The sequence below is a fragment of the Micromonospora sp. LZ37 genome, from assembly GCF_059359015.1.
This window is the reverse complement of the sequence record NZ_JCADBL010000006.1, coordinates 112579-226893: the sequence shown is the minus strand read 5'-3', so window position 1 is coordinate 226893 and position 114315 is coordinate 112579. Positions and strand designations below refer to the sequence as shown.

Sequence of the window (114315 nt, the reverse complement as noted above, 5' to 3'; positions counted from 1 at the left end):
GCCCCGGTGCCGACGCTCGTGAGCAACCCGACGACGACCGCCAGCACGACCGCGATCCGCTGCCGGCGCAGCGCCGCATCGATGGTCTCCCGCATTCCGGCAGGGTAGCCCCGGCCGGCTAGAGCAGCGTGAGTTGCTCGGCGGCGGGCGGGGCGGGCGGCGTCGACGACCGGTGGTCGTCGCCGGGCTCGGCCCGGTGCAGCCCGTGCCGGCGGGCCGCGATCCGCACCCGCGCGGTCAGCTCCCGCTGGTACGTCTGCGGCGCGTAGGCCGCCCCGGAGCCGTACAGCTCGCGGTAGCGGGGGACCAGGTGCGGGAACGCGCCGGCCAGCCACTGCGCGTACCACTCCCGGGCGCCGGGGCGCAGGTGCAGCGCCAGCGGGGTCACGCTGGTCGCCCCGGCCGCGGCGACCGCGGCGACGGTGGCGTCGATCGACTCGTCGGTGTCGCTGAGCCCGGGCAGGATCGGCGCCATCAGCACCCCGACCTCGAAGCCGGCGTCGGTCAGTTGCCGCACCGCGTCGAGCCGGCGGCGGGGGCTCGGGGTGCCCGGCTCGACCGCCCGCCACAGCGCCTCGTCCACGAAACCCACCGAGTAGGAGACGCCGACCCGGGTCACCTCGGCGGCCTGCCGCAGCAGCGGCAGGTCACGCAGGATCAACGTGCCCTTGGTGAGGATGGAGAACGGGTTGGCGAAATCGCGCAGCGCCTCGATGATCGGCGGCATCAGCCGGTAGCGCCCCTCGGCCCGCTGGTAGCAGTCCACGTTGGTGCCCATCGCCACGTGCGCGCCCCGCCAGCGCGGGGCGGCCAGCTCGCGGCGGACCAGCTCACCGGCGTTGACCTTGACGATCACCTTCCGGTCGAAGTCCGCACCGGCGTCCAGGTCGAGGTAGGTGTGAGTGTTCCTGGCGAAGCAATAAACGCAGGCATGGCTGCATCCCCGGTACGGGTTGATCGTCCACTGGAACGGAACCCGGGAGGTGCCGGGCACCCGGTTGATGATCGACCTGGCCCGCACCTCGTAGAAGGTCATGCCGGCGAAGCCGGGGGTGTCGAAGGTGCGGGCGACCGCGCCGGGCAGCGCCAGCGGCAGGGGTGGAGTCGCTGGCGCCGGCCCGTCGGGATGCCCCTCGTCCGGGGGAGCGGAGAGGTTCTCCCAGCGCATGACCATCATTCGAACATGCGTACGAGAAGACCGCAAGTGACCCGCCGGACACCGGCACCCGCCCGCCGCCCCGCCGGGGGAGGATGGGGGGCATGGAGAGGTCGACCTTCGTCTACGACGGGGACTGCGCGTTCTGCACCCGCTGCGCCGAGTTCATCGAGCGTCGGATCCCCACCGGCGTGCGCGTGCTGCCGTGGCAGTTCGCCGACCTCGACGCGCTCGGGCTGACCGAGGCCGAGTGCGAGGAGGCGGTGCAGTGGGTCGGCGCCGACGGCTCCCGCGCCGCCGGGCCGGACGCGATCGCCCGGCTGCTCGGTGACAGTGCTCCGCTCTGGCGGGTCGCCGGGGCCGGCCTGCGGTTCCCGCCGGTTCGGGCGGCCGCCTGGCCGGCGTACCGCTGGGTGGCCCGCAACCGGCACCGGCTCCCCGGTGGCACGGCCGCGTGTGCCCTGCCCCAGGAGGCCCGGGAGCGGCTCTACGGCCCGACCGGCCGCCCCACCACCGACGCCTGACGCGGCGGTCCCGCCGCGGACGGCGTCCCGGCTCGGCCCCGGCCGGTCAGGACGTGGCGGGTCCCACCGCCGGTGCCGGGCCGGCCAGCGGAGGCGTCGGAGGTTGCTCGCCGTCGTCCTCGCCGGCCGCCGCGCCCGTCTGCTCGGCCGCCCGCCGCCGGGCCACCAGCCGCCGGGCCCACACCACCGGGCGTACCCGCTCCAGCGACAGGAAGCTGGTCATCGCCACCAGGTGCGGGATGAACGAGATGGTGATCGTGGCGATGGTGACCAGGTGGAACGAGTAGAAGAAGGCGATCGTCGCCTGCCGCCAGCGTTCGGGGAGCAGGAACACCACCGGGGTGAGCAGTTCGAAGGCGAGGATGCCGAACTGGGCCACGAGCAACAGGTACGGCACCTGGGCGATCAGGTCGGCCAGTTCGGTGCCGCGCCGGATGATCGCCCGCGCGAGCACCGACCCGGTCGCCCAGTCCAGGCCGCCGAAGCGCAGCTTCGCCCAGGCGGCGAGGAAGTACGTGCAGACCACCGCGATCTGGGTGACCCGCAGCGCCCAGCCGCCGGCCTCGGTGCGGGTCGGGTCGCCGTGCCGGGCCCGACCGGCGGTGGGGAGCGCGGCGAGCGCGACGAGGAGCCCGAACCGGTCGTGGTCGACCTTGCCGTAGCTCATCGCGACGATCATCCACTGGAAGTAGAGCGCGAAGACGGACCAGCCGAGCAGCCGGTGCGCGCGGCCGGTGGCCGCGAGCAGGGCCAGCACCAGCAGCGCCCAGAAGAGGACCGCGACCAGCGCGGGCGTCGGGGTGGGCAGCGGCAGCAGCCGGCCGACGAGCAGCGGCTGGTAGAGCTCGCCGGGGACGCTCACCCGGGTGCGCACCCAGGGGGTGAAGACCACCAGGTCCGCCGCGACGAAGAGATAGACCAGGGTGCGGAAGGCGGCCACCCGGCCCCGGGGGACGGCCTCGGTCAGCCAGCGGGTCATCGGGACGCCTGCCAGCGGACGGTCGTCTCGTCGGTCCACCGGCCGGTGGGCCGCCCCTGGCGGATGCCGTACCAGCGGATCACGATGCGGACCTCGACCAGTTCGGGCGCCCCCGGGTGCCGTTCGGCGTACGCGTCGGCGACCTGCCGCAGCAGCGTCGGGTCGGCGGCGTACCGGTCCTGCTGGCCCTCGATCTCGGCGCGGCGGATGCCGGTGGCGTCCTGACCGAGGGGGACCACCGCACCGGTGCGGTCGACCCCTTCGACCCGGGTGTCCGGTGCGGGGGCGTTCGACGGTTCGGAGGTGGAGTACATCCGGAACGGCCCGAACGGGAAGTGGTCGTCGACGCCCCAGAGGGTGCCGGCGAGCAGCACGGCGAGGCCGAGCGCGGTGGCGCCCAGCCGGACCGCGCGGCCGCGGGCAGTCAACGTCTCCATCGGGTCGTGACGATACGGGATCCGGGCCACCCGGCGGTGTCCCCGCGTGGGGCGGCCGGGCTCCGCGTGTCGTCGCTCGGACCCCGGGTACGGCGACGGCCGGGCCTTCCGGCCCGGCCGTCGAAGTGCCAGCTCAGTGCTTGTGCTCGGCCAGCTGCTTGCGCACGTCGTCCATGTCCAGCGCCTGGACCTGCTCGATCAGGTTCTCCAGGGCCGACTCGGGCAGCGCGCCCGGCTGGGCGAAGACGATGACACCGTCCCGGATCGCCATGATGGTCGGGATCGACCGGATGTCGAACTTGGCGCCCAGCTCCTGCTGCGCCTCGGTGTCGACCTTGCCGAAGACGATGTCCGGGTGCTTCTCCGAGGAGCGCTCGTAGACGGGGGCGAACCGCTTGCACGGACCGCACCAATCTGCCCAGAAGTCGACAAGCACGATGCCGTCGCGCTCGGTCACCTCGTCGAAGTTGGCCGTGGTCAGCTCAACCGATGCCATTGCTCTCTCCGATCCGCGCGGTTTGTTCTCGACCCGTAGAACCAGGGCGGCTGGTGTCGAATTCCCGGGTCGGGTGTGACGAAACCGGCGTCGACCAGCCATTCGGTGATCATGTCCATCGAGCCTCGTCGGTCGGTCCCGTTCTGCGGATCGCAAGTGCACAACGCATTTGCGTGACGAGACGTGATGGGAGCGTTCCCACTTCGATCGCCGGCCCGACCTGCTGCATCGCGGCAACTTGGCCCTTGACAAGCGGCGATCCCACCTGCGGAGATCGCGCAGCACTCCACCCCTCGTCACGTTGAGTGACGTTACAAAAAGATAAATGTGACGCCGGTCTCTGTCCCCTGGTCGCCGGTGTCGGGCAGAATCTTGGGCATCAGAGCGTGGGCGGCGGGTGCCGGGGAGGGCCCCGCCGCTCATTGCGTCTCCCCCCGGAAGTGGCCGGTGTGACATTTCCTCACGCCCAGCGCCCCCGTCGTCGCCTTAACAAGCGGTAAGGCATGCTGTGCCGAACTCCATCGCCGCCCGTCGAAGGGGACAAGGATGCAGTTCGGCCGCTACTACGAGGAGTTCGAGGTCGGCGCGGTCTACCGGCACTGGCCCGGCAAGACGGTCACCGAGTACGACGACCACCTCTTCTGCCTGCTCACCATGAACCACCACCCGCTGCACATGGATGCGCACTACGCCGAGTCGGCGACCCACTTCAAGCGCAACGTCGTGGTCGGCAACTACATCTACTCGCTCCTGTTGGGCATGTCCGTGCCGGACGTCAGCGGCAAGGCGATCGCCAACCTGGAGGTCGAGTCGCTGCGGCACGTCGCCCCCACCTTCCACGGCGACACCATCTACGGCGAGACCACGGTGCTGGACAAGCGGGAGTCCAACTCGAAGCCGGACCGCGGCGTGGTCGCGGTGGAGACCCGCGGCTACAACCAGGACGGCACCATGGTCTGCGTCTTCCGCCGCAAGGTCATGGTCCCCAAGCGGGAGTACGCCGCCGCGGCCGTGCCCGAGGGCGTGGACCCGGAGCGGCCGAGCTTCCCCGAACCCCGCTGACCTCGTACTTCTCCCGACCGGGCCCGTACCTGCCGTGATCCGGCGGGGACGGGCCCGGTCCGGGTCCGACGGGCATATGCTGGCGCCGGAGGTCCCCATGAGCCACTCCCTCGCCGGAGAGCCGCCCTCTGCCGGACGTCGTGCCGCACCACTGACCACCGCCGTCTACTCCGCCGCGGAGTGGGACCTGCTCACCACCCTGCCCGGCCGGGTGCTCGTCGCCGCCGCCTCGCCCGCCCCCGGACGCCCACCCCGGGGAGTCGCCGAGGGGCTCGCCGGGCTCGACGCCGTCGCGGCCGGTCGGGCCTCCGACAGCGACCTGGTCCGGGCCGTCGTCGCGGCGATCTACGCCCGGCACGACGGGGCCCCGACGCCCGACGAACGGCTGGCCGACCTGGTGGACCTGCTCGCCGCCGCCCGGGCGGCGGTGCGGGTCCTGCGCCGCCGGGCCGACCCGGCCGACTCCGCCGCCTACCGCCAGTGGGTGGAGTCGGTGGCCGCCCGGGTCTGCCACGCCACCCCGTCGCCGGCCGGTGTCAGCCCCGCCGACCGGCGACTGCTGGACCGCCTCGCCGGGTCGCTGGAGCTGCGGTGAGCGCGGCGCGCACCCCGGCGGGGGCGCGGACGGCGCCGGCCCGGCCGGGCCGTACCCTCTTGTGACCGTGAGCGAGGACCAGCTCGACGTGGGCGTCGGACCGTGGCCCGGCGACCCGCCGGACGACCCGCGGTACGACCCGGAACTGCTCGCCGCCGGCGACCGCCGCAACGTGGTCGACCGCTACCGCTACTGGCGGCACGAGGCCGTCGTGGCCGACCTCGACCTGCGCCGGCACGACTTCCACGTGGCGATCGAGAACTGGCAGCACGACTTCAACATCGGCACCGTGGTCCGCAACGCCAACGCCTTCCTCGCCGCCGAGGTGCACGTCGTCGGCCGGCGCCGGTGGAACCGGCGGGGCGCCATGGTGACCGACCGCTACCAGCACGTCCGGCATCACCCGACGATCGAGGAGTTCGTCGGCTGGGCCGCGGACCGGGAGCTGCCGGTGCTCGGCATCGACAACCTTCCCGGTTCCCTGCCGCTGGAGACCGTCCGCCTGCCGCGGCGCTGCGTCCTGCTCTTCGGCCAGGAGGGACCGGGGCTCTCCGAGCCGGCCCGGGCCGCCTGCGACCAGCTCCTCTCCATCGCCCAGTACGGCTCGACCCGGTCCATCAACGCCGGGGTGGCCAGCGGCATCGCCATGCACGCCTGGATCCGGACCCACGCCGGTCCGCCACCCGGCTGAACGCCGCGCCCCGCGCCACCGGCCACGTCGCCGCCACCCGGAACGCCTCTTTCTCGCCCGGGCGGGGGGAATCGGCGGCTCCGCTTGACGGGCCGCCGGTACCGGGCGACGGTGGGGTGGTGAGTGTCGTGGTGAGTTGTCCGAGGTGTGCCGGTCAGGTCCGTCCGCCGGACCTGATGCATCCGGAGTCGCGGTGCGCCCGGTGCGGGCCCGTCGCGCCGCTGAACGTGCCCGAGCACATCGGGGCCGAGATCATGGCGAGCGTGGTGGAGCGGGTCGCCGCCGACGCCGCGCCGGACCGGCCGGGGGTGCCGCTCTGGTGCCCGTGGCCGCTGCCGGCCGGCTGGACCGTCACCGGCGTCGGCTGGGCCGGTGACGACGCGGCCGGCGTCCGGGCCACCGCGGTGGCCTGCGCCGGTCCCGCCCCGCTCGGAGGCGGGCCGGCCGATCTGCTCCTGGTCGCCGAGGAACCGGGCGTCGGGCTGGGCGCCCGCTTCGCCGGGGTGTCCGGACCGGACCCGGGGCCCGAACTGACCGAGGCGTTGACCGGCCCCGGGGCGGGGCACCCGGAGCACGTCGAGCCCGCCCGGATCCGGGTCGGTGGGCATCCGACTCCACTGTGGCTGGTGAATTCCGCGGATGATCGCAGCGCGTACGCCGGCGAGGCTCGGGGAATGTGGCTACATGCGATAGCCTGGCCGGCGAGCGCGGGTCACCTCCTCGCCGAAGATGTCGTCCTGCACGACCTCTCCGAGTGGACTCCGCCCGAGCTCGTGTACGGCGCACCATCCCCGTACCTGCACGGCAGGGTGTGACCCATCCGCCGGGCTTGTCGGGGAACGGACGCAGATATTCACTGTACGACACCATGCTGATACTCTGGGTGCCGCTGCGGTAAACGGACCCGGCGCCGCGCGAGAGGATGGCCCGCTATGGTCAAGAAGGTCCTCACCTGGGCCGGTATCGCATTCTTGATCTTCTTCATCGCCTACCGGCCAAACTCTGCAGCGGATGTCTTCAAATCGCTCGGTGGCGGCATCATGGACATCGCCCAGGGCTTCGGTGAATTCGTCACCAGCCTCGTCGCCTAGCCGCCGATGGGCAGCCCCTCCGGTCCCCCCTTCGACCCCGACGACCCCGACCGGGAACGCCGGGAGCGGGACACCGAGCCGATCCCGAGATACCGGCCCGACGACGGGCCGGGCTACGGCACCGGCCCGGGTCTCTCCGATGGACCCTCCCTTTCGGACGACATCGGCTACGGCGAAGGGCCCGGCTACGCCGGCGAGGGGCGTTCCGGGCGGGCCTGGGTGCGTGACCCGGACGCCAGCTACCAGCAGCCGAACATCTCCGAGGACGAGCTGGCCGGGCTGCGGGCCGACGCCCAGGGCATGGCGCCTCGCCGGGTGCTGCCCTTCGAGGACGAGCCGAGCTCGCTGGTCGCCCGCTACCTCTTCCCCACCGAGCGCTACCGCGGCGAGTGGAAGCGGCACTGGATCCACCTCTCCACGCCGATCATCGTCGGCATCGCCGCCACGTTCGTCCTCGGCTACCTCTCCGGCTTCCTCGCCGGGCAGGACGTTGGCGCGCTCACCACGATCGCGGTGCTCCTCTGGTTCGCGGTGATGGGCTGGGTGGCCTGGAAGGTCGCCGACTGGTGGTACGACCGGTTCATCCTGACCAACAAGCGGGTCATGGTGGTCAACGGCATCATCACCCGCCGGGTCGCCATGATGCCGCTGGTCCGGGTCACCGACATGAAGTACGAGCAGACCCCGACCGGTCGGGCGCTCAACTACGGCACCTTCGTGCTGGAGTCGGCCGGCCAGGAGCAGGCGCTCCGGGAGATCAAGAACCTGCCCAACCCGAACGAGCTCTACCTGCGCGTGGTGGAGGAGATGTACGAGCCGCAGGCGGTCGAGGCGCGGCTGGGCAAGGAGGCCGACGAGGCCAAGGCCGACGACGGCGCCTGAAGGTTTTCGTCCTTTCATCGGATAAACTGCGCACCATTCGCCGTCGACCTGAGGGGCCCGAGCGTGGCAGCCTGCCATGCAGGACGGGGTGCGGAGGTGCGCGGTGGCCGACAGGGACCAGCTGGAGGAGGAGTTCCGCGACTTCGTCGCGGCCCGCTCCGGTGCCCTGCTGCGGACCGCGTACCTGCTCGCCGGGGACTGGGCCACCGCCGAGGACCTGCTCCAGACCGCACTGACCAAGACCTACCTCGCCTGGAAGCGGCTCGGCGGGATCGAGGCGATCGAGCCGTACGCCCGACGGGTCATGGTCAACACCTCGACGAGCTGGTGGCGGCGGCGCTGGCACGGTGAGCGCCCGACCGAGGTGCTGCCGGAACGCGCCGGGGTGGACGAGATCGCCCAGCAGCTCGACCGGGACCTGCTCTGGCGGCACCTGACGGCGCTGCCCGCGCGGCAACGGGCGGTGCTGGTGCTCCGCTACTACGAGGACATGTCCGAGGCGCAGACCGCCGCGCTGCTGGAGATCTCCCCGGGCACCGTGAAGAGCCAGACGTCCCGGGCCCTGGCCACGCTGCGCCGTCGCCTCGGCGAGCAGGCGGCGCTGGACCTGCCGGCCGAGCGCGCGGCGACGCCGCCCCGCCCCGCCCCGCGTACCCCGGCGACCCGGCGACCGGCGACCGCCGACCGACTGCCGCGCGACCCGGCCGGGGCCGGCGACGCGGCCCGACCGGCGCGGACCGGGGTCACCCGGCCCCGCCCGGCCGCACCCGTGCCGACCCGGGCCGTGCCGGCGGAGAGCCGATGAACGCCCACCCGAGGTCGACCGACAACCAGACCGGCCGTCCCGAGCGTCCAATGGCTGTGACGCAGGACGACCTGGAGCGGGCGCTGCGGGAGACCCTCTCCCGCCGGGTCGCCACGCCCCGGCCGCTCGCCGCCGACCCGGCGGGAGTGGCCATCCGGCGGGCCCGCCGGGCCCAGCGGCGCCGGACGCTGACCGGGCTGGCCCTGGCCGGGGTCACCACCGTCCTGGTCACCGCCGGTATGGCGCAGCTGGGCGGGCAGCCCGGCCCGCCCAGCACCCCCACCGTGGTGCTGGGCGACCCGCAGGGCGCCGCCACCACCTCCGGTTGGCCCGTCGCGCCGCCCCCGCCGGTCCGGCCGGTCGAGGGCGCGGTCGACCTGATCGTGGGCAGTGCCCTCGTCACCGCCGACGCGAAGCGGTACGACCTCGGCATCGGCCCGGCCGACCGGGCGCAGCGCCTGCCCGACGGCGGCGGATGGCTGGTGGTGGGGCGGCCGACGGCGGCCAAGCGCAGCCTCTGGGCCGTGCCGGCCGGCGGCCCACCCCAGGTGCTGCTCGCCGGCGCGGAGGAGGTCGTCCTCTCACCCGACGGCCGCCAGGTGGCGTGGCGCGACGGCGACCAGATCTTCGCCGCCGGGATCATCGCCAACCAGATCATCGCCACGGTCGGCGTCACCGCCCCGGCGGGAGCCGCGCCGGCCCGGTTCGTCGGCGATCGGGTCCTGGTGCGCGGCGACCCCCGCAGCGGTGGGTACCTGCTGTGGCGGCCCTCGGCCGGGGCGCTGCCCACCGGCGGCGACCGGGACGTGCGCGACGTCTACGGCGTGCTGCCCGACGGCCGGCTCGCCGGGCGGGTCACCGTCGGGGGCCGCTCCTGCCTGGCCCTGCTCGATGCGGAGCTCACCCCGGTCCGCACCGGCTGCGGCCCGACACCCGCCGCCGACGGCCTCGGGGCCGTCTCCGCCGACGGCCGCTGGCTGCTGGTCAACGGCCGCGCCGGCGCGACGGACGGCGCGCTCCTGGTCGACCTGACCACCCTCGACGCGGCGGTGCCGGACCGCCCGGTCGGCCCCACGATCACCGGCGAGGTGGCCTGGACCGGTTCGGCCGGCGCCGCGTACGCCGACCGGGGTGGCGCCCTGGCGCAGCTACGCCCCGAACGGGTGCTCGCCGGCGGAAGCGCCTCCTCCACGCTGGTGAGCGGCCTCGCCGCCGGCGACCGTCCCGTCGTGGTGACCGGCCCTCCTGATCGGGCCGGTCGCCCGTCGACCCGGTAGCGTCGGGCGGGTGAGCTCGCGCCCGGCGATCGACCTGCACGCCCACTCCACCGCCAGCGACGGCACCCTCGGCCCGGCCGAGCTGGTCCGGGCCGCCGCCGAGGCCGGGTTGGCCGTCGTCGCGATCACCGACCACGACACCACGGGCGGCTGGGAGGCCGCCGTGCGGGCGCTGCCGGCCGGGCTGAGCCTGGTCCGGGGCGCGGAGATCTCCTGCCGGTGGCACGGCGTCGAGCCGGCGGTGCCGCTGCACCTGCTCGCGTACCTCTTCGACCCGGAGGAGCCGGAGCTGGCCGCCGAGCTGACCCGGGTGCGGGCGGCGCGGGAGGTACGCGGGGAACGGATCGTGGAGCTGCTGCGCGCCGACGGGGTGGACATCAGCTGGCCCCAGATCATGGCCGCCGCCGGCGGTGGCACCGTCGGCCGTCCGCACATCGCCGCGGCGCTCATCCGGGCCGGCCTGGTCGCCACCACCACCGAGGCGTTCGGCGCGGACTGGCTGGGGCAGCGGTACCGGCTGCCCAAGGAGGACATCGACGTGTTCCGGGCGGTGTCGCTGGTCCGCGCGGCCGGGGGCGTGCCGGTCTTCGCCCACCCCCGGGCGACCCGGCGCGGCCGGATCGTCCCGGACGAGCTGATCGTCGAGCTGGCCGCGGCCGGGCTGGCCGGCCTGGAGGCCGACCACGAGGACCACTCGCCGGCCGAGGCGGCGCACGTCCGTGGCCTCGCCGCCGAGCTGGGCCTGCTGGTCACCGGCTCCTCGGACTTCCACGGCACCCACAAGACCGTCCGGCTGGGCGCGCACACCACCGACCCTGAGGCGTACGAGCGGATCGTCGCGGCGTCCTCCGGGGTGACCGAGGTCGCTTCCGGCTGATCCGCGGTTCCGTCCACAACAGCGCGACTACGGTTATCCGGTGGATCTCAAGCTCTTCGGTGAGGTCTTCGTGACCCTGCTGGTAATCGTCGACCCGCCGGGCATGATGCCCATCTTCCTCGCCCTGACCGGCCCGCTGCCCGCCCGCGACCGCAACCGGGCCGCGTGGCAGGCGGTCGCGCTGGCGCTCGTCGTGATCGTGATCTTCGCGGTGGCCGGGCAGACGCTCCTCGACTACCTGCACGTGGACCTGCCGGCCCTGCAGGCCGCCGGTGGCCTGCTGCTGATCCTGGTCGCGCTGGAGCTGCTCACCGGCAAGGCCGACGACCCCAGCCAGCAGGTCACCTCCAACATCGCCCTGGTGCCGCTGGGCACCCCGCTGCTGGCCGGGCCGGGCGCGATCGTGGCCACCATGCTCTTCGTCCAGCAGGGCGACGGGCTCGACGACTTCTCCGCGATCGCCGCCGCGATCGTCGCCGTCATGGCCGCGGTCTGGATCGTGCTGCGCTTCTCCGGCGGGATCGTCAAGATCCTGCGCCCCGGGGGCATCGAGGTGCTGACCCGGATCGCCGGTCTACTGCTGGCCGCCATCGCCGTGCAGCTGATCGCCGACGCCGTGGCCGCCTTCGTCACCCAGTACGTCAACATGACCTGAGCGGTGTCCCGCGCCGCGCTGTCGTAGCCGGGTGGCAGGATCGTCGGCGTGCGACGAACCTCTTCCGCCGGCCGATCGTCCGGCGCACCCCGACCCCGTGCCGGGCAGGCCGAGCAGTTGGGCTTCGAGGGCATGCCGGAACGGCTCTTCGTCTGCACCCCGAGCAAACTCGGCGCGTACGAGGACTGCCCCCGCCGCTACCGCTACTCCTACGTCGACCGGCCGGCCCCGCCGAAGGGCCCACCGTGGGCGCACAACTCGCTGGGCGCCAGCGTGCACACCGCCCTGAAGAACTGGTACGCGCTGCCGACCGAGCGGCGCCGGCCGGAGGCCCTGGCCGGGCTGCTCAAGGGCACCTGGGTCCGCGAGGGCTACCGCGACGACGAGCAGGAACGGGCGGCGTACCGCCGGGCGCTGGGCTGGCTCGAGGCGTACGTCGGGACGCTGGAGCAGGGCGACGACCCGCTCGGCGTGGAGCGGGTGGTGGCGGTCCGCACGGCGGTGCTCGCCTTCAACGGGCGCACCGACCGGATCGACTCCCGCCCCGGCCCGGACGGGCCCGAGCTGGTCATCGTCGACTACAAGACCGGCCGCACCGGGCTGGACGCCGACGACGCCCGCGGCTCGCAGGCACTGGCCCTCTACGCGTACGCCGCCGAGCGGACCTTCCGTCGGCCGTGCCGCCGGGTCGAGCTGCACCACCTGCCCACCGGGACGATCGCCGCCCACGAGCACACCACCGAGTCGCTGGCCCGGCAACTCTCCCGCGCCGAGGACACCGCGCGGGACATCATGGCCGCCGAACGGGCGGTCGCCGACGGCACCGACCCGGACGACGCCTTCCCGGCGGTCGCCGGTCCCCGCTGCGGCTGGTGCGACTACCGGCGTAGCTGCCCGGTCGGCGCGCAGACGCCGGGGCGTGAACCGTGGGCGGCGGTGGATCGGCCCGTCCCGCCCACCGAGGACTGAACCCCGAGTCGCCGACCTCGGCCTCCTGCTCGATCAGCAGCCGAGTGGGGTCAGGCGGCGGTGGCGGTGAGGCGCGCGGCCCGCTCCTTGGCCGCCTGCTGCATCGGCCCCTCCCGCCACTGCCGGGGCAGCGCGGCCAGGGCCAGGCGGAGTGCGCGGACGCTCAGGTTGGCCGAGAGCGCGGTGGTGGGCAGCCCCAGGCCGCCGTACAACCGCAGCGCCCAGGGCGGCAGCAGGCCGAGCGCCGTGCCGGCGACGCCCAGGTAAGCCCACCGGGCCGGCCCCAGGGTCAGGCCCAGCCGGACCGGCAGGCTCAGCTTCCACGGGATGGGTGGCGCGGTGAGGAACAGGGCGGTCTCCGCCGCCTCCTTCGTCATCCGCAGCTCGGGGCGGACCGACCGGTAGTACTCGTCGATCTCGGCGGCGCTGCCGGGTACGTCGGCCGGGTCGAGACCGACCAGTGCGGCGGCCCGCCGCTGCTCGGTGTAGTACCCGTCCACCTCCGCGTCGGTCAGCCGCAGGCCGGCCCGGCGGGCGGTGCTGACGAACGACTCGACCTCGGTGACGTGCACCCAACGCAGTAGGTCCGGCTCGTCGATCCGGAACTCCTCGCCGGTGAACGGGTCGGTGGCCCGCAGCCGGGAGTGCAGGGCCCGCAGCCGTCGCCCGGCCGCCTCCGCCTCGGCGGTGGTGCCGTGGATGACGGTGCCGACGTACGTGGCGGTGCGGTCCAGCCGGCCCCAGGCGTCGGACTTGTAGCTGCTGTTCTGCGCCACCCCGGCCATCGCTCGGGGATGCAGCGCCTGGAGGTAGAGCGAGCGCAGGCCGGCGACGATCAGGACCGGCTCGTCGTGCACCTTCCAGGTGACCGATCCCGGACCGAAGAGGCCGGTGTCGTCGGAGTCCACCGGTCAAGAGTGCCACGGCCGCGGCCGTCCGGTCCGCTCGTCGCGGACCCGGTGGAGCGCCGGTCGGTCCCCGGCGCGGCGGCGGTCAGACGTCGGCGGTGCGGCGGGCCTGGCAGGTGGGGCAGAGGCCCCAGAAGGTCACTTCCGCCTCGTCCACCTCGAAGCCGTGGGCGATGTTCGGATCCAGGCAGGGGGCCTCGCCGACGGCGCAGTCGATGTCGGCGATCTCGCCGCAGCCCCGGCACACCACGTGGTGGTGATTGTCGCCGGCACGGGCCTCGTACCGGGCGGGGCTGCCGGCCGGCTCGATCCGGCGGGACAGGCCGGCGCGGGAGAGGGCGCCCAGGACGTCGTACACGGCCTGGGTGGAGACGGAGTCGAGGCGTTCGCGCACCCGACGGGTGATCTCGTCGACCTCCAGGTGACCACCGGCGGCCAGCACGTCCAGCACGGCGAGGCGCGGACGGGTGACCCGCAGGCCCCTCGACCGGAGAAGTTCCTCACCACTGGACATGAGGCAATGACAGCACGGGGCCGCCGGACCGACAAGTGAACCCGGCGGCGGGTGGCCCCGGCCACAGCCCCGTCGCGGGTGGAAGCGCATGAACCGTCCCGGCGGGGGCCGCGTGTAGCCGATCGAGGGGCGTGCGCGCGCTGTGGATCGACGTACGCTTCCTGCCGCGGAACCACATCCGTCGTCGGAGGTGTCGGTGTTCAAGGAGTTCAACGGCCTGCCGGGTCACGTCCTGGTGGTGCACGCCGTCGTGGTGTTCGTTCCGCTGCTGGCGCTGCTGGCCGCCGCGTACGGGCTGGTGCCCCGCTGGCGGCCCCGGCTCGACTGGGCGGTGGCCGCCCTGGCGGTGGTGACCCCCGTCTTCGCCTGGGTGGCGACGGAGTCCGGCGAGGCGTTCCAGGAGGCGCTGGAGGCCAAGGGTTACCCGCCCGCGCTGCTCGCCAAGATCCAGGAGCACGCCGACTACGGCGAGCTCCTGCTCTGGGTCACCGTGGGGCTCGCCGTGGCGGCCCTCGCGCTGCTGGCGCTGACCAGCGGCCGATTCCGTACGCCCCGGCTGCCCACCTGGGTCACCTGGGCGCTCACCGGGGTGATCGTCGTGCTGGCGGTGTTCGCGCTGGTCTACGCCTTCCTCGCCGGTGACACGGGCGCCGGGTCGGTCTGGGGCAACACCCTCTGACCGGCCCCGCTCTGCTCTGCCTGCTCTGCGCCGGGCGGGTCAGAAGATCGCGCGGGAGCAGAGCAGGCAGAGCAGGAGCAGCAGCACCACCCCGGCCACCGCGCCGACCACGTACGTGAGCCGTTGGGCGCGCTGCTCCGCCGCGTCCATGGCCTCCATGTCCTGTGGGGCGAGCGCGCGCGGCGGCGCGGCCCGCAGGTGCACCGGCGGTCGCCAGCCGGCCGGCGGTGGGGTGGTCGGGGGCGGACCGGCGTACCCGCCGGCCGTTGCTCCGGCTGGCGGCGTGATGGTCTGGTCGACGTCGGGTGCCGGGGATCCGGCCCCGCTGTGCTGCGGAGCCGCCCAGGGTGACGGCGAGGTGGGCGCCGGCGCGGACGGGGTGATCGGCTCGGCCGGTACGGGAGCGACCGGTGCGGCGGGGGGCGACCCCTGATCCTCGGGCGGCCGTCGCCAGTAATCGTCCTCGGGGGCATCGCTGGGCGTGGTCACGGCGTTCGACGCTACCAACGCCGCCGCCCACCGGCCGCCCGACGCGACGGCGGGCACCGGGTTGTGCGGCCCGGCCGGTCGTCCGGGCCGCGGAGCGGTGCCGGCGGGCAGGGCTGCCGCTGGGATAGTCTTGCCGCTCGTGAGTACCGACCCGGACGTACGCGGCGTGCGCGGCGACGACGACCGCGCCGTCGACCTCAGCGAAGACTTCGTGGTGCTGCCGGAGCAGACCGTGGACGACACCGACCACGGCTGGGGCGAGCGCGGCGGCGGCAACGACGACTGGCTGCTCGCCGAGCGCCCCCCGCACTGGGACTGACCCCACCGCTACCGACCGACCCCCGGCCGCGCCTTCTGGGCCGGACTCGCGCCCGCTCCGCGTCGCCACCGACCAAGATCGCGCTCGATCCTGGAAGTAGGGGCCTCACACCCGCCGGGAAGCCACTACTTCCCGGATCTAGCGTGATCATGGGAGGCGGCGCGCGGTCCAGCGCGATCGTGGGAGGCGGCGGCGTCCGGAACTCCTGATCGCTGCCGGGTCGCGGACCTCATCCGGACGCTTTGGAGCTGATGACGTATCCGGATCAGCGGTCCGTCGGGAGCGTGGCGCTGCGCGGCCTGTGGCTCCGGGCGGCCCCGGTCGCGGTCCGGCTCGCGCGGTCCAGCGCGATCGTGGAAGCCGGTGCGCGGCCCAGCGCGATCATGGGAGGGCGCGCGGCCCAGCGCGATCACGGAAGGGCGCGCGGGCCAGCGCGATCATGGAAGGCGGCGCGGGACCCCGTCTGCGGGCCCGAACCTCGGCTCAGCCGCGGACCACGACGGCGAAGCGGCTCCCCTCCGGCTGGCCCACGGCCCGGTGGGCCTGGTCAGGACGGAGGGCCAGGTAGAGCGCCGATGATCCGTCGGTGGCGTCCCCACCGCCGACCACGTCGAGCACCAGCGCTCCGGGTGCCAGCAGCCCGGTCCTGCCGCCGGCCACGACCAGCAGGTCCACCCGGGCTCCGGGGCGGAGCACGGTGAGCGCCGCCGGTTCGGCGAGCCGGACCGGCACCCCCACCAGCCCACCCGGCAGCGGCAGCGCCGCACCCTGCCGCGCTCCCGGCGCCGGGTCACCCGGCGCGGCCCTGGCGGGCCCCGATCCGTGATCCGTGCCGGCGGGCCACGTTCCGGCAGCCGCCCCGGCGGGCCCCGACCCGCGGTCCGCCCCGGCGGGCGAGGGCACCGAGCCGGGCGCGGCCCCGGCAGAGGGGCCGGACGACGGGGTGGTCGGGGTCGGGCAGCCAGCCGGCGTGTCCAGCACGATCACCGCCAGCCCGAGCAGGGCGGCGACCAGCCCGATCCGCAGCAGGGTGCCGCCGCGCGGACGGCCGAGCCGGCGCGCCGGCCGCAGCGAGCCCGCCCCCTGCGTGCCACCGACCGTCACGACGGCTCACCTCCACCTCCGACCCGCGGGCGGCCGGGTGGCCGCCGGTCAGCAGGCTAGGTGGGAGAGGGGCGGGCCCGGTGGCCCCGACGCGGAACCTGTGGACAACCGGTGGACCTGTGGACAACGCCCGTACGGGTGGCGGATCTGGTAACGAGCCGGGCGGGAACGCCGAACGCCCCCGCAGCCCGGTGGGCGGCGGGGGCGGTGGCGCAGCGGGATCAGGAGGCGGCGGAGCTGCCGGACGTGCTCGCGGCCGGGGCCTTGGTCGACCCACCGTTGGAGGAGCCCGACGAGCCGGACGAGCTGCTCGACGTGCTCGACGACGAGTCGCCGCCGGAGGACGAGCCCTCGGACTTGGCCGGCTTGGCGCTGGTGGCGCCGCTCTTGCTCTCCGAGCCGGCGGCGCGGGAGTCGGTCCGGTAGAAGCCGGAGCCCTTGAACACGACGCCGACGGAGTTGAAGACCTTGCGCAGCCGCCCCTCGCACGCGGGGCACTCGGTCAGCGGCTCGTCGGAAAAGGACTGCACCGCCTCGAGCTGGTTGCCGCACGCGGTGCAGGCGTACTGGTACGTGGGCACGTCGTCCTCCGGATCTGGGCACGGCCGGTTGGCACTCGTCGTATTCGAGTGCCAATGGTGCGTCATCGGACCCGGGTTCGTCCAGCGGACGTGGGGGGATCGACACCGGGCGGGCCGGGGAACGGACGCAGCCCACCCGACGGGGTGACAACGGCGCGTACCGGACGGTCGTGCGGTTGGGCGGGCAGGGCCTCCACCAACTCGCCGTCGTGCAGCAGCGCCACGGTCAGCGCCGAGCCGGCGACCCGGGTCAGGGCCCGGTCGTACGAGCCGCCGCCGCGGCCCAGCCGCAGCCCACGCCGGTCCACCGCCAGCGCCGGTACGACCACCAGCTCCGCCCCGGAGATCGCCGAGCGGCCCAGCCGGGGCCCGTCCGGCTCCCGCATCCCCCGGCCGGCGGCGACCAGCGACCCCGGTCCGGCGTACCCGGCCCAGTCCAGGTCGAGGTCGTCGCGGAGCACCGGGAGCAGCAGCTCGGCCTCCGGCGGCAGCGCCGCCCGGAGCACCTCGGGCAGCTCCGGGCCGCCCGGCTCGGAGCCCACCGGGACGTACCCGGTGATCCGGCGGGGGCGCAGCCGGCGTACCAGATCGACCAGCTCGGCCTGGACGCGCGCCGCGGCGGCGGCCCGCTGCGGCGCGGTCAGCGACCGGCGGCGGGCGAGCAACGCGACGCGGACCTCGCGTTTCGCCTCGTGCGCCACTTCCGCTCCATCAGAAAATTCCGGCACGCAACACTCCTGACGCAAAGCTTGCCTCCCGGTCGCTCTGTGTCAGCATCGCAGGAACGGGCGCGAAACCTCCGGGGGGCAGCGTTGACGCTACGCGGGCGGTTGACGGCGGCCTTCCTCGCGGTGGTGCTCGGCCCGGTGCTGCTCGGCGCGGTCTTCGTCGGCACCACCCTGGCGGCGGTCGACCGCAGCCGCGCCACCGAACGCCTCGGCGTGGCCGCCGCCACCGTCCGCACCTCCGTCGACGCCCTATGCCAGCAGCTGCGGGCCGCCGCGGACGCCGTCGCGCTGCGCACCGACGCCGCCGCCCGCGCCGTTGCCGCCGGGCAGGTGGTCGGCCGGGGCCTGGCCGCCGCCGTGCTGGTCACCGACGTGACCGGTGCGACCACCTACACCACCCCGGGCGCCCCGCCCACCCCCTGGCAGGACTGCGCGGGGGGCCGACCCGTCGACGGGCGGGTGCGGGTGCTCAGCGCCCGGGTGGACCTGCGCGACCCGGCCGGGAGCGCCCTCGGCACGGTCGCCGCGGCCCACCCGGTCGACCCGGCGTTCGTGACCCGGCTGGCCGCCGCGACCGGCGTCGCGGTCACCCTGCTCGACGGCGGCGCCACCCGCTTCACCCACACGACCGAGACCTCCCGGGTACGCGAGGCGGTGCTCGCCGCCGCCGGCACGGTCGACGGGGACAAGGTCACCGAGACCCCCGACGGCCGGTACGTCCGGCGGCTCGACCCGGCAGCCGGCCAACCGCTGCCGCTGGTCCTCTCCGTACCGGGGGAGCGGCCGACCGGGCTGCCCGCCGTGCTGGTCGGCGCGGTGCTGCTGGCCGCCCTGCTGGCGGTGCTGGCCGCCGGGCGGCTGGCCCGGGTCACCACCCGGCCGCTGGTCGAGCTGGCCGGGGCGGTGGACCGGGTGGCCCGGGGCGACCTGACCGCGCGGGTGCCGGTGCGCAGCCGGGACGAGATCGGCCGGCTGGCCGGCGCGTTCAACCGGATGACCCGGGAGACGGCCAGCTACGTGGCGGCCCTGACCAGCAGCCGTGACCAGCTCCGCGGGCACCTCGCGGTGCTCGGCGACACCCTGGCCAGCACCCACGACCTGCAACGCATCCTGCGGGTGATCCTGCACAGCGCGATCGGCGCGACCGGGGCCCGGGCCGGGGCGGTGCTGCTGCTGGACCCGGACGGCGTGCTGGTGGGCAAGTGCGGCGAGGGGCTCCAGGACCGCCTGCCGGACCCGGAGACGCTGCGGGTGCCGGTCGGCGCCGGGGTGGCCGGCGCGGTGGCGGCCACCGGGGAGCCGCGGCGCGGGCGGGCCGGGGACGGCGTGCCGGCGCCCGGCGAGCCGCGCTGCGAGACGTACGTCGCGGTGCCCTTCACCGTGCCCGGCGGCCCGGCCGGCGGGGTGGAGCCCGGGCGTGAGCCGGCCGTCGGCGTGCTGGCCCTCTACGACCGGTTGGGCGCCGAGGAGTTCGACGACGCCGACCTGGACACCCTGCGCACCTTCGCCGGGCACGCGGCGGTGGCGGTGGAGAACGTCCGGGTGCACGAGGAGGCGCAGCGGCTGTCGCTGACCGACCCGCTGACCGGGCTGTGGAACTACCGCTACCTGCGCGAGTCGCTGCGCCGGGAGGTGGAGCGGGCCAGCCGGTTCGGGCGGATGCTCAGCATCCTCGTCCTCGACCTGGACCGGTTCAAGGACGTCAACGACACCTACGGCCACGCGGCCGGGGACGCGGTGCTCGCCGAGTTCGCCCGCCGGATCCGCGGCGAGATCCGCGAGGTCGACCTGGCGTTCCGGCAGGGCGGCGAGGAGTTCGTGGTGCTGCTGCCGGAGACCGACGCCCGGGGCGCGGCGATCGTCGCCGAGCGGCTCGGCGCGGCCGTGCGCGGCACCCCGATCGCCGCGGACGGGCACGCCGGTCGGCGGGTGGCGATCCCGGTGACGGTCTCCATCGGCATCGCCGTCTACCCCGACCACGCCAGCACCGGCCAGCAGGTGCTGGACGCGGCGGACGAGGCGCTCTACGCCGCGAAGGCCGCCGGCCGGGACGGGCACCGGGTCGCCGGGGAGCGGGCCGCCCCGCTGACCGAGGAGATCCCGGTGCCGGCCGGGGCGGTGAGCCCGGACGACGGGCTGCCCCGCGCCGGCCCGGGGACCGGCCGGCCCGGCGCCGGCGCTCCCCGGCCCACCGCGGGTGTGACGCAGCCGGCTACGGGCGGCGCGTCTTCCGGTCCTCACCCGCCGCGGCAGAGCCGTGGCCGATAGTCTCGCGACATGTCGGAGCACTCAGCGAACCACCCAGCGGCCGCCGCGACCGGCCGCCCCCGTGCGGTCAAGGCCGTCATCCCGGCCGCCGGCCTGGCCACCCGGTTCCTGCCGGCCACCAAGGCGGTCCCGAAGGAGTTGCTGCCGGTGGTAGACCGGCCGGTGCTCCAGTACATCGTCGAGGAGGCCGCCCAGGCCGGCATCGACGACGTGCTGCTGATCACCGGGCGCGGCAAGACGGCCATGGTGGACCACTTCGACCGCCGGCCCGACCTGGAGGAGCGGCTCGCCAAGAAGCCCGAGCTGCTGGCCGCCGTGCAGCGCACCACCGAACTGGCCGCCATCCACACCCGCCGGCAGCCCGAGCAGCTCGGCCTGGGCCACGCCGTCGGGTACGCCGAGTCGCACGTCGGCGACGCGCCCTTCGCGGTGCTGCTGGGTGACGAGTTCGTCAAGCCGTCCGAGCCGCTGCTGCCGGCCATGTTGGAGCTCCAGGCCCGCACCGGCGGGGTGGTGCTCGCCTTCTTCGAGGTCGACCCGGCCGAGACCAGCCGGTACGGCATCGCCTCGGTGGAGCCGGCCGAGGCGGAGCTGACCGACATCGGCGAGGTCGTCAAGGTCACCGGCATGGTGGAGAAGCCCCAGCCGGAGGACGCGCCGAGCAACCTCGCCGTCCTCGGCCGGTACGTGCTGCCGGGCCGGATCTTCGACGCGATCCGCCGGACGGAGCCGGGCAGCGGCGGGGAGATCCAGCTGACCGACGCCATGGAGCTGCTGCGCAACGAGGGCGTGCCGGTGCACGCGATCGTCTACCGGGGCACCCGCTACGACACCGGCATGCCGCTGGGCTACCTCCAGACCGTGGTGCAGATCGCCGTCGAGCGGGAGGACCTCGGCGGTGAGTTCCGCAAGTGGCTGGCCGAGTTCGTCAACTCCGACGCGGCGGGCGGCTCCGGTACATGACCGCGACGGCCGACGCCGAGGCGGCCGCGAACGAGCTGACGCCACTCGCCGACTACCTGGGCAGCGTGCTGCGCAGGTTACGCGCGCTGCCTCCGCTCGACCTCGACCTCACCCAGGCGCACGGCAACGTCCTCGCCGAGGACGTCGTCGCCCCGCACTCGTTCCCCGCCTTCGACCAGGCGGCGGTGGACGGGTACGCGGCGCGCTGGGAGGACCTCGTCGGGTACGGCCCGGCCCCCTCCGGGGGGCCGGGCCGTACCGTGCGGCTGAACGTCGTCGGTGACCTCGGCGCGGCGAGCTGGCGCCCGGTCCGGCTCACCCCGGGCTCGTGCTTCTCGGTGGCCGCCGGGGCGCCCCTGCCCGTCGCAGCGGACGTCGTCGTCCCGGTGGAGTGGACGGACCAGGGCATGGCCGCGGTGGAGATCTTCCGCACCCCCAAGCGGGGGTACGGGGTCCGCCGCGCCGGCGAGGAGCTGCCCGCCGGCACGCTGCTCGCCCGCGCCGGCACGTACGTCTCGCCGGCGCTGGTCGCCGTCTTCGCCGCCACCGGCATCGGACACGTGGTGGTCCGCCCCAGCCCGCGCGTGGTCATCGTGGCCACCGGCGACGAGCTGGTCGACGTGGGCCGGGGCAGCCAGCCCGGCCAGGTGGTGGACGCGAACTCGCACGCGCTGACCGCCGCCGCGGCCGAGGCGGGGGCGCTGGCGTACCGGGTGGGCATCTGCGACGACGACCCGGAGGGGCTGCGCGGCCTGCTGGAGGACCAGACCCTGCGGGCCGACCTGATCCTGACCACCGGCGGCACCGGCACCGGTCCGGGGGACATGGTCCGCCGGATCCTGTCCCGCCGGGAGGGCGGCCGCGCCGGACCGGTCACCTTCACCGACGTGGCGCTCTATCCCGGCACCGCGCTGGGATTCGGTACGGTCGGTGCCGAGGAGGTGCCGGTGGTGTGTCTGCCCGGTGAGCCCGGCGCGGCGCTGATCGGCTTCGAGGTGCTGGCCCGGCCGGCGATCCAGCTGCTGGCCGGCGCGGAGCCGGTGTTCCGGCCCAGCGTCCGGGCGCACCTGCTGGAGACCGTGTCGTCGCCGGCCGGGCTGCGCGAGTTCCGCCCCGCACACGTCGCCGAGCGGCGCGGCGGGGGCTACACGGTCCAGCCGCTCAGCGGTGGACCGTTCACCCTCTCCGGGCTGGCCGAGGCGAACGGGTTGCTGGTGCTCGGCGAGCGGGTCACCAACGCCGCCGCCGGGTCCACCGTGGACGTCCTGCTGCTGGACCGGCGCCGGTGAGCCGGTCCCGTCGGCCCGTTCCCACGGGCGGGAGGCCGGCGCGGTGAGCCTGTTCGGACTCGGCCGGGTGCCGGGGTGGCCGGTGGTGCTGGTGGACGGTCCGGTGGTGCTGCGGCCGTACCGGCGCTCCGACGCGGCCGCCTGGTCGCGGGTGCGGCGCGACAACCAGTCTTGGCTGTCCCCATGGGAGTCCCACCTGCCGGGCAGTTGGGACGAAACCAACTCGCCGGCCGCGTTCCGCTACGTGTACCGGGACCAGCGGCGGTCGGCGCGGACCGGCGAGGGCATGCCGTTCGCGGTCTGCCTGCGCGAGGACGGCCGGGAACGACTGGTCGGGCACCTCAACGTGGGCAGCATCGTCCGGCGGGCCTACTGCTCCGGCTACGTGGGGTACTGGGTGGACGCCCGGGTGGCCGGTCGAGGCGTGATCCCCACCGCGATGGCGCTCGCCGTCGACCACGCGTTCGGCGCGGGTGGGCTGCACCGGGTCGAGGTCAACATCCGGCCGGAGAACCGGCCGTCCCGGCGGGTGGTGGAGAAGCTGGGCTTCCGCGAGGAGGCGTACCACGTCCGCTACATGCACATCGACGGTGCGTGGCGTGACCACATCGGATACGCGATGACCAGCGAGGAGGTCGCCGCCGAGGGCGGCCTGCTGGCCCGCTGGCACCGGATCCGTTCCGCCCGCGGGTGAGCCGTCCCACGGACGGGATCGGCGCGGCGCGTCATCATCCCGGTCGGCGGCCCGTAACCTCAAGTAACTGCAAGCTGTGGCAAGCGCTGCCCGCCCGTACGATCTGCGCCGTGGACGACCATCCGGGGAAGATCCTGCGGTGGTCCGACGGTTGCCCCGAATTCGGTGACGGGAGGGGTGAGGGTGCCGACCTCGGTGCTCCTCGCCGTCCTCGCCGCCGCCGGCCTGCTCGCCCTGGCCCCGGCGCTGGTCCGCCGGTACGACGCCACCGAGCGGCTGGTGGCGGAGCGGGCGCAGTCGACGGCGCGGGTGCTCCAGCGCCGCCGGCGGCGTCGTACTGTCCCCGGCCGGCGCCCGGTCAACCCGTCCCGCGCCCTCGTCGTCACCCTCACTGAAGACTCCGACACGGGCGGTCTGAGTGCCCCGGTGTCGGCACCCCCGGCCGCGGTGCGCCGGAAGGGTCGGCTCCGCGCCGTACCGCCGGCACCGCGACGGGCGCGTCGTCGGCCGCCCGCGCACCGGCACCACACTCCGGCCGTCTACCGGCGGCGTCGGGTGCTCGCCGCGCTGCTGCTGCTGAACTTCGTCGAGCTGATCGGCGTGATCGTGGTCAGCCCCGGGTTCTGGATCGGCTTCTCGGTCACCGCCGCCCTGCTGCTGCTGTACGTCGTACACCTGCGGCGCCGGGCCCTGACGGAGCGCCGGCGGCGGCGCCTCCAGGCGCGGGAGGCGGCCTGGCTGGCCGCCCGGCAGGCCGAGGTGCGGCGGGAGCAGGCCCGGCGGGCGGCGGCCCGCCGGGAGGCGCAGCGCCGCCTGGCCGCCCAACGCGAGGCGGTACGCCGTACCGCGATGGGCCTCGACCGGTCGGGTGACCTGCCGGCGGCGGCCGGCGGCGGAGGCTCCGTCTCCTACCGCCGCACCGGCGGCCTCCGCGGCCGCCCCTACTCCTCCGGCCGCGGCTCCCACTCCGCCTGACGCCCTCCCCTCTTCGCCGGCGATCTTGCAGTTGTGGTGGGGGTTGTGTGGTTGGTTGTCCTTTTTGCCGGGCCGGCAACTGCATGATCGGCGGAAGTGGCGGATGGCGGGCGGGGTGATTCGCGTGGGGGGCGGCGGACCTGTTAACCTTGGCGCCGGCCCGCCCGGTGAAAGCCGGGTGGGACCGAAGCCGGTTCGCCGGCGGAGGGGCTGTGGCGCAGACCGGTAGCGCACCTCGTTCGCATCGAGGGGGTCAGGGGTTCAAATCCCCTCAGCTCCACCAGTAACACCGCTGACCAGGGGAAATCCCGCCAGCAAGATCGGCGGGCACAGATCCGGCACAAATCAGCGAGGATTCGGGGCCTTCGGGCCCCGTTTTTGCTTGGCGCTCGCGTCACGGAGCGCGCCGCTGATATTGAACCATGCCCGGCACCGTCAGTCAGCTCACGAAAACGGTGCGGATTGGCGCGAGAGTCGGCCAAGGCCAGAGGCCGGGTGTTGGGCGCCTAGTGGTCGGAGGCTGGCTGAACCGGGCAGGGGCGAGTGTCGGGCAGGTCGCGAGTGCTTGTGCGTGTGCTTGGTGCGATGTCGGGTCTCAGGACCTCCGTGACAAATCAGTCTCAGGACGTGGGTGACACGTCCGACTAGACGATCTTCATCTGTCACTACTAGGGTCCGGACGCGTGACCGACCGGTTCGATCCGACACGTCCCACCAATGCTGCGGCTGGTGGACAAGTTGCCGTAGAACGCTTCATCACCCAGTTCACCTCGGACTGGCTGGCGCCGTCGGAGGCCGGGGACGGCTACGCCGAGGCGGAGCTGGCTGCGGCTGAGACACGACTCGGAGTGCGGTTACCCTCTGCCCTGCGCACCGCATACCGCCTGTTCGGACGCCGAGATGACCTGACGCGAACCCAGGACTACTTGTGGGAACCCTCGCGGCTGAATCTCGACGACGAGGACCGGGTGCTGGTCTTCCGGAGGGAGAACCAGAACGTCACCTGGTGGGGCGTGCCAGTCCACAGTCTCCACCTGGACGACCCGCCGGTCGTCATCCGACTCGACAGGCTGGGAGGCGCAGCACGCGGCTGGGGTCGGTGGTTCGATCGGCTCTCGCTGGCCTGCATCGAGATGGTGCTCTCGGAGAGCCTCATGTCCGGCGAGGTCGGCCTTTGTGACAACAGGAACCTTGATGACGCCGCTGTGACGGTGCTGGAGCGCAGCTTCAGTCGCATTGGACTGCCGGACTACCCGCTGTGGTCGATACCAGACGGACCGCCCGTGCGGTGGTTCGCCGACACGGACGTGCTCTTGCGCGACGACGGCCGGCAATGGCTGTGGGTGCGAGCGAGGACCCACGACGCCCTGGAGCGAGTACGGCGGGCATTGCCAGGCGACTGGCTCATGGACGCGGAGTAGACCACCCCCTGCCAGCACATCCACGAACCGGCGGGCACGTGCGCGCTCTACCAGCACTCAGTAGAAGTGTCACGCAGGTCCTGATACCGATCTGTCACCTAGGTCCTGAGACCGGACAGTGTGCTTGGTGCGATGTCGTACTCCGCTTGATCCGTTACACATCAGCTTCACTTGACGGGTTACACCGGCCTTGAGCATGCCGGACACGGCCCGTGACACTGGTCGTCCACCACGCTGGTGTCCCCGACATCCGCTTCTGTCGATGAGCGGACGTGGGCGGGCAGGTGCTGGCCTCGCCGCGACGCGATCTGGTTCGTATCGCCCGCTGTCGTTAGGCTCGCGGCACAGAGGGAGGGGTAGACGTGCGTACTCGCTGGAGACTGGCCGGGTTGGCGTTCGGCGTCGCGCTGTTCGCGACTGGCTGCGGAGGTGACGACGGACCGTCGCTCGCGGGCACCTGGGTCATGGCGGAGAATGGTTCGCGGACGATGACGGTGCGCGACGACGGTTCACTGTCGGCCAGTGTGGGCATCTCATGCACCGGCGCCACCAAGAGCCAGGGCAAACGGACGTACCGGTTCGAGTTCGACTGCGGCATCACCAAGTACTCCGTGGACGGCACGCTGAGCGCCGACGGCAACAACCTCACCATGAAGGACCCGAGCACCGATCAGAATGCGGTCTGGAACAGAAAATAAGGCGAAGCGGGGAACTGTTCCGCCGCCAACCACAGTGGCGGCCAGGGTAGGTACTGGTTCTAGTTTCCGCCCGAAGCGTCCCGTCCGCAGAACGGCACCAGCGACCGAATCTGCCGCTGACCGTGCGTCTTGACCGGCATCGAGGACCGCTACCCCGGCGATAGGACGGCACGCCGGTAACGCACTGTGACGGCAGAACAGGAGAGATCCGGCCGGCTGTCACCCGTCAACTGAAGTTGATGTGTAACGGATCAAGTGAAGCCCGACAGTGTGCTTGGTGCGAGACTGTGAGAAGTTTCTGTACGAGATCAAGGCGGCCCGCTTCGCAGGCCGCTCGCGCCGCCGAACCTGGGCCGGGCCGATGGCCCGCCGCCGCGCCTCTGGCCTTCGGCCGCCAGCGCGTCGGTGCTAGCCCGCCGGCGGCGCGAACATGACGAAGCCCCGGGCCGCTGATGACAGCAGCGTTCCGGGGTTCGATGTTTTGATCAACGGCGGGTCAATCAGTCGACGGGAGCAAGGGGCGCATGAAGGAGCGGTCGTACCGCAAAACGCAGCCGCTGTCATCACGGATGCGATCAGCTTCCACGAAATCGGGATCAGTGCCGAACAGCGACCGGTACTGCTCATACGCCGCGAGGCTGGGGAAACTGAATAGAGCAAGCGCCCGGTCACTAGCACCTTCCGCAGGAAGAAAGTAGCCGTGGTGAGTTCCCCCATGCCGCACCACCAAGTGCATCCAGCGACGCGCGAACAGCTCGAAGTCATAGAGCTTGTCGGGATCAATGACGTAGTCGACAACGCAGGTGATCATGCGTGACACGTTACGCCCGCCGCGGACGAGGCAAACCCCGTTGGCCTCCGGCGGGGCGCTCGGGCACTCCGGGATGGTGGGCGCCATCCCGACAACCTCCGTCCGGGCAGAGCCGAGTGGGTGGGGCCCGCCCGGTCAAGGTCGTTCAGACGGTGGTGTGCTCCACCTTGACCGGGCAGGCCCCACCCACTCCACAGTGTGCGGACGAAGGCCGACGGGATGGCTAGAGGGCGCGGGCCAGGGGCGGCGGGCGGGCGGAGATCATCGGGCACAGATCCGGCACAACTGCGACTGGCAAGCTATGTCAAGCGTCGGAAGGGCTTGGCGACAGTTGCGCAGGTCGCGCCGCAGAAGTGCCCCACTCGCGTTGATCTCTCCCCGCAGAAGGTGTATGGGGTTCAAATCCCCTCAGCTCCACCCAGTTCAAAGGCCGTTTCCGCTTGTCGGAGACGGCCTTTTTCGATCCTGTGCAGCTGTCCAGCCATGCCGCGTTCATGGCGTTTCAGGCGGGCGGCGGGAGTGACGCCTCGATCTCCTACGTCAACCTCGGTGTCGCCACCGCCTTCTGGCTCGACTGGTGCAGAGCGTCTGGAGGGGCTGCCGCGACCGGCCCACGAAGTCGGTGGCTCGATGGTGGTCCGCCGGGTGGGTGTGCCCGGAAATTCTCGCACCCCGGGCCAGGTCCGGTCGGCGTGTTCCTTGTGCCGCTTTTGATCTTCGCGACGGGAGCGCAGTGCTGAACTGGCGGGACGAGCGGACGAGCACCTCCCGGCTTGATGACCGCCGGTTGGGAAGCAAACGGCGTGACAGAGTCGAAGCGACGTCGGCTGGCAGAAGACGACCTGTTGAAGGGGTTCGACCAGACAGGCCCGAGTCGGGGAAGGCTCGGCGGCTTCTTCGCCATCACGATCGGCGCGTCCCTGTACGCCTGGCATGTTGCTTTCGCCTTCGGCGCCTACCACACGCTCCTCTACCAATTTCGGCAGCAACTCCTCGTCGTGTCGCTGGTCGTGTTGCTGGGAGGGCTGATCATGCGCTCCCGGATGCAGATCCACCCCTGGCTGCTGGCCCTGTTCGCGCCGCCGCTCCTGCTCACCCTGGTGCGGCTTGTCTTTCCGGCCAGCCAGTCGGGTGCCGTTGCCCGGGTCGTGGACCGTGTCCTGCTCGTTGCCACCGTAGCTGTGTTGCCGATCATCGCCTGGGTCGTTGCGCGGTTGATCGCACCGAACTACTTCACCCTGCCCGACCGCCGAACCAAGATCGCCGTCGTAGCTGTCGTCACCGCTGTGACGATCACCGGCTATTTCGTCGGCCGGTTCAACGATCGCTTCCTCACCTGCGGAGACTTCCGCGTCGCCGGCGATTACCAGCCAGAGAACTGCGTACACGTACCTCGTCGCTGACGGGTGGATACGCCATGCTCACTTCTTCTGGCCGTCGAGGAGTTCGTCGAGGGCGACTGCGGTGTTGATGAGCGCAAGGTGGCTGAACGCCTGGGGGAAATTGCCGGTCTGTTCGCCGCTCGACGCGATCTCTTCGGCGTAGAGCCCCAGGTGGCTGCTGAAGGTGAGCATTTTCTCGAAGGCGAGGCGTGCTTCGTCGAGGCGTCCGGCGCAGGCGAGGGCTTCCACGTACCAGAAGGTGCACATGTTGAAGGTGCCTTCGTCGCCGGGTAGCCCGTCTGGGGAGGCGGCGGGGTCGTATCGGTAGACGAGGCTGTCGGAGACGAGTTCGTCGTCGATGGCGCGGAGGGTGGACTGCCACATGGGATCGGTGGGCGTCACGAAGCCGACGGACGGCATGGTGAGCAGCGCGGCGTCGAGAACTGCCTCGCCGTAGCTCTGGACGAAGGAGCGGCGGCCGGGGTCGTAGCCGTTTTCCATGATCTGGTGGTAGATGGCGTCTCGCTGCTGGGCCCACCGGCAGGTGTCGCCGGGGCGGCCGTGTCGTGCGGCGAGGCGGATGGCACGGTCGAGGGCGACCCAGGACATCAGCCGGCCGTAGGTGTAGTTGCGGGGGTGGCTTCGGCTTTCCCAGATACCCGCGTCGGGCCGGTCCCAGTTGTCGCAGAGCCAGTCGACAAGTTTGACAGTGCTGCGCCAGACCTGGTGTGAGGCGCGGATGCCCCGTTCGTCGGCGAGGTGCATCGCGTACAGCGCCTCGCCGTGAATATCGAGCTGCAGCTGGTCGGCCGCGCCGTTGCCCACCCGGACCGGACCGGAGCCGCGGTAACCCTCGAAGTGGTCAAGTACTTCTTCGTGCAGATCCGACGAGCCATCGATGCGGTACATGATCTTCAGCGGGTTGCCGCTGTCGCCGGCTTCGCGGACGCGCTCGTCGAGCCAGTCCACGTACCGGCTGGCCTCCTCCGTGAACCCGAGTCCCAGGAGAGCGTGTACCGAGAATGAGGTGTCGCGGACCCAGGTGTAGCGGTAGTCCCAGTTCCGGGTGCCGCCAACCATCTCCGGCAGCGCGGCGGTTGGGGCGGCGATCATGGCACCGGTAGGTGCGTAGGTCATGAGTTTCAGGGTGATCGCCGAGCGTTCAACCATCTCCCGCCACCGTCCGGTATAGCGGGATCGGTCGAGCCAGCGGCGCCAGTAGTCGCGGGTCTGCACGAACATCGCCCGGACCTCGTCAGCGGGAATGACGCGGGGATCGTGGGTGGAGGCGGTCTCCACCACCATCCCACCGGTGTCGCCCTGGCGGAACGTGGCGAACATGAGCAGGTCCCCGCCGCTGTCGTGGACGTCGGCCTCGTGTACCAGCCGCCCGACTGGACGGACCGGATTGACGGTGAGTGTCATCGAGGAGCTGTGGAAGGCGACACCATCGGATTGCAGCTCCAGATCGTGGCGGTCCCGGCCGTAGTTGAAACGGGGCCGACATTCGATGCGGAACCGCATGCTGCCCCGAACCATGTTGACCATCCGCACGAGCCGGTGCTGATCGGTGACCTGTTCGCCGACGACCGGCATGAAGTCGATGATCTCGCCGACGCCGTCCGCGCTGATGAAGCGGGTGATCAGGATGGGCGTGCCGGGCATGTACAGCTGCTTGCTCAGGTAGTCGACGCCGTCGGGCGAGATGCGTAAGTAACCGCCGCGTTGCCGATCGAGCAAGCCCGCGAAGATGCTGGGGGAGTCGAAACGCGGCGCGCAGAACCAGTCGACCGTGCCATCGCGGGCGACCAACGCGGCCGTCTGCAGGTCGCCGATGAGCCCATGGTCCTCAAGGGCCGGGTACTTCTCCACACGACCTCCCACCCTGCCTACGGGTCCCTACGCAAGCTAGGGGTACGTGCCCCGCCGGGTGTGAGGTTGGAAGCGGATCACTCTCAGGAGGTACCGGGACGCCATCGGTCAGACGCGGGTGGCTGAGGTTGGCCGCCACGGCCTGTTCGTAGCAGCCGACGCCTACGGCGTACTCGCTGAGAATGCCCGACAAGCAGTCGTCAGGCCGTTGGAGGTCGGGAACGACCAACGACGGCCACTGGTGCCACCAGCCGTACTTGCCGTGCAACCGACGCCCAGCAAGGCTGCCCAGTCGGCTTCAAGGACGGAGCCGGTCGGGACTGTCGAGAACGGCTTCCGCCAGCCGCCCCGGGAACATGCGCTTCACGCTCGCGGCGTATCCACTCCCGTCGGCAGGTCGCGTTACCCGGTCGCCGTCAACCCGGACGGGCATGGAGACAGCGGTAGGGACCCCCGGCGCCGGTGAACCTTCGCATTGAGCCCAGGCGAACGACGAGGGGCCTTCCTGCCCAAGCAGTCGGACCTTGCACGTGCCCGGTTCGCTGACCAGCTTGCCGGGGAGGAGTGCGGCGAGACGCTGCTCCTCAGCCTGGACGGCAGCAGTGCTCCGATCAGGTAGCGCGTACTGCGGCTCGGAACAGCCAGCGATCAGCCCCACCGCCAACCCGAGCCAGGCGGTGTGTCGACCATTCACCCTTCGAGCATCCCACCTCAACGGGCGGGACGATGCCCCGGAAGCGGCCAGTCGAGCAGCCAGGCCAGCGGGCGGGGCGAACGCCCATGTACCTGGATGCCCTCGCCGATGTTCAGCTCGCGTCGCTTCAGTGGGGGTATCGGCCGGCACGCGGGTCAGCCTGCGGCCTGACGAACCATGCGGTTGGCGTCGGTGTGTTCGATCGCCGTTGCTCGGAGGAGTTCCCCGGCGACGGTGCGGACGAGCGCGACGACCGCTGTGCCGGACAGCCCGAGACCCGTCCGATGTGCCTCGCTGGCCTGACAGACGGCAGCCAGTGAGCGCTGCCGTGTCCGGTGTGGTTCTCGTCCGGCGATAAAGTCCTGGTTCAGATCGCGAACCGCCAGCCCGAGGGTGGTCACAGCGTCGGGTAGGAGGGGCGGAATGTGCTCGTCGTTGGCGATGAGGGCGACCGACTTGCGGGTGAGACCACGGCTGGCCAGCACAGCTTTGTTGAGATGCTCCGCGCCTTCGCTGTACTGCTGAAGCGAGTTGCGCCAGTGACGCCGTTGCGGTGAGAGCTGCACGACCTCGCGGGCGCCTTGCAGCGCGTCGGACAGCCTCGCCAGGTCACCACCCATGTCCCTCAGCTCGCGAAGCGCCGCATGGACACTCGGGGCGTCACGGTCGGCCAACCCTCGCCCCGCGGCGATCAGTTGTGTGGCCATCCGGGTGATGGCGGGAGAGGCGGCCTTGCGCACCAGCCGCAGCGGATTGAGCGGAAGGAGAACGGTCGCCACCGCCAGCCCGATCGCCCCACCGGTCATCGCGTTGACCAGCTGCGTCAATTCCACCGCTCGCGCGGTCGGCTCGACCGCGGAAACCAGCACCGCCGTTCCGCCGGCCTGGGTGATGACACCGCCGCGTCCGGTCAACGCGATCGCCAGCAGAATCGTGGCAGTGACGATGAGGCCGGTTTGCGCCGCGCCGTGTCCGATCAGCATGAGCATCGCGTTCGCGATCGCGATGCCCAGTCCCACGCCGGCGATGAGTTCGATGACTCGGCGCAGCCGCTGACCCACTGCCGCCGCCACGGTGCCCACGGCGGCGATTGGCGCGAAGACCGGGTTGTGGGTGCTGATCCCGATCTCGCGTGCCGCGATCCAGGCGAGGCCAGCCGCGAGGCCGGCTTGAACAGCCACCCCGGCATAGATGGCCAACTGTCGCCTTCGGTCCCGTTTGGCGGTCCCTGTCCGCTGTCGCCAGGCGTCGAGCACCTCCTCGGCCCGCGCGGTGTGTGCGTCGCGCGGGACGCCCGCCGCAGGCTCCGTTCGCGACCGCCGCAGCTCGTCCATGGCGGGAGCATCCCCTCCAACGCGGCCGGCAAATCCGTCCGATCCGCTGGATTCCGCCCGACACCTCAGCTCCACACCCAGGTCGAGGGCCGCCGAGATCACCGCGAGGCTCGGTACCGGCCAGGTATCGGGACGGTGCCGCACGCGTAAGTCGCTGCCTCAAGGAGTTCGGGGGTGAGTCGGATCCCGGTGAGGTGTTCGGCGAGGGCGAACGTCGCCTCGGTGTGGAGTTCGTAGCTCGCGTCGTCGTCCTCACTGAGATCGAAGCCGACCTGGCGCATCACCTCCAGGAGGCCGTCGGGGTCACTGCCGTCCCGAGCGCTGGGGAACAGCGGCTCGAAGTGAAGTCGGAGGTCCCCGTCCTCCAGCCAGAAGAAGTGGTCGACCGCGTTGACGTTGCGGAAGTGGGACACGAGCCGAGTGCCCGTCGAGAGCGGAACGATCACCTCGTCGAGGGTGCCGAGATAGCCGTTGGGTTCGACGGCGAGTGCCCAGTCGCCGACCGCGGTGACGCCGACGAACAACCGGCCACCGTGGTGTCCCTCCCATGGCTGGTACGCGGGCTCGAGCAGCTCCTCGGCGCCGGTCACGCGGCACTCCTCCCGCGCGCCCAGTCGGCTCAACAGCTCCGCAGGCGTCAGCCCCTTGACCAGCGTCATGCAGTAGGCCTCCATCAGGCCGGAAAAGCGGTCAGCAAACCAGGTGTAGTCCGAGGCGGTCGCGGTCATGGCCGGATCCTCGCAGGCGTCACCGACACCGCCGGTACGGCTGGGGGACCCGGGGACAGAGGCAGGCTTTCCCACCCGTGGCGATGATCGAGAGCCGGCGGTAGGTGGACCAGGTCGGCGGCACGACGGCCGGCCTCGATTGCGGTAGCGGTGTCGGCTGTCCGGGCCAAGGATGGGGTCATGCTTTCCGAGAAGCCGCCGCGAATCGTGCTGGTTGACGACCTCCGCGCGTTCGTCGATCGCCGGGTGGCGCAGGTGGCGCGCACCAGCGCGGCGGGCGTTCAGGCGCTGGAGCGACACCGCGGAGAGCGGTTGGACGAGCTGTGGCTGGATCACGACCTCGGTGGGGACGACACGATCTGGCCCGTCATCGAGGTGTTGGAGAAGGCCGCGTTCGAGGAGCGGCCGTTCGACATCGGAGTGGTGTACGTCCACTCGGCGAATCCGGTTGGCGCGATGAAGGTCATGCAGGCGTTGCGGCGCTGGGGTTACCACGTGCGCTCGGCGGCTGGATCGCCGCAGGTCGGCTATCTGGCCGAGGCCGATTAGCGGTCGGATCGGGCGATCGCGGCGGCCGGCGATGTCAGCCGGCCGTCGAATGGGCGGGCGAACCTCCGACGTCCGTTGGGGCTGCATCCGGGCCGTGCAGCACGCGGGGAAATGTTCACGGCAGGGCCGCGACCTGCCGGAACGGTCGCAGGTCGGTGATCCTTTCCGCGTCATCCGACAAAGGGCGTGTCGGAGCCGTGACCCCGGCGGCCGGTGACCGGCCGCCGGGGTCTGCCCGGTCAGGACTCGGAGGCCCTGCGGCGGTAGGCGATGAGCAAGGCGGCGCCGGAGGCGACGGCGACGCTGCCGATGCCCGTCAGGACGGGTATCAGCGCACTACCGCCGCTACCGCCGGTCACCGGTAGCTGGGTACGGGTTGGGGTCGGAAACCCGGTCGGAGTTCCCGTCGGCTGGCCGGTCGGGGTTCCCGTCGGCTGGCCTGTCGGGGTGCCCGTGGGCGTGCCGGTCGGGGTGCCGGTGGGCGTGCCGGTCGGGGTGCCGGTGGGCGTGCCCGTGGGCGTGCCCGTCGGGGTGCCGGTCGGGGTGCCCGTGGGCGTGCCGGTCGGGGTGCCGGTGGGCGTGCCCGTCGGGGTGCCCGTGGGCTGGCCGGTCGGGGTGCCCGTTGGAGTGGTTGTCGGCGTTGCTGTGGGTTGGAGGCAGACGGGGGCGTTGATGGTGTTGGTGTCGAGGGTGACGGCGCCGGTCTGGGCCAGGGCGCGGCCTTGGAGGGTTGCGCCGGTGTTCATGGTGATCGAGGTCTGGGCCAGGATGTTGCCCACGAACCGGGTGCCCGTGCCGATCGTGGCCGAGCTGCCCACCTGCCAGTACACGTTGCAGGGCGAGGCGCCGTTGATGAACACGACGCTGCTGTTGGCCGCCGTGATGAGGGTGGAATCGATCTGGAAGATGAAAACTGCCGCCGGGTTGTTCTGAGAGTTCAGGGTCAGGGTGCCGGTCAGTTGTGCGGCGCCGATCCGGTACACCCCGGGGACGAGGGTTGATCCGCCGAGTTCGGCGGGAAGGTTGGTGAACGGGGTCCGGCCGGCGGCGTCGTTGTAGGCGGTGGTCAGGTCGTTCTTGGCTTGCAGGGCGACGGCGTCGCCGAGGTGGATCTCACCGGCGACGGTGCCCGGTGGGAAGCCGGGGGCGGTGTTGCCGGGGTGGACACCGAGGCTCTGCGCCAGGAAGCTCGGGCCGGTGTTGGTGACGGTGGAACCGGCCAGCACGGAGAAGTTCGCCGCTGTCCCCAGGCCGACCGGCGCCGGTTGGGCGCTGGCACCGGTTCCACTGAGAATCAGCAGGGCGGTGGCCGCGAATGCAGCGATGATGGCTCCGAGTGCCGGCAGCGCGGCGCGATGACGGTGGCGGATCGAAGTGACTGTCACGTTTGGCCTCTCATGGTGTGTCTCCGGCAGGCGCTGTTACGACAGCGGGCCGTTGTCACGCCGAAGTGCAGCTATAGGTAATCGGACTTTTGCACATCTAAGCCATAACGAACTAGAAATCGGTCAAATTCCTGCTCGGTCATCGCCGAGGCTCCAGACGGGATGGTCGGGCGAGAGCCACTTCTTCCTGCCCGGGACGCCGCGTATTGCACAGCACGGAAGGGAAAGCGAGCCGCGGCGGCGATCTGTAGGGTCGGTTGCCTGCCCGGCCGCGCCGAGAGGAGCCGGAAGTGCCGGAGGGCTGGGAGTGGGACGGGTCCCTGTTCGAGGGCAGTGCGCCCCACTACGAGCGGGGACGTCTGCCCTATGCCGCGGGTCTGCCCGGGGCGCTCCGGCATGTGCTCCTGCTCGACGGTTCCGGGCGCCTGCTCGACGTCGGGTGCGGGCCGGGCACCGTGACCCTGCCGCTCGCCCCGATGTTCTCCGAAGCGGTGGGAGTGGATCCGGACGAGGGGATGCTGGCCGAGGCTCGCCGACGTGGCGAGCGTGCCGGCGTCGGCAACGTCCGATGGGTCCGGGCGCGCGCCGAGGAGCTGCCGGCCGGGCTCGGCGCCTTCCGGGTGGCGGTCTTCGCGCAGTCCTTCCACTGGATGGACCAGGAGCGGGTCGCGGACACGGTCCACCGGATGCTGACTCCGGGCGGCGTGTTCGTGCACATCAGTGACGCGAAGGAGCCGCTCCCTGCTGCCGGGCTCCCGTACCCCGTTCCTCCCACCAGCGGGATACGGAAGCTCGTGCGGCGCTACCTGGGACCGGTGCGACGGGCCGGTCAGGGCGTGCTGGTGAGCGGCACCCCCGGCGGCGAAGCCGTTGTGCTGGCGCAGGCGGGCTTCGCCGGCCCTGAACGGCTGAGAGTGTCGGCCGACGCGGTGCTGGAGCGGACCGTGGACGACGTCATGGCCTGGGTCTACTCCCGCTCGGACTCGGCGCCGCACCTGTTCGGGCCGAGGCTGGCCGAGTTCGACGGCGATCTCCGAAGGCTTCTGGAGGAGGCGTCGGACGGCGGCCGGTTCTCCGAGCGGGTACCGGACACCGAGGTGTTCCTCTGGCGCAGGTCCGGGACCGCCGACCGACAGCCCCGACCCGAAGTCCCCTTTCCACCCGACGACGCGGAGCGCCGGGAGGAGTAGGAGGGCCGAGGCGCCCGAGTCGCCGCTCGGCGCCGGCGCGGTACTTCACAATGAGGCCATGGTGTTGGGGGTTCCGCGTCCCATCGTGGTCGCGCCGATGGCCGGCGGGCCGTCCACGACAGAGCTGGTGATGGCGGCGGGGACCGCCGGCGCGGTCGGGTTCCTCGCCGCCGGTTACAAGACACCGGAGGCGGTGGCGCGGGAGGTCGCGGAGCTGCGGGCGAGCCGGCTGCCGTACGGGTTGAACATCTTCGTGCCGTCGCCACCCCCGGCCGACCTGGCGCCGCTGCGGGAGTACCGCCGGGCACTGGAGCCGGAGGCGCGACGGTACGGGGTCGATCTGCCGCCGCTGCGGCTCGACGACGACGACCACTTCACGGCCAAGGTCGAGATCGCCGCCGCCGCGGCCGTGCCGCTGGTCAGCTTCACCTTCGGGATGCCCGAGGCGTCGGCCGTCCAGGCGTTGCGCGGCGCGGGGTGCGCGGTGCTGGTGACGGTGACCGACGTCGAGGAGGCGCGGCGGGCGGCTGCCGCCGGCGCGGACGTGCTCGTCGCGCAGGCCGGATCGGCCGGCGGCCACTCGGCCACCACCTCACCCGCCCGATACGACGGATCCTCCACCGCCCCGGACCTGGTGCGTGACGTCGTCGCCGCCGTGGACCTGCCGGTCGTCGCGGCGGGCGGCACCGGCACGGCGGCGGACGTACGACGGGCGCTGGCCGCGGGCGCGGTGGCCGTGCAGGCGGGCACGGTGTTCCTGCTCGCCGACGAGGCCGGGACGCGGCCGGCACAACGACAGGCGATGCTCTCCGGGCGGTTCACCGAGACGGTGGTGACCCGGGCCTTCACCGGCCAGCCGGCGCGGGCGCTGCGGAACCGGTTCACGGACGCCTGGTCGGCGAGCGCGCCGGTCGGGTATCCCGCGGTGCACCACCTGACCACGCCGATCCGCGCGGCGGCTGCCGAACGCGGCGACCCGGACGCGCTCAACCTGTGGTCGGGTACGGCGCATCGGGACGTCCGCCCCGGGCCGGTGGCCGAGATCCTGTCCCGACTGGACGGCTGAGCGTCCGCCTGACCCGGCAGGACAGCGCGACGGGCCGGCCCCACCAGGGGAGCCGGCCCGTCAGCGACGTGGCGTCACGGCTTCCAGGAGCCGGCGGCCTCGAAGTTGTGCTCGTACTCCACGACGCCCTTCTTGTCCCTGACGTCGAAGACCACCGCGCCGGACCGCTTGCTGCCGGCCCGCAGCTTGTTGCCGGCGTCGAGCATGTCCCCGCCGCAGCCGGAGAGCGCGCCGGCCAACCCGTTGGCGGTGGCGCCGTCCTCGGCCACCCACTTGAAGTAGAACGGGTTGATCGAGCCGGTGCCCTTGGTGACCGTGGCGGTCACGTCGGCCACCAGGTAGAGGCCCTTCTGCGGCTCCGGGGCGAACGAGCGGCACGCCTTGGTGGAGGTGCTGAACTTGCGGAGGGTGATCTCGATGGTGCCCTCGTCGTCCTCGATCACCAGGGTGTCGCCGGGCTTCATGTTGAACGTCTCGCCGTCGGCCGGGGCCGACTTCGTGGGCTTGCCGCCGGGGACCGCCGGCGCGGCGGTGGTCGTCGGCAGCGAGCGCTCCAGCTCCTGGGCCTTGTCGGCGGCCTTCTTGCCGCCCGCCACCAGGGCCGCCACGGCGCCGCCGCAGCAGAGCAGCAGGAGCACCGCCACCACGATGCCGACGATGACCCAGGTCTTCTTCTTGGACTTCGCCGGCGCCTGCGGGGCGCCCATGGGGTAGCCCGGGGGCACCGGCCCGCCCGACACGGGCGGGTAGCCGCCCCCGGAGACCGGCGGGTACGGCGCGCCGGAGACCGGCGGCTGCCCCGCGTTCGGGTCGTACGCCGGGTAGGGGGAGCCCGAGACGGGCGGCTGCGGGGCGTAGGGGTTCTGCGGGGCGCCCGACACGGGCGGCTGCGGAGTGGTCGGGTCCACCGGCGCGTACGGGTTCTGGGGCGGACCGGAGACCGGCGGCAGCGGCGCGGTCGGGTCGGCGGGGTACTGCGGCACCGGCGCCGTGGGGAACGGGTCCACCGGCGGCTGGTTGGGGTCCTGCGGCCCGTAAGGGGGCTGGGGCTGGCTCACCGTACTCCTCGGCACTTCGACAGATCGAACTCCTGGACGCTAGTAGGTGCGCGCAAGCCGCTCAGCGAAGGGGCAGCACCGCCGCCGTCCGGACCAGGTCGTCCTCGACGACGAACCGGCCGGTGACCACGGTGGGCGGATCGGCGACGGTCGCCTCGGCGACCCGGGCCGGCGCGATCCGCGCGGTGAACACGCCCGCGTCGGGGTCCAGCTCCACCGTGGCGTCCTGGAAGTCCAACCAGGACCCGACGACCGGGTGCCAGACCTTGTAGACGGTCTCCTTGGCGCTGAACAGCACCAGCGGCCAGTGGACGCCGGCCGGCAGCCGGGCGCACCACCGCTCCTCCTCCGGCCGGCAGATCAGCCGACGTACCCCCGGGTTGAGCTCGCGGAGCCGCTCGGCGTCCATGCCGACGGACCGGACGTCGGTGGTCCGGGCGACCGCCGCCGCGCAGTACCCCCGGGTGTGGGTGATGGTGCCGACCAGGCCTGACGGCCAGACCGGGGAGCGGTCGGCCGCGGCGGGCACCGGCGCGGCCGGCAGCCCGAGCGCGGCCATCGCCCGCCGGGCGCAGGACCGTCCGGCGGTGAAGTCCTGCCGCCGGCTCAGCACCGCGCGTTCGCCCAGCCCGGCCGCTTCGGCGGCGAGCAGCTCGCCCGCCCAGTCCGTCGGCCCGGCCACCGCCACCGCGACGGTCGGCGGCAGCAGGTCACGCATCACCCACCCCTTTCAGGTACGACCGCAGTCCGGCCCGCTCGACGTCGAGCCGGCCGGTCGGAGGGTGAACGTACCGCAACGGTGTAACGGCGGAGAGTTCCGTGGCGCTGTTGGGACGACACGGGGGAGTCGTCCGGTGTCCGCCCGTGCCGGCGGGACGGACCGGCGACGGTCACGACCGCAACGACCAACGTGAGAGGAAGTGGCCATGACAGGTGCCACCACGTCGTCGGACTCCCCACCCGACGAGCACGTTCCGCTGACGCCCGGCTGGATCTGCGGCTCCTGCGGTGACGAGTGGCCCTGTGCGACGAAGCGGGACCGGTTGCTCTCGGAGTACCAGGTCGACCGCGCCTCGCTCAGCGTCTACCTGGGCTCCTGCCTGGCCTCGGCGAGTGCCGACCTGTCCGGGTCCCCGGTGGACCGACTGCGGGACCGGTTCTTCGGATGGATGCCGAGGGGTCGGTGACACCCGGACGCCGGTGGTGGCCGCCCACGGCGGCCACCACCGGCGCTCAGGCCCGGCGCGGGCGGCGGGTCAGGCCGAAGCCGACGACACCGGCGACCGCGGCGAGCACTCCGCCCACCGTGGTCCAGATCCAGCGCGAGCCGAGGTCGGGCAGCCAGTCGGCGAACCCGCTGTCGTCGTCGGCGTCGGCGGGGGCGGCCGCCGGCTCACCGGTCAGCACCGTGCCGGCCTCGGTGACCGGGGTCAGCGGGGCGTTCAGCCTCCCGTCGTCGCGGGAGCCGTCGTCGTCGGCGCTGACCAGCAGCTCCACGTCGACCGGGAGCCCCAGGTCGGGCTCGGGCAGGTCGACCACCGACAGTCGCAGGTAGTAGGTGCCGGGCAGCGGGTCGGCCGACCACGGCTCCGCCCAGGAGCGGACCTGACGCAGCGTGCAACTGAGCGTGACGCTGCCGGCCGAGGCGTCCACGGTCGGCGTCTGCGCCCCGTCCGTGCAGGCCTGCCGGCGGCGCAGCCCGTCGAAGACCTCCACCGTCCAGGTCGAGGGGCCGCTGCGGGTCTTCGGGAACGACACGCTGGCGGTGATCCGGTGGCGCTGGCCGGCGGTGGCCGGGAACGACCAGTACAGGAAGTCGCCGACGGAGGCGTCGACCCGTACCGGCTGGCCGGCGGCGATGCCGGTCGCGGTGAGGAAGGACGTGCCGGCCCGGGTGACCGGGGTGGCGCCCGGGGAGGGAGTGGGCGTGGTGGCCGCGGCCGGGGTCGGGGCGGCCAGCAGGGCCAGTCCGGCGGCGGCCAGCGCCGCACCGGTCCGGACGATCGGGGTACGGGTCATCGGTTCTCCCTCCAGGTCGCCGTCCACCAGCGGGTGAGCAGGCCGGTGACCAGCCCGGCGAGCAGGCCGGCGAGGGTCAGCAGGGCCAGCAGCACCCAGCCGCGGCCGAGGTCGGGTGCGGCCGGGGCGGGGGAGGAGGCGACCACGTCCACGGTCAGCTCGACCGGCATGCCGGGCGTGGCCCGGGTGCCGGGCCGGGGTGCGAAGGCGTTGCTGACCACCAGGCAGACCGTGGTGGTGGGCGCGGTGGCGGCGGTGGCCTCCGGCGCCGGGGTGGCCCCGTCCTCCGTCGCCGACCAGCGCAGCCCCGCCGACACCACGTCGGTACGACCACTGCCGGCGTCCACCCCGCGGACGAGTTCCCGCCCGTCGGCGGTGGTGGCCCGCAGCAGGACCGCGTGGTCGGGGTTCACCGGCCGGTCCAGCGCCAGGCTCACCGAGGCCCGCAGCTCCTGGCCGGGCCGGACGGGGACCCGGTACCAGCGGTGTTCGGAGAAGGTCTCCCGGTCGCTGTAGACGCCGGGGGCGAGCAGCGGCGCGTTGCCGCAGCCGGCCGCGCCGCCGACCACCGTGGGGGTGGCGGTGTAGGTCTGGTTCGCCCGGTCCACCAGCTGTTTGATCCGACCGGCGAGCTCCTCGGCGCTCTCCGCCGCCGTGTAGGTGCCGCCCGTGGCCCCGGCGATGCAGAGCAGCTGCCGGCGCACCTTCTCGTCGGGGGCGAGACCGAGGGTGTCGACGACCAGCTTGGTGCCCTGGGCGGCCAGCTCCCGGGCCACCTCGCACGGATCGGGTGGCGCGCAGGTGTCCTCGCCGTCGGTGATCAGCACGATCCGGCGGGTGGTGGCGCCGGTGCCGAGGTCCTGGGCGGCGGAGCGCAGCGCCAGGCCGACCGGGGTGAAGCCGGTGGGTCGCAGGGTCGCCACCGCGGCCTTGGCCTGGGTGCGGTCGACCCGGCCGACCGGCACGATTTGCTGGGTGTCGAGGCAGCCCTGCTTCTTGTCCTTGCCGCGGTAGGTGGCCCCGAGCACCCGGATGCCGAGCTCGGTCTCCTCGGGCAGCGCGTCGACCACCTCGTTGAACGCCTGCTGGGCGACGGAGATCCGGCTACGCCCGTCGATGTCCCGGGCCCGCATCGAGCCGCTGACGTCGAGCACCAGCTCGACCCTCGGTGGCTCGGCGGGTCTCTCCTCGTCCGCGGCGGCCGGCGCCGGGCCGGTCAGGATGATGGCGGCCGACAATCCGATCAGGACGGCCGTCGATCGTCTCTTGTTGATCACCGCGCGAAGTGTAGTGAGATCCACTCTGGATGATCGTCGGGGGCGGGGGACGGACCCCGGGGCGGGTCGAGGGCCGGCCACCCCGGCCGCCGTCGCCTCGCCCGGGCGGCGCCTCCGTCGTTCGGGTCGCCTCCGGTGTCGCGCGCCAGGCCTCCGACGCCGTTCCGCCTGCGTCCGGCGCCGGGCGGGGGCGCGGCCCTCGCCGCGTCGATCACCTCGATCGGGCGGAAAAGGTACGGACCCTCCGGGTCGAAGCGGCGGACGGTCGGCGCGAGGTGACCATCCGTCAGATGTCAGATGTAAACCAATTGCTCCCCTGCGCATCCGTCGGGAATCTGACTCGAGTCCTCCCGTTGTGCCGGTGCCACAACGTGGTTAAGCTTTTCCTGCGCGCCCCAATCGCCCGCTTCCCCCGTGGCAGGCGATCGGGGCGCGCGCTATTGTGCCCGCGGTTCCCAGCGGTCCCGTGCCCACGCCGGTCGACCCCGCCCCCGGGCCCCTCCCGACTCTTCCGAGCCGCACCCGTCCGAGGCGAGCCCGGCGGTCGTCGCCACGGCTCGGCGGCCCGGTGCGCGGTCAGATCCAGCGGCCGTCCAGCCACATCCGGGCCGACCAGTCCTCGTAGGGCAGCAGGGTGCCGACGAAGATCGGGTGGAAGTAGGCGAAGCAGAGCGCCACCAGCAGCACGTACCCGCCCACCACGAGACCGCCCACCAGCCGGCGGTCGTACGCCTGCTCCGGGTCCGCGTCGGCGGGCGCGGCGCCCGCCGGCCCGGCCGGCGTGACGATGGCGCCGAGCACGTAGACGACGGCCAGCACCAGGAACGGCAGCGCCGGGGCGGCGTAGAAGGAGAACATCGTCCGCCCGTCCAGGGCGAACCAGAACCAGGGCAGCAGGCCGGCGGCGACGGCGACCAGGATCGCCCCGGCCCGCCAGTCCCGCCGCGCCACGCCGAGCCAGACCAGCGCCACCAGGGCGGGCAGGAACGACCACCAGAGCAGCGGCGTGCCGAGCAGCAGGATCTCCGAGGCGCAGCTCGGCGCCCCGCAGGCGCCCTCCCCCGACCAGTGGAACGCCACCGGCCGGCCGAGCAGCAGCCACTGCCACGGCCAGGACTGGTACTTGTGCGCGGTCTCCAGGCCGGTGTGGAATTCGAACGCGGCCTTGTGGTACTGGTACAGGTTGTTCAGCGCCCCCAGCACCGGGGTGTCGCTGAGCATCGGATAGGCCGGCGACGCCGTCCGGTAGTAGCCGACGTCGCCCAGCAACCAGCCCGACCAGGTGAGCAGGTACGTCCCGACGATCAGCAGGCCGGCGAGCACCATCCAGGGCAGCTCGTCGAGGAGCGCGTCGAGCCAGGGGCGGCGCACCCCGGCGGAGCGCCGGACGCCGACCTCCCAGAGGAACACCAGCACCGCGAAGGCCGGGACGAACCAGAGCGCGCTCCACTTCACCCCGACCGCGCAGCCGAGCAGCACCCCGGCGGCGAGCCGCCACCACGGCCAGGTCCGCCAGCCACCGGCCGGTCGCCCGGCCCGCCCCCGCAGGCTCGGGTCCAGCCCGCCCTCCAGCGCCCGGGTCCAGCGGCGCCGTCGGGCGTCCCGGTCCAGCACCAGCGCGCCGAACGCCGCCAGCACGAAGAGCAGCAGGAAGATGTCGAGCAGCGCGGCGCGGGAGAGCACCAGGTGGAAGCCGTCCAGCGCGAGCAGCAGGCCGGCGGCGCAGCCCAGGATGGTGGAGCGGAAGAGCCGGCGCGCGATGCGGACCAGCAGCAGCACCGAGACGATGCCGGCGACCGCCGCGGAGAACCGCCAACCGAACTCCGGGGCGGTGGTCACCAGGTGCCCCGGCACCGAGATCCCGTGCTCCTGGTCCTGGTAGCCGAAGGCCCACTCGCCGAGCCCGATCAGCCACTTGCCCAGCGGCGGGTGGACGACGTACGACGGGCCGTTGTCCTTGTAGTTCCACTCGACGCCCTTGTCGATGAGACCGTAGCCGTCCCGGGCGTAGTAGATCTCGTCGAAGATCTTGCCCTTGGGGGAGCTCAGCCCGAGCAGGCGCAGGACGGCCGCGATCGCCACCACCACGGCGGTGGCGACCCAGGAGTTGACGTCCAGCCGGGCCTCGACGGTGGCGAGCCGGCGGCGGACGACCGCCGGGATCCCCCCGCCGTCGGTCTCGGGGGCCGCCGGTCCGGACCGGTCCGCACTCGCGCTCTGCGCTGTCGACGCACTCGTCACCGGCCGATCGTAGGCTGCGAAGGTGCCCGGTGGCGCCCAACGCCGCCGAGATTGGCACAGCTGTCGATGAAGGAGCACATTCCGTGGCTGAAATGTCCGAGCTCGGGCGCCTGATCCTGCTCGGTGCGCCGCTGGGCAACCCGGCCGACGCCTCGGCCCGGTTCCGTGAGGTGCTCGCCACCGCCGACGTGGTCGCCGCCGAGGACACCCGCCGGCTCGCCCGGCTCGCCCGCGACCTCGACGTCAGCGTGCCCGGCCGGATCGTCTCCTACTTCGAGGGCAACGAGGAGCGGCGTACGCCCGAGTTGGCCGAGGTGCTCACCGCCGGGTACACCGTCGCCCTGGTCACCGACGGCGGAATGCCCAGCGTCTCCGACCCCGGCTACCGGCTGGTCCGGGCCGCCCTCGACGTCGGCGTGCCGGTCACCGCCGCCCCCGGACCCAGCGCGGTGACCACCGCCCTGGCCCTGTCCGGGCTGCCCAGCGACCGGTTCTGCTTCGAGGGATTCCTGCCCCGCTCACCCGGCGGGCGACGGTCCCGGCTGCGCGCCCTCGCCGCCGAGGAACGCACCCTGGTCTTCTTCGAGGCCCCGCACCGGATCGCCGGCGCGCTGGCCGACCTGTCCGCCATCTTCGGCGCGGACCGGCCCGCCGCCCTCTGTCGGGAGCTGACCAAGACGTACGAGGAGATCGTCCGTCGGCCGCTCGGCGAGCTGGCCGAGTGGGCCGCCGAGGGGGAGCCCCGGGGCGAGATCACCGTGGTGGTGGGGGGTGCGCCGCACACCGCGCCGGAGCGGCCGGACGACGACACGCTGCGCGCCGCGGTCGCCGCTCGCGAGGCCGCCGGGATGTCCCGGCGGGATGCCATCAGCGAGGTCGCCACCGACCACGGCCTGCGCCGCCGCGACGTCTACACGGTGGTGCACAGCTGAGCGTCCCGGCCAGGAGGGGGCCCCGCGCCCACCCCGGGAGGGTCACCAGGCGGCGACGAGGAAGCCCAGGGTGATCAGCAGCGGCCCGGCCGACGCCCCGGCCACCGCCCAGCGGCGGTGCCGGGGGTCGGCCAGCCGGAGCGCCCCGGTCCACCGGACGATTCCGGCCCCGCAACCGACCACCATCAGCAGGCCCAGCAGCCAGCGCAGGTGCCGGGCCACCCCGGTGTCGACGTACGCCGTGTCGGCGTCCGGCCCGGTCATCCGGGCCGGGAGGGTGGTGCCGGTGGCCCGGCGCTCGCCCGGCACCCCGCTGACCCGGACGCCGTGCGCGAGGGAGCGGCCGTCGGCGGCGGCGAAGATCCCCCGGCAGCGCTGCGTCAGCCCGCCGCCGGTGCAGTCCGAGATCGCCACCGTTCCGGTGGTGGCGTGACCGACCGCCAGCCAGAACGGGCCGGCGCTCACCCAGGCGAAGAACGCCGCGAGCAGGCTGAACGCGAGCAGCGTCGCGAGTCCGCGTACCGGGTCGGGCGGGTGGGTGGCGCGGGGCGCCGGCCGGCGGGCGGGTGGGGCGGCCGGGGCGCGCTCGCCGCGGTTGGGCTGCTCGCGCAGCGGTGTGCCGTCCCAGTGCACCTTCTCGATCGGCGCCCAGGAGTGCCCGCCCTCCGGGGTGGCCGTCTCGGGGGCCCGGGACGGCTGGCGGACCGGGACGCGGCGCGGCACGGCGTCGACCGGCGCCCCGGTGGTCGGTTCGACCTCCACCGGGGAGTCGTCGGGTCCGGGCACCAGCCGGGGCTGCGGGGCGACCGCGCCGCCCCGCGTCGTGCCGTCCGCGCGGGTCGTACCCTCCGTGCCACCGGTCGGGCCGGCGGCGCCCGCGCCCACCGGGCGGGCCGCGCGGCCGCGGGTCGCCGCGTCCGTGCCGCCGCGGGTCGCCGCGTCCGTGCCGCCGCGGGCCGGGCGGACCACGCCGCCGCGCCGGGCGGCGTCCCCGGTGCCGGCCGGGTCCGTCGCCGTCGCGGGGGACGGGTCGTCGTGCCCGGGTGCCGCTCGTCTGCCAGTCACGGCGTTCATTGGACACCGCCGGCCGCGAGCTGTCGGGCAGCTCACGCCGCGTGTCGGCGACAAATCGGACGAATGGCCGGGGTGGCGGGGTGGTCCGTGCGGGTCGCCGCGCCACCGGGGGGCCTATTGATTCGCGGGCACCGGGGAGCGGTCACTAGGCTTGCTGGTCATGAGTCACGTTCTCGCGGCGGTCGCCTGGCCGTACGCCAACGGCCCGCGCCACATCGGCCACGTCTCCGGTTTCGGCGTTCCCTCCGACGTCTTCGCCCGGTACATGCGGATGGCCGGCCACGACGTGCTCATGGTCTCCGGCACCGACGAGCACGGCACCCCGATCCAGGTGCAGGCCGACGCGGACGGGGTCACCCCCCGCGAGCTGGCCGACCGGTACAACCGGGTGATCGTCGAGGACCTGCACGGGCTCGGCCTCTCCTACGACCTGTTCACCCGCACCACCACCGGCAACCACTACGCGGTGGTGCAGGAGCTCTTCGAGGGGATGCACCGCAACGGGTACATCGTGCCGAAGACCACGATGGGCGCCATCTCGCCGTCGACCGGGCGGACCCTGCCCGACCGCTACATCGAGGGCACCTGCCCGATCTGCGGGTACGACAGCGCCCGTGGCGACCAGTGCGACAACTGCGGCAACCAGCTCGACCCGGTCGACCTGATCGACCCGAAGTCGAAGATCAACGGGGAGACCCCGAAGTTCATCGAGACCGAGCACTTCTTCCTGGACCTGCCCGCCCTGGCCGAGGTGCTGCGGCAGTGGCTGGACACCCGGGAGGGCTGGCGGCCCAACGTGCTGCGGTTCTCCCGGAACCTGCTCGACGACCTCCAGCCCCGGGCCATCACCCGGGACCTGGAGTGGGGGGTCCCGATCCCCCTGGACGGCTGGCGGGACCGGGGCGACAAGAGGATCTACGTGTGGTTCGACGCGGTGATCGGTTACCTGTCGGCCTCCATCGAGTGGGCCCGCCGCTCCGGCGACCCGGAGGCCTGGCGCAGGTGGTGGTCCGCCGACGCGGAGGGCAAGGACGCCCGCGCCTACTACTTCATGGGCAAGGACAACATCGTCTTCCACTCGGTGATCTGGCCGGCGCTGCTCAGCGGCTACTCCGGCGAGGGCTCGCGGGACGGCGAGCCGGGCGAGCTGGGCCGGCTCAACCTGCCCACCGAGGTGGTCTCCAGCGAATACCTGACCATGGAGGGCCGGAAGTTCTCCTCGTCCCGCAAGGTCGTGATCTACGTACGGGACTTCCTGGAGCGGTACGACGCCGACGCGCTGCGCTACTTCATCGCCGCCGCCGGCCCGGAGAGCAACGACACCGACTTCACCTGGGCGGAGTTCCTCCGCCGCAACAACGACGAGCTGGTCGCCGGCTGGGGCAACCTGGTCAACCGGTCCGTCTCGATGGCGGCGAAGAACTTCGGGGCGATCCCGCCGGTCGACCCGGCCGGGCTCACCGAGGCCGACGAGGCGCTGCTCGCCACCGCCCGGGCCGGCTTCGACACGGTCGGCGACCTGATCGCCCGGCACCGGCAGAAGCAGGCCATCGGGGAGGCGATGAAGGTGGTCGCCGAAGCCAACCGCTACCTCTCCGAGCAGGCGCCGTGGAAGCTCAAGGACGCCACGGACAAGCCCCGGATGGGCACCATCCTGCACGTCGTCCTCCAGGTGGTCAGCGACGCCAACACGCTGCTCACCCCCTTCCTGCCGCACTCCGCGCAGAAGGTGCACGAGCTGCTCGGCGGCACCGGCGTGCACGCGCCGATGCCGGTGATCGAGGAGGTCGACGACCTCGACGGCGGGCCGGCGTACCCGGTGCTCACCGGTGACTACACGGTCGGCGCGCGCTGGGAGTCCGTACCGCTGGAGGCCGGGCGGGCGCTCGCCGCGCCGAAGCCGGTCTTCCGCAAGCTCGACCCGGTCATCGTCGAGGAGGAGCTGGCCCGGCTGGCCGGCTGAACCCACGCACGGCGGCGCGGCCCACGGGTCTCCCCGGGGCCGCGCCGCCGATCCGTCGGGTGGTCGCCGCTCAGGCGGTGGCCATGCTGGGCTGGCCGAAGAAGTTCAGCATCTCCCTGGTGACCTCGTCGGCGTGCGTCCAGGGCGTGCCGTGCGGGGCGCCCTCCAGGACGACCAGCCGGCTGTTCGGCAGCATCGGCTGGAGCCGCTGCCCGGTCAACGGGAAGGGCAGCACGTTGTCCTTGTCGCCCTGCACGATCAGCACCGGCACGTCGATCCGGGGCAGGTCGTCCCGGAAGTCCGTCTGCCAGGCGGACACGCTGTCGTGGGTGCCCCGCGCCGAGGCCATCGTGCCGATGTTCCAGTGCGCCCGGTACGCCTCCTCGCTGACCCACCCGCCCTTGTTCTCGGAGTAGTTGAAGAACGCGTCGCAGAAGGAGGTCAGGTAGGCGAACCGGTCGGCCAGGATCGCCTGCTGGAACCCGTCGAAGAGCGCCTTGTCGGCGCCCTCCGGGTTGTCCGCCGTCTTCAGCAGGAACGGCGCCAGCGGGGCGAGCAGCACCGCACGGCTCACCCGACCCGACCCGTACGTGCCCAGGTAGCGGGTCACCTCACCGGTGCCCATCGAATGGCCCACCAGCATCGTGTCGCGCAGGTCCAGCTGCGTCATGAGCACGTCGAGGTCGGCGGTGAACGTGTCGTAGTCGTACCCCGTCGCCGGCTGGCCGGACGCGCCGAAACCCCGCCGGTCGTACGTGATCACCCGGTAGCCGGCGTTCAGCAGCTGGCCGGCGACCTTCTCCCAGGTCGCGCCGTTGAACGGGAACCCGTGGATCAGCACCACCGGCTGACCGGAACCGTGATCCTCGTAGTACAGGTCGATCGGGCCGGAGTTCTCCGCTCCGACGGTGATGAAAGGCATGCGGGTCTCCTGATCTGCGACGTCGGACGCCCGCGCTTTCCCGGGCCACTGCCCGTTATGCGCGCCACGTCACTCCGCGTACGGCACGTCCACCACCCGGTCGTCGGTCACCTCGGCCCCCGGCGCCCACGCCTCGTAGACCCCCCGCTCGTGGCACTGCGCCCCGGTCGCCACCACCGAGTCCGGATCCGGCCGGCACAGCCGCAGCCGCAGCCAGCCCGCCTCCTCCCGCAGCACCAGACAGGGGGCGCCGCGCCAGTGCGCGTACCGCAGGCGGCGGGCCACCGAATCCACCGGGTAGCGGGCCGCCCGGGTCATCGCCAGCACCCGGAACCCGCCCGGCAGGTCGGCCACCGCCTCGTACTCGCCGCCGGCGTGGCCGCCGACGAGCTGGGTGGAGCGGGGCGCGTCGCCGGTCGGGACGTACTCCTGGTCGGGGGAGAGGCCCGGCACGGCGGCCAGCAGGTGCCGCCACTGCGGGCCGACCATCCGCAGCCAGCCCCGCTGCTCCGCCTGGTAGCTGTAGAGCACCACCTCCACGCCGTCGGCGGTGTAGGCGAGCAGGGTGGCGTTCGCCGGCAGCGGCAGGTCGGCCAGGTCCCGGGTGACGAACTCCGGGATGAGCTGGAGGTTGCTGGGGACGAAACCGGTCCCCAGCACCGGCGGCCCGAGCCGGTCCCGCTGCGGCAGGGCCCGCAGCCCCCGGTGCGCCTCGCCGACGGGCACGTCGTAGTCGGCCGGGTCGGCGGCCCGCCAGCGCAGCGCGTACGCCACGTCGGTGCCGTCCCGCCCGCCCTCACCGTCGCCGCGCAGCACCGCCAGCGCCGCCGGTGTCCGCAGGTGCGCCACGTCGTGCTCCCGGTAGCAGAAGCCGTGCGGCAGCCAGCCGCGCACGTAACCGGCGAGCTGGCGGGCGGAGAGCACCTTGACCATCCGGGTGCCGCGCCGGATCACCGCCGAGGCCCGTACCGCGGCCAGCGTCGGATCGCCCGCCGCCGTCGGCTGCTGGCTGAGCTGGTGGACGTCCGACCAGCTCCGGTCCCGGTGCAGCGGCACCAGCAGCGGCGACTCCGGCTCCTCGGCCGGCTCGGTCGCGCCGTGCACCGAGGTCACCTCGGTGACGTGCGCGAAGCGCCGCCACGGTGGCGCGCCGCCCGGGCGGGGCGCCCACTCGAACCCGGCCGCCTCCTCGACGCTGAACAACTCGTACGCGGCGCCTCGGGCGATCTCCTCCGCCGGGTACACCGCCCCGTGGTACGTCACGTGCAGCCCGGCCCGTTCGGACGCGGCGCCGTCGGCCTGCGGGGTGACGCTCATCCCGGCGACGCTAAGCCGGCCAGATGCCGGGCCGGTGAACAGGTGATGGCGTCCCGGGAACGTCGCCCGTGCCCGGTGTGTGATGCTGGCGAGCGATGAGTGAGCCGACCGAGACCCGCAAGCAGCGGGCCGCCCGCCGCGCCGGGGAGTTCCCGCCCGCGCCGGAGCCGCTGCCCCGCCCCGTGCTGGACAGCCACACCCACCTGGACATCACGGTCAGCGAGGCCGGCGTCCCCACCGGTGGGCCCGCCGACGATCCGGTCGCGGTGGCGATCGAGGTGGCCGCCGCGGTCGGCGTGGACCGGCTGGTGCAGGTCGGCGTGGACGTCGCCTCGTCCCGGTGGGGCGCCGACGTGGCCGAGAAGTACCCGGCGGTGCTGGCCACCGTCGCGCTGCACCCGAACGAGGCGCCCCGCCTGGCCGACCTGGACGAGGCGCTGCGGGAGATCGAGGCGCTCGCCGCCCGGGACCGGGTACGCGGCGTCGGCGAGACCGGGATGGACTTCTTCCGCACCGGCGACGAGGGGCGGGCCGCGCAGGAGGAGAGCTTCCGGGCGCACATCGCCATCGCCAAGCGCTACGGCAAGGCGCTGGTCATCCACGACCGCGACGCGCACGCCGACGTGCTGCGCGTCCTCGACGACGAGGGCGCCCCGGACACCGTGGTGCTGCACTGCTTCTCCGGCGACGCCGAGTTCGCCGCCGAGTGCGTGCGCCGGGGCCACCTGCTCAGCTTCGCCGGCACGGTGACCTTCGGCAGCGCCGGGGCGCTGCGCGAGGCCGCCGCGCTCACCCCGCTCGACCAGATCCTGGTGGAGACCGACGCGCCGTACCTGACCCCGATGCCGCACCGGGGACGGCCGAACGCGTCGTACCTGATCCCGCTGACGGTCCGGTCGCTGGCCGCGACCACCGGCGCGGACCTCGACGAGCTCTGCGCCGCCATCTCCGCCACCGGCGACCGCGTCTTCGGCCCGTGGTGAGCGGGTCCGACCCCGCCGCTACGCTACGGGGCGTGACCGGTCTCCTCGGCCCGGCGGAGATCCGGGAACTGGCCGCCCGGCTGGGCGTCGCCCCCACCAAGAAGCTCGGCCAGAACTTCGTGCACGACCCGAACACCGTCCGCCGGATCGTCACCGCCGCCGGGCTGGCCCCGGACGACGTGGCGCTGGAGGTCGGCCCCGGGCTCGGCTCGCTCACCCTGGCCCTGCTCCCGGTCGCCGCGCACGTGCACGCCGTGGAGATCGACCCGGTGCTGGCCGGGGCGCTGCCGGAGACCGCCGCCCGGCACGCCGGCCCGGACGCCGCCCGGCTCACCGTGCACCGGGCCGACGCGCTGCGGGTCCGCGCCGCCGAGCTGGCCGACCCGGCTCCGACCGCGCTGGTGGCGAACCTGCCCTACAACGTCGCCGTGCCGGTGGTGCTGCACCTGCTCGCCGAGCTGCCCAGCCTGCGGCAGGGGCTGGTGATGGTGCAGAAGGAGGTCGCCGACCGGCTGGTCGCCGGTCCCGGCTCCAAGGTGTACGGCATCCCGTCGGTGAAGCTCGCCTGGTACTCCCGCGCCCGCGCCGCCGGCAAGGTGCCGCCGAACGTGTTCTGGCCGGTGCCGAACGTCGACTCCGGCCTGGTCGCCTTCACCCGCCGGGAACCGCCCCGCGACGACGTGGCCCGGGAGGCGGTCTTCGCGGTGGTCGACGCCGCGTTCGCGCAGCGCCGCAAGACGCTGCGCGCCGCGCTGGCCGGCTGGGCCGGTGGGGCCGACCGGGCCGCCGCCGCGCTCACCGCCGCCGGGGTGGACCCGGGCGCACGCGGGGAGTCACTCACCGTCGAACAGTTCGCCGCCATCGCCGCGTCGGCCCCGACCGCCGCGCCCGTCGCGCAGTAGTCTGGCCCCGTGTCCGCGGAGGAGGTGTACGAGTGACCGCGCAGCCGATCGAACCCCCCGCCACAGGGATGTGGTATCCCGATCCGGTCCGGCAACGCCTGGCCAGCTACACCATTGAGGACGTGCTGGCCCTGCCCGACGACGCCCCCCGCGTCGAGTTGCATGACGGAGTCCTTGTCGTGGTTCCTTCCCCCACCTACGACCACCAGACCATCGCCACCCTGGTCTGGCAGTGGCTCAGGCGGCACGCCCCGCTCGATGTAGCGCCGGTCATCGCGGTCGGAGTGGCGATCAGCCACCGGAGCACCTTGGAACCGGACGTGCTGCTGCTTCGCCGCCCGGTGGTCGGCAAGAGTCACTACTTCGACGCCGAGCAGGTCGTGCTCGCCGTCGAGGTCGTCTCGCCCGGCACCCGCCGGTGGGACCGGTTGGAGAAGCCGGCCGACTACGCCGACGCGGGGATCCCGCACTACTGGCGGATCGAGCAGGATCCGTTGCACGTGTACGCGTACGACCTGGTCGACGGCCGGTACGAGCTGGCCGCCGACTCCGCCGAGGAGCTGATCGTGGAAAAGCCGTTCGACATCCGCCTGCCTGTGCGGGACATCGCCCCGTGACCGAAGCCTGGCGACCGGAGGGTGAGGACGAGCGGCGTGGGGCCAGCGGTCCGGTCAGGGTCCGGGTGCCCGCGAAGGTCAACCTGCACCTCGGGGTGGGGCCGCTGCGCCGCGACGGCTACCACGAGCTGAACACCGTCTACCACGCGATCTCGATCTTCGACGAGCTGACCGCCCGGCGCGGCGACACGCTCACCCTGACCATGGAGGGTGAGGGCGCCGGCGAGCTGGCCCTGGACGACACCAACCTGGTGATCCGGGCCGCGCACGCCCTCGCCGGGTACGCCGGCGTGCTGCCGCACGCCCGGCTGCACCTGCGCAAGCAGATCCCGCTCGCCGGCGGGCTCGCCGGCGGCAGCGCCGACGCGGCGGCCACCCTGGTCGCCTGCGACGCGCTCTGGGGCACCGGGCTCTCCCGCGACGAACTGGCCGGCATCGCCGCCGACCTCGGCTCGGACGTGCCCTTCCTGATCCACGGCGGCACCGCGCTGGGCACCGGCCGGGGTGAGGCGGTCAGCCCGGTGCTGGCCCGCCCCACCTCCTGGCACTGGGTGGTGGCCGTGGCCGACGGCGGCCTCTCCACCCCCGCCGCCTACCGGGAGCTGGACCGGCTCCGCGACGCCGGTGCCGCCGGTGCGCCGCTGGGCAGCACCGACGCGCTGCTCGCCGCGCTGCGCCAGCGTGATCCGCGGGTGCTCGCCGCGACCCTCGGCAACGACCTCCAGGACGCCGCGCTGGAGATGCGCCCGTCGCTGGTCGACACCCTCAAGGCCGGCGAGGCGGCCGGCGCGCTCGCCGGCCTCGTCTCCGGCTCCGGCCCGACCTGTGTCTTCCTGGCCGGGGACGCGGCCGACGCCGAGCGGATCGCCGGGGAGCTGGAGGCCGCCGACGTGTGCCGGGAGGCCCGGGTCGCGCACGGGCCGGTCGCCGGAGCCCGCGTCAGCTGACCGGCGCGCCCCGCGCCCCCGACACCTCGGACGCCGGCCTCGCCCGGCGGGTCGCGCAGGCGAGATCGATTCCAGGTCGGCGACGTGGGGGTCTCCGGGTGGCGGGGAGACCCGCGTTCCGGCGGCACGGAGTTGATCGTGCGCGCCGGGCCGGGGCGGTCGCGGGGACACCGGTGCAGGGGAGCGCGCCGGGCGGAGGCGGGCGGCGCGGGCGGCTCGGGCGCCCGCGTACCCTTGGGCCAGGCGTCCCCAGGTGCCCGCCGGCACCGGGACGCCTTGATCATGGGAGGTGAGGTCGTGGCCAACATCGTCAACCTGGACCGGGTGTCCAAGGGGTACGGCGCCGCCGGGCCGCTGCTCACCGACGTCTCGCTCGGCCTGGACGACGCCGACCGGATCGGCGTGGTCGGCCTCAACGGCGCCGGCAAGTCCACCCTGCTGCGGCTGCTCACCAAGCAGGAGGAACCGGACGACGGCCGGGTCACCCACCGCCGCGACCTGCGCGTCGCCTGGCTGCCGCAGAGCCTGACGCTCACCCCCGAGGCGACCGTCCGGGACGTGGTGCTCGGCACCGCCTGGCTGGACCAGAGCATGGGCGCCGAGCACGAGTGGGCCGGCGACGCCGGGGTCCGGGCCATCCTCGACGGGCTCGGCATGCCCCACCTCGGCCTCGACCAGCCGGTCGGCCCGATGTCCGGCGGCGAGCGCCGTCGGGTGGCGCTGGCCGCCCTGCTGGTCCGCGAGTCCGACCTGCTGATCCTCGACGAGCCCACCAACCACCTCGACGTCGGTGGCGTCGACTGGCTGGCGAAGTACCTGGTCGGCCGGAAGGGCGCCCTGGTTGTGGTCACCCACGACCGGTGGTTCCTCGACGCGGTCTGCACCACCACCTGGGAGGTCGCCGACCAGACCGTCCGGGCCTACGAGGGCGGTTTCGCCGCCTGGACCCTGGCCCGGGTCGAGCGCGAGCGGGTCGCCGCGGCCACCGAGGCCCGCCGGCAGAACCTGCTCCGCAAGGAGATCGCCTGGCTGCGGCGCGGACCACCGGCCCGTACCTCCAAGCCGCGGTTCCGCATCGACGCCGCCAACGCGCTCATCGCCGACGTCCCGCCGCCGCGCGACACCATGTCGCTGCAACGGCTCGCCACCGCCCGGCTCGGCAAGCAGGTGTACGACCTGGAGGACGTCCGGCTGCTCGCCGGCCCGAAGGAGATCCTGCACCGCGCCACCTGGCAGGTCGGCCCCGGCGACCGGATCGCCGTCCTCGGCCGCAACGGCGCCGGCAAGACCACCCTGCTGCGGATGCTCGCCGGCGTCACCGGCCCCGACGGCGGGCGCTTCCACACCGGCTCCACCGTCCGGCCCGCGTTCCTCTCCCAGGAGCTGGCCGAGCTCCCCGGCCACCTGCGGGTCCTGGAGGCCGTCGAGGAGGTCGCCCGCCGGGTGCAGCTGGGCGACCGGGAGGTCTCCGCCGCTCAGCTCGCCGAGATCTTCGGCTTCGACGACCGGCGGCTCTGGACGCCGGTCAGCGACCTCTCCGGCGGGGAGCGCCGCCGGTTGCAGATGCTCCGGCTGCTCGCCGGCGAGCCGAACGTGCTGCTCTTCGACGAGCCGACCAATGACCTGGACACCGACACCCTGGCCGCGCTGGAGGACCTGCTCGACTCCTGGCCCGGGACGATCATCGTGGCCAGCCACGACCGGTACCTCATCGAACGGGTCACCGACGTCGCGTACGGCATGTTCGGCGACGGCCGGCTGGTGCACCTGCCCGGCGGCGTCGACGAGTACCTGGCGCGGGCCGGTGGGGCGGAGCCGGCGCGTACCCCCACGGCCCCCACGGCCCCCACGGCCGGGCCGGGCGCCGCCGCCCCGACCGGCATGTCGGCCGCCGAGGCCCGGCAGGCCCGCAAGGAACTGGCCCGGCTGGAGCGTCAGGTCGCCAAGCTGGAGCAGAAGGAGACCGCGCTGCTCGACCAGCTCGCCACGCACGCCACCGACTACGCCAAGGTGGCCGAGCTCGACGCGCAGCTCAAGGAGCTGCGGGCCGAACGCGAGCGGACCGAGGAGACGTGGCTGGCCCTGGCCGACGAGATCCCACCGGTCTGAGGTGGCTCCCGCCGCCGGACGGGGCCCCGTGTGCGGCGTCACATGCCGGCGTGCGGGAGAATCGTCGGCGACCCTCACCCGAACGGCGTTGGAGACACAGTCATGGCCCATACCCCCGTCAACCACCCCGCGCGGCCGGTCTACCGGGCGATCGGCGGGCTCGTTGGTCTGTACCTGGTGGTCTTCGGTGTGCTCGGCATCATCGCGAGCGCCGGCAACGACATCCTCGCCCAGGATGACACCAAGGTCTTCGGTCAGGGCACGAACCTCGGATTCTCGCTGCTCAGCGTCCTGATCGGCATCGCCGTGCTGGCCGGCACCGCGATCGGCCGCAACCTCGACGTGGCGATCAACCAGGTCCTGGCGTACGGCCTGATGGTGCTGGGCCTGGCGCAGCTGGCCTTCATCCAGACCGACGCCAACATCTTCAACTTCACCATCATCACCGTCATCGTGGTGCTGACCCTGAGCCTGGTCCTGCTGATGGTCGGCATGTACGGCAAGGTCGGCACCGACGAGGACAAGGAAGCCTGGCAGAAGGCTCGCCTCGTGCTCTGATCCGCCGCTGATGGCGCCCGCGGTTGTCGCCGGGGCCCGACCCGGACCGGGGCGGGCGCCGGCGACCGCCGTTTGACGGACAGTGGGCGCCCGGCTGAGCGACAATTCCTCCGAACCGGCCGCATTCGGATGGGGGAGTCATGGTGCACTTTCCGGTGAACCACCCGGCGCGCCCGCTGTACCGGGCCATCGCCGGCCTGGTCGGGCTCTACATCCTGGTCTTCGGCGTCTGGGGCGTCGCGCTGACCTGGGACCAGCCGCTGTTCGACCGGGGCGACACCTGGGCCCTCGGGCTCCGCACCAACCTCGCGTTCTCGCTCGTGTCGGTGGCCTTCGGAATCGTCCTGATCATCGGCGCGTCCCGGCGGAGCAACCTGGGCCACTACATGAACCTGACCGCCGGTGTGGTCTTCATGGTCACCGGCATCGCCATGATGGCCGTCCTGCAGACCACCGTGAACTTCCTGAACTTCTCCATGTCGACGGTGATCATCTCGATGGTCTTCGGGCTGACGCTGCTCGCCACCGGCCTCTACGACAAGGTCGGCACCGAGGAACACGCCGAGCAGGAGAAGGCCAGCCGCCGCCACCCGATAGCCGAGGCCAACCACTGAGCCGGCTCAGGCGCGCTTGCGCACCGTGATCAGTCCCGGCTTCGCCTCCAGGTGCGACAACCCGTTCCAGGCCAGGTTGACCAGGTGCGCGGCCACCGTCTCCTTGCGTGGCTTGCGCACCTCCAGCCACCACCGGCCGGTCAGCGCCACCATGCCCACCAGCGCCTGCGAGTAGAGCTCGGCCAGCTTCGGGTCGTACCCCCGACCGGAGAACTCGGCGGCCAGGATGTGCTCGACCTGGTGCCCGACGTCGTTCATCACGCTGCTGAAGTTGCCCGTCGCCGACATCAGCGGCGACTCCCGGACCAGCACCCGGAACCCGCTGGTCTCCTCCTCGATGTAGGTGAGCAGCGCCAACGCCGCCTGCTCCAGCAGCTCGCGCGGGTGCCCGGCGGTCAGCGCCGTGGTGATCCGGTCCAGCAGCGCCCGCACCTCACGGTCGACCACCACCGCGTAGAGGCCCTCCTTGCCGCCGAAGTGCTCGTAGACCACCGGCTTGGAGACCTTGGCGCGGGACGCGACCTCCTCGATGGAGGTGGCGTCGAAGCCCTTCTCGGCGAAGACCTGCCGACCGATCGAGATCAGTTGCTCGCGACGCTGGGCGGCGGACATGCGCACCCGGGAGGCGGGCTTCGCGGTCGCCGCCGGCACCGCCCGTCGTCGCCCCTCGGGGGGTCCGTCCGCCATGTCGTCACCTCGCCGGCGCTCGGTGACGCCCTGTCGTGGGATGTTCCTGCCGTTGTGCCCGTCCGTGTCGGTCACCCGGCCATACTGCCAGGTAAACGTCCGGGGGGATCGTCCGATCCGCCGCCGGACGGCCAGGGGTCGAGCCGCCGCAGGGGGAAAGCGTTAAGCTGTCTTGCGTCACAATCGGCCGTGGTGTAATTGGCAACACCCGGGTCTTTGGTACCCGTGTTTCAGGTTCGAACCCTGGCGGCCGAGCCGTCCGTCTGCTGTCCAACCCCGTCCGTCGGGGTATGGGACGAACTATCCGAGCTGTCTGGTTAGCATGACCGCGAGACTGTCGCCGTCCCGACGGGAGCCACGTCGTGCCCCAGCCCCACCTCCGCACCGTTGTCGTGCTCGCCGCCGGTGAGGGCAAGCGGATGAAGTCGGCGCTGCCCAAGGTGCTGCACCCACTGCTCGGTCGTACGCTGCTCGGCCACGTCCTGACGGCGGCCGCGCCGCTGGCCGCGGACCGGACCGTCGTCGTGGTGGGCCACGGCGCCGAGCAGGTCCGCGCGCACCTGAGCGAGATCGCCCCCGACGCCACCCCGGTCCTGCAGGCCCAGCAGCTCGGCACGGGTCACGCCGTGCGGATCGCGCTGGAGGCGGTGCCGGAGGCCTCCGGCACGGTCGTGGTGATCAACGGGGACGTCCCGCTGCTGCGCGCCGAGACGGTGGCCGCGCTGGTCGCCGCCCACGAGGGCGAGGGCGCGGCGGCGACCGTGCTCGCCGCCGAGGTGCCCGACCCGACCGGCCTGGGCCGGATCGTCCGGGACGCCGCGGGTCGGCTGGAGCAGATCGTCGAGGAGCGCGACGCCACCCCGGCGCAGCGCGCGCTGCGGGAGATCAACGCCGGTATCTACGCCTTCGACGTGGCCCGGCTGCGCGACGCCCTGGGCAAGCTCTCCACCGACAACGACCAGGGCGAGGAGTACCTCACCGACGTCTTCGGCCTGCTCGGCTCCGCCGGTGAGCCGGTGGCGGTGCACGTCGCCGCCGACCACACCGAGACGCTGGGCTGCAACGACCGGGTGGAGCTGGCGGGGCTGCGGAAGCTGCTGCGCGACCGGGTCAACGCGGCCTGGATGCGGACCGGGGTGAGCATCCTGGACCCGGACACCACCTGGATCGACGTGACCGCCACGGTCGAGCGGGACGCGGTGATCGACCAGAACACCCAGCTGCGGGGCAGCACCGTGGTGGGCGCCGAGGCGGTCGTCGGGCCGGACGTCACCCTGATCGACACGGTGGTCGGCGCGGCGGCGACGGTGCTGCGCAGCCACGCGGTGGGCGCCGAGGTGGGCCCCGGCGCCAGCGTGGGGCCGTACGCGTACCTGCGGCCGGCCGCCCGGCTGGCCGAGAAGGCCAAGGTCGGCACGTTCGTCGAGGTGAAGAACTCCGAGGTGGGCGCGGGCGCCAAGGTGCCGCACCTGTCGTACGTGGGTGACGCGACGATCGGGGCGAAGGCCAACATCGGCGCGGCGACGATCTTCGTAAACTACGACGGGGTCGACAAGCACCGCACCACGGTCGGCGAGGCGGCCTTCGTCGGCTGCGACACCAGCCTGATCGCGCCGGTCGAGGTGGGCGCGGGAGCGTACGTCGCGGCGGGCAGCGCCATCACCCAGGACGTGCCCCCGGGCGCGCTCGGGGTGACCCGGGCGCCGCAGCGCAACATCCCGGGCTGGGTGGCCCGCCGGCGGGCCGGCACCGCGTCCGCGGCGGCCGCCGAGCGGGCCCAGCGGGCCGCCGAGGGTGCGTCGGGCGCGGCGGCTGCCGCAAGCGAAGGTGAGCCAATCCACGAGGGCGCCGAGACGGTGGGGGGCCCATCCCGCACGGGGGATACTGCAACCGAATAGTCCCCGGCGCCCACCGCCGCCGGGAACCACCGACCAACGGGAGCAGACGGGCCCATGGGCAGCATCGTCGCCGAAAACCGCAAGAGCCTGATGCTCTTTTCCGGACGTGGCTTTCCGGAGTTGGCCAAGGAGATCGGTGAGGTGCTCGGCGTCGCGCCGACCCCCTCCGACGCGTACGAGTTCGCCAACGGCGAGATCTTCGTACGGTTCAAGGACTCGGTACGTGGCTCGGACGCCTTCGTGGTGCAGTCCGTGACGCACGGCGTCAACACCTGGGTCATGGAGACCCTGATCATGATCGACGCGTTGAAGCGGGGCTCCGCCAAGCGGATCACCGTGGTGCTGCCGTTCTACCCGTACGCCCGCCAGGACAAGAAGCACCGCGGTCGGGAGCCGATCTCGGCGCGGCTGGTGGCCGACCTGCTGAAGACCGCCGGCGCGAACCGCATCCTCACGGTCGACCTGCACACCGCGCAGATCCAGGGCTTCTTCGACGGCCCGGTGGACCACCTCTTCGCCATGGACGTGCTGGCCGAGTACGTGGAGCACAAGTACGCCGGCCGGCCGATGACCGTGGTGGCGCCGGACTCCGGCCGCGTGCGGGTGGCCGAGCGCTGGACCGACCGGCTGGGCGGCTGCCCGCTGGCGTTCATCCACAAGACCCGGGACCCGCTCAAGCCCAACCAGGTGGTGGCGAACCGGGTGGTCGGTGAGGTCGAGGGTCGGGTCTGCCTGATCGTCGACGACATGATCGACACCGGTGGCACGATCACCAAGGCCGCCGACATCCTCAAGGAGTCGGGCGCGGCCGAGATCGTGGTCGCCTCCACCCACGCGCTGCTGTCGGACCCGGCGACCGAGCGGCTGAAGAACAGCCCGATCAGCGAGATCGTCGTGACCAACACGCTGCCGCTGCCGCCGGAGAAGCAGCTCGACAAGCTCACCGTGCTGTCGATCGCGCCGCTGCTGGCGCGGGCGATCCGTGAGGTCTTCGACGACGGTTCGGTGACGACCCTCTTCGGTGGCCTGAGCTGACCGGTGGGCCGGGGCGCGTGGGCGTCCCGGCCTTCCCACTTCGGCCTGCGGACGGGCCGCGCCGGTGATAGTGGGGACTGCCGGAAAGCTCTGATCCGGCTCGGGTAGACTGGCACGGTTGCCACGGCGAGGGTGCCCGGCGGGCCGCTGAAAGAGCGCCGCACGGAGGCACCGTCATCGACGCGGTGCTCCGGGCAGTCGTTCATGACGCATGAGCCCCAGCGAGCCCCTCGCCCAGCACCGCCAGTCGACAACCCGCCGCCGCGAAAAGCATCAGGAGTTTCCCCGTGTCCGAGGTAAAGATCAGCGCCGAGCCCCGCACCGAGTTCGGCAAGGGTGGTGCCCGCCGTACCCGCCGGGCCGGCAAGGTGCCCGCAGTGCTGTACGGCCACGGCGAGAAGCCGAAGCACATCGCGCTGCCGTCCCGCGAGTTCGCCGCCGCGATCCGCAAGGGCGGTGCCAACCAGCTCTTCGCGATCGAGGTGAGCGACGGCACCCAGGTGCTGGCGCTGCCGAAGGCGATCCAGCGTGACCCGATCAAGGACACCTTCGAGCACGTGGACCTGCTGCTGGTCCGCCGCGGCGAGAAGGTCACCGTCGAGGTCCCGGTCCAGCTGACCGGTGAGGCCGCGCGGGACACCCTGATCGTGCACGACCACGACACCCTGTCGGTGAGCGCCGACGCCACCAACGTGCCGGACCACCTGGAGGCCTCGATCGAGGGCCTCGAGGCCGGCACCCAGGTGACCGCCGCCGACGTGCAGCTGCCGGCCGGCGTCGAGCTGGTCGCCGACGCGGACCAGACGGTCGCCTCGGTGACCGCCGCCCCGACCGCCGAGCAGCTCGAGGCGACCATGCCCGAGGCCGAGCAGGCCGACGCCGAGGCTGAGGCCGGCGTCGGCGAGGCGACCGCCGAGGCGTCCGAGGGTGCCGAGGCCGGTGCTCCGGCCGCCGCCGGCGGCGAGGAGACCGCCGAGGCGAAGGCCCAGGCCTGATCGGTTCGCAAGGTTGCGACAGGCGTCCCCGCACGGTGGGGGCGCCTGTCGGCGTATCGGGGCACGGATGGCGGCGAGCGGGAGGGGCGGGACGTGACGGACGAGGCGGGGCCGTGGCTGGTGGTCGGCCTGGGCAATCCGGGCCGGGAGTACGCCGGTAACCGGCACAACGTCGGCTTCATGGTCGCCGACCTGCTGGCCGGGCGGACGGGCGCGAAGTTCGGCCGGCACAAGCGGGCCGTCGCGGAGGTCGCCGAGGGGCGGCTCGGCTTCGGTGGTCCGAAGCTGGTGCTGATCAAGCCGTTGACGTACATGAACCTCTCCGGCGGGCCGGTGGCGAGCCTGGCGCAGTTCTTCAAGGTGCCGCCGGAGCGGGTGGTCGCCGTGCACGACGAGCTGGACATCCCGTACGGGCAGCTGCGCGTCAAGATCGGCGGGGGCGAGGGCGGGCACAACGGCCTGCGCTCGATGTCGAAGTCGCTGGGGACGAAGGAGTACGTCCGGGTCCGGTTCGGCATCGGCCGGCCGCCGGGGCGGCAGGACCCGGCGGACTACGTGCTGTCGGATTTCGGCGCCGCGGAGCGCAAGGAGCTGGATTTCCTGGTGGACCGGGCGGCGGACGTGGTGGAGTCGGTGGTCACCAAGGGTGTGGAGCCGACGCAGAACGCGTACCACGGGGCGTAGGCGGTGCTCGGGAAAAGCCGGCGGGGCCGGTAATCTGCGCCTTCTGACCGGCGTGACCAGCGCGGGTCGTGGCGAGGCGACGGGAGCGAAGACGTGGGCAGTCCTCCGATGATCGACGGCGCGTTCGCCCGGTGGCTGGCGGCCCGGGCCGGGCAGGCGTTGCTGGAGCTCCGTTCGGAGCTGGGGTTCGCCGATGCGGGCGCGTTGAAGTCGGCGGGGGACAAGGTCTCGCACGACCTGATCCGCACCGAGCTGGCGCGGTGGCGGCCGGGCGACGCGGTGCTCTCCGAGGAGGACGAGGGTTCGCGGCTGGCCTGGGCGGCGGAGGTGAACGCGGGGGCGGTGCCCCGGCTGACCGCCGACCGGGTGTGGATCATCGACCCGCTGGACGGCACCCGCGAGTTCTCCGAGGAGGGGCGCGCGGACTGGGCGGTGCACGTGGCGCTCTGGGCGCGCAGCGCGCCGACCCCGCACGGCCTGGTGGCGGGCGCGGTGGGGCTGCCGGCGCAGCACCGGGTGCTGGCCACGGACTACCCGCCGGCGTACCCGCCGATGCCGCTGGAGGCGGCGACCGCCGGGGGTGGGCGGACGATCCGGTTGGCGGTGAGCCGGAGCCGGCCCCCGGTCTTCCTGACCGACCTGGCCGACGACGTGGGCGCGCAGCTGGTGCCGATGGGGTCGGCGGGGGCGAAGATCGCGGCGGTGGTCACCGGTGAGGTGGACGCCTACATCCACGCGGGCGGTCAGTACGAGTGGGACTCGGCGGCGCCGGTGGCTGTGGCGACGGCCACCGGACTGCACGCTTCCCGGATCGACGGTTCTGCGCTGAAATACAACGAGGCGGATCCGCGCCTGCCCGACCTGCTGGTCTGCCGCAAGGATCTCGCCAGCCGGTTGCTTGCAGCGCTGCAGAGGCATTCCGGGTAGCCTGAGCGCCAGTTCTTGATTTGTCCGACCGGAAAGGTCTGGAATTCATGTGCGGATCCGCCCCGATCGAGCCCGTGTCATGACCGCCCCCGCCCGCTTCTACCAGGTCTCCCACCTCGACGCCCTGGAGGCGGAGAGCATCTTCGTGATGCGCGAGGTGGTGGCCGAGATGGAGCGCCCGGTGCTGCTCTTCTCCGGCGGCAAGGACTCGATCGTGATGCTCCGGTTGGCGCAGAAGGCGTTCGCTCCGGCCAACATCCCCTTCCCGGTGATGCACGTCGACACCGGGCACAACTTCCCCGAGGTGCTCGAGTACCGGGACCAGCGGGTGGCCGAGCTGGGCCTGCAACTGATCGTGGCGAGCGTGCCGGAGGCCCTGGCCAGCGGCATGGTCCGGGAGTCCGGTGACGGCACCCGCAACCGGATCCAGACCCCGGTGCTGCTCGACGCGGTGGAGAAGCACCGCTTCGACGCGTTGTTCGGCGGGGCCCGGCGGGACGAGGAGAAGGCGCGCGCCAAGGAGCGGGTGTTCAGCTTCCGTGACGAGTTCGGCCAGTGGGATCCGAAGAACCAGCGGCCGGAGCTGTGGTCGCTGTACAACGGGCGGCACCACCCCGGTGAGTCGATCCGGGTGTTCCCGCTGTCGAACTGGACCGAGCTGGACGTCTGGCACTACATCGCCCGGGAGCGCATCCCGCTGCCGTCGATCTACTACGCGCACGAGCGCGAGGTGGTGGAGCGGGACGGCATGCTCTACGCGGTCAACGAGTTCTTCCACCCTCGGGCGGGGGAGGAGCGGTTCAAGGTTCAGGTGCGGTACCGCACGGTGGGCGACGCCTCCTGCACCGCGGCGGTCCGGTCGGACGCCGACACGGTGGAGAAGGTGATCGAGGAGGTGGCCGCGACGCGGATCACCGAGCGCGGCGCGACCCGCGGCGACGATCGGGTCAGCGAGGCCGCCATGGAGGACCGCAAGCGGGAGGGCTACTTCTGATGACCACCGAGACGATCGCCGCCTCCGGGGCCGGGCCGCAGGCCCGGCCGATGGACCTGCTCCGCTTCGCCACCGCCGGCAGCGTGGACGACGGCAAGTCGACCCTGATCGGCCGCCTGCTCTACGACACCAAGTCGCTCTTCACCGATCAGTTGGCCGCCGTCGAGGCGGTCAGCGCGGCCCGCGGCGACGAGTACACCAACCTGGCGCTGCTCACCGACGGCCTGCGCGCCGAGCGGGAGCAGGGCATCACCATCGACGTGGCGTACCGCTACTTCGCCACGCCGCGGCGGAAGTTCATCATCGCCGACACCCCGGGGCACATCCAGTACACCCGGAACATGGTCACCGGCGCCTCCACCGCCGACCTGGCGCTGATCCTGGTGGACGCCCGCAAGGGCCTGGTCGAGCAGTCCCGCCGGCACGCCTTCCTCTGCTCGCTGCTGCGGGTGCCGCACCTGGTCCTCTGTGTCAACAAGATGGACCTGGTGGACTTCTCGCAGGAGGTCTTCGACCGGATCGCCGACGAGTTCACCGCGTTCGCCGCGAAGCTCGACGTGCCGGACCTGACGGTGGTGCCGATCTCCGCGCTCAAGGGCGACAACATCGTCTCCCGGTCGGAGAACATGCCCTGGTACGAGGGGCCGTCGCTGCTGCACCACCTGGAGCGGGTGCACATCGCCAGCGACCGCAACCTGGTCGACGTCCGGTTCCCGGTGCAGTACGTGATCCGCCCGCAGTCGACCACCGTCACCGACTACCGCGGCTACGCCGGTCAGGTGGCCTCGGGCGTGCTCAAGCCGGGCGACGAGGTGATGGTGCTGCCGTCCGGCTTCACCAGCCGGATCACCTCGGTGGAGACGGCGGACGGCCCGGTGGCCGAGGCGTTCCCGCCGATGTCGGTCACCGTCCGGCTGGAGGACGAGATCGACATCTCGCGGGGCGACCTGATCTGCCGGCCGAACAACGCGCCGGCGGTGTCGCAGGACATCGAGGCGATGGTCTGCTGGATGGACGAGACCCGCCCGCTCCAGGTCGGCGGCAGGTACGCGATCAAGCACACCACCCGCTCGGCGCGGGCGATCGTGCGCGGGCTGCACTACCGGCTGGACATCAACACCCTGCACCGGGACGAGGCGGCCGGCGAGTTGAAGCTCAACGAGATCGGCCGGGTGCGCCTGCGGACCACGGTGCCGCTGCTCGCCGACGAGTACCGCCGCAACCGGACCACCGGCGGCTTCGTCATCATCGACGAGACCACCAACCGCACGGTCGGCGCCGCGATGATCGTCGAGGCCCAGTAACCCCCCACCGACCTGCTCCGGGCGTGCCGATGATCGCGCTCGATCCAGGATGTAGTGGCCTCGAACGCCGTCGAGGCCACTACATCCAGGCAGTCGCGTGATCGTGCGGGCGGGGCGCGCGGTCCGTCAGTCCAGGCGGGTGGCGCCGGCGGCCGGCAGGACCGTCACGGTGCCGGGGGCGGCGAAGCCGCGCTCGGCGTACGCGGCGGTCACGGCCGCGGCGACGGCGTCGGACCGGTCCGCGTCGACGAGGGCGAGGACGCAGCCACCGAAGCCGCCGCCGGTCATCCGGGCACCCAGCGCCCCGGCCGCCAGCGCCGCCTCGACCGCGGTGTCGATCTCCGGCACGGTGATCTCGAAGTCGTCCCGCATCGAGACGTGCGAGGCGGTGAGCAGCGGGCCGATCTCGCGTACCCGGCCGGCGCGCAGCAGCTCGACGGTGTCGAGCACCCGCTGGTCCTCGGTGACGACGTGCCGGACCCGGCGGCGGGTCTCGTCGTCGTCCAGCCGGGCCAGCGCGTCGTCGAGGTCGGCGACGGCCACGTCCCGCAGCGCCGGCACCCCGAGCCGGGACGCCGCCCGCTCACAGGACGCGCGGCGGGAGGCGTACTCGCCGTCGGCGTGCCGGTGCGGGGCGTGGCTGTCGACGACCAGCACGGCCAGGCCGGCGTCGTCCAGGTCGAACGGGATGTGCTCGATCGACTCGTCCCGGCAGTCCAGGAAGAGGGCGTGCCCCGCCCGGCAGCGGATCACCGCCGACTGGTCCATGATCCCGGTCGGCGCGCCGACGTAGTCGTTCTCGGCGCGCTGGGCCAGCCGGGGCTGCCGGTCGGCGGGGAGGTCCAGCCCGCCCAGGTCGACCAGGGCGGCGAGCACCGCCGCCTCCAGCGCGGCCGACGAGGAGAGCCCGGAGCCGAGCGGCACGTCGGAGGCGATCGCGATCCGCGCCCCGGGCACCCGGTGCCCGGCCTCACGCAGCGACCACACCACCCCCGCGACGTACGCCGCCCAGCCGGTGACGCGGCCCGGCGTGGCGAGGTCGCCGGCGTCGAACGAGACGGCGGAGTCGGAGAGCTCCGACGAGACGGTCCAGCGCTCGCCGTCCTGCGGCGCGGCGGCGGCGACGGTCCGCAGCGGCAGGGGTTGGCCCGCCCGGGGGCCGCCCAGCGGCCCGTCGGCTCGGTCCCGTAGGCGGCGCGGAAGCCGGCGGTGGCGCGTGCGGCGACGTCGGTCACGACTGCTCCAGGATGTGCGTGCGGTAGAAGGCCCAGGCGTCGCCCACCATGTCGTGCAGGGTGGGCTTCTCCGGCGTCCAGCCCAGTTCCTCGCGGGCCAGCGCCGAGGAGGCGACCAGCTCGGCCGGGTCGCCCTCGCGGCGCGGCGCGACCTCCACCGGCAGCGGGTGGCCGGTGACCTCGCGGACCACGTCGACGACCTGGCGGTTGGTGAAGCCGTTGCCGTTGCCGAGGTTGTAGATCCGGTGCCGGCCCGGTACGGCGGCGGTGAGGGCCAGCAGGTGGGCCCGGGCCAGGTCCTCGACGTGGATGTAGTCGCGCACGCAGGTGCCGTCGACGGTGGGGTAGTCGTCGCCGAAGAGCTGGAGCTTCTCCCGCCGTCCGGCGGCGACGTCCAGCGCGATCGGGATCAGATGGGTCTCCGGGTCGTGCCGCTCGCCGATCGCGACGTCGTCGCGCAGGTACGCCCCGGCCACGTTGAAGTAGCGCAGCGAGACGGCGGCCAGGTCGTGGGCGATCGCCTCGGAGGTGAGCGCCATGTCGACGGCGAGCTTGGTGGCGCCGTACGTGTTGGTGGGGGCCTTGACCGCGGTCTCCGGGATGGGCAGCTCGGTCGGGTTGCCGTAGACGGCGGCGGTGGAGGAGAAGACCAGCCGGGGCACCCGGGCCGCGCGGACCGCGTCGATCAGGGCGATCGAGCTGACCGTGTTGCCGTGCCAGTACAGCTCCGGCTTGACCATCGACTCGCCGGCGGCGATCAGCGCGGCGAAGTGCAGCACGCCGTCGAAGCCCGCCTCCGGGGTGAGGATTTGGGCGGCCTCGTGCACGGGCAGGTCGACGTGGGTCGCCTCCGGTGCGAGCGCCTCCCGGTGCCCGGTGCGCAGATCGTCCAGGACCGTCACGTCGTGGCCGTTGTCGAGCAGCATCCGGGTCACCACGCTGCCGATGAAGCCGGCGCCGCCGGTGACGAGCAGTTTCACGTCGGTCCTCCTGCCTGGCCGCGTCCCGCCGCAGCGCTCGTGATCACCCTACGGCCGGACGCGGTGCCTGCGCTTCGCGTCGCTACCTCGCTATTCCATCACAAACCTTCATGATTGAACAGATCCAAACATCGACGGCCTGCCGCCGGTCGCCGCTCTACCATCACTTGCATGCGGGAGGCGGCCGGCCCCGGGCTCCGGAGACGAGCGTCCACGCGCACCCGACGCGCGCCCGGACCGGTCGCCCGCAGCGTCGCCCGGCTCGTGGTCCGCGCCGCCGACGGGGCCACCCGGCTCGTCACCGACCTGCTCGGCGCCAGCCCGGTCGCCGGCCGGGAACGGATCAGCGAGGACGAGCTGCGCGACCTGGTCGCGGCCAACACCCTGCTCGATCCCGACGAGCGGCGGATCATCCACGAGGTGCTGGTCGCCGGCGCGAGCCTGGTCCGCGAGGTGATGATGCCCCGCACCGAGGTGGTCTTCCTCTCCGCCGGGCTGAGCCTCGCCGAGGCGCAGCGGGTGGTCCGGGCCGAGACCCACACCCGTTACCCGGTGATCGACGGCACCCACGACGACGTGGTCGGCTTCGTGCACCTGCGCGACGTGCTGCTCCGCCCCGATGCCGACCCGTGCGCCCGGGTGGGTGAGCTGATCCGCGAGGTGAAGCGGCTGCCCGGCAGCAAACGGGTGCTCGCCGCGCTCACCGAGATGCGCCGCGAGGGGCACCACCTGGCCGTGGTGGTCGACGAGTACGGCGGCACGGCGGGCATCGTCACCTGCGAGGACCTGATCGAGGAGCTGGTCGGGGAGATCCACGACGAGCACGACGGACCGCCCGAGCCGGTGCTGACCGGCCTGCCCGCCGTGGTGGACGGGCGGCTCAACCTGGCCGACTTCGCCGAACGGACCGGGGTGGTGCTGCCCGCCGGGCCGTACGAGACGGTCGGCGGCTTCGTGATGGCGGCGCTGGGCCGGCTGCCGGTGGCCGGCGACGAGGTGCCGGTGACCGCGGTCGACGCGGCGGAGTCCGCGGGACCCGGCGGTGGCTGGCTGCTGCGGGTGCTGGCCCTGGAGGGGCGGCGGGTGTCCCGGATCGCGGTCTCCACGGCGCGCCTGCCCGAACAGCGCCGCGAGGTCACCGCTCCGGCCGGGCCGGCGGCGAGCCGACCCGCCGGCCCGTCATGACGTACGCCGGGCCGTGCTGACAGAATTGCCGTCATGTCCGACGTTCCCGCCCGCCCGCGCGTCTTCTCCGGCATCCAGCCGACGGCCGACTCGTTCCACCTCGGCAACTACCTGGGCGCGGTGCGGCACTGGGTGGCGTTGCAGGAGACCCACGACGCGTTCTACTGCGTGGTGGACCTGCACGCCATCACCGCGGGGCACGACCCGAAGGTGCTCCGGCAGCGCTCCCGGGTGGCCGCCGCGCAGCTCTTCGCGGTCGGTCTGGACCCGGAGCGCAGCACCCTGTTCATCCAGTCGCAGGTGCCCGAGCACCCGCAGCTGGCCTGGGTGCTCGGCTGCATCACCGGTTTCGGCGAGGCCAGCCGGATGACCCAGTTCAAGGACAAGTCGCAGAAGCAGGGCAGCGAACGGGCCAGCGTCGGCCTCTTCACCTACCCGATCCTGCAGGCCGCGGACATCCTGCTCTACCAGGCCAACGCGGTGCCGGTCGGCGAGGACCAGCGCCAGCACCTGGAGCTCTCCCGCGACCTGGCCCAGCGGTTCAACTCGCTGTTCGGCCCGACCTTCACGGTGCCCGCGCCGCACATCGTCAAGGACACTGCCAAGATCACCGACCTGCAGGACCCGACGGCCAAGATGTCGAAGTCGTCCTCCTCCCCGGCCGGCATCATCGACCTGCTGGAGGACCCGGCCCGCTCGGCCAAGAAGATCCGCTCGGCGGTCACCGACACCGGCCGCGAGATCGTCTTCGACACCGGGACCAAGCCGGGCATCTCCAACCTGCTGACCATCTACTCCGCCCTGAGCGGCCGGAGCATCGACGACCTGGTGGCCGCGTACGCCGGCCGGGGTTACGGCGACCTCAAGAAGGAGCTCGCCGAGGTGGTCCGGGACTTCGTCACCCCGATCCAGGAGCGCACCCGCGGCTACCTGGACGACCCCGCCCAGCTGGACAAGCTCCTCGCCGCCGGCGCGGAGAAGGCCCGCGCGGTGGCCGCGCCGACGTTGCGTGCGGCGTACGAGCGGATCGGGTTCTTCCCGCCCGTCCGCTCCGAGTAGCGGTCCGGGTCGGGTGCGGGTGGAGTCGGTGGCCGGAGGGGTGGCGGCGAGCGTGGATCGCAGGGACGGGGCGCCGGGGGCCGGTGGCACCATCCAGATCGGGATCGCGGTGGACATCCCGGAGCCGTGGGGCGGCATGCTCACCCGGCGCCGGATGCAGGCCGGGGACCCGCAGGTGGTCCCGGCGCACGTCACGCTGCTCGGGCCCACCGAGATCCCGGTGGCGGCGCTGCCGGCGGTCGAGTCCCACCTGACCCGGGTCGCCGCCGCCCACCTGCCGTTCACCCTGCACCTGCGCGGCACCGGCACCTTCCGCCCGGTGACCCAGGTGGTCTTCGTGGCGGTGGCGGCCGGAATCAGCGAGTGCGAACTGCTCGCCGCCGCCATCAACGCCGCGCCGGAGCTGCACCGGGAGACCCGCTTCCCGTACCACCCGCACGTCACGGTCGCCCAGGACGTCGGCGCCGAGGCGCTGGACCGGGCCTACGAGGACCTGGCCGACTTCTCGGCGATGTTCGAGGTGGAGGGCTTCACCCTCTTCTCCCACAGTGGCGAGACCCGGTGGCAGCCGCGCCGGGACTTCCGGCTCGGCGGCTGAGCCCGGCCGGTGGCCGCCCGCCCGCAGCCGGCGACGAGAGATCGGCGAGGATGACGTGGTGGACGCGTGGGGCCGGCTGACGGCCGGCATCGATCGTCGGTTGACCGCGGCCCGGCACCGCTGGCCCGGCTTCGACCACGTGTGGCGGGCGGTGGACCTCTACGCCGACGTGCTGGGCGGGCGGCTCGCCGCGGCGATCGCCTACTACGGGTTCTTCGCCGTCTTCGCGCTCGCCCTGGTCGCGTACTCGGTCTTCGGGGCGATCCTCGAGGAGAACGACGAGGTCAGCGACGCGGCGGCCGACTTCCTGAAGGAGAACCTCCCGTTCCTCGACCCGGGGCAGATCGCCGAGAGCAGCAACGCGGTCGGCGTGATCGGGCTGGTCATTCTGGTCCTCACCGGGATCGGCTGGGTGGAGGCGATCCGCTCCTCCCAGCGGCTGATGTACGGCTTCAACCAGCAGCCCGGCAACCTGGTGGTGCGCCGGGTGGTCGACCTCGGGGTGCTGCTGCTGGTCTTCGTGATGCTCGGCCTCTCGGTGGCCGCGGTGGACACCCTGGAGTCGCTGCTGCGCTTCCTGATGCGGGCCACCGGATCGGGCGTCCTGACCGCCGTCAGCGCGATGCTCAGCGTGCTGGTCAACGCCGTGCTCGCCACCGCGCTGCTGGTCGCGGTGCCCCGGCTGCGGATGAGCCGGCGCCGGCTGCGCCCGGTGGTGCTCTTCGTCGCGGTGGGGATCACCCTGCTCAACACCGTCGGGCGGTACTACATCGTGCGGACCGAGCGGAACCCGGCGTACACCGTGGTCACCGGCGCGGTGGCCGTGCTGCTCTACCTGTACCTGCTCAACCAGCTGGTGCTCTTCGGGGCCGCGCTCGCCGCGACCAGCCGGTACGGGCGGGTGGTCGACCTGGCCGAGGGGCCCGCCCCGGCGGACCTCGACCTCGAGGTCGACGAGGAGACCGATCCGGGTACGCCGGGAGGGGCGGGTTGACGTGCTGATCGAGATCGACCCGGGTGCGGCGACGCCCCCGTACGAGCAGGTGCGCGGCCAGTTGGCCGCGATGATCGGCGAGGGGCGGCTGGCGGTGGGCACCCGGCTGCCGCCGGTGCGGCAGTTCGCCGCCGAACTGGGGCTGGCGGTGAACACGGTGGCCCGGGCGTACCGGGAGCTGGAGGCGGCCGGTCTGCTGGAGACCCGGGGCCGGCACGGGACGTTCGTCGCCCCGGGCCGCGACGACGCGGTGGACCGCTTGCAGCGTGCGGCCGCCCGGTACGCCGACGAGGCGCTCCGGCTCGGCGTGCCGCCGGACGAGGCGCTGGCCCTGGTCCGCGCCGCCCTGGCCGCCGCCCGCCCCGGCTGAGCCGCGCGAGCGGGGACAGAGGTCGGGAAACCGACGGTGCGGGAACCGGCAGTTGCCGCAAATGCCACTCACGTCTCGGCCGCGACCGGCCATGATGATCCGGTGGGGGCACTCGTGACGCTGGACCTGCCGGACGACTCGCCGATGCTCGGCCTGCCGTGGATCATCACCTTCGGCCCGCTCGGCGACCCGGAGGAGTGGGAGCCGGTGGTCTGCGGTCCGTACGAGCGCCCGCACGCGCTGGCCCTGGCCGAGGCGGTGGTGGCCGAGGAGCAGCTGATGGCGGTGGTCGAGCCGCTGGTGCCGGCGCTGTCGGCCGAGGAGGTGCGCGGGGAGATCGCCGCCGCGCAGCTCGCCGCCGCCGACGAGGCGGCCCGGATCGACGAGTCCGACCTCTACGGCGACTTCGAGGACGTGATCGACGAGGAGCTGGAGCAGGCGGCCGCGCGGACCGAGCAGCCGGTCGCGAGGCAGCCGGCGCCCAGCGAGGAGGAGCTGCGGGCCGGCTTCGAGCGGATCGCGGAGGTGCTGCGGCGCAAGGGCCGCTGACCCGGAACGGACACCGGCGCCCCGGGGCGGACCCCGAGGCGCCGGTGCCACCTCACCCCCCCACCACAAGGGGTCGGCAGCCCAGTCGCCCGTCGGCGCGGGGCACAACGGACGACCAGGTCGATGGCGGGTTACCCGGCTCAGCGCCGTTCGAACCACGCGGCACTGTCGACCGGCAGGAGGTGACCGGACCCCTGCTCGGTGAGTTCCTCGCTGGCGACCAGCGGCCGGCCGTACCCCTCGACGAGGGCCGGGGCGCCGCTGATGTTCACCACGCAGGTGAGCATGGTGTCGCCGCCGCCGCGGGTGAAGGCCAGCAGGCCGGGCCCGGCCTCCAGCCAGGTCACCCCACCGGTCGTGCCGGCCAGCGCCGGGTGCTCGCGCCGGATCCGCAGCGCGGCGCGGTACAGCTCCAGCGTCGAGCCGGCGACGCCGGTCTGCGCGGCCACCGAGAGGGCCCGCCAGGTCGCCGGGGCCGGCAGCCAGCTCAGCTCGCTGCCGTGCGGCCCGAAGCCGTACGGGGCCAGCTCGCCGCTCCACGGGATCGGTACCCGGCAACCGTCGCGGCTCTCCCCGGTACGCAGGAACGCCGGGTCCTGGCGCAGCTCGTCCGGGAGGTCCAGCACCTCCGGCAGGCCCAGCTCCTCGCCCTGGTAGACGTAGGCGCAGCCGGGCAGGGAGAGCATCAGCAGGGCGGCCGCCCGGGCCCGGCGCAGCCCGACCTCGCCGTCGCCGTACCGGGTGACGTGCCGCTGCCGGTCGTGGTTGGAGAGCACCCAGGTGGTCGGGGCGCCGACGATGGTCGACTCGGCCAGCGCGGTGTCGATGACCTTGCGGAACGAGTCGGCCGACCAGGTGGCGTCGAGGAAGTCGAAGCTGAACGCCTGGTGCAGCTCGTCCGGGCCGATGTAGCGGGCCAGCCGCTGCGGGGTCTCGGCCCACGCCTCGGCGACCGCCATCCGGCCGCCCGGGTAGCTGTCCAGGATCGGCCGCCAGGCGCGGTAGATGTCGTGCACCTCGTCCTGGTCGAAGTAGGGCAGCCGACCCTTGCCGAGCAGTTCCACCTGGCGCTGGCCGGTGGTCATGGTGCTGAATCCGACGTCCGGCAGCCCCTCGGCCTTGATCATGCCGTGCGCCACGTCGATCCGGAATCCGTCCACGCCCCGGTCGAGCCAGAAGCGGAGCACGTCCTCGAACTCGGCGCGCACCTCGGGGTGCCGCCAGTTCAGGTCGGGCTGGGCCGGGTCGAACAGGTGCAGGTACCACTGGCCGTCCGGCACCCGGGTCCAGGCCGGGCCGCCGAAGATGCTCTCCCAGTCGTTCGGCGGCAGCTCCCCGTGGGCGCCCTTGCCGTCGGCGAAGAGGTAGCGCTCCCGCTCCGGTGAGCCGGGGGCGGCGGCCAGCGCGGCCTGGAACCAGGGGTGCGCGCTGGAGGTGTGGTTCGGCACCAGGTCCACGATGATCCGCAGGCCGAGGTCGTGTGCACCGGCGATCATGGCGTCGAAGTCGGCGAGCGAGCCGAAGAGCGGGTCCACGTCGCGGTAGTCGGCGACGTCGTACCCGGCGTCGATCTGCGGCGACGTGTAGAAGGGGGTCAGCCAGAGCGCGTCGACGCCGAGCTCGCGGAGATACGGCAGGCGCTCCCGGATGCCCCGGAGGTCACCGACGCCGTCACCGTTGGCGTCGGCGAAGCTGCGGACGTAGACCTGGTAGACGACCGCGGAACGCCACCAGTCGTCGTCGGAGGTCAGTGGCGTGGGGGTGGTGGCGGTCATCGGTGACGATCCCCGTTCTGTGGCGCGGGACGGCGGCCCACTCGCGCGGCGTGGGTGATGGGCGCGGGTGTCAGAGCAGAATGACGCCCCAGCGCTGCAAGAGTCAAGCATTCCTTGCGCAAGAAATGACGTCCGTCACCCTCGGCCAGGATAGCGTGGGGTGCCGTCCCGTCCCACTGCTCGGGACGCCGGTCCTCGGCGGATGTGCCGGCCGGGGTCCGGGCGGGTCGATCCGGTCGCCGCGCCTGGCCCTCGGTGCGCCTGGCCCTCGGTGCGCCTGGCCCTCGGTGGGCCTGGCCCTCGGTGGGCCTGGCCGCTGAGCGTCTCCTCTCAGGTTGGGGCGCGGCCCCACCGTCGGGGGCACGCTTTCCGTCGCCACATGGCGGGACGGTCCGGGTCAGCGCGAAGCGGTGTCCACCCCGACCCCACCAGGCCCGCACCGGTCCTTTAGAGCTGATGACGTCAACGACTCACCTGGTGAGCCCTCTGAGTGAGTCGTTTGCGTCATCAGCTCTAAAGCGTCCGCGATGGCCTCGGTCGTCGCCGACCACCTGAGCCCGGCCCCGCCGCCGGGCCGCGCGACGGCCCGGCCACGCGACGGCCCGGCCGCGCGACGGTCCGGCCACGAGACGGTCCGGCCACGAGACGGCCTGGCCGACGTGGGGGCCGGCGCGAAGGGGTTGTCGGGACCACCGCATCGCCGCGTGGGACGGTCCGGGGCGGACCCGTCCCGAGGGCGGTGGGCGGGGTGGCGGGGGCGGTCAGGCGGGGACGGCGAGGGCGGGAGGCTGCGGGCGATGCCGCTTCCTGCCGCCGGCGACGGGCGTCGCGCCGGCCGCCCGGGCCACCGCGGTGGAGCCGCGGACCACCAGTTCCGGGCGGAACAGGTACTCCGAGTGCGGCGCGGGGTGCCCGTTGATCTCGTCGACCAGGGCGCGCACCGCGGCGACCGCCATCGCGGCCACCGGCTGGCGCATGGTGGTCAGCGGCGGGTCGGTGAAGGCCATCAGCGGGGAGTCGTCGTACCCGACCACGGAGAGGTCGGCGGGGACGGAGAGGCCGCGCTGCCGGGCCGACCTGATCGCGCCGAGCGCCATCAGGTCGGAGCCGCAGACGATCCCGGTGACCCCGCGGTCGAGCAGCCGGCCGGCGGCGGCCTCGCCGCCCTCGACGCCGAAGAGGGAGAGCTCGGCGAGCTCGTCGAGGTCCGACTCGCTCGCGCCGGTCAGCCGGGCCATCGCGGCCCGGAAGCCGGCGACCCGGCGTTGCACCGGCACGAACCGGTCCGGGCCGGTGATGAGGCCGATCCGGCGGTGCCCGAGCGCGACCAGGTGGGCGATGGCCAGCTCGGTCGCCTCGCCGTCGTCGCAGGAGACGAAGGGCGCGGCGATTCCGGGCGCGTACCCGTTGATCATGACGATGGGGAGCGGGCGGGCGATCAGTGCCCGGTACCGGTCGTGGTTGGCCGCGGTGTCGGCGTGCAGGCCGGAGACGAAGACGATCCCGGAGACCTGGCGGTCGAGCAGCATCTCGACGTACTCGTCCTCGGTCACCCCGCCGGGGGTCTGCGTGCAGAGCACCGGGGTGAACCCGCTCTGCGCCAGGGTCGACTCGATGACCTGGGCGAACGCCGGGAAGATCGGGTTCTCCAGCTCCGGGACGACCAGGCCGACCAGCCCGGCGCTGCGCTTGCGCAGCCGGGCGGGGCGCTCGTAACCGAGCACGTCGAGGGCGGTCAGGACGGCTTGCCGGGTCTCGGGGGCCACTCCGGGGCGGTCGTTGAGCACCCGCGACACCGTGGCCTCGCTGACTTCGGCCTGTTGGGCGATGTCGGACAGTCGAGCGCGCATGGCGGCACTTTAGCTCACGGGCAAGTTCTTGCGTACGGTCCTGCAAACCCTTCCATTTCCTGCAACCTCTTGCTAACGTCCCCGCAACATGCGAGAGCAGCGGCGCCGTACCCGGGCGTCGGTGGGCAAGAACTTTCAGAGGTTTCCACTGGCGGGCCGCCCTTCCCCCCGCGGGCCGCCATGACGACAGGAGTACCGATGCGCATCCGTACCGCGGGTGTGGTCACCGTTCTCGGTCTGGCGCTCGCCGCCGCCGGCTGCGGTGACAGCGGCAAGGACGAGCCGGCCGCGAAGGAATCCCCCAAGGCCGCCAGCGGCAAGCTCGTCATCTGGGCCGACGACAAGCGCGCCGCGGCCCTCAAGCCGTTCGGCGACAAGTTCGGCCAGGAGAACGGCGTCACCGTCGAGGTGCAGGCCGTCTCCAAGGACCTCCAGACCAACTTCGTCACCGCCTCCCAGCAGGGCAGCGGCCCGGACGTCGTGGTCGGCGCGCACGACTGGATCGGCAACCTGGTCCAGAACGGCGCCATCGACCCGGTCCAGCTCGCCGCCGAGCAGAAGAGCGGCTTCAACGAGACCGCCGTCAAGGCTGTCACGTTCAACGGCCAGCTCTACGGCGTTCCCTACGCCATGGAGAACATCGCGCTGATCCGCAACACCGAGCTGGCCCCGGAGGCCCCGAAGACGATCGAGGACCTGGTCGCCTCCGGCAAGAAGCTCAAGGCGGAGAAGAAGGCCAGCGAGATCCTCTGCCTCCAGTCCGGGCAGAACGGCGACGCGTACCACATCTACCCGCTGTACAGCTCGGCCGGCGGCTACCTCTTCGGCACCGCCGCCAACGGCGACTACGACCCGAAGGACCTGGGCGTGGGCAAGCCGGAGTCGATCGCGGCGTTCCAGAAGATCGCGAAGCTCGGTGAGAAGGGCGAGGGCGCGCTGAAGCGCTCCATCACCGGCGAGAACTCGATCGCCACCTTCACCGGCAAGAAGTGCGCCTACCTGGTCTCCGGCCCGTGGGCGATCGCCGACGCCAAGAAGGCCGGCATCAAGTACGACATCTCCCCGGTCCCCGGCTTCGCCGGTGGCAAGGACGCCGCGCCGTTCGTCGGTGTGCAGTCCTTCTACGTTGCCGCCAAGGGCAAGAACAAGGCCCTGGCCCAGGAGTTCGTCACCAACTACGTCACCACGCCCGAGCTGGCCGTGGCGCTGTACAACGCCGAGCCGCGCCCGCCGGCGCTGACCGCGGCGCTCGACCAGGTCAAGGGCAGCGACCCGGACCTGGCGAAGTTCCAGGAGGCCGGCAAGAACGGCCAGGTGCTCCCGGCGATCCCGGCCATGGCCGCGATCTGGGACCCGTTCGGCAAGGCGGAGGCCGCCGTCATCGGTGGCGCCGACCCGGCCAAGACGATCACCGGTGCCGGCAAGACGATCTCCGGCCAGATCAAGTAACGAGCACGTCGCTGTCCGGCCCGGGGTCTGCTGAGCAGGCCCCGGGCCGGGGGCCCGTCCGCTCCGGGCTCCCGCGCACGTCCCGTACCGCGCGGAACCACGCGCCGGTCACCCTGACGGGCCTCGTCGTCAAGGTGGTCCTGCTCGGCCTGGTGGCCGGGATCGCGATCTGGGCGGCCTTCCCGCTCGTCGAGGCGAAGCTCTGGGTCGGCCTGGCCATCCTGGTGGCGACCACCGTCGCCCTGTTCTACCTCTACCTGACTCCCCGGCACATCCCGGCCAAGTACCTGATCCCGGGCACCATCTTCCTGATCGTGTTCCAGGTCTTCCCGGTGCTCTACACCGCCAGCACCGCCTTCACGAACTTCGGCGACGGTCACCGCGGCGAGAAGTCCGACGCCATCGTCGCCATCCAGAGCTCGTCGGTGAAGCAGGTACCCGGCTCCACCCAGTACCCCCTCTCCGTCGCCACCAAGGGCGACCCGGCCACCGGGCCGCTGGTCTTCCTGGTCACCGACCCGAAGAACGGCACCGTCCAGGTCGGCGACGCCGACGGGCTCAGGGCGCTCGACCCGGGTCAGGTCACCGTGGCGACCGGCGGCAAGGTCACCGCCGCCGAGGGCTACACCATCCTGAACTTCGGCCAGGCCAGCGCCCGCAGCAAGGACATCACCGAGCTGGTCGTGCCGACCTCCGGCGGCGCGCTGCGCTCCGCCGGCCTGTCCCGGGCCTACGAGGGGACGGCGGTCCGCGCGTACGACGAGGGCTGCGACTGCATCAGGGACAGCGAGAGCGGCAGGACCTGGACCGCCGACGAGTCGGTCGGCTCCTTCGTCGCCGCCGACGGCGAGCGGCTCGCGCAGGGCTGGAAGGTCAACGTCGGGCTGGAGAACTTCGCCCGGGTGCTGACCGACCCGAACATCTCCGGCCCGTTCTTCGGCACGCTGGTCTGGAACTTCGCCTTCGCGATCGGCTCGACCGGCTTCACGTTCCTGCTCGGCATGGGCATCGCGCTGGCCCTGCACTCGCCCCGGATGCGCGGCACCAACCTCTACCGGGTGCTGCTGATCCTCCCGTACGCCATGCCGTCGTTCGCGATGCTGCTGGTCTGGCGGGACATGTTCAACACCGACTTCGGCCTGATCAACAACCTGTTCGGGCTGGGCGTCGACTGGTTCGGCGAGACCTGGTCCGCCCGGATCGCGGTGCTGCTGGTGCAGCTCTGGCTCGGCTACCCGTACATGTTCCTGGTCGCCACCGGTGCGCTCCAGGCCATCCCGCGGGAGCTGACCGAGGCCACCTCGGTCGACGGCGCGAGCTCCTTCCAGTCGTTCAGGGCGGTCACCCTGCCGCTGCTGCTGGTGGCCATCTCGCCGCTGCTGATCGCCTCGTTCGCCTACAACTTCAACAACATCAACGCGATCTGGTTCACCACCGAGGGCGGGCCGTTCCCCGCGGACAACCCGCGCAGCGGCGCCACCGACCTGCTGATCACGTACACCTACCGGTTGGCCTTCGGCGCGCAGGGCGCCGAGTACGGCACCGCCGCCACCGTCTCGATCTTCATCTTCGCGATCGTGGCCGTCGTGTCCGCGGTCAGCTTCTCGCGCACCCGCAAGCAGGAGGAGGTGTACTCATGACCACCCACGCCGAGGCGCCCGTCGCCAACCGCGCCGCGCCGGGCAGGTCGAAGGGCCGCTGGTTCACCCAGGTCGGCTGGCGGCACCTGGTCGGGGTGCTCGCGGTGGCGTTCAGCCTCTTCCCGATCCTGTTCGTCATCTCCGCCGCGCTCAACCCGCTGGGCACCCTCTCCTCCACCGAGCTGCTGCCGACCGGGGCGTCGGTGGAGAACTTCACCAACCTGTTCTCCCGGACGGCGTTCGGTCACTGGTTCCTGAACTCGCTGCTGCTCGCCGGAGTGGCCAGCTTCGCGTCGATCTTCCTGTCGGCGCTGGCCGCGTACGCGTTCTCCCGGATGCGGTTCGCCGGCCGCCGGGTCGGCCTGCTCTCGCTGCTGCTGATCCAGATGTTCCCGCAGTTCCTGGCCATCGTGGCGATCTTCCTGATCTTCACCACGGTCACCGACCTGTGGCCGTCGATCGGCTTCAACACCCCGTGGGGCCTGTTCCTGCTCTACATGGGCGGCGCGCTGGGGGCGAACACCTGGCTGATGAAGGGCTTCTTCGACACGCTGCCGAAGGAGCTCGACGAGTCGGCCACCATGGACGGCGCGTCGCACGCGCAGGTCTTCTTCCGGATCATGCTGCCGCTGGTGGCGCCGATCCTGGCGGTGACCGGGCTGCTCGCCTTCATCGGCTCGATCAACGAGTTCATCCTCGCCAACGTGTTCCTCACCAACACCGACTCGAAGACCCTCGCGGTCGGCATGTTCGGCCTGGTCGCCGGGGAGCGCAACAACAACTTCGGGATGTTCGCGGCGGGCACCCTGCTCACCGCGATCCCCACGGTGCTGGTGTTCCAACTGCTCCAGCGCTACATCGTCTCCGGCCTCACCGCCGGCGCCGTCAAAGGGTAAATCGGAGGGGTGGCCGCTCTCCGCGGTGTGCGGGCTGAGTGGTCCGGGTGGTCGGCGGGCGGCGGGCGGCGGTGAGTGGTCCGGGTGGTCGGCGGGCGGCGGTGGTGGTTCGGGTCCGCGCGGGGGCTGCGGCGACGGGTCCGGGTCCGGGCGGGGAGGTGCCGTTTGCGGCGTGTCGGGGTGTCCTCGGCCGGGGAAGCCGCGACACGCCGCAAACGGGGTGAGGCTCCGGCCCCGGCTGCCGTTTCGACGTACCGGAAGGGTTGTTCTGTCATGTTCCTGTTGCCGCACCACGACGGGTCGGCCACCTACGTCCCGGAGCAGGAGCCGGCGCTCGGGCAGACCGTGCCGGTCTTCGTTCGGGTGCCGGAGGGCGCCGACGTGCGGCAGGTGCACCTCCGGACCACCGGGGACGGTGAGCCGCGCTTCGCCGAGGCGACCGTCGACCGCAGCGAGGGCGGCGAGGTGTGGTGGCGGGCCGACGTCGAGGTCCGCAACCCGGTCAGCAACTACCGTTTCCTGCTCTCCGGGAGCCGGGGTCACCGGTGGCTCAACGCCGCCGGCCTGGTCGACCACGACGTGCCCGACAACGGCGACTTCAAGCTGGTCAGCTACGCCCCGCCGCCGGCCTGGGCCCGGGACGCGGTGATCTACCAGATCTTTCCGGACCGGTTCGCCCGTTCCGCCGCCGCCGACGGCCGCACCGCGCCCGACTGGGCCATCCCGTGCGACTGGGACACCCCGGTCATCGGCCGCGGCCCGGAGACGCCGCGCCAGTTCTACGGCGGTGACCTGGACGGGGTCACCGAGCGGCTGGACCACCTGGACCGGCTCGGCGTCAACACCGTCTACCTCACCCCGATCTTCCCGGCCCGCTCCAACCACCGGTACGACGCGGCCAGCTTCGACACGGTCGACCCGCTGCTCGGCGGGGACGCCGCGCTGGCCCGGCTGGCCGACGCGGTCCACGCCCGGGGCTGGCGGCTGCTCGGCGACATCACCAGCAACCACACCGGTGACGCGCACGAGTGGTTCACCACCGCCGCCGCGGACGTGCGCGCCGCCGAGCGCGAGCTGTACTACTTCGACGAGATCACCGGGGACTACGAGTCCTGGAACGGGGTCAAGTCGCTGCCGAAGCTCAACTGGGGCAGCGCCGAGCTGCGCCGCCGCTTCGCCACCGCTGACGACTCGCTGCTGCGCCGCTGGCTGCGCCCGCCGTACGGGCTGGACGGCTGGCGGGTCGACGTGGCCAACATGACCGGCCGGCGCGGCGCGGACGCGTACACCCACGAGGTGGCGCGGCTGCTGCGCGAGGTGGTCGCCGACACCCGCGCCGACGGGCTGCTCCTCGCCGAGCACGGCCACGACCACACCGGCGACCTGGACCGCGACGGCTGGCACGGGACGATGAACTACGTCGGTTTCACCGACCCGGTCTGGTCCTGGCTGCGGCACGGCGACGACCCGGTGCCGAACTTCCTGGGCACCCCCGGCGGGGTGGTCCGCCGGGACGCCGGCGCGGTGCTGGCCACCATGGACACCTACCGCTCGCTGGTCTCCTGGCGGTCGTACGTGCACTCGTGGCAGCTGCTCGGCTCGCACGACTCGGCCCGGATCCGGACCGTGGTCGGTGACGCGGCCCGGCAGGAGGTCGCCGCGGGCCTGCTCGCCACCATGCCGGGCACCCCGGTCATCTTCGCCGGGGACGAACTGGGGCTGACCGGCGCCAACGGCGAGGGCTCGCGGACCCCGATGCCGTGGCACCGGCCGGAGGGCTGGGACCGGCGGACCTTCGCCGCGTACCGGGCGCTGCTCGCGCTGCGCCGGACCGAGCCGGCGCTGCGCCACGGCGGGCTGCGCCGGGTGCACGCCGACGCGGACACCCTGGTCTTCCTGCGCGAGGCCCCGACCGGCAGCGTGCTGGTGCTGGCCCGCCGGGCGGCCGGCACCCCGGTCCGGCTGACCGGGCTGCCGGCGGGGGAGAACACGTACGGCGGCGCCCCGGCGCTGCGCCCCGACCGCGACGGCACCGTCACCCTCCCGGCCGACGGCCCCACCTTCCAGGTCTGGCGCCTCGCCGGACGCGCGTAGGGGCGGCCCTGGTGTGGTGCGGTCGGGCCGCCCGGGCGAGCGGCGCGGAGATCACGGAATGGGCTCACCCGGCGGGCCCCCTACTACAAACCGTCGTTGATAGGGGAGGATGGCCGGCGTGGAAGCTCTCCGGCTGGTACTTCTCTACGTCCATCTGATCGGGTTCGCGCTGCTGCTCGGCGGCGCGATCGCCCAGTACGTCAGCGGCCGGCTGCGGATCAACGCGGCCATGCTCTGGGGCTCGGTGATCGGGTTGCTGACCGGCATCGGCCTCTCCGCGCCGCTGCGTGACGGCGATGAGCCGGCACCCGCGAAACTTGTTACCAAGTTGGTGCTCGCCCTGCTGATCTTTGTCATGGTGTTCTTCTCCCGCAAGCGGGAGTCCGTCAACCGTGGGCACTTCCTCGCGCTCGTCGGGTTGACCCTGGTCAACGCCGCCGTGGCGATCTTCTGGCGGTGACGTCGGGGGCTCGCCGGGGAGACGGTGAACCGGACCTTCCCGACACCCGGTGGTTCGCCTACCAGCACTCAGAGTGATCTGCCCCACCCCAGGGTTACGCCGGGATAACAGGCGTTCAACAGTCGTGCACGATTGGCGGCCGGTGGGTGGGCGCGGGCGTACGCTCCCGTCCGTAACGTGGGAAGCCGGCAGCACAGCGCTCGTCGGTACAAGGGCATGCCACCGCACGAGGCGCGGTGTGCAGTGGGAAGGAGACGTCTTGCGCTCTGTGCGTGGGATGCGGATCGCCTCCGCCTTCGCGGTGGGTGGGCTCGTGCTGGGCGCCGCCGCGTGTGGCGAGGCTCCCGAGGACGACAACAACGCTGGCGGCACCGGTGGCAAGAAGTACAGCGCCTGCATGGTGACCGACGTCGGTGGCATCGACGACAAGTCCTTCAACACCTCCGCCTGGAAGGGCCTCCAGGAGGCGCAGAAGGCGAACAAGGACATCGACATCAAGTACGTCGCGTCCAAGGCCGAGGCGGACTACGAGGTCAACCTGACCGGGTACGTCAACCAGAAGTGCGACTTCATCCTGGCCGTCGGTGGCCTGATGCAGGACGCCACCAAGAAGATCGCCGCGGCCAACCCGAACCAGCAGTTCGGCATCGTGGACGCGAACCCGGGCGTCGGCAACGTCTACCCGATGCAGTTCGACACCGCCCAGGCCGCCTTCCAGGCCGGTTACCTGGCCGCCGGGATGAGCAAGACCGGCAAGGTCGGCACCTACGGTGGCCTGCCGATCCCGCCGGTCACCATCTTCATGGACGGCTTCGCCGACGGCGTGGCGCACTACAACAAGACCAAGAGCAAGAACGTCCAGGTGCTGGGTTGGAACAAGGAGACCCAGAAGGGTTCCTTCACCAACGACTTCCAGAAGCAGGACGAGGGCAAGAAGGTCTCCGACGCACTGGTCGCCCAGGGCGCGGACATCGTCATGCCGGTCGCCGGCGGCGCGGGCCTCGGCACCACCGGTGCGGCCAAGGCCTCCGGCGGCAAGTACTCGGTCGTCTGGGTCGACGTCGACGGCTGCGAGAGCACCCCGGACTGCTCGGCGCTGCTGACCACCGTGGTGAAGAACATCCCGGACGCCGTCAAGGACGCCGTGCTCAAGGCCGCCGGTGGCGAGAAGCTCCAGGCCACCCCGGGCTTCGTCGGCAACCTGGCCAACAACGGCGTCTCGATCGCCCCGTACCACGAGTTCGAGAGCAAGGTCCCGGCCGACCTCAAGGCCGAGGTCGAGAAGCTCAAGGCGGACATCGCCGCCGGCACCATCACGGTCACCTCGAAGGCCCAGCCGACCAAGTGACCAACCGCCCCGGCGCCACGGTGAGACCATTCACGGGGGCCGGCGGGCACCAGGCATGACGATCGGCCGCCTCGGCGTACGTGGGGACAACCCGCGACCGCCGGGGCGGCCGATCCGCTCCATCCCCCAGGCCGGCCGTGTCGGGCGGCCGGGCCCACCGGCAGCTACGCTGCACCATCGCTCGCACTCCAGGAGGTTGCGCTGAGACTCGAACTGCGCGGCATCACCAAGCGGTTCGGTGATCTGGTCGCCAACGATCACATCGACCTGACGGTGGAGCCTGGAGAGATCCACGCCCTGCTCGGCGAGAACGGTGCCGGCAAGTCGACCCTGATGAACGTGCTCTACGGGCTCTACCAGCCCGACGAGGGCGAGATCCTGGTCGACGACAAGCCGCTGAAGCTGAAGGGCCCGTCGGACGCGATCGCGGCCGGGATCGGCATGGTGCACCAACACTTCATGCTGGTGCCGGTCTTCACGGTCGCCGAGAACATCATGCTCGGTGCGGAGCAGGTCAAGGGGGGCCTGGCCGGCTTCCTCGACCGTCGCCGCGCCCGCCGCGAGGTGACCGAGGTCTCCGAGCGGTACAACCTCCGGGTCGACCCGGACGCGGTGATCGAGGACCTGCCGGTCGGCATCCAGCAGCGGGTGGAGATCGTCAAGGCGCTCACCCGCGACGTCGACCTGCTGATCCTGGACGAGCCGACCGCCGTGCTCACCCCGCAGGAGACCGAGGAACTGCTCACGGTCATGCGGGCGCTGAAGGCCGCCGGCAAGTCGATTGTCTTCATCACCCACAAGCTCGGCGAGGTCAAGGCCATCGCCGACCGGATCACCGTGATCCGGCGCGGGAAGACCGTCGGCACCGCCTCGCCGACCGCGAGCCGGGACGAGCTGGCGGCCCTGATGGTGGGCCGCAGTGTCCGGCTCACCGTCGACAAGCAGCCGGCCACCCCGGGCCGGCCGATGCTGGAGGTCAGTGGCCTGGTCGTCGACGACGACCGGCAGGTCCGGGCGGTCGACGGCGTCGACCTGACCGTGCACGCCGGCGAGGTGCTCGGCGTCGCTGGTGTGCAGGGCAACGGCCAGACCGAGCTGATCGAGGCGATCATGGGCCTGCGCCCCGCGCTCGCCGGCAGCATCAGCCTCGACGGCGACCAGATCCACGGCTGGTCCACCAAGAAGGTGCTCCGCGCCGGGGTCGGCTACGTCCCCGAGGACCGCAGCGTCGACGGCCTGGTCAAGGAGTTCTCCGTCGCCGAGAACCTGGTCCTCGACATCTACGACCGGCCGCCCTTCGGCAAGGGTCTGTCGCTCAAGCCGGACGCGATCGCGAAGTCGGCGAAGGAGCGGATCGAGCAGTTCGACGTGCGTACCCCGTCGGCCGACGCGGCGGTGGGCACCCTCTCCGGCGGCAACCAGCAGAAGGTGATCGTGGCCCGGGAGCTCTCCCGGCCGCTGAAGCTCTTCATCGCCGCCCAGCCGACCCGCGGCGTCGACGTCGGCTCGATCGAGTTCATCCACAGCCGGGTCATCCGGGAGCGGGACGTCGGCACCGCCGTCATGGTCGTCTCCAGCGAACTGGACGAGGTGCTCGGCCTGGCCGACCGGATCGCGGTGATGTACCGCGGTCGGATCATCGGCATCGTCGGCCCGGACACCCCCCGCGAGGAGATCGGCCTGCTGATGGCCGGCATCACCCCCGACGCCGCCGAAGGCGCAGCGACCCCAGGTGCCACCGCGGCGCCCGGCGACGGCCCGGCGGCTGCGGCCCCCGAGGGCCCTGGTAGCGAGGACGAGGCATGAGCAACCCCAACCCCGGGTCGGGCTCCCCGGAAAAGGAGCCGGCGACCAAGGCGCAGGAGGCGCGGAGCGAGGCACGGGCGAACCCGACCGTGCCGGCCGGCGACAGCGGGCGCGCGGTGCCCGCCACCGCGACGACGCGCCCGGCGGCCGAGCCCCGGCCGTCGCTCGGCCGGCTCTTCCTGGACAACCTCTGGGCCGCCAACACGGTCACCGTGACGGTGCTCGCGCTGCTGCTGGCGATGGTGATCGGCGCGATCCTGATCATCGTGTCCGACCCGGAGGTGCTGGCCACCTACAGCTACATCACCGCGCGGCCGGCCGACGCGATCAACGCCAGCTGGGCGGTGGTCAGCGAGGCGTACGCGAACCTGTTCAAGGGCGCGGTCTTCGACCCCGAGGCCGTCGGTTTCACCGCGGCGCTCAGCCCGATCTCGGAGACGCTCACGTACACCGCGCCGCTGGTCTTCACCGGCCTGTCGGTGGCGCTGGCCTTCCGGGGCGGCCTGTTCAACATCGGCGCCCAGGGCCAGGCGACCATGGGCGTCATCCTGGCCGCGGTCGCCGGCTTCGCCCTGCCGCTGCCGCCGGCGCTGCACCTGCTCGTCGCGCTGCTCGCCGGTGCGATCGGCGGTGCCATCTGGGGCTTCATCCCGGGCATCCTCAAGGCGCGCACCGGCGCCCACGAGGTGATCAACACGATCATGCTCAACTACATCGCGGTCTACTTCCTGTCCTGGATCATCATCCAGAACGGGGTGCAGAACCCGGGCCGCGCCGACGCGATCAGCAAGCCCGTCGACGCCTCGGCGCAGCTGCCCCGGCTGCTCGGCGCCGACCTGCGGGTGCACGGCGGCATTCTGCTCGCCGTACTGGCCACCTGGTTCGTCGCCTGGCTGCTCAACCGCTCCACGCTCGGCTTCGAGCTGCGCGCGGTGGGCGCCAACCCGGACGCCGCGCGGACCGCCGGCATCAGCGTCACCCGGACGTACGTGCTGATCATGGTGATCGCCGGTCTGCTCGCCGGGCTCGGCGGCGCCAACCAGGTGCTCGGCACGACCGCGGACGCGCTCACCCCGCAGGTGGTCGCGCAGATCGGCTTCGACGGCATCCTGGTGGCCCTGCTCGGCCGGGTGAAGCCGTGGGGCGTGCTGCTGGCGGCGCTGCTCTTCGGCGCGCTCCAGGCCGGCGGCAACCGGATGCAGTCGTACGCGGGGATCTCGCTGGAGCTGGTCACCGTGCTCCAGGCGCTGATCGTCATCTTCATCGCCGCACCGGCCCTGGTGAAGGCGATCTTCCAGCTCCGGGCCGCCCGTGCCGCCCGGTTGCAGACGAGCCTGGCGAAGGGCTGGTAAGGCAATGTCCACCACCGCTGTCCCCGACGTCGCCGTGGCCACGGTCGACGAGGGATTCTGGACGCGCAACCGCAAGATCGGCGCGGTCCTGCTGGCGCTGGGCGTGCTCGCCACCGTGCTCTTCGGGGCGCTCGCCACCGGCCAGCAGGCCCGGTTCACCCTCAGCGAGACCGAGGGCGGCGCGGCGCTGGAGATCAACGGCACGGTCGGCGCGATCCTGTTCGGCGTCATCGCCGCCGCGGCCGGGGGCGCCCTGCTGGCGGGCGTGCCGAAGCGCTGGTTCACCCTGGTGCTCGGCGTGGGCCTGGTCGGCTTCGTGCTGAGCTTCCTCTGCTGGCAGGTCTCCGCCGCCCCCGAGGGGCGCAACTTCATGCCGCTGGTCAACGTCGTCCGCGGCACCTTCATCCTCGCCCTGCCGCTGATCTTCGGGGCCCTGGCCGGCGTGCTCTGCGAGCGCTCCGGCGTGGTCAACGTGGCGATCGAGGGGCAGTTGCTGATGGGCGCCTTCAGCGGCGCGCTCTTCGGCAGCATCTTCAACAGCGTCTGGGTGGGGCTGGTCGCCGCCGCGATCGGCGGCGCGTTCATCTCGCTGCTGCTGGCGGTCTTCGCGATCCGCTACCTGGTCGACCAGGTGGTCATGGGCATCGTGCTGAACCTGCTGGCGGTCGGCGTCACCGGCTTCCTCTACGAGCGGCTGATGCAGACCAACGCCGAGAACTACAACAGCGCGCCCCGGTTCTCCAACTGGGAGATCCCGCTGCTCAAGGACATCCCGTTGATCGGGCCGGCGCTGTTCCGCGGCAACATCTTCCTCTACCTCGGCCTGCTGCTGGTGCTGGTGCTCCACATCGCGCTCTTCCGTACCCGGTGGGGCCTGCGGACCCGCTCGGTCGGCGAGCACCCGACCGCGGCGGACACCCTCGGCGTGAAGGTGCTGCGGCTGCGCTACCGCAACGTGCTGCTGGCCGGGGTGGTCGCCGGCATCGGTGGCGCCTCCTACACCCTGGCGCTCTACACCTTCACCAAGAACATGATCGGCGGTAAGGGCTTCATCGCCCTGGCCGCGCTGATCTTCGGCCGGTGGAGCCCGACCGGCGCGCTGCTGGCGGCGCTCTTCTTCGGCTTCGCCGACCAGCTCGCCACCTACCTCGGCGCGATCGGCAGCAGCATCCCGAGCCAGTTCCTGGCGATGCTGCCGTACCTGGCGACGATCCTGGCGGTGGCCGGGCTGGTCGGCCGGGTCCGGGCGCCGGCGGCGGACGGCAAGCCGTACATCAAGGGCTGAGCCCTGAGCTGACCCGTGGCCGGTGGGGATCCCCCACCGGCCACGGTCGTTCCGCGGTCCGTGACGGTTCGATGATCCCCTGACGACGGGGTCGCAGTTGCTGTACGACTACCGCTGGTAGCTAGCCTGGGGGGCCCGGCCGCGCCGCGGCCGGGCCCCCGTTCCCCCGGGAGCCGTCGATGGAGCTCTTCGCAGGGATGGCCCGCGCCGCCGTACCGGGTGCGATGGGGGCCGGCATCCTCACCGCGGTCTGGCACGAGCAGGTCCCTTTCACGGCCACCTGCCGGTCCGACACGATCGGCGCCTGCCTCGGTTACGGCTATCCGGCCCTGGTCGTCGGGCCGTTGGTGGTCACCGCCGTGGTGTGGCTGGTCCTGCGGGCGGCGGGCGTCGAGCGACCACTGCCGGCTGCCCTGCTCGGCGCACTGGTCACCGGCGGCGGGATCCTGCTCGACCAGGCCACCCGGGTGCCCTCCGGACCGTCGCCGGTGTGGCTGGCGGTGCTGCTCGCCGTGATCGGCTTCGCCGCCGGCGTCTCCGTCATGACGATTCCTCTTCCGCTCGTCGCCCGGGGCGGGCTGGCCCTGCTGCTGCTCCTGCCGTGGGCCGCGGCGCCCCGACTGCGGCAGGACACCCGGCAGGACGAGCTGCGTGACGGCTTCGCCCGGGTGGGTCTGCCGCTCGTCGTGCCGGAGGTGGAGGGCTACCAGGTGTCCGCCGCCCGGGCCCTCGTCGGCCGCCGGATCCTCTCCGTGACGACGCAGCGGGGGGCGGGCCGGATCTCCATTCTCGTCGTCCCGTTGCCGGCCGACTTCGCCCCGCCGGGGCGCTGCGGTCCGGCCCGGGCCGACCTCGCCCTGACCGAGGGCGGCCGGGTGCCGTCCGCGCCGCCGCCCTGCCGGGCGGCCGGCACGGACCACTGGGTGCGTACCGAGGGGGAGGAGGTGCACCTCGTCCGGCGGAGCGGCGCGCTCGTGCTGCTCAGCCCCGGCGGGGAGGTGCCCGCCGCCGACGTCGCCACCGCCGCGACCCGGCTGACCGAGGTGAGCCCCGCCCGACTGGCGGAGCTGGCCGTCCGCTGAGGCGCGTCTCCCTCCGGGGGCTTTGCCCCCTGCCCGCGTCCGACCTGGGTGCATTGGGCAGAATGATGGGATGACCGAGATCGACTGGGAGCGGCTGCGGGCCGCCGCCACCGAGGTGATGCGGCACGCCTACGTGCCCTACTCGAAGTTCCCGGTCGGCGCCGCCGCGCTGGTCGACGACGGCCGGGTCGTGGTCGGCTGCAACGTGGAGAACGCCGCCTACGGCGTCACCCTCTGCGCCGAGTGCGGCGTGGTCTCCTCGCTGCACGCCACCGGCGGCGGCCGGCTGGTCGCCATGTCGTGCGTCGACGCCACCGGTGAACCGCTGATGCCGTGCGGACGCTGCCGGCAGCTGCTCTGGGAGAACGGTGGCCCGGAGTGCCTGGTCGAGGCGAAGGGCGGACCGCTGCGGATGGCGGAGCTGCTGCCGCACGCCTTCGACGTGGCCGACATCGAGGCCGTGGTCGCGCAGGCCCCGGTGCCGGTGGTGCCGGACCGCCTCGCCGCCTGGCGGGGCCGCGGCACCGTCTTCGTGCATCCCGACCTCTCCGCCGGCCGGCAGGTGTGGACGGCGTACTGGGAGCGGTCGGCCGGGGACGACGCGGGCGCCGAGACCGGGGTGCTGGAGGAGGGCCCGAGCTGGGGCGACTCGGCCGAGGCGATCGCCTGGGGCCACGCGCGGACGCCCCGGGTGGTGGTGGTCGACGCCACCGGCACCATCTTCTGGGCCGGTGAGGGCGAGCCGCCGATGGAGATCCCGGCCCGCTGGCAGGGCTGAGCCCTCCGGGATCAGCGGATCAGCTTCACCACGAGACAGAGGAACTCGACGATGAGTGCGTTCACGGCGGTCGACGTCATCCGGACCAAGCGGGACGGGGGTGCGCTGAGCGACGCCCAGATCGACTGGGTGGTCGACGCGTACACCCGGGGGCTGGTCGCCGACGAGCAGATGTCGGCGCTGGCCATGGCGATCCTGCTGCGCGGGATGACCGCGCCGGAGATCGCCCGGTGGACCGCCGCGATGATCGCCAGCGGTGAGCGGCTGGACCTCTCCCCGGTCACCCGGCCGACCGTCGACAAGCACTCGACCGGCGGCGTCGGTGACAAGATCACTCTGCCGCTCACCCCGTTGGTGGCCGCCTGCGGGGGCGCGGTTCCGCAGCTCTCCGGGCGCGGCCTCGGCCACACCGGCGGCACCCTGGACAAGCTGGAGTCGATCCCCGGCTGGCGGGCCGCGCTGAGCAACGACGAGTTCATCTCGCAGCTGCGCGAGGTGGGCGCGGTGATCTGCGCGGCGGGCGCGGGGCTGGCCCCGGCCGACCGCAAGCTGTACGCGCTGCGCGACGTCACCGGCACCGTCGAGGCGATCCCGCTGATCGCCAGCTCGATCATGAGCAAGAAGATCGCCGAGGGGACCGGCGCGCTGGTGCTGGACGTCAAGGTCGGCTCCGGGGCCTTCATGAAGTCCGTCGACCACGCCCGTGAGCTGGCCCGGACGATGGTGGAGCTGGGCGGCGCGCACGGCGTGCGGACCGTGGCCCTGCTCACCGACATGTCCACCCCTCTCGGCCTGACCGTCGGCAACGCGGTCGAGGTGACCGAGTCGGTGGAGGTGCTGGCCGGCGGCGGTCCCGCCGACGTGGTGGAGCTGACCCTGGCGCTGGCCCGGGAGATGCTCGACGCGGCCGGGCTGCCCGACGCCGATCCCGCCGCCGCGCTGCGCGACGGGCGGGCCATGGACTCCTGGCGCACCATGATCCGGGCCCAGGGCGGCGACCCGGACGCCCCGATGCCGACCGCCAACGAGGTGGAGGTGGTCCGCGCCGACGAGGACGGCTTCGTCTCCTCGATCGACGCGTACGCCATCGGGGTGGCCGCCTGGCGGCTCGGCGCCGGACGGGCCCGCAAGGAGGACCCGGTCAGCGTCCCCGCCGGTGTGGTGCTGCACAAGCGTCCCGGTGACCCGGTGCGGGCCGGCGACCCCCTCTTCGAGCTGCGCGCCGACGAGGCGACCCGGATCCCGGCGGCGCGGGCCGAGGCCGAGCGGGCGGTCCGGATCGCGCCGACCGCGCCCGCGGTGGCGCCGCTGGTCATCGAGCGGATCGGCTGAACGGGCGACCGTCGGCGGCCGGTCGGGCCGGGGCGGCGGGGTGGCATGGTGCCGGGGCCCGGGGAGGACTATCCTGCCTGCCCAGGGGGACAGACCGGCGTCGTGACGCCGTGAGCAGACAGGGACTTCAGCCGTGCGTGTACCCGCCCCCGACCCTCGGGAAGTCCGTGAGGCGAGCCTGGAGGAGCTGGACCGGCTCGGCCTGCCGTTGCCGCCCGTCCAGTTCCCGCTCGTCTGGGAGCCCGGCGACGAGATCGAGCTGCGTCCCACCGGCGAGATCGAGGCCCGCATCGCGGTGCTGCACCTGATCCTGGCGCGCTGTTTCGGGATGCCGCCGCAGGCGGGCATGAGCTGGCTGCTCGGCTCGCACCTGGTCGACATGGTCACCCCGCCCGAGTGGCAGTTCGTGATGGGCGGCAAGGGCGACCACCGCTCGTTCGTGCTGCACCACGACGCGCTCTTCTCGTTGTGCTGGGTGCTGGGGCTGACCAAGCTGCTCGACCCGACGGTGCCGGTGGACGAGCGGCTGGTGGAGCGGCTGCCGCACATCGCCGCGGGGGAGACCTTCGGCCAGTGGCGGTCCCGGATCCTGACCGCGCCGCAGCACCCCGCCGACGCGGCGGCCCTGCTCGACCTGCACTACTGCCTGGACTGGGCGTACCTGGAGGTGGAGCGGGCCGGCCGGCGACTGCCCGGGCTGGTGGACGCCAACGCCATCGGGCAGCGGCGCTGGGCGCTGGAGTGGGCGGTGATGCTGCGCGGGCCGTACCACGACGAGCCGCCGGGTTGGGAAGAGGTCGACCTCTCCACCTGAGTCAGCGGGGTCGCCAGACGGTGAGCCGTACCGACGCGGTCACGCCGATCGGGGCGGGTAGCGCGGCGATCCGCGCGGTGAGCCGTCCGGGATCGGTGTGCCAGGCGCTCGGGCCCATCCCGACCAGGGTGGCCACCTCGTCGTGGGTGAGCCGCAGCCGGGCGGTGTGCTCGGTGGCGCGCTCCTGGGTGAAGTGCCCGGCCAGGTTCTCCGCGACCCGGTCCGCCTTGTCCGGGTCGACCCGCAGCAGGTCGAGCGCGTCGACCAGTTCGGCCAGGTGCCCGCCGGTGGGGGTGACCACGAGCAGGACCCCGGCCGGGTGCAGCACCCGGCGGAACTCCGCGCCGTTGCGCGGGGCGAAGACGTCGAGCAGCACCGCGGTCGAGGCGTCGGCCAGCGGGAGCCGCTGCCAGGTGTCGGCCAGCGCCGCGGTCGCCCTGGGATGGGCCCGGGCGGCGCGGCGCAGCGCCGGTTTGGAGACGTCCAGGGCCAGGCCGACGGCGTCGGGCAGCGCCGCCAGCACCGCCGCGAGGTGCCGGCCGGTCCCCGCGCCGGCCTCCACCACCAACGGGTACGCCCCGACGCCGGCCCCCGCCGTCGCCACCGCCGTCGCGGCGGCCCGGGCCAGGGCGGCGGAGATGACGTCGTAGTGGCCGGCGGCGAGGAAGTCGGCCCGGGCGGCCACCATCTCGGCGGTGTCGCCGACGTGCGGGGCGCGTCCGGTGAGCAGGTTGACGTAGCCCTGGCGGGCGACGTCGAAGCTGTGCCGGCGCGGGCAGCGCAGGGCGCGGGTGTCGGTGGCGGCGGCCAGGGGCTCGGTGCAGACCGGGCAGCGCAGCCGGGCCAGCACCGCCGGGTGTGCCGCCCCCGTGGGCTGGTCGGACGGGTGTGCGGCGGTCACCAGGGCAGCGTACGTGAGCCGGCCGGGTGGCCCGGCGGGCTCCGGCGGGCCGATCGGTGCGGCCGGCGTCCGGTGCGGGCGCCGGGCCGCCGTGTCCGTTCCCGGGGCCGGCCGCCCGCTGACTAGGGTCTGAACATGGTCGCTATCCGATACGAGGACATCGTCAAGGTCCCGAAGGCGTTGCTGCACGATCATCTCGACGGCGGCCTGCGGCCGGCGACGGTCGTCGAACTCGCCGCCGAGGTGGGCCACGAACTGCCCACCACCGACCCCGAGGCGCTGGGCCGCTGGTTCGTCGAGGCGGCCGACTCCGGTTCGCTGGAGCGCTACCTGGAGACCTTCGCGCACACCGTCGCGGTGATGCAGACTGCGTCCGCGCTGCGCCGGGTGGCCCGGGAGTGCGCGCTCGACCTGGCCGCCGACGGCGTGGTCTACGCCGAGGTCCGGTTCGCTCCCGAGCAGCACCTGGAGCAGAACCTCACCCTGGACGAGGTGGTGGCGGCGGTGGTCGCCGGGTTCGCCGAGGGCAGCGCGGAGGCCGCCGACGCCGGTACGCCGATCCGGGTCGGCACGCTGCTCACCGCGATGCGACACGCCGCCCGGTCGCAGGAGATCGCCGAGCTGGCCGTCCGGCACCGGGACGCCGGGGTGGTGGGCTTCGACATCGCCGGCGCGGAGGCGGGTTTCCCGCCCACCCGCCACCTGGACGCCTTCGAGTACCTCCAGCGGGAGAACTTCCACTTCACCATCCACGCCGGGGAGGCGTTCGGGCTGCCCTCGATCTGGCAGGCCATCCAGTGGTGCGGTGCCGACCGGCTCGGCCACGGGGTGCGGATCGTGGACGACATCACCCCCGGAGCGGAGCCGGTGCTCGGCCGGCTCGCCGCGTACGTCCGGGACAAGCGGATCCCGCTGGAGCTCTGCCCGTCGTCGAACGTGCAGACGGGCGCGGCGGCGTCGATCGGGGAGCACCCGATCGGCCTGCTGCGCGACCTCCGCTTCCGGGTGACGGTGAACACCGACAACCGGCTGATGAGCGGCACCTCGATGTCCCGGGAGATGGCGCTGCTGGTGGACGCCTTCGGCTACGGCTGGAAGGAGCTCCAGTGGTTCACCATCAACGCGATGAAGAGCGCCTTCATCCCGTTCGACGAGCGGCTGAGGATCATCGACGAGGTGATCAAGCCGGCGTACGCGAAGTTGCCGGCCTGATCACGGGTGCGGGTGGCCGGCGACCAGGCCGGCCACCCGCCGCAGGATCTCCCTGGCCCGGGCCGCCTCGGCGCCGAGGCCGGTCTGCCGGCGGAGCACCGCGGGTTCGGCGCGCAGCAGCGCCACGCCGCGCTTCAGCAGGACCGCCGGCGCCTTGCGCTGTTCGGCCAGGTCGCGGGTGAGCCGGCGGACGAAGGTCGTGCCGCGCGGCCGGCGCAGCGCGTACGCCCCGGCGAGCAGTCCGCGGCGACGACACTCCTCGACGATCTCCGCGGCGAAGATCCCTTCGGCGACGAAAAGTGGCGATCCGGCGAGGTGAAATGGCCGGGTGGCCACCCTCCGATCGGCACCGATCGCATAAACCGGCACATCGGCCTTGCCCTCGCTGGCCAGTCGGGCAATCGTTTCGACGGCCGTTCCTGCGTCCCAGGACTCTGGTGAATCCCAGTCCACCAGGCCGTTCCGGCGCGGCAACGTAGGGTCATCGCCGTCCTTGTAGAAGTCGTCCAGGCATAGCACGGGAAGTCCGGTTCGCTGGGCAATGTACGACTTTCCGGACCCCGAGGGGCCGGCAAGCAGGACGACACGGTGGCGGTATTCCATTACGTTGGGTCACTCCGGCCAGACGGATTGCTATCAAATTGCATCAACATCTCATCACACCCTCGGCGACCGCCAACCTGGGCTTTCTCTTTCAGGAACGGCGTGATGGAATCTCGGGGGTCCGACCCGCCGGGTCGGTCGCTGGGCGTTGCCCGGGGCAACGCGGGGCGCGGTAATCACGAGGGCGGTGACGTGAGCAAACGGCCAACGACGGCGGGCTCCTTCCTGTCGCGTCTGCGTCGGCCGGCCAGCCGACTGCGCGACATGCCGATCTGGTCCAAGCTCGGGCTGATCATGATCGTGCCGACCATCGCCACGGTCGTGGTGGGCACCAGCGGGCTGGTCACCAACCTGCAGACCCTGAGTGACGCCAACCGCGCCGGCGACCTGGCCAACCTGATCAGCTACTCCGGTGACCTGGTCAACAGCCTGCAGGACGAGCGCACCGCCGCCGTGCTGCTGCTCGGCTCCCAGAAGGGGCAGGCCGCGGCGCAGTACCAGGAGGCGTACAACCGGGTCAACGCCCGGGTCGACCAGTCCAAGGCGCCGTACTCGCAGCAGCGGACCGAGCTCGACGACCTGCCGGCCAGCTTCGAGTCGCTGCTGGACCGGATCGACGAGGAGCTGAAGGACCTGCCCGCCACCCGGAGCCAGGTCTACAACGGCAAGCTCACCCTCACCGACGCCGTCGGGTCGTACCAGGGCCTGATCAACCAGCTGGTCAGCGTCCGTGACTCGGCCACCCAGCTGGCCGGCAACAACGACCTCTCCGACCGGATGCGCGCCGCCGCCGCCGTCGCCCGCACCAAGGAGTTCCTGTCGCTGCGCCGGGTCACGGTGCACCGGGTGCTCATCCAGAAGGCGTACCTCCCGCCGCTGCGCAAGGACTACATCGCCAGCCTCACCGGCCAGCAGCTCGCGCTCCAGACCTTCCAGTCCGTCGCCAGCCGGTCCGAGCGGGAGTTCCACGACCAGACCGTCGCCGGCTCCGACCTGCGTCAGGCCGAGACCTACAGCAGCTTCATCGACGGCCGGGACACCGAGAGCATCGCCAACGTCCCGTTCGGCGCGGACCAGTGGGACGCGGCCATGATCGCCAACGCCCAGCTGATCCGCACCGTCGAGGTACGGCTCGACCGCGACGTGGTCGCGCAGGCCGACGTCCTGCGCACCGACGTGCAGCGCACGGTGTTCCTGCAGACCGGCCTGCTGCTCAGCATGCTGCTGCTGGCCATCCTCTTCGCGTACCTGGTCGCCCGGTCGATGGCCCGGTCGCTGCGCGACCTGCGCCAGGGCGCCCTCTCCATCGCCCAGTACGGCCTGCCCCAGGCGGTGGCCCGGCTGCGCGACCCGCAGGTCAGCGGGCAGCTCTCCCCGACCCAGCTGGCCAACCAGATCGCCGAGCCGCTGCCGGTGCGCAGCAAGGACGAGTTCGGCCAGGTGACCGAGGCGTTCAACGCCGTCCACCTGGAGGCCGTCCGCACCGCCGCCGAGCAGGCCGCGCTGCGCTCCTCCGTCGCGACGATGTTCGTCAACCTCGCCCGCCGCTCGCAGATCCTGGTCGACCGGCTGATCGGCCACCTCGACCGGCTGGAGCGGGGCGAGGAGGACCCGGACCGTCTCGCCGAGCTGTTCCAGCTCGACCACCTGGCCACCCGGATGCGCCGCAACGACGAGAACCTGCTGGTCCTCGCCGGCGCGGACTCCACCCGCGTGCAGCGTGAGCCCGCGGCCCTGATCGACGTGCTGCGCGCCGCGCAGTCCGAGGTCGAGCACTACACCCGGATCGAGTTCGGGATCATCGACCGGGACATCGAGGTCGCCGCGCACGCGGTCAACGACCTGGTGCACCTCGTCGCCGAGCTCTTCGACAACGCCACCGCGTTCTCCCCGCCGGACTCCCAGGTCATGGTCGAGGCGCGTCGGGTCGGCGACCGGGCCTCGCTCTACGTCGAGGACCGCGGCATCGGCATCAGCGGCGAGCAGCTGGCCGACCTCAACGAGCGCCTCGCCACGCCGCCCCAGGTGGACGTGGCCGTCTCCCGGATGATGGGTCTGGTCGTGGTCGCCCGGCTGGCGTCCCGGCACGGCGTCAAGGTCGAGCTGCGTCCCGGCACCGACCGGGGCACCGTGGCCGAGGTCGTCCTGCCCACCTCCGTGCTGGTGCCCCGCGCGCTCTCCGGCCGCGGCCCGCAGCCGCCCGCGCTGCCGGCGTCCGCGTCCGGCCCCCACTCCACCGGCCCGGCTCCGGTCTTCGGGGCGCTGCCCGCGCTCGGCAACGTCCCGGCGCCGACCCAGCGCTCGGTCGAGTCGGGCAACCAGGTCACCCTCGGTGGCCGGCCCTTCGATCCGGCCCCGGTCAACGGCTCGGGCGCCCCGGCCGCCGGAGCGGCCCGCTCCATGCCGGCCTGGTCCGACCTGACCGGCGCCAGCGGCGCCAACGGCGGTGACGGCTTCGCGCCGCGCATCAACGGACAGTCGATCGACCCGCTGCCGCAGCGCCAGGGGGCCGACGGCGACCCGGACGCCACCGGGCAGCAGCCGGTCATCCCGAGGCAGCTGCCGAGCAGCCCCGAGGCGCGCCCGTACAGCGCCCCGCCCGTCCCGCCGGTCTCCGCCCCGCCGCTGCCACCGGTCTCCGGCGCCCCGGTCTCCGGGATGCCGGTGTCGAGTCAGCCGTACTCCGGTCAGCCCTACTCCGGCCAGCCGTACTCGGCTCCGCCCGCGTCGGGTCAGCCCTACTCGGCTCCGCCCGCGTCCGGCCAGCCCTACTCCGCGCCGCCCGCGTCGGCTCAGCCGTACTCCGCGCCGCCCGCCTCCGGGCTGCCGTCGCGGCCGACCACGTCGGGCGCCGGTGCGCCGCCGGCCTGGCCGCCGGTCGCCGCTGGTGACCGGGAGGCGGCGACCCCGCCGGTTCCCGAGCGGCTCGCCGCCGCCCTGGACATGACCACCGAGATGCCGCGCGTCGCGCGGCCCGCGGGGGCCGAGCCCGCCCCGCAGGCACCGACCACGGCCACCCCGGCGGCGGGTCGGCAGCCGGCCGTGCCGCAGCAGGCCCGGCCGCCGCAGGCCGCGCCGGCCGAGCGGCCGCAGACGCCGCAGCAGGCGGCCAACCGGCAGCGGTACGCGGACGAGACGATGGAGCTGCCGATATTCCGGGAGCTCGAGTCGGCCTGGTTCCGTACCCGTCGACCCGGTCCCGAGGAGGCGGCCGGCGCCAAGCCGGCGGCCAACGGGACCGCGACCCGGCCGACGCCCCCTGCCGACGCCGCCGCCCGCGCTGGCCAGCACACCGCACCAGGGACGACAGGTAACGCACCGATGGCAGACACTCCGACGGCCGGAGGAGCGCCCCGGGACAACGGGTCGACGGCGAACGGGGGCAGCCGTCCCGGGCTCGCCGACGCCCTGCCGGGCCGCCGGCCCGCGCAGCAGGGCGCCGGCTGGCAGACCGCCGCCGACGACGGCTGGCGGGCCGCCGTGGCGGCCTCCGAGGTGCCCGTGGCGGCGACGACCGAGACCGGTCTGCCCAAGCGGACGCCGATGGCGCAGCTCGTGCCCGGCGCCGTGGAGAAGCCCACCACGCCGGTGCAGCGGCGCACGCCCGAGGCCGTCCGTGGCCTGCTCTCCGCCTACCATCGGGGCGTGCAGCGCGGCCGCACCAGCCACCCCTCGGACAGCAACCCCACCAGCCCGGAGGCGACTCCGGGAGGGCAGCAATCCTCGCAGTCTGGCGCAGGCCCGGCCGCCGGGAGCGGGCAGAAGGAGCAAGAAGGATGACAACTACGCAGGATCTCGGTTGGCTGCTGGCGAACTTCGCCGACCGGGTGCCCGGTGTCGCGCACGCGGTCGCCGTCTCGGCGGACGGGCTGCTCCTCGCGTCGTCGCGGGACCTGCCGCGGGACCGTGCCGACCAGCTGGCCGCGATCGCGTCCGGACTGGTCAGCCTGACCCAGGGTGCCGCCCGTTGCTTCGAGGGTGGCGCGGTGCTGCAGACCGTGGTCGAGATGGACAACGGCTTCCTGTTCCTGATGTCCATCTCGGACGGCTCCTCGTTCGCCGTGCTGGCCGCCCGCAGCTGCGACGTCGGTCAGGTCGGCTACGAGATGGCCCTGCTGGTCGACCGGGTGGGTGACGCGCTGACTCCGCAGCCGCGTACGGCTGTCGGGATGATGGGCTGACCGCTGACCACGGGTCGGCAGGGCAGCAACGACAACAACCAGGACGGGTTCCACCGGGCGAGAGCCGGTGGCGGGTACGAGGGAGGTGAGCGGCGACATGGCTGATCGAGACGAACCGACCGGGGCGTTGGTCCGTCCATACGCCGTGACCCGTGGTCGTACCCGTCCCCGGCTCGACATCGCCCTGGAGGCGCTCGTCGAAACGACGGTGCGCGGTCGCGCCGTTGCCACCGGCAACGGCGGTCAGGGCCGCGAACACCAGTACATCGCCGCGCTGTGTGACGGACGTGTGCAGTCGCTGGCCGAGATCGCGGCGCGGTTGCAGCTCCCGCTCGGCGTGGCCCGGGTGCTCATCGCCGACATGGCGACGGACGGCCTGGTCGCGGTCCACGAGCCGACCATCCTGGACGACTCCGACGACGCGTTGGGCACTGAACTGCTGGAGAGGGTGCTGAGTGGACTTCGCAGGCTCTGACATGTCGCACCGCCCGCCGACCCCGGCCGGGCGCGTGACGTCGGCGAAGATCGTAATCGCCGGTGGGTTCGGCGTCGGTAAGACGACGCTGGTCGGTTCGGTCTCGGAGATCACGCCGTTGACCACCGAGGCCATCATGACCTCCGCGGGCGTGGGCGTCGACGACACCCGGCAGGTGCCGGGCAAGACGACAACCACGGTGGCGATGGACTTCGGCCGTATCTCGATCGACCGGGACCTGATCCTCTACCTGTTCGGTACGCCCGGTCAGACGCGGTTCTGGTTCATGTGGGACGAACTGGTCCGTGGCGCGATCGGTGCCGTGGTCCTGGTCGACACCCGCCGGTTGGCCGACTGCTTCGCCGCCATCGACTTCTTCGAGCACCGGCGGCTGCCGTACCTGGTGGCCATCAACTGCTTCGACGGCATGCAGTACCACGACCCGCAGGACGTCCGGGACGCGCTGGCCATCTCCAGCGACGTGCCGGTGGTGGCCTGTGACGCCCGGAACCGGGAGTCGACCAAGCACGTGCTGATCTCGCTGGTCGAGTACGTGCTGACGATGCGCCGCTCGCGCGCCGTCGCCCCGGCCTGATCGACCGGTACGCGCCCGGCGGTGGCTTCGGCCGCCACCGGGCGCGTCTGGCTGCCCAGCTGCCGCCCGGCGGCACCGGGCTCGACTGCCGTTCGGTGGCACCGGCCGGACGCCTCGACGACCCCGGGACGGGTCAGGAGACCCGGACCCAGCTGCCCTGGCTGACCGTGTAGGTGCCCAGCGAGTCGCGCTCCATGCCACCGTGCCGGTTCGGCGTGAAGGCGTACCCCCCGGCCAGCCCGTCGGCGACCTCCCTCTGGAGGTAGGCCCGCATCCGTCCAGGGTCGACGCTGCTGGACAGCCGCGCCGCGTCGGCGAGCAGTTGCACCGCGTCCGAGGCGTACGGGGCGAAGCCGCTGAAGCTGCCGTGCTGCTGGATGTAGCGGAAGACGAAGTCGCGGCGGGCCAGCGCGGCGGTGGTGGCGTTGGTCAGGGTGGAGCCGGCCAGGCAGGTCGGGTGGACCGCGTACGCACCCTCCACGGCGGAGGCGTTGCTGCCCTGGAGGGTCTCCTCGGCCACCCCGGACGGGTCGAAGAAGAGCGGGCCCTGCAACCCGGCCCGGCGCAACGCCCGGGAGGCGCTGCCGGTGTCCGGGGCCGCCGCCCAGACGATCACACCGTCCGGGTCCCCGGACATCGCGCGGCGGGCGGGCGTGGTGAAGCTGACACCGGAGCGGGGCAGCCGTACCGTGCGGTCCAGCTCGACGCCGGCGGTGCGCAGCGCCGCCGACACGGCCCGTACGCCCGAGTCGCCGTGCGGGCCGTCCGCGGCGACCAGCGCCACCCGCCGTAGGCCCTTGCCGCTGATCAGCTGGGCCATCCGCCGGGCCACGTCAGCGGCGTCCGGGGTGAGCTTGTAGATGTACGTCCGCTGGGCGAGCGGCAGCACGATCCCGTCGCCGGGGGCGAGGGAGATGAACGGGGTCCGCAGCCGCTGGGCCACCGCGACGGCGGCCAGCGAGGTCTCGGTCAGCGTGGTGCCGATCAGGGCGTGCACCTGGTCCCGGCGGACCAGCTCGGTGACCTGCTGGGCGGCCTCCCGCGCGTCGCTGCGGTTGTCACGCACCAGCAGCCTCACGCGGCGGCGCAGGTTGCCCACCTGGAAACCGTTGGCGTTGAGGGACTCCAGGGTGATCCGGAGGGCCCGTTCCTGCAACACGCCCAGCGCGGCGCCCCGGCCGCTGAGTTCCAGGCTGACGCCGATCAGCAGCTCCGGGCCGCCCGGTGAGGCGCTGTCCCCCGGCTCCGCCCGGCCCGGCGCCGGGCCCTGCCCGCAGCCACCGAGCAGCAGCGTGCCGGCCGTCGCGGCGAGCACTCCCCGGCGCGTGAGCAGGAACGAGTCGATTGCCGGTGTCGCCATTGGAGTCGCCTTCCCACCCCGGCGTCACCTGTCGCCGCCGGTTTCGCCGGTATGCTCCCGGCCGCCGTCACCCGGCGTCAAATTTTCCGGGTGTGGGTAGGAACACGCAGGTGGAGGGCGGTGTGGCGACGGTCAGGAGCGGTAGCCGGCGGACCGGAACTCGTACTCCCGGTCGTCGTCGCGCTCCGCGGGATCGCGGCTGAAGTCCCAACCCCCGGCCGACTCGCGGCCCGGTCGCCCACCCACCGCGAACCCGCCGATCTCCTGCCCGCGGCGCCAGCCGCGGAAGTAGCCGGTGGTGTTCTCGGCGAGGCTCGCCGCGTCCCGAACGATCCGCAGTGGACGCTCCTCGCGCAGCGGCGACCCGGGGACCAGGTTGGCCTGGGGCACCCGCTTGGGCAGGCCGGCGGAGGTCTCCGCGCCGACGGCCGGACGGGCCGCCTGCTCGGCGGCCTGCCAGCCGGTGTCCGCCGTGGTGGACCAGTCCATGTCGGACTCTTCGCTGTGCCCGACGAACCACGCGGACTTGGCCGCCGCGAAGATCAGCAGGTCGCCGTCGCCCTCGTCGGAGACCGGTGGCGGCCGGTGCTCCATCGGGGCCGGTCGGTGCTCGATCGGATCGGGGCGGTGCTCCAACGGGTCGGGGCGACGCTCCAGCGGCCGGCGCTCGGCCGTTTCCGGACGGCGTTCCAGGGGCGTCCGGCGCTCGGCCGTCTCGGGGCGGCGTTCCAGGGGCGCCCGGCGCTCGGGCGTCTCGGGGCGGCGCTCCAGGGGCGCCCGGCGCTCGGCCGTCTCGGGGCGGCGTTCCAGCGGCGTCCGGCGCTCAGCCGGGTCGGGACGGCGCTCCGGGGCCGGCCGGTCGGCGCGGGCGGCACGGGCTGCTTCCTCCCGCTCCACCAGGCGCAGCGGCGGCGTCTCCAGGTGCGGATCGGCCGACGGGTCGAGCCCGTCGCGCAGCGCCCGGTCCGCCAGTGGCGGCGGCTCGACGAGCCGCAGCATCGGCGGCTCCTGGGGCAGGTCGTCGGCGAGCCAGGGCGGGGTGACCCGCCGCTCCGCGCCCGGGTCGGTCGGGGCGTCCACCTGCCGGCCGGCGCGCTCGCCGTACGGCGGCACGACCGGGTTGTTGGCGGAGCTGTCCGCCGGATCCTCCGGGTTGTTGACCAGCGGCCAGTTCGCCCGGGACCCCGGCGGCGCGGACTCCTGGTCCGGGCGGGGGGTGGGCACCGGCACGCTCAGGTCGGTCGCGCTGAAGCCACCGGTGGGCGCGGAGAGCGCGCCGGTGGTCTTCGGGCGCGGCGGGATCACGGTGCGCTGCCGCTCGCGTTCGGCGCGGGCGTTGTTGATCGCGGCGGTGGTCAGGGTCGGCCGGAACGGCTCACCCGCCTCAGCGGGGGGTACGGCGCCGCGCTGGGCCGGGGCGATCGGGGTGATCCCCGGTGGCGGCGGCGGGGGCGCGGAGACCGGACGGTTGGTCGGGGCGTCCACCCCGCGGCGCACCACCGGCATGGCCGGGTCGGTACGCGCCGGTGGGGCGGAGATCGGGGTGCCGGCCGAGGCGGCCGGGGTGAGCGGCTGCGGGGCGACGGGCGGCGGCGCGACCGGTGGGGGCGCGACCGGTGGGGGGCCGAGCGGCCGGGGCGACGGCGGCAGCGCCCCGCCGGAGACCGGCTCCGGGCGGCTGCGCCGTCCGGTGGGGGCGGGCGGCTCGGGGTTGGCCGAGCGGACGGTACGCAGGCCGGTACCGGTGCTGCTGAGGCCCGGCAGGTCACCGACCGGCTCGCCACGACGGGCGGCGGCGCGGCGACCGGGGACCGGCGCCGGCGTGGTGACGCGGGCGTTGAGCGCGCCGACCAGCGCCTCGCAGCCCGCGTCGCAGGCCCGCACCGAGGCGACCGCCTGTCGGACCGTCTCGGCCACCGCGGAGGTGAGCGCCCGGTTGACGGTGGCCCGGCGGGGGGTCTCGGAGATGGCGACCCGCAGCGCGGTCACCGCGGCGTCGATCTCGTCGGCCTCGGCGACGCCGTCGGCGGCGAGGTGCGCCGCCACCGCGTCCGCGGCCACCGAGACCTCGCGGCCGCGGGTCACCGTGCCGGTGAGCATGCTCGGCTCCGGGAGCGCGTCCAGCACGGCGAGCGCCACCCGCTCGGCCGGGTCCGGGTACGCCCGGAGCGCGGCCGGGTAGAGCTCGCGGAGCACCTCGCGCAGCGCCACCGCCGCGGAGTGCCGGCCGCTGGAAAGGGCGGCGTGCGCCGCCAGGACCTGCTTGTAGCCGACGAGGCCGCCCGGCGCCGGAAGGGTGACCGCGGAGAGCGCGCCGGCCTGGAGGGCGCGGGCCAGGCCCACCGCCCGCCGCTCGGCCGGCGGGGACTGCATCTCCTCCAGGGAGTCGTCGTCGGCGAACCGCTCGGCGAAGTCGTCGACCGAGTCGTCGTCGGCGAGTGCCAGCGGACGCCCCGCGGCGATGAGCAGCGAGGTGACCGAGTGGTCGTCGCTGTCCGCCGCGATCGCCGCGCCGCTCGGTCCGCCCGAACGCTCCACGAGCAGCGTGACCAGCTGGGCGTAGCCCGCCGCGTCGTCGCTGATCTCGCAGACGTGCAGCAGACGACCCGCGTCATCGACCACAGCGGACGTCAGCGACGAACCGGCCGATGCCGATCGGTCGGCCGGATCCGCCGAGGCCAGACCGCAGTACACGCGCACGAGCGCCACGGCGTCGTCCTCCCTCCCGGGACACAGGTCTTCCATCTGCCAGAGACTGATGCTCCCCGCTCGGGGTCAGTCGCGCCAGTCCACGACGGCAGAGATCTTGCCGACAATGGTGCGCCAACCCAAACTCGCGGTCTGCGCGCCGATCTTCTTCAACCGTCGCCGGCCCAGGAATGCACCGATTCCGCCGTTGACAGAGGCGCGCAGCGCCTCATCGAGATCGTCCAGGCTGGAGCCGGTGGAGAGCATGTCCAGCACGGCTGGTAGCCGCAGCGCGTACGCCAGGTCACGGGCGACCTCGCCGGCCTCGATCAGGAGCGTGGGATCCCAGGTGTCGTGCCCGCCGCGCAGGTTCTCCACCACCAGGTCCAGCTCGTAGGTGTCCTCGTCGAGCGGGGCGATGTCGGCCGGTTCCACCCGTTCGGACAGTTCATTCCAGCCGTCCAGTTGGGACAGGTCGTTGGGCGCACCGGAACGGATGAAACTGACCAGGGCCTCGGGGGTCTTGAAGAGCAGCAGCCGGCCCTTGTGGGTCAGGAAGGCCGGCACCTCCTCGTCGCCCGCCGCGTCGTCGGCGTCCTCGTCGGTGTCGCCCTCGGTGTCGGTGCCGGTGGCGGTGGCGGTGGCGGCGGGCTTGCGCCGGTCGGGCCGCTCGGCGTCCTCCTCCTCCTCGGCGGAGAGGGCGGCGAACTCCTCGTCGAGGATCACCACCTCCTCGTCGTCCTCGATCTCGACGGCCTGGCGACGGGCCAGGAACGGGTCGTCCTCGTCGCGTTCGGTGACGTCCGTCGGGGTCAGCTCGCGGGCCGGCCGGTACGCCCGCAGGGTGAATCCGGTGCCGGCGGGCAGCGCGATCTCCACCGGGTCGATGCGCAGCTCGTCCCAGAGGGAACGGTCGGCCTCGCCGCGCGTCACCTCGGGCTCGAGCGGCCCGTCGGTGGTGTCGAGCTCGGGCTCGTCGGCGTCGGGCCGTTGGGGCGACTGGCGGGCCACGCTGACCTCCGTGTGCGTCGGGTTGCGCACCCGGCGGCGCGTGCGGCCGCCGAGTGACTCTGGGCACATACCCTAGTGGTCGGCCGGGCGGTGCCGGACCCGGCACCCCGGTGGCGGTCCGTGCGGCGGACAAGTAGCCTTGCTACGTATGAAGGCTCAGGCGCTGCACGGACACCTCGACGCGCTCCTGCTGGCGGTCCTGGAACAGGGCGCCCTGCACGGCTACGCCATCATCGAGGCGCTGCGCGTCCGCAGCGACGGCAACCTGGATCTGCCCACCGGCACCATCTATCCGGCCCTGCGCCGGCTGGAGCGGGCCGGGCACGTCGCCAGCTCCTGGAGCACGGTCAACGGCCGGGAACGGCGCACGTACGAGCTCACCGGCTCCGGCCGCCGGGCGCTCTCCGACGAGCGGGCCGGGTGGCGGGAGTTCAGCTCGACCGTGGCGCGCTTCCTCGGCCCCGACGAGCCGCCGGCCACCCCGGCCTGACGGCGGGCGAGGATCGGGCCTCCTCGCGTCCGGTCACCGGGCAGCGGTCAGCCAGGACCGGGCCGCCCGCGCGAGCGAGAAGTAGGCCGCGCTCGCGACGACCACGCCGATCATCATCGGCGGCCAGGTCAGGGCCGCGTCCCAGAGCTCCACCGACCAGGCGAAGAGGGCCACCCCGCTGACCGCGCCGAGCGCCAGCGCGCCGGTCAGGCCCAGCCCGAGCAGCTGCCCGCCCGGCACGGCGACGCGACCGCCGCGGGCCGCCGCGAAGCCGGCGACCAGCCCGACCGCCGCCAACCCGGCGACGACCAGCCAGATCCAGTTCATCGACGCCGAGAGCAGCTGGTAGCCCTGCGGCGGCGGGGGGCCGTCGCTCCAGCTCGACCCCCGCCAGGTCAGGTCGCCGGCCGACACCAGCACGAGGGCGATCGCGAGCGCCCGCAGGGACAGGCCACGCAGCGCCCCCGCCGCCAGCTCGACCTGGTAGGCGGGCGCCAGCTGCGCCGCGGTGCCGAACTCGGCCACCGCCCGCCGCTCGGCCTCCGCCGGGGACAGCCCACCCTCCCGGTACGCCTCGGCGGCGTCGGTCAGCGCGTGCCGCAGCTCGGCGATCAGCTCCGCCTTGAGCCGGGCCGGCCCGCGCAGCCGGTCGTCCAGCTCGCGCAGCCGCTGCTCCACCCGTACGTCGTCACACCCGCGCATGGCTCCACCCTGCCACCCGGGGCGGGCGGTGACCTCGGGGAGATCCCCGGAACCGGGGTCAGGGTGCCAGAGCGAGGTAGCCCCGCTCGGCCGCCTCCTGGAGCAGCCACTGGTCCCGGTACCAGCCCGGGGCGGCCACCAGCTCGGCGTGCCGGCCGCGCTGCACGACCCGGCCGGCGTCCAGCACGACGACCTCGTCCAGCCCGTCGAGGCCGCTGAGCCGGTGGCTGATCAGCAGCACCGAGTGCCCGGCCGGGGTGGCGGCGAGCGTCGAGGCGAGCACCGCGTCCGCCGCCGCCGGGTCCAGCCCCTCGGTGGGCTCGTCGAGCACCAGCACCCCGGGTGCGGCGAGCAACGCCCGGGCCAGCGCGAGCCGTTGCCGCTGCCCGCCGGAGAGCTGCCCGCCCTCCTCGCCGACCACGGTGTCCCAGCCGTCGGGCTGTTCGCGTACCCAGTCCAGCAGGCCGGCCGCCCGGGTCGCCGCGGCCAGCTCCTCCTCACCGGCGGCGGCGCGGCCGAGCAGCAGGTTCTCCCGGACCGAGGCGTGGAAGACGTACGCCTCGGCGAGCAGCCCGCCGATCGCCCGGGGCAGCTCCTCCTCGGGGTAGGCCGACAGGTCGACGCCGTCGAGGGTGACCCGGCCGGCGGCGGGGCGGACCACCCCGGTGAGCACGGCGGCCAGGGTGCTCTTGCCGGCGCCGCTCGGCCCGACCACGGCGACCCGGCGCCCGGCCGGCAGGTCCAGGTCCACCCCGTCCAGCGCCGGCGCCGCGCCCTCCCGGTAGCGGACGGTGACCCCCTCGAAGCGGACGTCGTGCGGGGCGGCGGCGCCCACCGTGGCCGCACCGGTGGCGGCTCCCGTCGTGCCGTCGGCCGGCGCACCGGCGGTGGTCGGCACGGCACCCGGGGCGGCCGGGGCGGCTGCCGGGCCGGTCGGCTGGGGGGCCGAAAGCGGCTCGGTGAGCAGGGCCGCGACCCGGGCCAGGCCGGTGCGGAGCTGGCTGCGCTGCCGGGCCGCGCCGACCAGGGCCAGGGCGATCTCCACCGCGGCGAGGGTGCCGACCGCCAGTACGCCGACCAGGACGCCGTCCACCCCGGCGCGCAGCGCGGCGAGCACCACGCCGCCGGCGGTCAGCCCGGCGACGAGCACCCCGGCCGCGTCGACGGCGAAGCCGGTCGCGGCGAGCCGGCGTTCCAGTCGGGCCAGCCGCTCGGCGTGCCGTTCGGCGCCGGCCAGGGCCTGCCCGGTGGCGCCGAAGGCGGCCAGGTCGGCCGCGCCGTGGGTGAGGTCGACCGCGTCGGTGGCGAGCGCCCCGCGCAGCGGCGCGACCTGGTCGGCGGCCCGCCGGGTGAGCATCGTGGCCAGCGCCGGCAGGACCACCCCGGCGACCAGCAGGCCGGCGGCGAGCGCCCCGGCCGCGGCTGGCGAGATCAGCGCGGCCCCGCCCACGGCCAGCACCCCGACCAGCGCGGCGGCCGCCGCCGGTACGAGCACCCGCAGGAGCAGGTCCTGGACGGCCTCGACGTCGGAGACGAGGCGGCTCAGCGCGTCCCCGGTGCGTTGCCCGGCGGGGGCCCGGCGGGCGGCCAGGGTGGCGAAGACCCGGGCCCGGACGTCGGTGATCAGGCGGAGCACGGCGTCGTGGCCGGCGAGCCGTTCGGAGTACCGGAACACGCCCCGGCTGATGGCGAGCGCCCGGACCGCGACGATGGCCACGGTCAGCCGGTCCAGCGGCGGCCGGCCGGCGGCGCTCATCAGCAGCCAGGTGGCGGTGGCCATCAGGGCCAGCCCGGCGAGTTCGGTGGCCGCCGCCAGCAGCCCGGCGCCGACCAGCCGGCCCAGGTAGGGCCGGGCCAGCCGCAGCACCGCCCGCTCGGCGGCCCGGGCCGGCCCGTCGTCGCCGGTGGTGCTCCCGGTCGGGCGGCCGGGCCCGGTCCGGTCCGGCGCGGTGGTCGTGGGGGCCGCCAGCTCCGGCGGCGTGACCTCGGCCGGCGTCGGGCTGCCCGGGTCGCGGCCGGCCGGGGTCACCCCGTCGGCGGACACTCCGTCCGGCACGGGGTGGCCGGGCTGGTCGGGGCGGGTGGGTCCGGTGCTCATCGGGTGGCCTCCCCGACCGGCGTCGCCGTCAGCTCGGTGACCCGGCCCTCCTCGACGCGCAGGATCCGGTCGGCGTCGGCGAGCAGCGCGGGCCGGTGCGCGACCAGCAGCGCGGTACGCCCGGCCACCAGCCGCCGGGTGGCGTCGAGGACGACCGCCTCGCTCGCCGTGTCCAGCCGCGCGGTCGGCTCGTCGAGCAGCACCAGCGGGGCGTCCCGGAGGAACGCCCGGGCCAGGGCGACCCGCTGCCGTTGGCCGCTGGACAGCCCGTACCCGCGCTCGCCGAGCGTGGTGGCGAGCCCCTCGGGCAGGGCCGCGACGACGTCGTCCAGCGCCGCGTCGGTGACCGCGGTGGCCAGCGCCGCGTCCGGGGTGTCGGGGGCGCCGAGCCGGATGTTGTCGGCCAGTGAGGCGGCGAAGAGGTGGGCCCGCTGCGGCACCCAGGCCAGCTGCCGGCGCCAGGCGTCGAGGTCGACGTCGGCCAGGTCGACGCCGTCCACGGTGACCCGGCCGGAGGTCGGGGTGACGAAGCCGAGCAGCAGGCCGAGCAGGGTGCTCTTGCCGGCGCCGCTCGGCCCGATGACGGCGATCCGCTCGCCGGGGCGGACGGTCAGCGTGACGTCCCGCAGCGCGGTGGTCCGCTCGTACTCGACGGTCACCGCCTCGAAGCGGATCTCGCCGCTGCCGGCCGGCGCGGGAACGGGCGCGGTGGCCGGTGCGGTGGCCGGCGTGGCGGAGACCGTCAACGCCTCGTCCAGCGCGGTGAGCCCCTCCATGCTGGCGTGGAACCGGCTGCCGGCCGCCCGCAGCGGCAGGTACGCCTCCGGGGTGAGCAGCAGCACCAGCAGCGCGGTGGAGAGGGCGATCCCGCCGTTGAGCAGCCGGATACCCACCGGCACCGCGACCAGCGCCACCGACAGGGTGGCGACCAGCTCCAGCACCAGCGCGGAGAGGAAGGCGATCCGCAGCGTCTTCATGGTGGCGACCCGGTGCCCGTCGGCCATCCGGCGCACCACCTCGACCTGGGCGCGGGCCCGGCCGAACGCGCGCAGCGTGGGCAGCCCGGCGACCATGTCCAGGAAGTGCCCGCCGAGCAGGGAGAGCCGCCGCCACTGCCGTTCGGTGGCGGCCTGCGCCTGCCAGCCGAGCAGCGCGCCGAAGACCGGGATCAGCGGGATGGTCAGCGCGATGATCAGTGCCGAGCCCCAGTCGGCGAAGACCAGCCGGGCCAGCACGGCCAGCGGCACGGTCACGCTCAGCACGAGCTGGGGCAGGTAGCCGGTGAAGTAGGCGTCGAGCGCGTCCAGGCCGCGTCCGGTGAGGGTGGCGAGCTGCCCGGCCCGCTGGCCGGCGACCCAGCCGGGCCCGTGCCGGCCGACGGCGGCGAGCAGGTCCGCGCGGAGGGCGGCCTTCACCGTCGCCGCCGCCCGCGCCGCGACCGTGCCCTGCCCCCAGGTGACCAGCGCGCGCCCGCCGACGGCGGCGACGAAGCCGGCCAGCGCGGGCCGGTCCAGCCGACCGTCGAGCGCGGTGGCGAGCAGCGCGGCCAGCGCGGTCGCCTGCCCGATGACCAGCAGCGCGGTGAGCCCGCCGAGGATCGCGAGCACGGCGAGGTCGCGCCGGGCCCCGGGGACCCGACGCAGCAGACGCGGGTCGAAGGGACGGCGGTTCACCAGTACACCGGTGCCCTGCCGTCGGTCCGTCCCCGGAACACCCACCAGCACATTGCCTGAAAGCCTAGTAGGGCCGGCAGGAGCGGCAGCGCGAGCCAGCCCAGCAGGCGCAGTGTCGGCCCGCTGGCGGCCGCGTCGGCGACGGTCAGGGTGGCCGCCGGGTCGACGGTGGAGACCAGCACCGCGGGCCAGAGCGCCGCCCCGACCAGGGCCACCGGCAGGGCCAGCGCCGCGCTGGTCGCCGCGAAGGCCACCCCGGGCCGCCCGCGATGGAGCGCCGCCCGCGCCACCAGCAGGGCCGCGACCAGCAGCAACGGCAGGAGTACGGCGGACGCCGGCTGGCGCACGGCGTCGCGTACCCGGTCGGAGAGCAGGCCGAGGGCGGTGGCCGTGGCGACCGCGGCGAGCGCCACCGGGATCAGCCGGCGGGCGGTGCGCCCGACCGCCGTCGCCTCGGCGGCCGGCAGCCGCAGGGTGAGGAAGGTCGCACCGTGGGCCGCGACGAGGGCGAGCATCGCGAGCCCGGCGGCGGCGACGAACGGGGTGGCCAGGTGGGTCACCCCGGCGACGTGGCCGTCGGCGTGCAGGGGTACGCCCTGGAGCAGCCCGGCGAGCAGGGCTCCCCAGCCGAGTGCGGCGAGCGCGCTGCCGGCGACCACCACCCGGTCCCAGCGGGCGCGGGTCCGCTCCCGGTCGGGTCGGCTGCGCAGCTGCACCCCGGCGGTCACTCCGATCACCCCGAACAGCGCCCCGACGACGGCCGGGTAGAAGCCGGAGAGCAGCTCTCCCTCCAGGGTGGGGAAGGCGCCGAAGAGGATGCCGACGGCGGCGACCAGCCACACCTCGTTGCCGAGGAAGAACGGGCCGAGCGCGGTGAGCGCGGCGCGCCGGCGGGCGGGGTCGGCGCCCCGGGCCAGCAGCAGCCCGACGCCGTAGTCGTAGCCGCCGAGGACCAGGTAGGTGGCGAAGAAGAGGCCGAGCAGGGCGTACCAGGCGAGGTCCATCTCGGTCTCCTCAGGCGAAGGCGGGGGCGGATCGGGTCCCGTCGTCGGGCACGCCGGGTGGGCGGCCGAGCGCGGGATCGGCGGCGCCCCGGGCGGCGTGCCGGGCGAGCAGCGTCCAGTTGGTGACGGCGAGGGCGCCGAGCAGCAGGCTGAAGCCGATCAGCGAGGCGAGCATCAGCCCGGCGTCGACGTCGGTGACGGCTCGCTCGGTGGGCAGCAGCCCGTACGCCACCCAGGGCTGGCGGCCGACCTCGCGGGAGATCCAGCCGAGGATCACCGCGATGAAGGGCAGCGGCAGGGCGAACAGGGTCAGCCAGAGCGGGAAGCGCAGCCGGATGATCCAGTCCCGCCAGAGCAGGGGGAGCAGGAGCCAGACGCAGCCGAGGGTGAAGCCGATCAGGATCATGAAGCCGAGACCCACGTTGCTCAGTACGGGCGGCGTGTAGTCGCCGGGGCCGAACCGGGCGGTCCACTCGGCGACCAGCGTGTCGGCGGCCGGGCCGCCGCCGAACTTGGTGGGCTGCACCTGCGACACCGGGCCGAACTGGGCGAAACCGAAGCCCTGCACCAGGGTGACCGCGATCGCGGCGGTGACCAGGCCGATCCGCAGCGAGGTGCGGAAGAGCGCGAAGTCCGGCGTGCGGCGGATGAGGTGCCCGGCGCTGACCGCGGCCATCAGCAGCCCGCCGGTGAGCAGCGCCGCGGAGATCACGTGGCCGAACGCCATGCCGAGGCTGGGGTTGGTGAGCAGCGCGGTGAAGTCGGTGAGGTGGGCGACGCCGTCGCGCAGCTCGTAGCCGACCGGGTTCTGCAACCACGAGTTGGCCACCATGATCCAGAACGCGGAGGCGTACGCGGTGAGCGCGACGCCCCAGAGCAGCGCCAGGTGCACGCCCCGGCGCAGCCGGTGCCATCCGAAGATCCACATGCCGAGGAAGGTGGACTCCAGGAAGAACGCCACCAACGTCTCGATCGCCAACGGGGCCCCGAACACGTTCCCGACGTAGCGCGACAGCCCGCTCCAGTTCAGTCCGAACTGGAACTCCATGACGATGCCGGTGGCGATGCCGAGCACGTAGTTGATCACATAGAGCTGGCCCCAGAAGCGGGTCAGCCGCTCGTACGCCGGGTTGCGGGTCAGGAACCAGGCGGTCTGCAGGCCGACCAGCAGCGTGACCAGGCCGAGGGTGACCACCACGAAGAGGAAATGGAGCGAGGTCGTGGTGGCGAACTGCAGGCGCGCGAGGAGCAGGGTGTCCATGACCGCTTCCCAGAGGTTGGCTCTCTTTTCGTAGACAGCCTACACGTAGTTTCTCTACGCATAACTACTACGCCTCGTAGTGCAAGATACTACGACGACACGTAGTAGATCGAGCCTCGGGCCTGCCAGATCGCGCTCCAACGTGGAAGTAGTGGCCTCCCCGCCGCGGAGAGGCCACTACTTCATGGATCCAGCACGATCTCGCGAGTGCGCCGGGCGGCGCCGGAGGTCAGCTCAGGAAGAGGGAGATCGGCAGCGCGACCAGGACGGTCGCCACCGTCAGCGCGGCGGCCCCGATCAGGCGGGGCGGCCGGTCGGGGAGCATCAGCCGCTGCACCCGGACGTCCAGGTCCCGGTCGCCCATGCCGAGCGCTCCGGCCGGGGTGATCCGGTCGCCGCAGGCCGCGAAGCGGCGCAGCGCGCCGGCCAGCGGAATCTCCGCGTGCAGCTCCCGGGCCTTGTCGTCGGCGCGCATCTCGACCAGCAGCGCGACCCGCTCGTGCGCCGCGCGTACCCAGCCGAACCAGGGCAGCGCCCGGCAGAGCGCGGTGAACGGCAGCAGCACCAGGTCGTGCCGCTCGTCGGCGTGCGCCCGCTCATGGGTGAGCACCGCCTCCAGCTCGGCCCGGTCGAGCAGGCTCAGCGTCCCGGCGCTGACCACCACCCGGGGCCGCACCCCGGGCAGGCAGTACGCCGCGGCGCTCGGGTGGTCCAGCACCAGCGCGCCCGGCACGGTGGGGTCCCGGCGGGCGACCAGGGTGAGCAGGTCCCGGTGCCGGCGCTGGGCGCGCACGGTCGCGTGGATGCTGCGGACCGTCGTGGTGAGCAGCACCGCGCCGATGCCGAAGCCGATCCCGACCAGCCCCAGGTGCGCGGCGTTCAGCCCCGGCGGGAGCGTGCTGTGGCTCAGGTCGGTGGCGAGGGCGAGCAGCGCGCTGCCGGTCGGCCGGTCGTACGCGGCCAGACCGGCCGCCATCGGCAGGCCCATCGCGGAGAGGCCGAGCGCCAGCCCGACCGCCTGCCAGCAGACGATGGCCACCCGGGGGGCGCGCCACGTCCAGGTCGAGCCGGCGAGCACCTGCGCGGTGAGATAGCAGGCCAGCATCGACACGGCGAAGTGCACGGCGAACGCCATGGCCGCCGCCCTACCGGTCCGTCGCCTCGTCGGCGAGCCGCGTCCGCCGGCCCCGCGGGTCCTCGACCCGGTCGGTCAGGCCGGCCTCGGCGCCGAGCGCCGCGCGCAGCACGTCGGCCTCGGTGCCGGTCACCGAGCGGGCGAAGCGCACCAGCGCGGCGTCCCGGCTGCCGCCGAGGTCGAGGGCGTCGAGCATGAGCTGGGCGATGTGCGCCTCGCGGCTGGCCGCGGCCCGGTAGCGCCAGGCCCGCCCCTCCCGCTCGCGCTGCACCATGCCCTTGCCGGCGAGCCGGTCCAGCACGGTCATCACCGTCGTGTACGCCAACTCCCGGCCGTCGAGGGCGTCGGCGACCTCCCGCACGGTCACCCCGTCCGACGTGGCGGGGACCGTGTCCCACAGCACGTCCATCACCGCACGCTCAAGATCGCCCAACCGAGTCACCCCGTAATCCTACCCCCCGTAGTAGAACCTTCCCAGGGCAGGAGTCGCGAGCTGAACCCGCACGCGGACGCCGTCCGGGGCCGGAAACCCCGGACAGCGACCCGCGATCACACCCCCTTGGGGTGCCAGACCGTCTTCGTCTCCAGCAGGGTGGTCATCCGGGTGACGCCCGGGTCGGCGGTCCAGTCGTGGTCCGCCGGCGCTGGCCGGAGCACCCGCTTGAGGTTCTGCGCCGCCTTCACCTCGAGGTCGGCCGCCAGCGAGGCGTCGGTCACCCCGGTCAGGTCGATGGCGTTGACGTCCATGTGCGCGGCCAGGGTCGGCACCGTCTCCGACAGCCGGCCGGTCAGGATGTTGAC

The 114315-nt window shown here is 73.2% G+C and carries 108 protein-coding genes, 2 tRNA genes and 1 pseudogene (2 of these 111 cut by a window edge); 69 read left to right on the top strand and 42 right to left on the bottom strand.

Annotated elements, in window-relative coordinates; all coding sequences use genetic code 11:
• Positions 1-95, bottom strand: partial view of a hypothetical protein gene (locus tag AC5L3Z_RS15315; RefSeq protein WP_494842523.1) — the beginning only. It extends 619 nt beyond the left edge of the window; 95 of the gene's 714 nt are visible here — the first part of the coding sequence; its start codon is at positions 93-95; its stop codon lies off the left edge, out of view.
• 23 nt (positions 96-118) lie between these two features.
• Complete coding sequence (locus AC5L3Z_RS15310; protein ID WP_494842522.1) at positions 119-1168, bottom strand: Rv2578c family radical SAM protein; 1050 nt, start codon at positions 1166-1168, stop codon at positions 119-121.
• 92 nt (positions 1169-1260) lie between these two features.
• Between AC5L3Z_RS15310 and AC5L3Z_RS15305 the strand changes: the two genes are divergently transcribed.
• Positions 1261-1680: a thiol-disulfide oxidoreductase DCC family protein gene (locus AC5L3Z_RS15305; protein ID WP_494842521.1), complete on the top strand. Its 420-nt coding sequence runs from the start codon at positions 1261-1263 to the stop codon at positions 1678-1680.
• Positions 1681-1726: 46 nt separating this feature from the next.
• Here the strand turns inward: AC5L3Z_RS15305 and AC5L3Z_RS15300 are convergent, their stop codons facing one another.
• From AC5L3Z_RS15300 to trxA, 3 genes are all read right to left on the bottom strand, one after another.
• The gene (locus tag AC5L3Z_RS15300; RefSeq protein WP_494842519.1) at positions 1727-2659 is read right to left on the bottom strand and encodes an HTTM domain-containing protein; all 933 of its coding nucleotides are present in this window, start codon (positions 2657-2659) and stop codon (positions 1727-1729) included.
• Positions 2656-3096 carry a hypothetical protein gene (locus AC5L3Z_RS15295; protein WP_494842517.1) on the bottom strand — a complete coding sequence of 147 codons (441 nt, stop codon included), beginning with the start codon at positions 3094-3096 and terminating at the stop codon, positions 2656-2658. Before AC5L3Z_RS15295 ends, AC5L3Z_RS15300 begins: the two co-directional genes overlap by 4 nt.
• Before the next feature lie 133 nt (positions 3097-3229).
• Positions 3230-3592 (bottom strand): thioredoxin, encoded by a 363-nt coding sequence (trxA, locus tag AC5L3Z_RS15290; RefSeq protein WP_334529627.1) that lies wholly within the window; start codon positions 3590-3592, stop codon positions 3230-3232.
• A gap of 546 nt (positions 3593-4138) precedes the next feature.
• On the opposite strand from trxA, the gene AC5L3Z_RS15285 reads away from it, so the two are divergent.
• The 11 genes from AC5L3Z_RS15285 to AC5L3Z_RS15235 all read left to right on the top strand — a co-directional run bounded on the left by AC5L3Z_RS15285 (position 4139) and on the right by AC5L3Z_RS15235 (position 12496).
• On the top strand, positions 4139-4654 hold the full coding sequence (locus AC5L3Z_RS15285; RefSeq protein WP_494842515.1) for a MaoC family dehydratase: 516 nt from the start codon (positions 4139-4141) through the stop codon (positions 4652-4654).
• 76 nt (positions 4655-4730) lie between these two features.
• Positions 4731-5249 carry a hypothetical protein gene (locus AC5L3Z_RS15280; protein WP_494842514.1) on the top strand — a complete coding sequence of 173 codons (519 nt, stop codon included), beginning with the start codon at positions 4731-4733 and terminating at the stop codon, positions 5247-5249.
• Positions 5250-5316: 67 nt separating this feature from the next.
• Positions 5317-5940: a TrmH family RNA methyltransferase gene (locus AC5L3Z_RS15275; protein ID WP_494842512.1), complete on the top strand. Its 624-nt coding sequence runs from the start codon at positions 5317-5319 to the stop codon at positions 5938-5940.
• A gap of 116 nt (positions 5941-6056) precedes the next feature.
• Complete coding sequence (locus AC5L3Z_RS15270) at positions 6057-6755, top strand: DUF6758 family protein (protein ID WP_494842511.1); 699 nt, start codon at positions 6057-6059, stop codon at positions 6753-6755.
• Positions 6756-6872: 117 nt separating this feature from the next.
• Complete coding sequence (locus AC5L3Z_RS15265; RefSeq protein ID WP_494842510.1) at positions 6873-7031, top strand: hypothetical protein; 159 nt, start codon at positions 6873-6875, stop codon at positions 7029-7031.
• Between the two features lie 6 nt (positions 7032-7037).
• Positions 7038-7913, top strand: a complete 876-nt coding sequence (locus tag AC5L3Z_RS15260; RefSeq protein ID WP_494842508.1) for a PH domain-containing protein — start codon at positions 7038-7040, stop codon at positions 7911-7913.
• A gap of 103 nt (positions 7914-8016) precedes the next feature.
• Complete coding sequence (locus tag AC5L3Z_RS15255) at positions 8017-8718, top strand: SigE family RNA polymerase sigma factor (RefSeq protein WP_494842507.1); 702 nt, start codon at positions 8017-8019, stop codon at positions 8716-8718.
• Between the two features lie 50 nt (positions 8719-8768).
• Positions 8769-9995 (top strand): hypothetical protein, encoded by a 1227-nt coding sequence (locus AC5L3Z_RS15250; protein WP_494842505.1) that lies wholly within the window; start codon positions 8769-8771, stop codon positions 9993-9995.
• Positions 9996-10005: 10 nt separating this feature from the next.
• Positions 10006-10872: a PHP domain-containing protein gene (locus tag AC5L3Z_RS15245; protein WP_494842503.1), complete on the top strand. Its 867-nt coding sequence runs from the start codon at positions 10006-10008 to the stop codon at positions 10870-10872.
• Positions 10873-10912: 40 nt separating this feature from the next.
• Positions 10913-11527 (top strand): MarC family protein, encoded by a 615-nt coding sequence (locus AC5L3Z_RS15240; RefSeq protein WP_494842501.1) that lies wholly within the window; start codon positions 10913-10915, stop codon positions 11525-11527.
• Between the two features lie 132 nt (positions 11528-11659).
• On the top strand, positions 11660-12496 hold the full coding sequence (locus AC5L3Z_RS15235; RefSeq protein WP_494842729.1) for a RecB family exonuclease: 837 nt from the start codon (positions 11660-11662) through the stop codon (positions 12494-12496).
• A gap of 50 nt (positions 12497-12546) precedes the next feature.
• Here AC5L3Z_RS15235 and AC5L3Z_RS15230 read toward each other — a convergent pair whose 3' ends face one another.
• On the bottom strand, positions 12547-13404 hold the full coding sequence (locus tag AC5L3Z_RS15230) for an oxygenase MpaB family protein (RefSeq protein ID WP_494842499.1): 858 nt from the start codon (positions 13402-13404) through the stop codon (positions 12547-12549).
• 85 nt (positions 13405-13489) lie between these two features.
• On the bottom strand, positions 13490-13918 hold the full coding sequence (locus AC5L3Z_RS15225; protein ID WP_494842497.1) for a Fur family transcriptional regulator: 429 nt from the start codon (positions 13916-13918) through the stop codon (positions 13490-13492).
• A 196-nt stretch (positions 13919-14114) separates the two neighbouring features.
• Between AC5L3Z_RS15225 and AC5L3Z_RS15220 the strand changes: the two genes are divergently transcribed.
• Entirely contained in the window at positions 14115-14597 is a 483-nt protein-coding gene (locus AC5L3Z_RS15220; protein WP_494842495.1) for a DUF2231 domain-containing protein, read from the top strand.
• Between the two features lie 39 nt (positions 14598-14636).
• Here the strand turns inward: AC5L3Z_RS15220 and AC5L3Z_RS15215 are convergent, their stop codons facing one another.
• Entirely contained in the window at positions 14637-15086 is a 450-nt protein-coding gene (locus tag AC5L3Z_RS15215; RefSeq protein ID WP_494842493.1) for a hypothetical protein, read from the bottom strand.
• Between the two features lie 130 nt (positions 15087-15216).
• Between AC5L3Z_RS15215 and AC5L3Z_RS15210 the strand changes: the two genes are divergently transcribed.
• A complete protein-coding gene (locus AC5L3Z_RS15210; protein ID WP_442933388.1) occupies positions 15217-15405 on the top strand; it encodes a hypothetical protein in 189 nt (62 codons plus the stop codon).
• A 483-nt stretch (positions 15406-15888) separates the two neighbouring features.
• Here the strand turns inward: AC5L3Z_RS15210 and AC5L3Z_RS15205 are convergent, their stop codons facing one another.
• The 3 genes from AC5L3Z_RS15205 to AC5L3Z_RS15195 all read right to left on the bottom strand — a co-directional run bounded on the left by AC5L3Z_RS15205 (position 15889) and on the right by AC5L3Z_RS15195 (position 17818).
• On the bottom strand, positions 15889-16509 hold the full coding sequence (locus AC5L3Z_RS15205) for a flagellar biosynthesis protein FlgA (protein WP_494842491.1): 621 nt from the start codon (positions 16507-16509) through the stop codon (positions 15889-15891).
• A 221-nt stretch (positions 16510-16730) separates the two neighbouring features.
• On the bottom strand, positions 16731-17090 hold the full coding sequence (locus tag AC5L3Z_RS15200; RefSeq protein ID WP_494842489.1) for an FmdB family zinc ribbon protein: 360 nt from the start codon (positions 17088-17090) through the stop codon (positions 16731-16733).
• 62 nt (positions 17091-17152) lie between these two features.
• Entirely contained in the window at positions 17153-17818 is a 666-nt protein-coding gene (locus tag AC5L3Z_RS15195) for a 5-formyltetrahydrofolate cyclo-ligase (protein WP_494842487.1), read from the bottom strand.
• An 84-nt stretch (positions 17819-17902) separates the two neighbouring features.
• On the opposite strand from AC5L3Z_RS15195, the gene AC5L3Z_RS15190 reads away from it, so the two are divergent.
• The 8 genes from AC5L3Z_RS15190 to AC5L3Z_RS15155 all read left to right on the top strand — a co-directional run bounded on the left by AC5L3Z_RS15190 (position 17903) and on the right by AC5L3Z_RS15155 (position 26126).
• The gene (locus AC5L3Z_RS15190; RefSeq protein ID WP_494842485.1) at positions 17903-20086 is read left to right on the top strand and encodes a GGDEF domain-containing protein; all 2184 of its coding nucleotides are present in this window, start codon (positions 17903-17905) and stop codon (positions 20084-20086) included.
• 9 nt (positions 20087-20095) lie between these two features.
• Entirely contained in the window at positions 20096-21049 is a 954-nt protein-coding gene (locus AC5L3Z_RS15185) for a UTP--glucose-1-phosphate uridylyltransferase (protein WP_494842483.1), read from the top strand.
• A complete protein-coding gene (locus tag AC5L3Z_RS15180) occupies positions 21046-22338 on the top strand; it encodes a molybdopterin molybdotransferase MoeA (protein ID WP_494842481.1) in 1293 nt (430 codons plus the stop codon). The genes AC5L3Z_RS15185 and AC5L3Z_RS15180 overlap by 4 nt, the downstream gene beginning before the upstream one ends.
• Positions 22339-22381: 43 nt before the next feature.
• Positions 22382-23032: a GNAT family N-acetyltransferase gene (locus tag AC5L3Z_RS15175; protein WP_494842479.1), complete on the top strand. Its 651-nt coding sequence runs from the start codon at positions 22382-22384 to the stop codon at positions 23030-23032.
• Between the two features lie 177 nt (positions 23033-23209).
• On the top strand, positions 23210-24007 hold the full coding sequence (sepX, locus tag AC5L3Z_RS15170) for a divisome protein SepX/GlpR (RefSeq protein WP_494842477.1): 798 nt from the start codon (positions 23210-23212) through the stop codon (positions 24005-24007).
• Between the two features lie 206 nt (positions 24008-24213).
• Positions 24214-24290: transfer RNA gene (locus tag AC5L3Z_RS15165), tRNA-Ala, on the top strand.
• Between the two features lie 400 nt (positions 24291-24690).
• The gene (locus AC5L3Z_RS15160) at positions 24691-25428 is read left to right on the top strand and encodes a hypothetical protein (RefSeq protein WP_494842475.1); all 738 of its coding nucleotides are present in this window, start codon (positions 24691-24693) and stop codon (positions 25426-25428) included.
• A 362-nt stretch (positions 25429-25790) separates the two neighbouring features.
• Complete coding sequence (locus AC5L3Z_RS15155) at positions 25791-26126, top strand: hypothetical protein (RefSeq protein WP_494842473.1); 336 nt, start codon at positions 25791-25793, stop codon at positions 26124-26126.
• Between the two features lie 496 nt (positions 26127-26622).
• Here the strand turns inward: AC5L3Z_RS15155 and AC5L3Z_RS15150 are convergent, their stop codons facing one another.
• Complete coding sequence (locus tag AC5L3Z_RS15150) at positions 26623-26937, bottom strand: NIPSNAP family protein (RefSeq protein WP_494842471.1); 315 nt, start codon at positions 26935-26937, stop codon at positions 26623-26625.
• Between the two features lie 803 nt (positions 26938-27740).
• Here AC5L3Z_RS15150 and AC5L3Z_RS15145 point away from each other — a divergent pair.
• Positions 27741-28340, top strand: a complete 600-nt coding sequence (locus AC5L3Z_RS15145; protein ID WP_494842469.1) for a hypothetical protein — start codon at positions 27741-27743, stop codon at positions 28338-28340.
• 18 nt (positions 28341-28358) lie between these two features.
• Here the strand turns inward: AC5L3Z_RS15145 and AC5L3Z_RS15140 are convergent, their stop codons facing one another.
• From AC5L3Z_RS15140 to AC5L3Z_RS15130, 3 genes are all read right to left on the bottom strand, one after another.
• A complete protein-coding gene (locus tag AC5L3Z_RS15140) occupies positions 28359-30191 on the bottom strand; it encodes a glycoside hydrolase family 15 protein (protein ID WP_494842467.1) in 1833 nt (610 codons plus the stop codon).
• An 849-nt stretch (positions 30192-31040) separates the two neighbouring features.
• Positions 31041-32219 carry an FUSC family protein gene (locus AC5L3Z_RS15135; protein WP_494842465.1) on the bottom strand — a complete coding sequence of 393 codons (1179 nt, stop codon included), beginning with the start codon at positions 32217-32219 and terminating at the stop codon, positions 31041-31043.
• Between the two features lie 98 nt (positions 32220-32317).
• The gene (locus AC5L3Z_RS15130) at positions 32318-32947 is read right to left on the bottom strand and encodes a DUF6461 domain-containing protein (protein WP_494842463.1); all 630 of its coding nucleotides are present in this window, start codon (positions 32945-32947) and stop codon (positions 32318-32320) included.
• 180 nt (positions 32948-33127) lie between these two features.
• Between AC5L3Z_RS15130 and AC5L3Z_RS15125 the strand changes: the two genes are divergently transcribed.
• Positions 33128-33496, top strand: a complete 369-nt coding sequence (locus tag AC5L3Z_RS15125; protein WP_494842461.1) for a cyclic-phosphate processing receiver domain-containing protein — start codon at positions 33128-33130, stop codon at positions 33494-33496.
• 239 nt (positions 33497-33735) lie between these two features.
• Here the strand turns inward: AC5L3Z_RS15125 and AC5L3Z_RS15120 are convergent, their stop codons facing one another.
• A complete protein-coding gene (locus AC5L3Z_RS15120; protein WP_494842459.1) occupies positions 33736-34881 on the bottom strand; it encodes an ice-binding family protein in 1146 nt (381 codons plus the stop codon).
• 290 nt (positions 34882-35171) lie between these two features.
• On the opposite strand from AC5L3Z_RS15120, the gene AC5L3Z_RS15115 reads away from it, so the two are divergent.
• Both AC5L3Z_RS15115 and AC5L3Z_RS15110 read left to right on the top strand, forming a co-directional pair.
• On the top strand, positions 35172-36071 hold the full coding sequence (locus AC5L3Z_RS15115; protein ID WP_494842457.1) for a class I SAM-dependent methyltransferase: 900 nt from the start codon (positions 35172-35174) through the stop codon (positions 36069-36071).
• Positions 36072-36129: 58 nt separating this feature from the next.
• Entirely contained in the window at positions 36130-37137 is a 1008-nt protein-coding gene (locus AC5L3Z_RS15110) for a nitronate monooxygenase (protein WP_494842455.1), read from the top strand.
• 74 nt (positions 37138-37211) lie between these two features.
• On the opposite strand, the gene AC5L3Z_RS15105 is transcribed toward AC5L3Z_RS15110, so the two are convergent.
• Entirely contained in the window at positions 37212-38195 is a 984-nt protein-coding gene (locus tag AC5L3Z_RS15105) for a hypothetical protein (RefSeq protein ID WP_494842453.1), read from the bottom strand.
• A gap of 61 nt (positions 38196-38256) precedes the next feature.
• Complete coding sequence (locus tag AC5L3Z_RS15100) at positions 38257-38913, bottom strand: 4'-phosphopantetheinyl transferase family protein (RefSeq protein WP_494842451.1); 657 nt, start codon at positions 38911-38913, stop codon at positions 38257-38259.
• A gap of 208 nt (positions 38914-39121) precedes the next feature.
• Here AC5L3Z_RS15100 and AC5L3Z_RS15095 point away from each other — a divergent pair, with 208 nt between their 5' ends.
• Entirely contained in the window at positions 39122-39382 is a 261-nt protein-coding gene (locus tag AC5L3Z_RS15095) for a hypothetical protein (RefSeq protein ID WP_494842449.1), read from the top strand.
• 46 nt (positions 39383-39428) lie between these two features.
• Here the strand turns inward: AC5L3Z_RS15095 and AC5L3Z_RS15090 are convergent, their stop codons facing one another.
• From AC5L3Z_RS15090 to AC5L3Z_RS15080, 3 genes are all read right to left on the bottom strand, one after another.
• Positions 39429-40214: a peptidase gene (locus AC5L3Z_RS15090; RefSeq protein ID WP_494842447.1), complete on the bottom strand. Its 786-nt coding sequence runs from the start codon at positions 40212-40214 to the stop codon at positions 39429-39431.
• On the bottom strand, positions 40211-41491 hold the full coding sequence (locus AC5L3Z_RS15085) for a VWA domain-containing protein (RefSeq protein WP_494842445.1): 1281 nt from the start codon (positions 41489-41491) through the stop codon (positions 40211-40213). The genes AC5L3Z_RS15090 and AC5L3Z_RS15085 overlap by 4 nt, the downstream gene beginning before the upstream one ends.
• Before the next feature lie 576 nt (positions 41492-42067).
• Complete coding sequence (locus AC5L3Z_RS15080) at positions 42068-43732, bottom strand: dolichyl-phosphate-mannose--protein mannosyltransferase (RefSeq protein ID WP_494842443.1); 1665 nt, start codon at positions 43730-43732, stop codon at positions 42068-42070.
• 92 nt (positions 43733-43824) lie between these two features.
• Between AC5L3Z_RS15080 and rsmI the strand changes: the two genes are divergently transcribed.
• A complete protein-coding gene (rsmI, locus tag AC5L3Z_RS15075) occupies positions 43825-44664 on the top strand; it encodes a 16S rRNA (cytidine(1402)-2'-O)-methyltransferase (protein WP_494842727.1) in 840 nt (279 codons plus the stop codon).
• 42 nt (positions 44665-44706) lie between these two features.
• On the opposite strand, the gene AC5L3Z_RS15070 is transcribed toward rsmI, so the two are convergent.
• A complete protein-coding gene (locus tag AC5L3Z_RS15070; RefSeq protein WP_494842441.1) occupies positions 44707-45729 on the bottom strand; it encodes a hypothetical protein in 1023 nt (340 codons plus the stop codon).
• Between the two features lie 169 nt (positions 45730-45898).
• Between AC5L3Z_RS15070 and metG the strand changes: the two genes are divergently transcribed.
• Positions 45899-47701, top strand: coding sequence for a methionine--tRNA ligase (gene metG / locus AC5L3Z_RS15065; RefSeq protein WP_494842439.1), 1803 nt, complete (start codon positions 45899-45901; stop codon positions 47699-47701).
• A gap of 70 nt (positions 47702-47771) precedes the next feature.
• Here the strand turns inward: metG and AC5L3Z_RS15060 are convergent, their stop codons facing one another.
• Together AC5L3Z_RS15060 and AC5L3Z_RS15055 are read right to left on the bottom strand one after the other, a co-directional pair.
• Positions 47772-48623, bottom strand: coding sequence for an alpha/beta fold hydrolase (locus AC5L3Z_RS15060; protein ID WP_494842437.1), 852 nt, complete (start codon positions 48621-48623; stop codon positions 47772-47774).
• A gap of 69 nt (positions 48624-48692) precedes the next feature.
• The gene (locus AC5L3Z_RS15055) at positions 48693-49940 is read right to left on the bottom strand and encodes a hypothetical protein (RefSeq protein ID WP_494842435.1); all 1248 of its coding nucleotides are present in this window, start codon (positions 49938-49940) and stop codon (positions 48693-48695) included.
• A 95-nt stretch (positions 49941-50035) separates the two neighbouring features.
• Here AC5L3Z_RS15055 and AC5L3Z_RS15050 point away from each other — a divergent pair, with 95 nt between their 5' ends.
• The 7 genes from AC5L3Z_RS15050 (at position 50036) to AC5L3Z_RS15020 (ending at position 56670) form a co-directional block, all read left to right on the top strand.
• Positions 50036-50923: a TatD family hydrolase gene (locus AC5L3Z_RS15050; RefSeq protein WP_494842433.1), complete on the top strand. Its 888-nt coding sequence runs from the start codon at positions 50036-50038 to the stop codon at positions 50921-50923.
• 32 nt (positions 50924-50955) lie between these two features.
• Positions 50956-51825 (top strand): 16S rRNA (adenine(1518)-N(6)/adenine(1519)-N(6))-dimethyltransferase RsmA, encoded by an 870-nt coding sequence (rsmA, locus tag AC5L3Z_RS15045; RefSeq protein WP_494842431.1) that lies wholly within the window; start codon positions 50956-50958, stop codon positions 51823-51825.
• Between the two features lie 32 nt (positions 51826-51857).
• The gene (locus tag AC5L3Z_RS15040) at positions 51858-52442 is read left to right on the top strand and encodes a Uma2 family endonuclease (RefSeq protein WP_494842429.1); all 585 of its coding nucleotides are present in this window, start codon (positions 51858-51860) and stop codon (positions 52440-52442) included.
• Positions 52439-53389, top strand: coding sequence for a 4-(cytidine 5'-diphospho)-2-C-methyl-D-erythritol kinase (locus AC5L3Z_RS15035; protein WP_494842427.1), 951 nt, complete (start codon positions 52439-52441; stop codon positions 53387-53389). Before AC5L3Z_RS15040 ends, AC5L3Z_RS15035 begins: the two co-directional genes overlap by 4 nt.
• A 297-nt stretch (positions 53390-53686) precedes the next feature.
• Complete coding sequence (locus tag AC5L3Z_RS15030; RefSeq protein ID WP_494842426.1) at positions 53687-55498, top strand: ABC-F family ATP-binding cassette domain-containing protein; 1812 nt, start codon at positions 53687-53689, stop codon at positions 55496-55498.
• A 102-nt stretch (positions 55499-55600) separates the two neighbouring features.
• Positions 55601-56056, top strand: coding sequence for a DUF4383 domain-containing protein (locus AC5L3Z_RS15025; RefSeq protein ID WP_494842424.1), 456 nt, complete (start codon positions 55601-55603; stop codon positions 56054-56056).
• Between the two features lie 140 nt (positions 56057-56196).
• A complete protein-coding gene (locus tag AC5L3Z_RS15020; protein ID WP_494842422.1) occupies positions 56197-56670 on the top strand; it encodes a DUF4383 domain-containing protein in 474 nt (157 codons plus the stop codon).
• A 6-nt stretch (positions 56671-56676) separates the two neighbouring features.
• Here the strand turns inward: AC5L3Z_RS15020 and AC5L3Z_RS15015 are convergent, their stop codons facing one another.
• On the bottom strand, positions 56677-57357 hold the full coding sequence (locus AC5L3Z_RS15015; RefSeq protein ID WP_494842420.1) for a TetR family transcriptional regulator: 681 nt from the start codon (positions 57355-57357) through the stop codon (positions 56677-56679).
• Positions 57358-57540: 183 nt separating this feature from the next.
• Here AC5L3Z_RS15015 and AC5L3Z_RS15010 point away from each other — a divergent pair.
• From AC5L3Z_RS15010 to cysN, 8 genes are all read left to right on the top strand, one after another.
• Positions 57541-57612, top strand: a tRNA-Gln gene (locus AC5L3Z_RS15010).
• Between the two features lie 107 nt (positions 57613-57719).
• Positions 57720-59255: a bifunctional UDP-N-acetylglucosamine diphosphorylase/glucosamine-1-phosphate N-acetyltransferase GlmU gene (gene glmU, locus AC5L3Z_RS15005; protein ID WP_494842418.1), complete on the top strand. Its 1536-nt coding sequence runs from the start codon at positions 57720-57722 to the stop codon at positions 59253-59255.
• A gap of 54 nt (positions 59256-59309) precedes the next feature.
• A complete protein-coding gene (locus AC5L3Z_RS15000) occupies positions 59310-60290 on the top strand; it encodes a ribose-phosphate diphosphokinase (protein ID WP_334451417.1) in 981 nt (326 codons plus the stop codon).
• A gap of 287 nt (positions 60291-60577) precedes the next feature.
• The gene (locus AC5L3Z_RS14995; protein ID WP_494842416.1) at positions 60578-61285 is read left to right on the top strand and encodes a 50S ribosomal protein L25/general stress protein Ctc; all 708 of its coding nucleotides are present in this window, start codon (positions 60578-60580) and stop codon (positions 61283-61285) included.
• Between the two features lie 93 nt (positions 61286-61378).
• Positions 61379-61969 carry an aminoacyl-tRNA hydrolase gene (gene pth / locus AC5L3Z_RS14990; protein ID WP_494842414.1) on the top strand — a complete coding sequence of 197 codons (591 nt, stop codon included), beginning with the start codon at positions 61379-61381 and terminating at the stop codon, positions 61967-61969.
• A gap of 108 nt (positions 61970-62077) precedes the next feature.
• On the top strand, positions 62078-62896 hold the full coding sequence (locus AC5L3Z_RS14985) for an inositol monophosphatase family protein (protein WP_494842726.1): 819 nt from the start codon (positions 62078-62080) through the stop codon (positions 62894-62896).
• Positions 62897-62975: 79 nt separating this feature from the next.
• Entirely contained in the window at positions 62976-63890 is a 915-nt protein-coding gene (gene cysD / locus AC5L3Z_RS14980; protein WP_494842412.1) for a sulfate adenylyltransferase subunit CysD, read from the top strand.
• Positions 63890-65194 carry a sulfate adenylyltransferase subunit CysN gene (gene cysN, locus AC5L3Z_RS14975; RefSeq protein WP_494842410.1) on the top strand — a complete coding sequence of 435 codons (1305 nt, stop codon included), beginning with the start codon at positions 63890-63892 and terminating at the stop codon, positions 65192-65194. The genes cysD and cysN overlap by 1 nt, the downstream gene beginning before the upstream one ends.
• Before the next feature lie 126 nt (positions 65195-65320).
• Here the strand turns inward: cysN and galK are convergent.
• A pseudogene (gene galK, locus AC5L3Z_RS14970) lies at positions 65321-66429 on the bottom strand (galactokinase).
• On the bottom strand, positions 66426-67355 hold the full coding sequence (galE, locus tag AC5L3Z_RS14965; RefSeq protein ID WP_494842725.1) for a UDP-glucose 4-epimerase GalE: 930 nt from the start codon (positions 67353-67355) through the stop codon (positions 66426-66428). Before galE ends, galK begins: the two are co-directional and overlap by 4 nt.
• Positions 67356-67580: 225 nt before the next feature.
• Between galE and AC5L3Z_RS14960 the strand changes: the two genes are divergently transcribed.
• From AC5L3Z_RS14960 to AC5L3Z_RS14935, 6 genes are all read left to right on the top strand, one after another.
• Positions 67581-68594, top strand: a complete 1014-nt coding sequence (locus AC5L3Z_RS14960; RefSeq protein WP_494842408.1) for a hemolysin family protein — start codon at positions 67581-67583, stop codon at positions 68592-68594.
• A gap of 33 nt (positions 68595-68627) precedes the next feature.
• The gene (gene trpS / locus AC5L3Z_RS14955) at positions 68628-69653 is read left to right on the top strand and encodes a tryptophan--tRNA ligase (protein WP_494842406.1); all 1026 of its coding nucleotides are present in this window, start codon (positions 68628-68630) and stop codon (positions 69651-69653) included.
• A gap of 19 nt (positions 69654-69672) precedes the next feature.
• On the top strand, positions 69673-70251 hold the full coding sequence (locus AC5L3Z_RS14950; protein ID WP_494842724.1) for a 2'-5' RNA ligase family protein: 579 nt from the start codon (positions 69673-69675) through the stop codon (positions 70249-70251).
• A gap of 58 nt (positions 70252-70309) precedes the next feature.
• Complete coding sequence (locus AC5L3Z_RS14945) at positions 70310-71245, top strand: YhjD/YihY/BrkB family envelope integrity protein (protein ID WP_494842404.1); 936 nt, start codon at positions 70310-70312, stop codon at positions 71243-71245.
• Position 71246: 1 nt separating this feature from the next.
• Positions 71247-71615, top strand: coding sequence for a GntR family transcriptional regulator (locus tag AC5L3Z_RS14940; protein ID WP_494842402.1), 369 nt, complete (start codon positions 71247-71249; stop codon positions 71613-71615).
• A gap of 102 nt (positions 71616-71717) precedes the next feature.
• Positions 71718-72164, top strand: coding sequence for a hypothetical protein (locus tag AC5L3Z_RS14935; RefSeq protein ID WP_494842400.1), 447 nt, complete (start codon positions 71718-71720; stop codon positions 72162-72164).
• A gap of 140 nt (positions 72165-72304) precedes the next feature.
• Here AC5L3Z_RS14935 and AC5L3Z_RS14930 read toward each other — a convergent pair whose 3' ends face one another.
• Both AC5L3Z_RS14930 and AC5L3Z_RS14925 read right to left on the bottom strand, forming a co-directional pair.
• Positions 72305-73939 (bottom strand): glycoside hydrolase family 13 protein, encoded by a 1635-nt coding sequence (locus AC5L3Z_RS14930; RefSeq protein WP_494842398.1) that lies wholly within the window; start codon positions 73937-73939, stop codon positions 72305-72307.
• A gap of 761 nt (positions 73940-74700) precedes the next feature.
• Positions 74701-75789, bottom strand: coding sequence for a LacI family DNA-binding transcriptional regulator (locus AC5L3Z_RS14925; protein ID WP_494842396.1), 1089 nt, complete (start codon positions 75787-75789; stop codon positions 74701-74703).
• A gap of 198 nt (positions 75790-75987) precedes the next feature.
• Between AC5L3Z_RS14925 and AC5L3Z_RS14920 the strand changes: the two genes are divergently transcribed.
• From AC5L3Z_RS14920 to AC5L3Z_RS14860, 13 genes are all read left to right on the top strand, one after another.
• Entirely contained in the window at positions 75988-77238 is a 1251-nt protein-coding gene (locus AC5L3Z_RS14920) for a sugar ABC transporter substrate-binding protein (RefSeq protein WP_494842394.1), read from the top strand.
• A gap of 11 nt (positions 77239-77249) precedes the next feature.
• The gene (locus AC5L3Z_RS14915; protein WP_494842722.1) at positions 77250-78878 is read left to right on the top strand and encodes an ABC transporter permease subunit; all 1629 of its coding nucleotides are present in this window, start codon (positions 77250-77252) and stop codon (positions 78876-78878) included.
• Positions 78875-79774 carry a sugar ABC transporter permease gene (locus tag AC5L3Z_RS14910; protein ID WP_494842392.1) on the top strand — a complete coding sequence of 300 codons (900 nt, stop codon included), beginning with the start codon at positions 78875-78877 and terminating at the stop codon, positions 79772-79774. The genes AC5L3Z_RS14915 and AC5L3Z_RS14910 overlap by 4 nt, the downstream gene beginning before the upstream one ends.
• A gap of 273 nt (positions 79775-80047) precedes the next feature.
• Positions 80048-81868 (top strand): glycoside hydrolase family 13 protein, encoded by a 1821-nt coding sequence (locus tag AC5L3Z_RS14905; RefSeq protein ID WP_494842390.1) that lies wholly within the window; start codon positions 80048-80050, stop codon positions 81866-81868.
• A gap of 118 nt (positions 81869-81986) precedes the next feature.
• Entirely contained in the window at positions 81987-82328 is a 342-nt protein-coding gene (locus AC5L3Z_RS14900; RefSeq protein WP_334523336.1) for a hypothetical protein, read from the top strand.
• 277 nt (positions 82329-82605) lie between these two features.
• Positions 82606-83676, top strand: a complete 1071-nt coding sequence (locus AC5L3Z_RS14895; protein WP_494842720.1) for a BMP family lipoprotein — start codon at positions 82606-82608, stop codon at positions 83674-83676.
• Between the two features lie 201 nt (positions 83677-83877).
• On the top strand, positions 83878-85482 hold the full coding sequence (locus AC5L3Z_RS14890; RefSeq protein ID WP_494842719.1) for an ABC transporter ATP-binding protein: 1605 nt from the start codon (positions 83878-83880) through the stop codon (positions 85480-85482).
• Entirely contained in the window at positions 85479-86834 is a 1356-nt protein-coding gene (locus tag AC5L3Z_RS14885; protein WP_494842388.1) for an ABC transporter permease, read from the top strand. The genes AC5L3Z_RS14890 and AC5L3Z_RS14885 overlap by 4 nt, the downstream gene beginning before the upstream one ends.
• 4 nt (positions 86835-86838) lie before the next feature.
• Entirely contained in the window at positions 86839-88119 is a 1281-nt protein-coding gene (locus AC5L3Z_RS14880) for an ABC transporter permease (protein WP_494842386.1), read from the top strand.
• Positions 88120-88298: 179 nt separating this feature from the next.
• Positions 88299-89201: a hypothetical protein gene (locus AC5L3Z_RS14875; RefSeq protein WP_494842384.1), complete on the top strand. Its 903-nt coding sequence runs from the start codon at positions 88299-88301 to the stop codon at positions 89199-89201.
• Between the two features lie 70 nt (positions 89202-89271).
• Positions 89272-89979, top strand: a complete 708-nt coding sequence (locus AC5L3Z_RS14870; protein WP_334523343.1) for a cytidine deaminase — start codon at positions 89272-89274, stop codon at positions 89977-89979.
• Between the two features lie 51 nt (positions 89980-90030).
• The gene (locus tag AC5L3Z_RS14865; RefSeq protein WP_494842382.1) at positions 90031-91311 is read left to right on the top strand and encodes a thymidine phosphorylase; all 1281 of its coding nucleotides are present in this window, start codon (positions 90031-90033) and stop codon (positions 91309-91311) included.
• A gap of 133 nt (positions 91312-91444) precedes the next feature.
• The gene (locus AC5L3Z_RS14860; protein ID WP_494842381.1) at positions 91445-92125 is read left to right on the top strand and encodes a DUF4272 domain-containing protein; all 681 of its coding nucleotides are present in this window, start codon (positions 91445-91447) and stop codon (positions 92123-92125) included.
• A 1-nt stretch (position 92126) separates the two neighbouring features.
• On the opposite strand, the gene AC5L3Z_RS14855 is transcribed toward AC5L3Z_RS14860, so the two are convergent.
• Complete coding sequence (locus AC5L3Z_RS14855) at positions 92127-92975, bottom strand: putative RNA methyltransferase (RefSeq protein WP_494842718.1); 849 nt, start codon at positions 92973-92975, stop codon at positions 92127-92129.
• Between the two features lie 186 nt (positions 92976-93161).
• Here AC5L3Z_RS14855 and AC5L3Z_RS14850 point away from each other — a divergent pair, with 186 nt between their 5' ends.
• Complete coding sequence (locus AC5L3Z_RS14850) at positions 93162-94238, top strand: adenosine deaminase (protein ID WP_494842380.1); 1077 nt, start codon at positions 93162-93164, stop codon at positions 94236-94238.
• Here the strand turns inward: AC5L3Z_RS14850 and AC5L3Z_RS14845 are convergent, their stop codons facing one another.
• On the bottom strand, positions 94239-94841 hold the full coding sequence (locus AC5L3Z_RS14845) for a uridine kinase family protein (protein ID WP_494842379.1): 603 nt from the start codon (positions 94839-94841) through the stop codon (positions 94239-94241).
• Positions 94842-95033: 192 nt separating this feature from the next.
• On the opposite strand from AC5L3Z_RS14845, the gene AC5L3Z_RS14840 reads away from it, so the two are divergent.
• From AC5L3Z_RS14840 to AC5L3Z_RS14825, 4 genes are all read left to right on the top strand, one after another.
• Complete coding sequence (locus AC5L3Z_RS14840) at positions 95034-98621, top strand: sensor histidine kinase (RefSeq protein ID WP_494842377.1); 3588 nt, start codon at positions 95034-95036, stop codon at positions 98619-98621.
• Complete coding sequence (locus AC5L3Z_RS14835; RefSeq protein ID WP_013283992.1) at positions 98618-99022, top strand: roadblock/LC7 domain-containing protein; 405 nt, start codon at positions 98618-98620, stop codon at positions 99020-99022. Before AC5L3Z_RS14840 ends, AC5L3Z_RS14835 begins: the two co-directional genes overlap by 4 nt.
• Before the next feature lie 97 nt (positions 99023-99119).
• Complete coding sequence (locus AC5L3Z_RS14830) at positions 99120-99497, top strand: DUF742 domain-containing protein (RefSeq protein WP_334523365.1); 378 nt, start codon at positions 99120-99122, stop codon at positions 99495-99497.
• Position 99498: 1 nt separating this feature from the next.
• Complete coding sequence (locus AC5L3Z_RS14825) at positions 99499-100092, top strand: GTP-binding protein (RefSeq protein ID WP_334523368.1); 594 nt, start codon at positions 99499-99501, stop codon at positions 100090-100092.
• 133 nt (positions 100093-100225) lie between these two features.
• Here the strand turns inward: AC5L3Z_RS14825 and AC5L3Z_RS14820 are convergent, their stop codons facing one another.
• The 3 genes from AC5L3Z_RS14820 to AC5L3Z_RS14810 form a co-directional block, all read right to left on the bottom strand.
• On the bottom strand, positions 100226-101452 hold the full coding sequence (locus AC5L3Z_RS14820) for an ABC transporter substrate-binding protein (RefSeq protein WP_494842376.1): 1227 nt from the start codon (positions 101450-101452) through the stop codon (positions 100226-100228).
• Between the two features lie 132 nt (positions 101453-101584).
• Positions 101585-104197: a transposase gene (locus AC5L3Z_RS14815; RefSeq protein ID WP_494842374.1), complete on the bottom strand. Its 2613-nt coding sequence runs from the start codon at positions 104195-104197 to the stop codon at positions 101585-101587.
• A 30-nt stretch (positions 104198-104227) separates the two neighbouring features.
• Positions 104228-105181 carry a SatS C-terminal domain-containing protein gene (locus tag AC5L3Z_RS14810; RefSeq protein WP_494842372.1) on the bottom strand — a complete coding sequence of 318 codons (954 nt, stop codon included), beginning with the start codon at positions 105179-105181 and terminating at the stop codon, positions 104228-104230.
• 118 nt (positions 105182-105299) lie between these two features.
• Here AC5L3Z_RS14810 and AC5L3Z_RS14805 point away from each other — a divergent pair, with 118 nt between their 5' ends.
• On the top strand, positions 105300-105641 hold the full coding sequence (locus tag AC5L3Z_RS14805) for a PadR family transcriptional regulator (RefSeq protein ID WP_334615187.1): 342 nt from the start codon (positions 105300-105302) through the stop codon (positions 105639-105641).
• Between the two features lie 33 nt (positions 105642-105674).
• Here the strand turns inward: AC5L3Z_RS14805 and AC5L3Z_RS14800 are convergent, their stop codons facing one another.
• From AC5L3Z_RS14800 to AC5L3Z_RS14765, 8 genes are all read right to left on the bottom strand, one after another.
• Positions 105675-106343: a permease prefix domain 1-containing protein gene (locus AC5L3Z_RS14800; RefSeq protein WP_494842370.1), complete on the bottom strand. Its 669-nt coding sequence runs from the start codon at positions 106341-106343 to the stop codon at positions 105675-105677.
• A gap of 58 nt (positions 106344-106401) precedes the next feature.
• Entirely contained in the window at positions 106402-108441 is a 2040-nt protein-coding gene (gene cydC, locus AC5L3Z_RS14795) for a thiol reductant ABC exporter subunit CydC (RefSeq protein ID WP_494842368.1), read from the bottom strand.
• Positions 108438-110114, bottom strand: coding sequence for a thiol reductant ABC exporter subunit CydD (gene cydD / locus AC5L3Z_RS14790; protein WP_494842366.1), 1677 nt, complete (start codon positions 110112-110114; stop codon positions 108438-108440). The genes cydC and cydD overlap by 4 nt, the downstream gene beginning before the upstream one ends.
• A complete protein-coding gene (locus AC5L3Z_RS14785) occupies positions 110111-111118 on the bottom strand; it encodes a cytochrome d ubiquinol oxidase subunit II (RefSeq protein ID WP_494842364.1) in 1008 nt (335 codons plus the stop codon). The genes cydD and AC5L3Z_RS14785 overlap by 4 nt, the downstream gene beginning before the upstream one ends.
• Before the next feature lie 10 nt (positions 111119-111128).
• Positions 111129-112379 (bottom strand): cytochrome ubiquinol oxidase subunit I, encoded by a 1251-nt coding sequence (locus AC5L3Z_RS14780; RefSeq protein ID WP_494842362.1) that lies wholly within the window; start codon positions 112377-112379, stop codon positions 111129-111131.
• A gap of 229 nt (positions 112380-112608) precedes the next feature.
• Positions 112609-113514, bottom strand: coding sequence for a M56 family metallopeptidase (locus tag AC5L3Z_RS14775; RefSeq protein WP_494842360.1), 906 nt, complete (start codon positions 113512-113514; stop codon positions 112609-112611).
• A gap of 10 nt (positions 113515-113524) precedes the next feature.
• Complete coding sequence (locus tag AC5L3Z_RS14770) at positions 113525-113956, bottom strand: BlaI/MecI/CopY family transcriptional regulator (protein ID WP_334523397.1); 432 nt, start codon at positions 113954-113956, stop codon at positions 113525-113527.
• Between the two features lie 107 nt (positions 113957-114063).
• Positions 114064-114315, bottom strand: partial view of an aldehyde dehydrogenase family protein gene (locus AC5L3Z_RS14765; protein WP_494842358.1) — the final stretch only. The gene runs 573 nt beyond the window's last position; 252 of the gene's 825 nt are visible here — the last part of the coding sequence; its start codon lies beyond the right edge, outside the window — the gene reads right to left on this strand; it ends in the stop codon at positions 114064-114066.

Coding starts and splice junctions, on each gene's coding strand:
- AC5L3Z_RS15310 (WP_494842522.1), bottom strand. CDS start 1,168: ATGCGCTGGGAGAACCTCTCCGCTCCCCCGGACGAGGGGCATCCCGAC.
- AC5L3Z_RS15305 (WP_494842521.1), top strand. CDS start 1,261: ATGGAGAGGTCGACCTTCGTCTACGACGGGGACTGCGCGTTCTGCACC.
- AC5L3Z_RS15300 (WP_494842519.1), bottom strand. CDS start 2,659: ATGACCCGCTGGCTGACCGAGGCCGTCCCCCGGGGCCGGGTGGCCGCC.
- AC5L3Z_RS15295 (WP_494842517.1), bottom strand. CDS start 3,096: ATGGAGACGTTGACTGCCCGCGGCCGCGCGGTCCGGCTGGGCGCCACC.
- trxA (WP_334529627.1), bottom strand. CDS start 3,592: ATGGCATCGGTTGAGCTGACCACGGCCAACTTCGACGAGGTGACCGAG.
- AC5L3Z_RS15285 (WP_494842515.1), top strand. CDS start 4,139: ATGCAGTTCGGCCGCTACTACGAGGAGTTCGAGGTCGGCGCGGTCTAC.
- AC5L3Z_RS15280 (WP_494842514.1), top strand. CDS start 4,731: ATGCTGGCGCCGGAGGTCCCCATGAGCCACTCCCTCGCCGGAGAGCCG.
- AC5L3Z_RS15265 (WP_494842510.1), top strand. CDS start 6,873: ATGGTCAAGAAGGTCCTCACCTGGGCCGGTATCGCATTCTTGATCTTC.
- AC5L3Z_RS15260 (WP_494842508.1), top strand. CDS start 7,038: ATGGGCAGCCCCTCCGGTCCCCCCTTCGACCCCGACGACCCCGACCGG.
- AC5L3Z_RS15250 (WP_494842505.1), top strand. CDS start 8,769: ATGGCTGTGACGCAGGACGACCTGGAGCGGGCGCTGCGGGAGACCCTC.
- AC5L3Z_RS15235 (WP_494842729.1), top strand. CDS start 11,660: ATGCCGGAACGGCTCTTCGTCTGCACCCCGAGCAAACTCGGCGCGTAC.
- AC5L3Z_RS15225 (WP_494842497.1), bottom strand. CDS start 13,918: ATGTCCAGTGGTGAGGAACTTCTCCGGTCGAGGGGCCTGCGGGTCACC.
- AC5L3Z_RS15185 (WP_494842483.1), top strand. CDS start 20,096: ATGTCGGAGCACTCAGCGAACCACCCAGCGGCCGCCGCGACCGGCCGC.
- AC5L3Z_RS15180 (WP_494842481.1), top strand. CDS start 21,046: ATGACCGCGACGGCCGACGCCGAGGCGGCCGCGAACGAGCTGACGCCA.
- AC5L3Z_RS15150 (WP_494842471.1), bottom strand. CDS start 26,937: ATGATCACCTGCGTTGTCGACTACGTCATTGATCCCGACAAGCTCTAT.
- AC5L3Z_RS15135 (WP_494842465.1), bottom strand. CDS start 32,219: ATGGACGAGCTGCGGCGGTCGCGAACGGAGCCTGCGGCGGGCGTCCCG.
- AC5L3Z_RS15130 (WP_494842463.1), bottom strand. CDS start 32,947: ATGACCGCGACCGCCTCGGACTACACCTGGTTTGCTGACCGCTTTTCC.
- AC5L3Z_RS15125 (WP_494842461.1), top strand. CDS start 33,128: ATGCTTTCCGAGAAGCCGCCGCGAATCGTGCTGGTTGACGACCTCCGC.
- AC5L3Z_RS15110 (WP_494842455.1), top strand. CDS start 36,130: ATGGTGTTGGGGGTTCCGCGTCCCATCGTGGTCGCGCCGATGGCCGGC.
- AC5L3Z_RS15100 (WP_494842451.1), bottom strand. CDS start 38,913: ATGCGTGACCTGCTGCCGCCGACCGTCGCGGTGGCGGTGGCCGGGCCG.
- AC5L3Z_RS15095 (WP_494842449.1), top strand. CDS start 39,122: ATGACAGGTGCCACCACGTCGTCGGACTCCCCACCCGACGAGCACGTT.
- AC5L3Z_RS15090 (WP_494842447.1), bottom strand. CDS start 40,214: ATGACCCGTACCCCGATCGTCCGGACCGGTGCGGCGCTGGCCGCCGCC.
- rsmI (WP_494842727.1), top strand. CDS start 43,825: ATGTCCGAGCTCGGGCGCCTGATCCTGCTCGGTGCGCCGCTGGGCAAC.
- metG (WP_494842439.1), top strand. CDS start 45,899: ATGAGTCACGTTCTCGCGGCGGTCGCCTGGCCGTACGCCAACGGCCCG.
- AC5L3Z_RS15060 (WP_494842437.1), bottom strand. CDS start 48,623: ATGCCTTTCATCACCGTCGGAGCGGAGAACTCCGGCCCGATCGACCTG.
- AC5L3Z_RS15055 (WP_494842435.1), bottom strand. CDS start 49,940: ATGAGCGTCACCCCGCAGGCCGACGGCGCCGCGTCCGAACGGGCCGGG.
- AC5L3Z_RS15050 (WP_494842433.1), top strand. CDS start 50,036: ATGAGTGAGCCGACCGAGACCCGCAAGCAGCGGGCCGCCCGCCGCGCC.
- AC5L3Z_RS15025 (WP_494842424.1), top strand. CDS start 55,601: ATGGCCCATACCCCCGTCAACCACCCCGCGCGGCCGGTCTACCGGGCG.
- AC5L3Z_RS15020 (WP_494842422.1), top strand. CDS start 56,197: ATGGTGCACTTTCCGGTGAACCACCCGGCGCGCCCGCTGTACCGGGCC.
- AC5L3Z_RS15015 (WP_494842420.1), bottom strand. CDS start 57,357: ATGGCGGACGGACCCCCCGAGGGGCGACGACGGGCGGTGCCGGCGGCG.
- AC5L3Z_RS15000 (WP_334451417.1), top strand. CDS start 59,310: ATGGGCAGCATCGTCGCCGAAAACCGCAAGAGCCTGATGCTCTTTTCC.
- AC5L3Z_RS14985 (WP_494842726.1), top strand. CDS start 62,078: ATGATCGACGGCGCGTTCGCCCGGTGGCTGGCGGCCCGGGCCGGGCAG.
- cysD (WP_494842412.1), top strand. CDS start 62,976: ATGACCGCCCCCGCCCGCTTCTACCAGGTCTCCCACCTCGACGCCCTG.
- cysN (WP_494842410.1), top strand. CDS start 63,890: ATGACCACCGAGACGATCGCCGCCTCCGGGGCCGGGCCGCAGGCCCGG.
- galE (WP_494842725.1), bottom strand. CDS start 67,355: ATGCTGCTCGACAACGGCCACGACGTGACGGTCCTGGACGATCTGCGC.
- AC5L3Z_RS14960 (WP_494842408.1), top strand. CDS start 67,581: ATGCGGGAGGCGGCCGGCCCCGGGCTCCGGAGACGAGCGTCCACGCGC.
- trpS (WP_494842406.1), top strand. CDS start 68,628: ATGTCCGACGTTCCCGCCCGCCCGCGCGTCTTCTCCGGCATCCAGCCG.
- AC5L3Z_RS14930 (WP_494842398.1), bottom strand. CDS start 73,939: ATGACCGCCACCACCCCCACGCCACTGACCTCCGACGACGACTGGTGG.
- AC5L3Z_RS14925 (WP_494842396.1), bottom strand. CDS start 75,789: ATGCGCGCTCGACTGTCCGACATCGCCCAACAGGCCGAAGTCAGCGAG.
- AC5L3Z_RS14920 (WP_494842394.1), top strand. CDS start 75,988: ATGCGCATCCGTACCGCGGGTGTGGTCACCGTTCTCGGTCTGGCGCTC.
- AC5L3Z_RS14910 (WP_494842392.1), top strand. CDS start 78,875: ATGACCACCCACGCCGAGGCGCCCGTCGCCAACCGCGCCGCGCCGGGC.
- AC5L3Z_RS14905 (WP_494842390.1), top strand. CDS start 80,048: ATGTTCCTGTTGCCGCACCACGACGGGTCGGCCACCTACGTCCCGGAG.
- AC5L3Z_RS14895 (WP_494842720.1), top strand. CDS start 82,606: ATGCGGATCGCCTCCGCCTTCGCGGTGGGTGGGCTCGTGCTGGGCGCC.
- AC5L3Z_RS14885 (WP_494842388.1), top strand. CDS start 85,479: ATGAGCAACCCCAACCCCGGGTCGGGCTCCCCGGAAAAGGAGCCGGCG.
- AC5L3Z_RS14880 (WP_494842386.1), top strand. CDS start 86,839: ATGTCCACCACCGCTGTCCCCGACGTCGCCGTGGCCACGGTCGACGAG.
- AC5L3Z_RS14875 (WP_494842384.1), top strand. CDS start 88,299: ATGGAGCTCTTCGCAGGGATGGCCCGCGCCGCCGTACCGGGTGCGATG.
- AC5L3Z_RS14870 (WP_334523343.1), top strand. CDS start 89,272: ATGACCGAGATCGACTGGGAGCGGCTGCGGGCCGCCGCCACCGAGGTG.
- AC5L3Z_RS14865 (WP_494842382.1), top strand. CDS start 90,031: ATGAGTGCGTTCACGGCGGTCGACGTCATCCGGACCAAGCGGGACGGG.
- AC5L3Z_RS14850 (WP_494842380.1), top strand. CDS start 93,162: ATGGTCGCTATCCGATACGAGGACATCGTCAAGGTCCCGAAGGCGTTG.
- AC5L3Z_RS14845 (WP_494842379.1), bottom strand. CDS start 94,841: ATGGAATACCGCCACCGTGTCGTCCTGCTTGCCGGCCCCTCGGGGTCC.
- AC5L3Z_RS14835 (WP_013283992.1), top strand. CDS start 98,618: ATGACAACTACGCAGGATCTCGGTTGGCTGCTGGCGAACTTCGCCGAC.
- AC5L3Z_RS14830 (WP_334523365.1), top strand. CDS start 99,120: ATGGCTGATCGAGACGAACCGACCGGGGCGTTGGTCCGTCCATACGCC.
- AC5L3Z_RS14825 (WP_334523368.1), top strand. CDS start 99,499: ATGTCGCACCGCCCGCCGACCCCGGCCGGGCGCGTGACGTCGGCGAAG.
- AC5L3Z_RS14820 (WP_494842376.1), bottom strand. CDS start 101,452: ATGGCGACACCGGCAATCGACTCGTTCCTGCTCACGCGCCGGGGAGTG.
- AC5L3Z_RS14815 (WP_494842374.1), bottom strand. CDS start 104,197: ATGGAAGACCTGTGTCCCGGGAGGGAGGACGACGCCGTGGCGCTCGTG.
- AC5L3Z_RS14805 (WP_334615187.1), top strand. CDS start 105,300: ATGAAGGCTCAGGCGCTGCACGGACACCTCGACGCGCTCCTGCTGGCG.
- AC5L3Z_RS14800 (WP_494842370.1), bottom strand. CDS start 106,343: ATGCGCGGGTGTGACGACGTACGGGTGGAGCAGCGGCTGCGCGAGCTG.
- cydC (WP_494842368.1), bottom strand. CDS start 108,441: ATGAGCACCGGACCCACCCGCCCCGACCAGCCCGGCCACCCCGTGCCG.
- AC5L3Z_RS14785 (WP_494842364.1), bottom strand. CDS start 111,118: ATGGACCTCGCCTGGTACGCCCTGCTCGGCCTCTTCTTCGCCACCTAC.
- AC5L3Z_RS14780 (WP_494842362.1), bottom strand. CDS start 112,379: ATGGACACCCTGCTCCTCGCGCGCCTGCAGTTCGCCACCACGACCTCG.
- AC5L3Z_RS14775 (WP_494842360.1), bottom strand. CDS start 113,514: ATGGCGTTCGCCGTGCACTTCGCCGTGTCGATGCTGGCCTGCTATCTC.